Below are 115343 nucleotides of genomic sequence, written 5' to 3'. Positions count from 1 at the left end.
TATTTGCGATAATGCGGTAACTGCCAACGCGATACTTCCAGAATTCATTCAGTTGTGAGCCCTTCAGGGCTTCACCTATACTGCGCGGGTCGTCAAGCACCGTCACACGTTCGTACAAAAAAACCAGAATACGCCGTGCCACTGGCGGGTCGAGCTTGCTCAATTCACGCTCAACTGCGGGATCTAGCTCAATCCTCCACGCCATAACGCTTCATCACTTCCTCTATCCGCACCGTCTGAGTTTTACCGGAACGAATATCGGCCAGACGTTGCTCGGCCAGATAAAAATCTTCCAGATCATCCAGATGCTCACGGATCGCTTCAGTGATGTAATAACTCTTGGTCCGCCCCGTCTTGGCCGCCAAGTTTTTTAGCCTGGCTTCCAGATCACTGGGAAGCCGAATCGAAAGAGCCATAAAAATTCCATTGCGAGCAATATAAATTGTGATACAAGTATCACATAAGGGATGAAGAGTTGCAATTTTTGCATTGGACAAATGCCCTACCCAACTCGCTTGGTAGATTACCTAGTCGCTCCTGAAATACGGCCTAATCCTTATAGATATTAGCATTGAGGGGTATACAACGGCTGATGGAATTGCCAGAATTGGGAATATTTTCCCTGGATTTCTGGTGAATTCATGAAGCCGAAGAAGCAAGAGAGGCCTGCGTGTGATGACATGTTTCGCCTGCGTTTGCAACACATACTCGATCAACGGCATGCGTTGTATCGGCTGGCGGAGAAGATTGACTGGAATGCAGCAGAAGCGCGCTTTGGCAGGCTGTATGCCGAGGAAGGGCGTCCTGGTATTGCGATCCGGCTCATGGTGGGATTGCACTACCTCAAACACGCCTTTAACGAATCGGATGAAAGCGTAGTGGCACGCTGGGTAGAAAATCCTTATTGGCAATACTTCTGCGGGGAAGAATACTTCCGTCACACCTTGCCGATTGATCCGAGCCAGATGACGCGGTTTCGGCAGCGGATCGGCAAGCAGGGTTGTGAATTCATGCTTGCTCTTACGGTTAAGGCCGGACTTGAAACCAGGACCGTATCCAGAGCCTCGCTGGCCGTGGTAAATGTGGACACCACAGTGCAAGACAAAGCCATTGCATTTCCGACCGATGCCAGGCTCTACCACAAAGCCAGAGGCGCGTTGGTGAGAATGGCCAAAGGTATGGGCATTGGGCTTCGTCAGAGCTATGAGCGCTTATCCAAAGTAGCGCTAGCCAAACATGGGCGCTATGCTCATGCCCGGCAGATGCAGCGCGCCAAACGTGAACAGAAGCGGCTCAAGACCTATCTTGGACGAGTGATCCGTGACATCGAACGCAAAGTGGCGGCTGGGCAAATACCAGGGGAACAGGAACAGTCCAAGCTCAAGCGATTGCTGGAGGTTAGCCAGCGTATCCAGGCACAACAACGCCACGACAAAGGCAAGGTGTACAGCGTGCATGCACCCGAAGTCGAATGCATTGCCAAAGGCAAAGCCCACAAGCCTTATGAATTCGGCGTCAAGGTAGGAGTGGTCACCACCAGCAAGGAGAGCTTCGTCATCGGCATGCAAGCCTTACCCGGCAATCCCTATGACGGACACACGCTTAAAGCATCTTTGGCGCAGGCACGGCGGCTGACTGGACGGGTGCCCAGGCAAGTGTACGTGGATCGGGGTTATCGCGGTCATGGCATTGCTTCAGATCGGATAAAGGTATGGGTTGCCGGCGCCAAACGAGGTGTCACGGTACCCATCAGGAAGAAGCTAAAGCGCCGTAATGCCGTGGAGCCCGTAATTGGGCATATGAAAGCCGATGGGCGCCTGGCAAGAAACTTCCTCAAAGGTACAGCAGGTGATGCCATGAATGCTCTCTTGTGCGGTGCTGGGCACAATCTGCGTAAGATTCTGCGCCGAGTGGCCGCTTTTGTACGCCTACATTCTGCAATGCCTGGAACATAAACAAAGTGAACACACCCATCAGTTCCTGATGCTTGTCCGCTAAAAACAGGTTTTTCAGGGACGACTACCTATGATGCATTCTAAAATCAGAAACCCTTTCCGCGAACTACCCGCTCAGCAGTCGGCGTTCCAGAACTGACTGCATATCCCGCCGTCCATCGGCAATCAGGTAAATGATGACCTGATTCCCGATGACTCGATAGATCACGCGGTAAGGCTTGAAAAACGTCTGACGATACTCCTTGATACCCAGAGCGGCCAACTCTTTCGGGTAGCTCCCCCGCTCAGGGAACTGCGATAAGCTCTCCACGACCTCCATCAGCTGGTCCAGTACATAATTTGCATTGACCACGCTATCAGACTCGGCGATATAGTTGTGTATCGACTCCAAATCCTGCTCTGCACCCTGGGTAAGCAGCACCTCGAACTTCTTGGGGGAATTTGCCATCAGGGGGTTGAGTGCTTGCGACGTAGACGGGCAGCGACATCAGCCACAGGCTTGGTCTTTCCTCCCGTCACTTCCTCGTTGCCCAGCGCAAGAATCTTCAATAACGCCAGTGTTTCCTGGGTTTCCTCGAATGAAACCACGTCCTGCAGAACCGCCTTCGCCTCCCCGTTCTGAGTGATGACCAAGGGCTCCCGCTGCTCCGCGAGCTGGGCCAAGACCTCAGCCGCATTAGCTTTGAGGTAGCTGATCGGTTTGACTTGAGATGAGTAACGCATGAGTGTTCCTGTGATTTCCTGATAAAACTTAATATAGTCTTTTTAAGGACCACTCACAAGAGAACTTTCTTGACGCCTTTAGGGAAAACCGGATTGGTATGTTGGTGGTATTCGGTATCAGGAAGGCGGGTAGATCAAGCAACTCTATCAGTAGCTGTGATGTTTTTTGATTTTGGCATGCAGGCTGACAGACACCAACCAATCACATAAATTCATATTATTTGTGTGCCGGGCAAATAACGTATAGAAATAAAAAACCCGCCGAAGCGAGTTTGGTGGGTTACGCGAAAACTTACAAAATATGCCTTATTTACCAGGAACCGAATTCGAGGTCGGACAAGTTTAATTTGTCTTGTTGATCATCTTCATGCAAGGCGCTCGGATCAAAACCATCTATCAATTTAATTGCCCGAACTTCTAAAACTTTTGAAGTTCGTAGACGCTCACAGTATTTAAACAGTGAAGATGCATCCTCAGTTATGATAAACGGGATTTTTTCATGAGCCGCCTGGGCCATCAATTTTATATCGTTGAACACTGCTACGCGATTATCATCGTCATCCCGTTTTCCGAGCGCGTTCATTAAAAGGCTGTTTTAACTCCGTGCGGAATATTAAACTGAAGGTCTCTGAAATTTCGAAGTGGCAAATCAGTTATAGACTGTTTGATTGCAAATTCAGCAGCGACTATTGCTGAAAAATACATCGGAACTCTTTGCTCCACCATAAAGCAATAATATTGGGTGGCAATACCATGATTGGGTCTGTTTTCGTTCACAAATGAGATGAGGAAACTCGTATCAAGCAGTACGGAGATGTTCAAGCACTCCCTCCCCGCAACTCCTCCAACCAGTTATCTGGAACATCGCTCCATGCTTTAGTCCCCCTTTCTATCATTCGTCTAAATTCATCATCATAAGATGGGCGGTTCGTTTCAAATGATAATAATCGATAGTTACGCAAATCCCCTGTCACCAGGTTTTCTTCTGCGGTGACGCGTATTATGGAATGACGATATAGTCGATTTTTTTCTTCTTCAGCTAATAAAGTTCGGTTGGCAGAGATTGTTAATATTTTTCCCTGAACGTCTAAATGAACGTTGGCCTCTTTCTTGCCGCCCATGTCAATTACAATGCCATCTAGATATTTCTCCACGTTTACCCAAATTTCATCTGACCTACTATAGTTAGAATTGGAATCTATAGAGAAGCCAAGCTGAGTGGCTTTGTTTGCAACAAAATAACGGCGATTTGGGTTTTGCGCAGAGGCGCTCTGCCAACGTTCTACGACATTCGCACGTTTAGAATCAATATGATCAAGGGAATGAGAAGTACGCAGCTTTTCAATATCAGACAAAAGTGAAGCTGCAACAAGAAAACCGGAAACGACAAAAGCTAGAGAACCATCTTCTATTGAGACCGTTACCTCCTTCGGATCAACGTCATGAGTTGTTCCGGTAAGAAACTCCTTCACTTCTTTCTGAAATTCCCCAAGGAGGTTCAGCGGAACAGAACGCGGTCCGATCTCGGTATCATCGATGCGGTCTGTTACCGTGAATAGCAGTTCGTTCGTTGAGGGCTTCATGGTATGAGGAAATGTAACGTTATTTCATTTTATGTTCCAATAAAACAAAAAGCAAAGTACTAAACAAAATAGGGTCAGGTCTTGTTATTTGCCATGAACTGTGATAGCCTTTCAATATGTCAAGACCCTTACGAATCGAGTTTGCCGGTGCGCTGTATCACGTGACTTCCCGCGGGGACGGACGGGAGGTCATTTTTCTGGGTGATGAGGATAGACATGGATTTCTGGACGTGCTGTCAGAGATCGTGCGGGACTTCAACTGGGCTGTTCATGCCTATTGTTTGATGGACAACCACTATCATCTGCTGATCGAAACGCCGGAAAGTAATCTGTCCAGAGGTATGCGGCAATTAAATGGCGTCTACACCCAGCGTTTTAATCGCCGGCATGGACGGATGGGACATGTATTCCAGGGCCGCTACCAGGCGGTCATCGTGCAGAAGGAATCGTACCTCCTGGAATTGGCGCGCTATGTTGTTCTCAATCCGGTCAGGGCCGGCATGGTGCACACGCCAGACCAATGGCCATGGAGCAGTTATCGCGCCACGGCAGGGCTGTGTGCGGCGCCGTCCTGGCTGACGATCGACTGGCTTCTGGCTACCTTTTCTGAACATCGCAGCGAGGCCGTACGGCGCTACATGGATTTCGTAGCAGACGGGAAAAATCAACCGAGGCCGTGGGAGAAATTGAAGAACCAGATTTTCCTCGGTTCTGATGAATTTGTGGTGAATCTGCAGCGCGGTCTCGATGTAGATGCTTCCTATCAGGAAATCCCCATCGCCCAGCGACGGCCGCCACCGAAACCGTTAGCTGAGATCGCGGAGGCGCATGGGCGCGACGGCGCGATCTTGGAAGCATATGCTAGCGGTGGTTACAGTTTGAAGGAGATCGGAGATTATTTTGGATTGCATTATTCCCGCGTGAGTCGCATTGTGAAACAGCAACGATGGGCAAAAAACAAGACTTGACTCTATTGTTCTCAAACCCATTGATTCCTCGCAAATCATGCGAATGAAAATCGGATAACTGCATTTTTTTGGGATTATTGCCGCTTTCTATTGCCGGGATTCTCCCCCAAAATAAAAGTATCCCAACACCCATCACGAGGATGCGCCGCCATGATCCTGCTGCTGACCCCCCACGATATCGCCCGCATCGTCGCGCACCAAGGTCTGCCGCACTTCATCGGCGGTCTGGCCCGGCAGATCGAGGACGATCTCCATCGCTGGGACGAGTTCGACAAGAGCGCTCGTGTCGCCAGCCACTCCGAGCTCGGCGTGATCGAGCTGATGCCGATCTCGGACGCACGCACGTACAGCTTCAAGTATGTCAACGGCCACCCTTCCAACACCCGCATCGGGCTGCCGACGGTGATGGCGTTTGGCGTGCTCGCCGACGTGGCGACCGGCATACCGCGGCTGCTGAGCGAACTGACGCTGATCACGGCGTTCCGCACCGCGGCGACCTCGGTGGTGGCCGCGCGTATATTGGCTCGTCCGGGCAGCCGTACGATGGCGCTGATCGGCAACGGCGCGCAGGGCGAATTCCAGGCGCTGGCGTTCCACCACCTGATGGGCATTGCCGACATCCGCCTCTACGACATCGACCCAGCTGCTACCTCCAAGCTGCTGGATAACCTGGCCGGGACTGATGGGCTAAGGCTGACTGTCTGCCACAGCACACGCGAAGCAGTGCAAGGCGCCGACATCGTCACAACCATCACCGCCGAGAAGGCGCTGGCAATCATCATCAGTGAAGACATACTCGAGGCGGGCATGCACGTCAACGCGGTCGGCGGCGACTGCCCGGGCAAGACCGAGCTGGCGGCCGGAGTGCTGGCGCGCGCCAAGGTGTTTGTCGAGTACGAGCCGCAGACGCGCCTGGAGGGCGACCTGCAGCAGATGCCAGCCGACTTCGCCGTCACCGAGCTGTGGCAGGTGCTGACCGGCGCCGCCGAGGGCCGTACCAGCGGCGCCGAGATCACTGTGTTCGACTCGGTCGGCTTCGCGCTGCAGGACTTTTCCGCGCTATGCCTGGTCGAGCGCTGCGCGCGCGAGATGGGGCTGGGCGAGAAGGTCGCGCTGATCCCGGACATGGCCGACCCGAAAAACCTGTTCGGTCTGTTGCGCGCTTGATTCTGTAGTGATTACCGGCGAAATGGACAAGATCGTCGCCAGTCGGCGCTGTCCGAACGATCTGAGCAAGATTGTTGCGCTGCTGGAACCACACAGGGCCGAACTGGCCGGGGTAGTAATCGAATCCACCTGCAACTGGTACCGGCTGACCGATGGATTGGTGGCGTCGGGCTATGAGGTCAAGCTAACCAACACGGTTCTTTGCGGTTGCGATCATTGAGGATCGCAAATGCAAGTGAATCGGCGGGCCGAACGACCCTTGAAACTTGGCCAGCGCTTCGGCGGTTTTTGACAACTCATCCAATATGTAGCCTGTGCCGGGCGGTCGAGTCCGCTGTTCGACAGTGTGATGGTCAATTGTCTAATTTTACATTAGCTCTTTTGCCTCGCTTTGATTTCGGCTCGAATCCGTTCAATCTCACGTTGCTTGGCCTCAGGGGTGCCCCATTTCGGCGCCTCCTGCTCGGCCCTCCACCGTTCGAGTACCGCATGCTGTTCGGCCTCCCGTTGCTTTTGTTCATATTCGGCCGCCTGCTTGCGCTCGGCAGCAATCGACACTGTGCGATCGGGCAGCCCCGACAGCGCCAGATATTCGTCGATGCGGTTCCAGACAAAATCCTTGGCGAATTCGCTGATGAAGGGTAGATTGAGCGCCTGGTAGATAGGCACCCAGGTTTCTTCCTCTCCCTGCCGGCGGCGCCCGGAGAGCGCCGGGTTGAACTGGTACCAGCCCTGCTCCATCCGTTTGAAGAGATCGCGGTTGTAGGGTACTCCCGCGTCACTTCGTTTCTTGCAAGCACACCGGAGAGATGTTGCCGTTTGTTGCGTTCCGGCCGAACCACGTTGGCTGGCAGATGCTGCCAGGCGTCCAGGATCGCCTGCGTTTCGAATGCGCCGTAGGGTCGCCGCTGGCGGTGCGTGAAGCGTGATTTGAACAGCGCCCACAAGGTCTGAAAAAGGAAGTATTCGGACAGATGCCGGCCGATGCGCACCAGTCGCTCGCCGGTATTCACATCGACGCTTGACGGGGCCAGGAGTTCATAGAGGGCGGCAAACGGACCCTTTGCGAATTTCGGGTCACGGAACGCCTCCAGCATCGCCCAATGGAGCGCGTTGCGGCCATAGTGATCGGTCGTTTCCCGGTTTGCGCCACGTTGTATCAGGGCTTCGGCCAACGGCACGTTGCCGGCTGACGCGGCCGCCATGAGCGGTGTCTGATTCATCGGCAGACGGTGTTCGATACCATGCCGGTCGCACTGCCGCAAAATTTCCTTGAAATTGCCCGAGAAATAACTGACGTAGCTTTTACGTCCGAGGCTCGCACGCTGCATTGAAAAGCTCTTCACACCAGTGAAGCCAGCCTCCTGCTCCAGCCAGGCAGCGAGTACCGGTTCGTCGTAGCAGGTGGCAACTTCGTAGAGCTGTTGCCTGGGCTTGCCGCCCGGCGCCCGTTCGCGGAATACCTTGATGAGCAATTCCCGCACCTTTGTTTCATCGAACACCGGCCACGGTGGCGGAGTCTGCTTCAGGATGCTGTGCCGGATGGCATCGGCCTGTTCCTGCTTGCCCTGCAATTCGAGCTTTCGAGCCTCCTTCTGCCAATCCTCCACCGTTGCCTGCTTGGCCTCGATCTTGATCGATCCTTCTTCTGCAACGTCGAGCAGATTGAAGAGGGGATGCCCCATGTCGAATTCAATGAGATACAAATTCTTCACCGCCCGCGTAAGCGCCACATACAACGCATTGACGAAGAATTTGTAGACTTCAAGCGACTTGTCGCTCTTGTCCCTGGCGCGGCGGTACGCCAGCGCATCAGTGGCCAGATCGCATTTATCCACGCCCTCCACAATATCGGTAAACTCGGCTCGATGATCGGAGACGAAGCGATAGAGTACGATGTTATCGTATTCCAGCCCTTTGGCTTCGTGGACGGAAAAAAGCAGTGGCGTGGAAAAATGCTTCTTTGCTTCGATCTTGTCCTCGTCACGCATCACCAGCACGGCGAATTGTGTCGACTGGCGAATCTTCTGGTCCAGATCACGCTTGACATTGTCCTTGTCCGGCAGCAGCGCCACCTGCCCGCCTTCGCCGCCCACCGCGTCGACCAGGAAGTTGCTCTCCCGATCGATGGAGCCGAAACGCCTGTGCTTGATCTTGAGCAGGGTATTGGCGATGCGTGTCGCCTCGCGGCCATTACGGAAATTGGCGGTGAGTACGCGCAATTCCTGCCGCTCGGCAAGTTGCGGGTCACGCCAGAACAGGCTCTTCACCCGGCTCCAGGCGAAGAAGTTGGGATGGACGATCTGATTCGAATCGCCACATAGCAGAAAATGGCCTGACTTCTTCAATGTCCTGAGCACAAACGTCAGTTGCACCGCGGTAAGGTCCTGAACCTCATCGAGGATGATGAAGTCGTAACGCGGCGCTGCCAGCACCTGCCAGTCCTGCGCGACGAGGTTGACGTCGTAGAGCTTAGCCTCCGCCAGCCATACCCGGTACTTCTCAAAAAGATCGTAGACCCGGTCGCGCTCGCTTTCCGGGAAGATACATTGGCGCACACCCAGGGTTCGGTAGCCCTCCCGGGTGAGCAGGCCATCCGCCCCTGCGGAAATCACACCACGAATCTCCTCGAAAGACTGGTGACCGTCGATGTCGCGAAAAGCCTGGCGCAGGCGGCCGAACCATTGGGCGAAATCGCGCCAGCCGGCCTCCCGCCCTGCCGGCACGCGGATCGACTCAATGAACTCGCGGTAGGACAGAAATACCGCGTCCTGACCGGCATGCTCAAAACCGTTGGCGTAATAGAGATCGCGGGCGTTGCTGGCGAGATAAGCGGAATGGGTGACGTATAGTATCTCGCCTTCGGCGTGCTTGAGCTTTTCCAGAGTCAGGGCAGTCTTGCCACTGCCGGCGGAACCGACAACGATGAGCGGCGGCAGATGATAGATGGCTTGCTGCGCGTCATCGAAAGAAATCGGTTTGTCCAGCAAATGAATGTCGCGACGGGAAGGATGCAGGTAGCGCATGGGCAGCGCTTCACGGATCGCTTCACTGGCGTCGATGTCGGCAATCCTGGTTTCATCGATTGCCGCGCCCCGCAGGAAGCGGCTCTTGTCGTAATCATGATTCTCGATGACCTCGAGCATGAGAGCGCACACCTCGTCGGCATGGCGCACGAGGGAAAATAGCAGCCGGTTGGCGTCGTCAAGCTTTGCCCGGTAGAACTTGCCGTGGGTGAGGCTGGAGAGTTTCTTTACTTGAGCGGCACGGAAGTCACCACGGGCGATGGCCTCTGTCACCTTAAGGTAGGCCGCCTTGACACGAGAGGTGTCGAGACCAACATATTCGAGAATTTTCATGGAACATTCATCTGTTGGCGCTATCCGAAAATTGGGCTAATCGAAAATTGATGAGCGACTGGAATCGCGGGGGATACCTCGCACCTATGTTTAAGGCGATTGCTCAGGCAAGATCACGGTCGCTGTCTCGCGTTGCGTATCAGCTTATCCAACTTCGCGAAACGGCGTCGCACACCTAGAGCCGTCGAAAAACTCGTCATAGGTCTCAGACTTGGCGTTGGTAGCATCAGACAAGTGGGCACACTTCAAGCGGACAAACAGGAGCCGACAACAATTGTAACGCCTTCCGTTGAAGGCTTCTACAAACCTGGCTTACGGGGCGAAAAGTTCGCAAATCGGGGGAAAGTGGAGAGGATAATACAGACCCCGCCGGGGCGGTTCCGGTATGTAAATACGGAGTTTAAAAGCCATAGCCAGCCTGGTTTGGAACACCCACTCGGGACACTCGGCCGGTACGGAAGGGTTTGCGGGAAAAATTTCCCTGTGCGCCAATGGCGGTGGCCGCCTGGCTTTGTACTTTGGAACGAGGTCTATCGAACAAATGCGCAAAACCCGCGTCAATAGCCAAAGTATAAAAACATCAAGGGCAATATGCCCCCAATTGTGCCCCCATCCGTGATTCCCTTCCCACGAAAACGAATTATTCGAGTTGCTAACACTTGCGCGAGAATACGGAAGCGGAACCCATGTTTAAAAAAGGTTTGCTAGATTTTTAACACAGCTCGCAATACCGGCACAGGGGAAAGGCGCGGAAGTACCTTTGCATTTCCTATTCCTCGATCCAAGCAACAGGTCCCGCTACAGCCTGTCGGGAGTTATTTGGCCGGAAATTATTTGCCCCCCACAGGTAGGCCCACCTCGGCTAAAGTCACCTAACCCGTTTTTTTTCGCCGGGCCATAAATCCGATCAGGCCCAAACCCGCAAGAAAGAGCGCATATATCTCAGGCTCCGGGATGAGTCCGATGGCAACAACCTGCCCTGAGTTATTAATGTCCCTGGCTTCCGTTAGAAGCACCCCTTCGGGTAGATTAACCAGGGAATTAAGATCCATCATACCCACCCCATTGGGACCGGTGACAAAAGCATGGGTAAATGGGTAAGACCCTCCCGCGGTGAGAGAAAGACCCACCACCTGTCCGGCATCGTTGATGCCGAAAGCAGAGGTACTCCCGCCTAAAGTGCCCAAGTCCCTCATTCCCACCCCATCAGGACCGGTGATAAAGGCATGGTCAACGAGGCTTTCAGCCGTGACAGAGGTACCCACCACCTGCCCGGCCTCGTTGATGGCGGAAGGACTGCTGATAGAACCTCCCAAAGTGCCGAGATCCCTCATACCCATCCCGTCGGGGCCGGTGATGAAAGCATGGGGAGCGTCATTCACTTGATACGAGACCACCACCTGCCCAGCATTGTTGATCCCAAAAGCAATACCGTTACGGTCCGGGTCGTTGAGAGCCCTCATACCCATCCCGTTGGGGCCGGTGATGAAAGCAGGCGATTGCCCTGGAGGCGTCCCAGCACGGCCCACCACCTGCCCGGCATCGTTGATGCCGAAACCTTGGCTGAAACCGCCGTCCAAGGTGCCAAGGTCTCTCATACCCATCCCATCGGGGCCGGTGACGAAAGCACGGGGAACGCCTTCATCCGTTTCAGAGGTACCCGCCACCTGCCCGGCGTCGTTGATGCCATAAGCGAGGCTGAGACCACCGAAAGTGCCAAGGTCTCTCATGCCCATCCCATCGGGGCCGGTGATAAAAGCATGGGTAAATGGGTAAGACCCTCCCGCCGTGTCAGAATAACCCACCACCTGCCCGGCGTCGTTGATGGCGGTAGCAGTGGTGAAAGTACCACCCAAGGTGCCAATATCAGTTACGGTCTTGCTGTTGAGATCAATGAGGTATGAATGTACCGCTTGTTGTGCGGAGGCGCTGGTGGCGAAACCCACACCAGCAGAAAATGCCGCAGCCAGAACAAAGCGACGGATTTTGAAGCCAAGGGTGATTTTCATGATAATCCTTCCCGGTTCTCTCAACAAAAGGTGGGACTGCCAGGCTATCAAAAAGCAATACTCCTGCTTTGAGTGTAGATCAAGGATTTGAATTATCAAGGGGCACGAAATGCAGGATGCTTGTCAGGTCGTCCACCTCGGAGCCTGCAGGCCCTTCCGGGGCTGTAGGGCAAGGGCTTACTGCTCTTCCTGCACCGTGGCCGCCCTGAGGCAATCGGGCAGCCAGCACAAGCCTGAGAGTTCTTCATCCGCCTTGCGGACGAGTTCCGGTTTCTTCAACCCACGCATGAGATCCGCAGATCCGCATTGCCAGCCGATACCCCGTTTCTGTCACCACAGAAGAATCTGATCCCTGGAGACGTGCGACGCGTCATGTACTTGAGAAAAGTGTTTTGCACGATATTTTTCATTTTAAATTCATGCGGTCGACTAGACTGCTGTTTCCTTTTTTTGTAACGGTTTATGAAAGGAAAACGAGCCGACCGGTTTACCCTAAGAGATCGGAGACTTTTTACCGCCCCCCTGGAAAAACCATTTTCTTCAACTGCCCGTGCAAATAAATTACTGCACGACCGGTTTCTGTTCTTGCTCTACAAGGATCAAACGCACCCCACCCCCCTATCAATTTCGCGGATATGCAGGCGAAGGTGCCCGCCCGGTTTACCCGTAGAGGCGCTAGGCTTTTTACTCTCCCCCTTCCTAAGACAAGAATGGGAAGAAGGAATGGGATAGATTGGTAATTCTAGAAAGGTGTACGCTAGGCGGGTCAATCGGTTTTGAAAAAGTACCTCGATTGCTACGCATGGGGGGTCAATCCTTAAACTCATGGAAAAGATTGGTACGCTTGGCGGGTCAATCATCCAATTATTAACCCGCCCGGTGGGGCAGGCCTTATGGCATGCGCATGAGCTGCCTGCAACACGGCACTGTTGTTCGAAAGACGCACATTTTCAGTTATGTCCGCTTAATCGAGCCTCTTTGCCTTGCCCATATTTGTTTACTATTTACTAGTATGAGGTAAAGGGCATTTCCTGACAGACAACTCTTAATTAAGCGCTTGCGCCATGAAAATTATCTTTAGCTTTAAAGGCTCCGGCCTTGTCTTGGCAGCACTCCTAAGCCTTGGAACAGGTTCGTTGTCTCCCGTGTTCGGGCAACAGACAGTTTCGTATCTAATTGACCTCAACAGCAAGGCGATGATCCAGCTAGGACGCCTGGGTGGAAACACTTTCGCTAGTGCCATCAACGATGCCGGACAGGTAGCGGGTAGTTCCTTTCTAGGCAAACCAGCGCCGAATTTTGAGCCCAGTTTGAAGGCTTTTATTACCGGCCCAAATGGCATGGGCATTAGAAACCTTGGCGTGCCGGGGTTCTTTGTCACTGCCTCAGACATCAACGACGCCGGACAGGTAGTAGGAACTTCCCAAGTCGCGCCCGATGCGCCTGATAGTGGTTACATCACCGGCCCGAATGGCATGGGCGTTATGGACCTCAGCACTTTGGGAGATTTTGGCTCGAACACGTCTGCAAACGGTATCAACAGTTCGGGGCAGGTAGTGGGGCAGTCTAGCGTACTTGCTTTCATCACTGGCCCTAACGGCGTCGGTAAGACCAGCCTCGGTACTTTGGGCGGAGGATACAGTCGCGCCATCGCCATCAATGATGCTGGACAGGTAGTGGGTGGGTCAGGTACGGGTTCAGGTGGGGATCATGCTTTTATTACGGGTGCCAATGGGGTGGGAATGACCGACCTCGGTACTCTAGGCGGAACATTCAGTGATGCAAGCGCTATAAATAATGTTGGGCAGGTGGTGGGGCGGTCAGCTACGACTGCCGGCCAGCATCATGCTTTTATCACGGGCCCTAACGGAGCAGGAATGACCGACCTCGGTACTCTGGGCGGTCCTACCAGTGCAGCCGCCGACATCAATGACGAGGGACGGGTAGTAGGCTTCGCCGACACAGCCGAAGGCGTCAGGCATGCATTTATCACGGGCCCTAATGGGGTAGGAATGACCGATCTTAATACGTTTCTGGGTTTCCAATCGGGGGTTATTTCAGGAGTCACCGGCATTAATAACCTGGGGCAGATTGTCGCCATTGCCACGATTCCCGAGCCCTCGTCCTATGCCCTGCTGCTCGCCGGTCTTGGAGTGGTGAGCTTCATGGCAAGGCGCAGGTAGTAAAAGAACCAGGACCGTTCACAGATTAATTAACCGCCCTGTCGGGCTGCCACTTTTAATTTTGGCAAAGGTGGCAACGGCTCGTTTTTCTTCCAAGTACCTCTTGGGCTGCCGGTAGACCGCACGTCCAGCTTTCCCTTGCAATCGTCTATTGCGTAGAACGTCAGCGCGTAGAGCGTTGCCTTGTGTCTGCCGCCTTGCCGTGTCACTTCCAACCAGTCTGCTGCCAACAGTTCTTTCAATGCCTTGTTACAACATCAAGTTCCGGTGGGGGTATTTTTCGCCAAATTATGCCCTCTCTAGGTGCTGGATTCAATAGAGCTTGATGGGACGTGACGGGAGGAAAAACCAATGAAAAAGCCCCCAGTTAGCGGACTTCTAGGACTTCTTAAGACTTGGTGGAACAGTGAAATGGTGGAGACGAGGAGGATCGAACAGGCATCCTCCAGCACGCCCTTGTTCAGATGAGGCTTCTGCCTTTCATCCCATATAAAAAATTGACGGTGTTAATTTTTTATACCATACTGTATGGAAGAAAAAATTAACAAAAGGATGAATTGATATGGAAAATGTTGTAGAGACTCACGTATACCGAGAGCCTTTTGAAATTGAGCGGCGCCTTAAAGAATTGCACTTGACGCTTAAGGGGCTTTTAAAGGTAAGGGGAGTAGCCATTGGGGCAAGCGCTGAAGCAACAGAATTTCATCCACGTAATGCCCCCGGACTTTTGGCTTATCTACATGGCACGTGGGCGCTACGCGACGAGTTTGTCCATAAGGGATGGAAACAGGACTCGACGGATGGAGTTGAGTCAATTCGCTATGACTCCGCCAGGATCAAAGTTATTTTCGCAAACGTCGACATGGCTTGCGATGATGTTTTTCCACCAAAGCCACGTTCGGAAAAGGGAGCAGGTGCTGAACGGGCCTGCTCGGGTAATTTATTTGGAATTTTGCCCATTTACGCACCTCGTCATGGCGACGATTGGGCTACATATTATTTGATGCTTGATGCTGAAGGAGGGGTTGAGCTCTCCCGCCCAGTTATTAAGGACAAAACATTTAGTGCATACGTGGAACGCATTTATCTTGCACCGCCCGGATCCGATGAAGGTCCAGTAACAAGACTTAAGGAGGATGATGCGGCCGTCGATCTTGATCCGGCGGTAGCTCGTAAATAGCAGAGATTACTATGTTCAGTTATAAAAGACTTTGTCTTGCTCGACAACGACGGCGATTTACGGCTAAAGCTCTTGCGGAAGCGACCGGGATTACTGCGGTTACGGTATCTCGGTTAGAAAATGGTGAAAATTTGCCAGAGAGCGTAACTGTTAGCAAGCTTGCGAAAACCCTGAATTACCCCATTGAATTCTTCTATCAGGATGATCCAGAGCCGATAGATACCCGTGCTGTCAGTTTTCGCAGTCTTTCGAAAATGAGCGCAAAAGAACGCGACGCCGCCATTTCTGCGGGAGTTATTGGACTAGAAATTGCCCACTGGATTGAAGAAAGATTTAGCCTGCCAAACCCCGATCTTCTGGACTTAAGTTATGAGACTGATCCGGAAGTCGCCGCAAGATCATTACGGCAATATTGGGGAATAGGAGAAAAGCCCATCGGAAACATGATCCACCTTTTAGAGGCCAAGGGCGTAAGAGTTTTCTCCTTATCTGAAAATACCGTATCTGTAGATGCTTTTTCGTTCTGGAAAGACGATAAACCATTCGTATTTCTAAATAACTTTAAGACAGCGGAACACAGCATTACAGACGCCGCGCATGAGCTTGGCCATCTGGTTCTCCATCGCCACGGAGGAACGTACCCAAGTCGCCCTGCTGAGCGTGAGGCCAATCAATTCGCATCCGCCTTCTTAATGCCACTTAATGACGTAAGAGCAAACGTGCCAAGATTCACGTCAGTATCAACGATTTTAAAGGTGAAAAAGCGCTGGCGTGTATCTGCAATGGCCATGGCTTATCGTCTTCATACGATAGGTCATATTACAGACTGGCAATATAAATCTATCTGCATAGAGTTGGGCCGGCGCGGATTTAGACATGGAGAGCCGGATGGAATTGAGCGAGAAACTTCCGCAGTTTGGAGAAAAGTGCTTACGCAATTATGGTCTGAGCGCACAACCAAAGAAGAGATAGCCGCGAACCTCCGAATTCCCCTAGACGAGCTTGAAAGCGTATTATGGGGTCTTATGGATCCTAATCGTTACCCTGCTCTGGATAAGGCACACGAATCGCTCCATGTCGTGAAATAAAAAGCATTTAAATATTGGAGTAGAGGCGCTCAAAATACTCCATAGTACTTAATGCTGGTTACCGGGTTCGCCAGTCAATTCGGGCCATCAGTTTGAGGCCGTTCTTGCCTCTCGCCTACCCAGGCATAAGCAGTGCCTCCGACACTATGCAGTATGGAATAATCATCCGTTTCAACCTGGATGACCCGGGCGATCTGTCGCATTGGAGAGAGATCGCGTAATGCTTTCGAGATTATGCCATCAATCTGTTTGGGTACCAGATACCCACCGTTCGGATCGTTATCGGTTGACATCGCCTTGGCTTCGAGATTGCGATCCCTGCCCGAACGCAGATAACTTAAGAATGCCTGCTTGTGCTCCCGTGCCTCCGAATCATTGCCGTCGGTAGCATGAGATGCGCCGGAGCGGGCTGCTTTCTTGGCAAACCCGTTTAGAAAGATATGAAAAAGCCCGCATTTAGCGGGCTTATAGCACTTATTAGGACTTCTTAGGATGGTGAGTTGGTGGAGACGAGGAGGATCGAACTCCCGACCTTCGCATTGCGAACGCGACGCTCTCCCAGCTGAGCTACGTCCCCATTAATTGCATATTTTATAACAAACCGTTGCGCCGTAGTATGACGTCGTGGAGCAACAGGAGTTTCAGCATTGAGCTATAACACTTACACCCAGTCCTTCCCGATCAGAAAATCCGTATAGAGCTTATCTTCCGCGCTGCCCGGCGCCGGCTTCCAGTCGTAACGCCATTTCACGATCGGGGGCAGGGACATGAGGATGGATTCGGTACGTCCGCCTGATTGGAGGCCGAACAGGGTTCCCCGGTCCCACACGAGATTGAATTCCACGTAACGGCCACGGCGGTAAGCCTGAAAGTCGCGTTCGCGCTCGCCGTAAGGCATGCTCTTCCGCCGCTCCAGGATCGGGACGTACGCATCCAGGAAGTGATTGCCCACACTCTTCGTCAGGTTGAAGCAGCCATCAAAACCGGGTTTACTCAGGTCATCATAGAAAATGCCGCCAATACCGCGCGGCTCCCTGCGATGCTTGAGGTAGAAATATTCGTCGCACCATTTCTTGAAGCGTGAATGGTAATCGTCGCCGAATGGTTGCAGCGCGTCCTTGCAGGTCTGGTGAAAATGCACTGCGTCTTCTTCAAAGCCGTAATAGGGCGTGAGATCCATGCCGCCGCCGAACCACCATACCGGCTCGGCGCCTTCCTTGCGCGCTTCCAGATAGCGCACATTGAGATGCACGGTAGGAGCATAGGGGTTACGCGGATGCAGCACGAGAGACATTCCCATTGCCTCGAAACCCCTTCCCGCCAGTTCCGGTCTCGCAGCAGTAGCGGAGGCGGGCAGGCCTCCCCCGAACACGTGCGAGTAGTTCACTCCGCCGCGCTCCAGCACATTACCCTCTTCCAGCACGCAGCTCAGGCCCCCGCCCCCTTCCGGTCGCTCCCATTCATCACGGCGGAAGTGCTTGCCATCGACTTTTTCCAGTCCCTCCACGATGCGTTGCTGAAGTCCCGTGAAGAACTCCCGGGCTTGTTGCGCGGTGCTCATGCGATCTCCCATAGACTTGTCTGCTGCTGATTCTTTTTTTCTTTCACCCGTCCACTGCTATTTTCGGTGATTAATGGCCCGATACCCGATATCAGGGCGCATCTGGCAACCCTCGAAATGGATCTGCCCGGCAATCTGGTAGGCACGGCGCTGTGCCATCCTGACGCTATCGCCCAAGGCAGCTACACAGAGAACGCGCCCACCGGCCGTCACGATCTCTTCCCCGTTTTCACCACCCCCTGTGGTACCGGTACCCGCATGGAAAACATGATAGTCCTTTTCCGCTGGTAACATTGCAGGCAAGGTGGTCAGCCCCTGGATGACATCGCCCTTGCGGGGAGAATCGGGATATCCGCTCGCCGCCATAACCACCGCCAGCGCGGTGCGCCGGTCCCACTCGGCCTCTATCTTGTCCAGGTTCCCCGCCAGGGCATGCTCGATGAGGGTGATAAAATTGCTCTTGAGACGCAACAGGATGACCTCGGCTTCCGGATCGCCCATGCGGCAGTTGAACTCCAGCACCTTGATGCCGCCACCAGGCGTAATCATGAGCCCGGCATAAAGAAAACCGGTGTAGCGCTCACCTTCCTTTTCCATTCCGTTTATCGCGGGCTGGATGACTTCCCGCATTATTTTCCCGTGGAGCGTCGGCGTAATCGACGGCGCTGGCGAATAGGCGCCCATGCCGCCGGTGTTGGGCCCCTGGTCGCCTTCCTCCAGGCGCTTGTGATCCTGGCTCGTGGCCAACGGCAAGGTATGACGGCCATCGGTCATGACGATGAAACTGATTTCCTCGCCTTCCACAAATTCTTCGATCACAATCTTCGGTCCTGCCTTGCGTGGCTGCTTTTCGCCCAGCATCTTGTCCACGGCGGCATGCGCTTCTTCCAGCGTCGCCGCCACGACCACGCCTTTGCCTGCCGCCAGCCCGTCCGCTTTTATCACGATGGGAACGCCCTTCTTGTCGACATACCGGTGCGCCTTGGCAGCAGAACTGAAGGTGGCATAGTCTGCGGTAGGAATGCCATGGCGCCCCATGAAAGCCTTGGCGAAATCCTTGGAAGTTTCCAGCTGCGCCGCCTTTTGGGTGGGGCCGAAGATCTTCAGGCCAGCGGAACGGAAGGCATCGACGATACCTTCCGCCAGCGGCGCTTCCGGCCCGACGACGGTAAACGCGACCGATTCCTTTCTGGCGAATTCGATCAAATCCGGGATCGCGGTGATGGGCAGGTTCTTCAGGTCTTTTTCGAGCTCGGTGCCCGCATTGCCGGGAGCGACAAATACGGTCGCGGGAAACCTCTTATGCGAGGACTCGAGCAGCTTCCACGCCAGAGCGTGTTCTCGGGCTCCACTGCCGATTACAAGTAGTTTCATATCTCTTAATTCAGAACTGAAGGTAGCCTTGCAAGTTGACCTGTGCTAACCGCGCCTATCGGTATTGGTTGCGTTGATCGAGGTATTCATGAGGAAAGCAAAAATCAATAACCTGGAAACAAAGAAATCCATATCACCAGGCATTCAACGCACTATAAACGCACTTGGCGGCACTTGCATCGAACAACCTTGCTCCATGCTTCAATGCCTGAAATGACGCACACCGGTAAATACCATCGCCACCCCTTGTTCATCTGCCGCAGCGATAACCTCTTCGTCGCGTACGCTGCCGCCCGGCTGGATCACCGCCACGGCGCCTGCCTGGACGACGACATCCAGTCCGTCGCGGAAAGGGAAGAAGGCATCGGAAGCCACCACTGAGCCTGCCAGGGTGAGTCCAGCGTTCCCGGCTTTGATCGAGGCAATGCGCGCGCTGTCCACCCGGCTCATCTGCCCGGCGCCCACGCCGAGCGTCTGTCCATTGGCACAAAAGACGATTGCGTTCGATTTGACGAATTTCGCCACCCGCCAGGCAAACAGCAGGTCCTGCAATTGCTGCGCCGTCGGCTGGACTTTGGTCACCACCTTCAATTGGTCTCCGGTAACGTTGAGGCTGTCTGGAGTCTGCACCAGCAATCCTCCCCCCACACGTTTGAAGTCGCAGGCGTTGTTCCCCGTTTCAGAGGGTACGTCAAGCGACACGGTCAGCACGCGCACATTGGTTTTAAGCGCGAGCATCTGTCTTGCCTCGTCGGTCACTTGCGGCGCGATGATCACTTCGACAAACTGGCTCATCACCGCTTCGGCAACGGGGGCATCCAGCGTGCGATTGAAAGCGATAATGCCGCCGAATGCGGAAGTGGGATCGGTGGCAAATGCAAGCTTGTAAGCCGCGAGCGGCGAATCGGCGACTGCCACGCCACAAGGATTGGCATGCTTGATGATGACACAGGCTGGAGAATCAAACGTCTTTACGCATTCCCAGGCGGCATCCGCATCCGCGATGTTGTTGTAAGAGAGCTCCTTGCCCTGCAGCTGGCTATAGCTTGCAAGGCTGCCGGGAACGCGTTGCGGGTCACGGTAAAAGGCAGCCTCCTGATGCGGATTTTCCCCGTAGCGCAGAGGCTGCACCAGGCTGAAATTGAGATTCAGGTGTTCCAGAAAGGTACAGCGTTGTGCATTTTCCCCCTCGATGGAGGTGAGATAGTTCCTGATCGCTTCATCATAGGCGGCTGTATGCGAAAACGCCTTGCACGCCAGCCGGAACCGGAACTCAGGCGTGACGGCGCCTCCGGCGGCCTTCATCTCGTCAAGTAACAGGGGATAATCCGCCGGGTCGGTGACTATGGCCACGCTCTGGTAGTTCTTGGCAGCAGCGCGCACCATGGTCGGACCGCCGATGTCGATATTTTCAATGGCCTCTTCCAGGCTGCAATCCGGCCGCGCCACTGTCTGGCTGAAAGGATATAGATTCACCACCACCAGATCGATCAGGGGAATTTCCGCCTTTTCCAGCGCAGACACATGCTCGGGCAAATCCCGTCTTGCCAGAATGCCCCCATGTATTCTGGGGTGCAGGGTTTTGACTCGTCCATCCAGCATCTCCGGGAATCCGGTGTAGTCTCCGACCTCGGTCACGGCAACACCGGCGTCCCTCAGCAGCCTGGCGGTGCCGCCGGTAGACAGGATGGCTACTCCGAGTTTGCGCAGCTCTTGCGCAAACTCGACAACACCGCTTTTATCTGAAACACTGATCAGGGCTTGTTTAATCGACATTCGTATTTTTACTGAATCAGGATCGGGTCTGTGGCGTAGTGCATTACAACATTAACTGGCCCGCTTGCGACTGACCATTCAGGCGGTAACGGCAGCTTTGCCCGATCGTCTATTTGATCTGATACTGCTTCATTTTATTGCGCAGCGTATTGCGGTTGATGCCGAGCAATTCGGCCGCACGGGTTTGATTACCCTCGGCTCGTTCCATGACCAGTTCAATCAAAGGCTTTTCCACGCTGCGTATCACCATTTCGTGAATGGCATGCGGCTTTTCGCCGTCGAGATCGTTAAAGTAATCTTCGACTGTTTTGCGTACGCACCGCGCGATATCGTTTTCGTTGATTATGCTCATGCCACCAACTCCTCAGCCTCGACGTAGGTCAGTCGCCGCCCGTAGCCGGCAAGCTCACTGAAAAAGTCGTTAACCGCAGACAGCTGCTGGTCAGTAGACTGCAGCTGGTTCATGGCATGACGGAAACCGGCAGATCCGATCAGTCCTTTGGTGTACCAGGAAATATGCTTGCGGGCGATACGCACCCCCGAATACTCGCCATAGAAGCTATACAGATCGTGCAAATGTGCGACGAGTACACGGTGAATCTCAGCCACTTCGGGCAGAGGAAGGTGTGAACCGGTAGCGAGATAGTGACTGATCTCGCGAAAGATCCAGGGACGGCCTTGTGCTGCGCGGCCGATCATGACGGCATCCGCTCCCGTATAGTCAAGAACATGTTTTGCTTTTTCCGGTGTCGTAATGTCCCCATTGGCGACAACGGGAATCCGCACCTCAGCCTTTACTGCCGCAATGGTATCGTATTCGGCATGACCGGTATAAGCACAGGCGCGAGTACGTCCATGGATGGCAAGTACCTGGATGCCCGCATTCTCCGCAATACGGGCAATGGAGAGCGCATTCTTGTGCTGGGTGTCCCACCCGGTGCGAATCTTGAGGGTGACAGGTACACTCACCGCGCCTACGACGGCATCCAGGATACGTCCCACCAGCGACGGGTCCTGCAGCAATGCGGAGCCTGCCATGACATTACAAATCTTCTTGGCGGGACAACCCATGTTGATGTCGATGATCTGGGCTCCTTGTGCGACATTGTAGCGCGCAGCTTCCGCCATCATCGCGGGGTCGGCCCCGGCAATCTGCACCGAGATCGGATCCACCTCGCCTTCATGATTGGCGCGGCGCCGTGTCTTCTCCGAGCCCCAGAGGAGCGAATTGCTCGACACCATTTCGGACACAGCCATTCCGGCGCCCATGCTTTTGCACAATTGCCTGAACGGGCGATCAGTCACCCCCGCCATAGGCGCCACGATAAGGTTGTTTTTGAGAATATGAGAACCGATTTTCATGATTCTGAACTGACCCGCCAAAGTGCGATGACGGGCAAGGGATGAGAATGGACGTAATTCTAACAGCTATTGCCGATATTAGAGTAGGGGCTCTGCCCCTTTCGATAAGGCCTCGGGAGCAGAGCCGCCGCGGAAACGAGAGAGTACCAGACGATTTATGGCGAAGCAAATCCATTGCTGGAAAGCGGATTTCGCCATGCATGCGAAGCCTTTTCCGGCGCGTTATCTTGTCAAACCGCTCTGACCCTTATCCGTTTTTGCGATTCACGAATGGGCAGGGGAGACGGTGGAGCAGGCTTGCGCGACCTCAACTTCATCCTCAGGATCAACCTCGCGCGCCAAACATCATGCGCCGCGCAACGAACTTTTTGAGTTGCGGCAGGCAGTCGAGCGCGCTTAACCCCATGCCGCGCATGGCGCCTAAGAAGGGATTGTCGTTGGAAAAGAGTTTCACCAGTGAGTCCGTGAAGGTACGTCCCATGCTGCTGTCCAAGCGGCGCTTGCTGCTGTAGCGGGCAAGCATGGCAGGCGTACCGGTTTCAGCGGGAAAGGCGATGATTTCCTCAGCCAGCTCCCACGCATCGCGCAGCCCCAGGTTGAAGCCCTGCCCGGCAACCGGATGCAGTGTCTGGGCGGCATTGCCAATCAACACGGTACGAGAGGCGGTGACAGGGGTCGCATACTTGAGTGCAAGGGGGAAACCGGACCGCTTGCCGGCTTCAATGAATCTGCCGAGGCGATCGCCGAAATGGCCGTGCAACCGCTCAAGAAAGGCGGCGTCATCCAGCCCAAGAATTTCCTGCGCCGTGTCGGGAGAAACGGTCCATACCAGCGCAAAGCCATCACCCGCAGGCAGTAGTGCAACGGGGCCCTCCGGGGTGAAGCGTTCATAAGCCACACCCGGTTGACTTCCGGGAGCGATCTCCGCAGCCCTTGCCTGCGAAGACTGCATTCCCGGTCTCGTTCGAATTCGGGTAAATGTTTGTTTCGTACCTGATAATTCCGTTCCGGAAACCTGCTCCGCCAAATGCTCCTCAAAATGCTCGGTCTTTACACGCGCAACAATCGCCCATTGCTCGTAGTCATGCACCTGCTGCGTGACGCCTTCGATCTGCGCAGTGAGGCGGCCCCCGTCTGCCACCACCAGCAGCCTGGCTGTTGCCTTTTTTGTTATCCCCCCATGCTCAAATTCCACCCATCCAAACACATCGCCTGTTTCCATATGGGTTACCTGCGCTCCTGTCAGGCAATCCATTTCACACTTTTGGAGAGCCCCGTGCATCGCACGGAACACGTCATCGTAATTCACTACATATCCCAGAGCGGGCACGCCTATTTCGCGGGCCATCATGACGGTCCGTCCGAGCCCGCCCTGGTTGGAGACATGGATGGTGAAGATAGGAGTAACGTCGGGTAGCGCCTTCCAGACACCCAGACGCTGCAGGACAAGCCGGCTGCCCTGGGATAAGGCCAGAGGACGCGGATCTTCCGCTTTTTCCGGCAGCCCGCGCGCCTCCAGCAACAGCATCGACAACCCGCTGTTCCGCAGCGCGAGAGCCAATGCCATGCCCACCGGACCGCCGCCGATGATGATCAGATCGTAGTCATATTGATATTGAGCGTCGACCATGAAAAAGCTGACTTGTGAAGCGGGTTTCTGTTATTGCCCTTAGTTACTACTGGCTGCTACTGCTGCTGCCAGGTACTACTGTCCCTGGCGGCCTTTTGTCTTGTCGACTCGTTCTTCGACAATTTCCGCATCTTCGATGACAACATAATTTCCTTCCGCAGCCTGCCCGGATTTCTGCAACTTGCGTCGCAACCACCATATCCGCAACGCGAGACCACCAGCGGCGACTGCAAATAATGCAAGAAAAGCGGTAAAAAAGAAAATGCCGAGAACCGCCATGACGATAACCGCGGGGACCAGAAACAGATAGGTGAGCAAACGACCGCCACCTCCACCCGCTTTGAAGACGGACTCTTCCGGCGCTCCGGTGCGTCCGTCGCGGGTTATGCGCCTGATAACTATTCGGGGGTTTTCATCCATTATTTAGATTTCCTCCGTCGCATCAGTTCTTCAATCTCATCCACCATCTTTGGAGCAGCTGATGTCAATACTTCACATCCCTCCTCCGTTACGGTGACATCGTCTTCGATACGGATGCCGATATTATGAAAATGGGCGGGTACATCATCCGCAGCACGGATGTAGCACCCTGGCTCCACTGTCAGGGTCATTCCCGGAAGTAAAGCGCGCCATCTTCCATTCTGCTTGTATTCACCGGCGTCATGCACGTCCAACCCCAGCCAATGACCAGTGCGGTGCATATAGAAACGCTTGTAGCCTTCCTTTTCCACGACCTCCTCCAGGCTGCCGCGGCACAGGCCGTATTCAATGAAACCCTGCGAGAGTATGGCAATGGCTGCATTGTGCGGGGCATCCCAGGAATTACCCGGCCTTACCTCGGCTATCGCCGCCGCCTGCGCATATAACACCAGTTCGTACAAATCCTTTTGTGCCGCGCTGAATTTTCCGTTGACTGGAAAGGTACGCGTGATATCGGACGCATAGCCGTCCAGTTCGCAGCCTGCATCGATCAGCAATAATTCGCCCTCATTCAGCCTGTCCTTGTTTTCGACATAATGAAGCACGCATGCGTTCGCTCCGCCGGCAACAATCGGCGTGTAAGCCGGCGCCTGAGCTCCATGGCGACGGAATTCGCGCAACAGCTCCGCCTCCACCTCATATTCCCTCATGCCCGCTCGAGTTTTCCGCATGGCTTGCCGATGCGCATCCGCCGAAATCCGTGCCGCCTGCTCCATGACTTGCAGCTCTTCAGGGCTTTTGAACAAGCGCATCTCATCCAGCAGCCGGCGAATATCGCGAATGTCCTCAGGAGGGGTAAGGCCGCTGCGCACCTGTTGCCGCACTTCATTGATCCATCCCACTACACGCTTGTCCCAGGCTGCGTCGTGACCCAGCGAGTAATAGATTGCCGGTTGTCCCGCAATCAGCTTGGGCAGCCGTTCATCCAGCGTAGAGATGGGATAAGCCTCGTCGAACCCGAACGCTTCCCGGGCCGCTTCGGGGCCATAACGGTACCCATCCCATATCTCTCGCTCGGCGTTTTTCTCGCGGCAAAACAGGATGTGTTTCGATACGCCGTCCACGGGCCCCGCTACGATCACCAGCACCGCCTCCGGCTCGCCAAAACCCGTCAGATAATAGAAATAACTGTCGAAGCGGTAAGGATAATGCGCATCCCGGTTTCGCACGCGCTCAGCGGCAGTGGGGATGATGGCAACGCCTTCCTGCATTTGCCATGCCAGGGAATGGCGACGATCGGCGAAGGATTTAACAGAGGTCATTAGCAATGATTTTTACAGTATCTGAATGTATAAAGCAAAGCAAATCGGCTCATTCTCCCCCCCTCGATCCCGATCCGCCTGATTCCGGAGTGCCGGAGGGTAGCAGGAGGCGGCAGGAGACAGTTCAGGACACCGGCCGCATCAGATCGATGTCGAGCAGGCGAAGACGTTCCGGGGTGCCCACATCCACCCATGATCCGCAGTAGCGTTGTCCGCTCACTTTTTCCCTGGCCATGACCTCCTTCAGCAGTGGAGCGAGTTTGGCCACGGTTCCAGGCACGATATCCTGAAAAAGCTCGGACTGGTATATGCCAATCCCACTGAACGTAAGCCTCTTTTTTCCGGTAACTGTAACCCTGCCGGATTCGAGAGAAAAATCGCCAGCCGGGTGATGCGCAGGATTGTCAACCAGCACCAGGTGCGCAAGCGCGCTATCCGGATGATCCCGCATGCGGCGCAAGATCGGCAGCAAAGTTGAGAAGTCCATGCTGCAATAGATATCGGCATTCACGGCAAGAAAGGGTTGACGCTGCCCTTTGCCAGCACCCGCTCTTAGAACAGGCAGGGCTTGCGCAATTCCACCCGCGGTTTCCAGCGCGGCGGGTTCAGGCGAGTAGTGAATGCGGACCCCGAAGCGCTCGCCATTGCCCAGCGCGGCTTCGATCATCTGTCCAAGATGAGCGTGGTTGATGACAATATCGCGAAACCCGGCTTGTGCGAGATTTTGCAGGTGATATTCGATCAGCGCCTTGCCTCCCACACGCAGCAGGGGTTTGGGCAAAGTATCGGTCAGGGGACGCATGCGTTCTCCGCGCCCAGCCGCAAGGATCATGGCCGTGAACCCGGTTCCGGCCTTCTCAGAAAGTATAGCCAACTTTCAGTTCCGGCTTGTTGATCTCCCACTGATCAAGCAGCGTCAGCAAGGGATTGAGCTCGCGGTAGCGTTCGCACGCCTTGCGCAGGTAATCCGCCACCAGCGGTATGTCCTTGAGATAACCGCTCTTGCCATCGCGATAATTCAGGCGGGAAAATATTCCCAGGACCTTGAGGTGGCGCTGCACGCCCATCCACTCGAAATCGCGGTAAAAATCCGCAAAGCTTGCTCCAACCGGCAACTGGAGCTTGCGCGCCTGCTCCCAATAGCGGATCAGCCAGTCCAGTATGCGTTCTTCGTCCCAGCGGATGTATGCATCCTTGAACAGGGATACAAGATCGTAAGTAATGGGGCCATACACTGCATCCTGAAAATCGAGAATTCCCGGACTGGGTGACGTTACCATCAGGTTGCGCGAGTGGTAGTCACGGTGAACAAAAACTCTGGGTTGCGCCAGGTTATTTTCCAGGATGAGCCGGAAAATGGCATCGAGCTGCGCCTTCTGGCTGGTGACAGGCGTCACCTGCAAATGATACGCGAGATACCAGTCCGGAAAAAGATTCAGTTCCCTCAGCAGCAACGCTTCGTCGTAATCCGGCAACAAGCCCGGCCGGCTCGCAAGCTGGATCTTGAGGAGCGCATTCGTGGCATCACTGTATAAACGGCTTGCGTCAGCATCCCTGGCCACGCTGTCGATGCCGTTTGAATTGCCATTCAACGCCTGCAGAAAGGTCGTGTTCCCGAGATCGGACAGCAACAAAAAGCCCCGTGGTAAATTCTGCGCCAGAATCTCCGGTACATGGACACCTGCCGCCGAAAACAGGCTGGCCACCTGCAAAAAGGAACTGCAATCTTCCTGCTGCGGTGGCGCGTCCATCACAATCAAGGTTCTGCCGTCGTCGAACTTGATGCGGAAATAGCGTCGAAAACTTGCATCCGCCGAAGCAGGCGACAAGGTAAACTGCCTGTCGGGAAACTGTGCGACGAGCCAGTTTTCCAGAAGACGGTAGCGTTCCATATAATCTGCTGATTGCCTATTTGATCGAAGTATGAGATTTTAACATCAAGTATCGCTTCTCACCGGTCCGGTGGGGAAGCAGAAACAGGAGGAATTATGGTTAATCAGAAGGTACTGGACGAAATTGTAACCAAAGTCAATGAATTGGTGGCGCAAAGCCCGGTGAAGGATGTCGAGAAGAACCTTCGCGTCATGCTCGGGGCAGTGTTCACCCGCCTGGACCTGGTAACGCGCGAGGAATTCGAAGTACAGCAGGAGGTGCTCAAGCGCACGCGTGAAAAGCTGATCGCGCTGGAAACACGGGTGACAGCATTGGAAAGCGCTGCGAAGAGCGGCCCTCTGCCCAACACTCTGGATGTTCCCCCGGAGACGCTGGACGATCTGTCGGAGACGGAATAAGACGGCATCCAGATTTTGGCTCATCAGTTTTTAAACATGCAAGAAATGCTCAATTCTGCCGTTTATTATCTGTATCAGACGATTCATTCCGGTTGAGAATTTTTTTGCATGCCGCTTGCTGTTCTCTATAGCCGCGCTATCGCTGGCATGGAGGCGCCACTGGTAACAGTGGAAGTTCACATTGCCAACGGACTGCCGGGCTTTACCATCGTGGGTCTGCCGGAAGCGGAAGTAAAGGAAAGCAAGGACCGCGTGCGGGCCGCGCTGCAGAATACACGCTTCGAGTTTCCGCCCCGGCGCATCACAGTCAATCTTGCCCCGGCTGACCTGCCCAAGGAAAGCGGCCGCTTCGATCTGCCGATTGCATTGGGCATATTGGCCGCAACCGGCCAGATTCCATCGGACAAGCTCGGCCATTATGAATGGGCGGGAGAACTGGCGCTGACCGGAGAACTGCGCGCCATCCGCAGCGCGCTCGCCATGACCTATGGCGCCGCCCGCTCGGGCCGCAGCTTCGTGCTGCCTGAACAAAATGCGGCGGAGGCGGCGCTGGTCAAAGAAGCCGCGGTTTACCCCGCGACTTCCCTGCTCCAGATTTGCGCCCACCTTGCCGAGCGTGAACCTCTGCAGCTTTATTCGCTTTATTCCGAAAAGGGGGCACGCGCGGGCGAGAGTGCGGAAAGTGCGCTTCGCTATCCCGGCATGGAAGAGGTCAAGGGACAGGCACAGGCCAAGCGTGCGCTTGAAATTGCGGCGGCAGGCAGTCATAGTCTCCTGATGATCGGTCCTCCCGGCACAGGCAAGTCGATGCTGGCCGCACGCCTCCCCGGCATCCTGCCCGCCATGACCGAAGAGGAAGCACTCGAATCGGCTGCAATGCAATCCCTCGGAAGTGGCGGTTTCAGCGTTGCCAACTGGAAGCGACGTCCCTATCGTTCCCCGCATCACACGGCTTCAGGCGTTGCTCTTGTCGGAGGCGGCAGCAATCCCCGTCCCGGTGAGATTTCGCTGGCAGTGAACGGGGTATTGTTTCTGGATGAATTGCCAGAGTTCGATCGCAAGGTATTGGAAGTATTGCGCGAACCGCTGGAATCGGGACGCATCACGATCTCGCGCGCGGCACGGCAGGCCGAGTTTCCTGCACGCTTCCAGCTGGTCGCAGCCATGAACCCCTGTCTTTGCGGCTACCTCGGACATTTCAGCGGAAAATGCCGCTGCACGCCTGACCAGGTGGCGCGCTACCGTGGAAAGATCTCCGGCCCCCTGCTGGACCGGATCGATATACAGATCGAAGTACCCGCTCCACCCGAAGAGGACCTGATGCGGCAGGCGCAGGGGGAACCCAGCGAAATTATCCGGCAGCGCGTCGAAACCGCTTATCAACGGCAACTGGAGCGCCAGGGGAAGGCGAATGCCCATCTGGCAGTAAAGGATATCGACAAGTACTGTATTCCGGACAAGGCGGGGGAAAATCTGCTCAGGCAGGCTATCAGCCGCCTGAATCTTTCCGCCCGGGCTTATCACCGCATCCTGAAAGTCGCACGCACGATTGCCGACCTGGCCGCAAACCCGGGGATCAGGGGCGCCCACATTGCGGAAGCGGTGCAGTACCGGAAGATGGATCGAAGCTAGGATCGATGGTGCACTTTTCCTGGTTCGGGTGAAAGTTGTGCTACAAACGGTATGGAATCGTTATATCCGGTTCCTTGTCCGAGAAATCCCTGGTATTGCGCGTAGCCAACACGTATTTGTATACGCGTGCCGTGGCATATACCAGTGCATCCGGCAGACGTATCCCGTATTTCTTGCGCAAAGTTACGGCTTCCTCGTAAATGCGGTCATCGAAGGGGAAAAGCCTGAAGGACCCGAGAAAGGCGCGCGTGGCTCCCTTTCTCCTTTGGTGTTCCGACCATGACCTCCATCCAGGTGATCGGGCAAATGGCAGCACCCCGGTTTTGTTTCAACGTGTCGCTTGCCTGCGGCACCCCATTCAAGTAATCGATCAGGATGTTCGTATCAAAAAGCACCTTGGCCCCGTTTATCATTTTCATTGAATTTTCATTGATCACGGTCCCATTCGGCGCGCAACTTGCGCTGATACTCCACGCCATCCACCGCGTGGTCCTTCCACAACCCAAATGCGGCATCCAGCGGATGCGCTTGAATGCGCAGCTTAAGAGCCACCTCCTCCAGCAGTTGCTTGTGCAACTCCATTGCTTTATCCATCGAGTCGGCTTGATAGTGTTCCTGAAGCACTGCCTCTATCGCTTGCAACTCCGTGGAAAGTATCTTCCGCATCAACTCCGCGCGCGGAATATCCAGTTTCCTTGCCAGTTCCGTAAGTTGCGTCAGCATGTTCGCGGGTATATCCACCAGCGTACGGCTCATGATTTCCTCCAAAAGCGATATACATCATTGTATATCACTCTGTCGTACTTGTGTTGTTCTTGAAAGTTTGCTGAGAAGCTTGTTTGGAGGCTGGAGGTTAAGCGAAGGCGTGGGCGATGGTGTAGATCACGAGACCAACCAGTCCGCCTATCAGTGTGCCATTGATGCGAATGTACTGAAGGTCTTCGCCCACCTGCCGCTCGATGCGGCGAGTGACTGTCTGCGTATCCCACTCGCGCACGGTGTCAGCAATCAGCCTGCCCACATCGCGCTGATGAGACTGCACCGCCTCCACCAGCACATCCCGCATCCAGTTATTGAGCCGCTCTCGCAGGCCAGGGTCCTGAAGTACCGTATTGGCGCCGGACCCCATGACGCTCCGCATCCAGGCCCTGATTGCCGATTCCTCGCTGTCGATGTCCTCGCGCATCCCGTTGCGGATGTCGCGCCAGACTCCAGCTGCGTAGTCCCGCAAGGCCGGATGCTCCAGCAGTTTGCGGGCGTGGGCGGCAATCTGCTCGCGATATTCGGGCGAAGTAGCCAGGTCAGAGGCAAGCTTGCCGATGGCAGCATCCAGTCGCAAACGCAGGGGGTGTTCAGGGTCGCGCGCAATCTCTGCCACAACCTCACGCAGCGCCGCCACCACGCTTTCCCCCACCTTTTCATCCATCGAAAGCCGCTGCCAGAACCAGGCTGTGTTTTCGCGCACGCGCTGGCGAATACGTGATTCGTTCGCGGTTACATATTCATCAGCCTCACGCAACAGCTTGTCCAGCAGCCGCTGGTGCCGCTTTTCCGCGGTGAGCATCACCACCGCCTCGCCGAGCAAAGGGCCAAGATCGACACGGGCCGCTTTTTCCAGCATGCCGGCCGAAACGAAACGCTGCACGTGGCGCTCATCCACCGAATCCAGCAATTCCGGAATCAGGCGCGTCACGTAGTCGGCGAACAGGTCGGTACGCCCCTGCTCGGATAGCCACGTAGCCAGTTTTCCGGACAAATCCACACTCGCGAGTTTGGCTGCAACCACTTCGGGAGAAGCAAAGTTGCTCTCCACGAAGCGTCCCAGCGATTCCCCGATTCGATCCTTGTTACGCGGAATGATTGCAGTGTGGGGGATCGGCAGGCCGAGAGGCTGGCGGAATAACGCTGTTATGGCAAACCAGTCCGCCAGCGCGCCCACTACCGCAGCTTCGGCAAAAGCGCGAACGTACCCAACCGACGGATGAACTGAAAGAAATACATTGGCCAGAACAAGAACCGCAAGCATCACGATCAGCAGCGCGGTCGCCAGGCGCTGCATCCGGTTGCTGGCCACGGCTGGCTCTACAGGCCGCATTTCCTGATTCCCGGCTCGCGATTCCAAGGATGCACCCGATCGATGGCTGGAGATTATAAAAGTCGTATTTTCAAAGCGCTTTCTGAATCAACCTGAGTCCAAAGTACACTTTACCGATTGCAACGGTCAAGGCGTTGATTGTTCAATACGAGCAGAGAACGGTTCGTTCCACGGGTATCCCTGATGGAAGCGGAAAGGAGAGGTGGCAACGGTAACAGAATTACCTTTGGTTTGCTCTTGCCCATTCATCCGCCTCGCGTCGCGCATCACCGATTTGCATCGGTGTCATCAGCTTTTCCATCAGTTCGCGATTCTCTTTGGCATCCTCGTAGCCGCCGGCGCTGGCGATGCTGAACCATTTGTCGGCTTCCACATAGTCCTGTTTCACGCCATTGCCATTGTAATACAGCACGCCGAGATTGGTCTGGGCGCCCGCATGCCCTTGCTCCGCTGCCTTCAGGTACCATGCTAACGCCTGCGCGTAATCGTGCGGTACTCCCTGCCCGCTGTCATACTTCACACCCAGGCTGTATTGCGCCCGCGCATATCCTTGATCGGCCGCCTTGCGATACCAGGCTACTGCCTGTTGTGTATCCTTTTCGATGCCTCGCGCCGTGTCATACCTTACCCCCAGGTTATATTGCGCATCCGGATCTCCTTGCTCGGCCGCCTTGCGATACCATGACACCGCCTGGCGATCATCCTGAAGGACGCCTTTACCCGTCGCATACATCACGCCGAGATTGAACTGTGCAGGAGCATAGCCCTGCTCAGCCGCTTTACGATACCATGCCGCTGCTTCGTAAGCGTCCTCACGAACACCCCGTCCTTTGGCATTTGCCACCCCCAGCTTGAACTGGGCACGCGCATATCCTTGATTGGCCGCCTGGCGATACAAGGATGCCGCCTGCCGATAATCCTGCGCGACTCCTTCTCCCGCAGCGAACATCATGCCGAGATTGAACTGTGCATCCGCGTTCCCCTGCTCAGCAGCCTTGCGGTACCAGGAGGCGGATTCCTGATGGCTCTGCGCTACTCCGCGGCCCTTGGCATAGAGCACGCCAAGAGCATATTGCGCCTCTGCGTACCCTTGCTCGGCTGCCTTGCGATACCAGGATACGGCCTGATGGTCGTCCTGCTCGACTCCCTGCCCCTTGAGATACATGAATCCCATGATTGCCTGCGCAGGTGCATGTCCCTGCTCCGCGGCTTTCAGATACCAGGAGAGGGCGTGCCGATAATCCTTTTCCACGCCCTGGCCTTTCGCATACATCACTCCGAGATTGTATTGCGCCACGGCATATCCGCTGTCGGCCGCCCGGAAATACCAGAACATTGCCTGTTGATAATCCTGCGGGACGCCCTGGCCTTTCAGATACATGTACCCCAGCATGGATTGCGCCGGTGCGTCCCCCTGCTCCGCCGCCTTGCGGTACCACTTGGCGGCTTGTTCATGATCCTGCGGCACGCCGTGACCCCGTGAATACAGCACGCCCAGATTGAACTGCGCGTCGGGGTTGCCTTCGTTGGCCGCTTTGCGGAAAGATTTCACTGCTCTGGCGTAATCCTTGCTGAGAACGAACTTCATTCCATCCTCGAAGTCTCCTGCGATAGCCAGAGAGGCGAACAACATCAACACCGGGCCGACTGTTGCGAACCTGGATGTTGCCACTGATTTGGATAGGCGCATCATTTTCACCTTCAATTCCCGATTCCATATTGCCCGCGCATTCTACCCGGCGCGCCCCTGAAGTTACAGGTATCGCGGCATCTGCAATTTTTTATTCGCAAAGTTGTTTTTTTTATGCGTGTTTCGAGGGAAAATCAGGAAAGCTGGCTTTATGTTTTTTTACGTTTTATGCGGCCATTCCCCAGCTTTTTCAGCAGGAGTTATTCGGGAGCCGCGCAGTCTTCCAGCGTGTCCCACGCAATCCGGCTTTCATATTTCCTTCCACTGACGGTGGCAAATGCCGTAGCATTATCCGTTCGTTTCAAGGTAAGAACGAAAGAATAATCGCGATCCACTTCCTCGTCAGCATTGCTGCCGGGTCTGCCGGGATGAATGATGGGGGTAGGCAGGCCGTATCTGATCACTGCATCGGGATTGGAAGGGGAGTTGCGCGCATAGGTGCCTGCGAGTGCACCTTCAGGATAGGCATAGATTTCCATTGCCGCAATATCCGGGTAGCTGAAAACCTGATATTGCAGGGTGCGGATCATCCATCGACTATCGGATTGAAGCTGGTCGACGGTGCAGCGGGCAAGTGCAGTGAGCTTTCCGCTGACCTTTCCTCCGTGAGTAAACGACGACTCCTCCCAGCCGATGCCTGCGCATGCCGCCAGCAGGGTCCCGCACAAAGAGAAGACCAGAACCGTGATCAATTTGATGCCTGCCTGCAAAACTCTGCCTCCCCTTCGACACGAACCCGAACCGGATTACATCATGCCGGTATGCGCTCAATCTAAACCTAGGTCAAAAAGAACGGCTTGTAAAGCTTGTCCGCGCCAATGGCAACGGCAGGAGCAACGGGATAAGGAAAGACTCCTTTCATGAACCGATTTCTGAAACGCCGCGAACGGCAGGCAAACGTCAGCCGAAATCCGCCCCTCGCAGACGCTGGCCTCGTTCACCTGAGTGAAGAGTACGGTATCCGCTCGCTTCACCTGGGGAGCAGCATGGTACAGAGCGCAATGCGCATCGCTGCCCCGAATGAGTTGCAGCTGGCCTATACCCAGTGCATGATGTGCTTCCTGCTGTTTCGCCCACGACCCAAATATTCTCATGATCGGCCTGGGAGGAGGCTCGCTGACTAAATTTGTTTACTGGCAACTGCCAACGGTCAATACGACCGTGATCGAAATCAATCCCCAGGTGGTTTCGGTCGCGCGCAGCCAATTCCATGTGCCGGCTGACGACGAGCGCCTGGAGGTGCTGATCGCGGAAGGCAGTGAGTATATTGCTGCCCATCCAGCCAGCACAGACATCCTGATGGTCGATGGTTTCGACGATGGCAGGCAAGTGGCTTCTCTATGCACGCAGGCTTTTTATGATCAGGCAAGTGAAGCATTGACGAGAAATGGCATACTGGTCGTCAACCTGCTCAGCCGGGACGGAAGAGTTCGCGAATATCTCGCGCGTCTTGAAAACAGCTTCGCGGGACGTATTGCCACCATACTGGCGGAGCCTTATGGCAATCTGATCGTGTTTGCCTTCAAGTATGCGCCGGCAAAAACCGTCTGGGAAGAACTGCGAGCAACGGCAAAGGTGCTGGAGAAAGAATTTGCCCTGCCATTCTCAAAGTTCGCCCAAAAACTGCCCCATCGCAGACCTTTTTAAACCTGGGTGGCATTTCCTCATTCAGATAGAGGCGTGGTGAAAAGACGGTTAAAGGATGGTCCCATCACTCTGGATTGAGCAAACCCCTCATCAGGAGATTTTCCGTGCTACCAGAGTGCGTACCACTGTACCAAAATTACCCGAACGCAGTGATTAGCAAAACCTGCATCAAGAATAGAAGGAGGTTCATAATCTCCCCTCTGACTCTGACAGCCTCTCGGCAAGGGTGCTGCGATGGACGCTTCCTTACACCCTATCGCTGTGAAAGAGATTAAACGAAAAGTGGTCTTGCCTGGAGTAGCGGAGCACACGGGAAATCTCAACAAAAAAGGCCGCAGGGCAACTTAATTGATGATCTGCGCGGAAAAATACAATGGTGCACCCCGCTTCTTATTTTTTGCAACAGAGCCCGAACTACAAGCCATTCACTCATCAGACAGTCGAAACAGGATTCGTCATCTTGACGCAAGACTCCGAAGGGGGAATGGTGGATATTCATGACCGCAGGCCAGTGGTTCTGCAATCAGAGGACGCCTGGCGCTGGATGGATTCTGAGACGCCAGTGGAGGAAGCACCCCACATTGCCCAAAGCAGATCGCTCCCAACTCAAGAATTCACGTGGTGGCTCGTAAGCCGGGAGGTGAACCGGGCAGATCCATATAATGACAGGAAAGAACTGTTGGAGCCGATAAGCGAGCCTGAAAGCGCATAACCTTTCCTCGTTTGCTGCGTGTTGCAAGCCGCGCCAGCCGGACGCACAAACGATAGACACAGATCGAGTTTTCCCCGATTGGCGTGGATAGGTCTGTTGATAAGACTCAGAAGTAGTGGGAAGTTCTGATACCGCTTGGATAATTTTCGGAATTCTGCTGGACAACTTAAATTCCATCACCTAGATATTAGTAATAGGTTCTTCATTACTTTAAAACAGTTATCTTGCCGGGGAGATACTATGACACTTAACCGTTGCTTCAAAATTCACGGCTTCATCCTGGTCACAACTCTGAGCGTGGTTACAGGTTTCGTGTCCCCCGCCTTCGGGGAGGAGACGCATTCATATCTCATCGACCTCAACAACCGGGAAGTAACCCTACTGGGCACGCTGGGGGAGGCTACAGTATCGGCAATGGCATCAATAACGCCGGCCAGGTGGTGAGAAACTCTTACACCGCCGCAGGTCAGATGCATGCCTTTATCACTGGCCCCAATGGCGTGGGCATGACCGATCTCAATTCGCTGGTTGACCTGCCCGGAGTAATTCTAACCAGCGCCGCGGGTATCAATAACGCGGGGGAAGCCATCGCCGGTTCTGTCCCAAACATCCGGAGCCGGAGATCTATGCACTTTTTCTTGCAGGGCTTGGACTGATTCGATTTGTGGCGCAGCGAAAGAAGGCGAAGAATCTCATTAAACGTTATTGAACTTTTACCGCTGTTCTACTCCCTTCAGGACAACGGATAGCGTTGCAAAATAGGTCCCTTTTGGTACACCCCGATTAGGGGATGATGGAGCTGCACCCCTTGCCTCACCCGCCGGCTACCAACATAACTGTCATCATCCAGGTCGAGCACACTCAATCCCTACTGGGCAGTTCGCAAGACATCTGTATTGTCAAACTTTATGTCAGGATTGAGTACACCCCATTCTGACAAATCTGTTTGACACTTTTCCTGTCTTTTTGTGTCTATTTAGAGTTATATATTGTATTAATTGACAGTCACGCTCGACGGTCATAGACTCTACCCTGACATTTTTGCAGGGAAGAACCATGACCAACCAGAGAATCGGATACATTCGCGTCAGCTCATTGGACCAAAACCCAGAGCGGCAGCTCGACGGAATTCACCTCGACAAGGTATTTACTGACAAGGCATCCGCCAAGGATACAAACAGGCCTCAGCTGCACGCCGCGCTCAACCACGTGCGTGCGGGGGATACGCTCGTAGTCCATTCCATGGACAGGTTGGCCCGTAACGTGGAAGACATGCTCAGGCTTGTGAGGGAAATGAATGACCGGGGAGTATCGGTTCAATTCATTAAAGAGAATATGAACTTCACTGCCGGTAATGATGATCCACGCTCTACTTTGATGTTTACCATGCTCAGCGCCTTCGCCCAGTTTGAGCGTTCGCTCATCAAGGAGCGGCAGCGGGAAGGGATAGCCCTGGCAAAGGCCAAGGGGGTCTACAAGGGCAGGAAGCCAGCGCTAAATGTAGAGAGGATTGCCCAGTTGCGAGAGCAGGCCGCAGCGGGAGCAAACCGGACAAAGCTGGCGAAGGAGTTTGGGATAAGCCGGGAGACTCTTTATCAATACATCCGGTAGGAAGAAAGATCGCGCTAGTTGTGGGGGAGTTTTCAAAATCAGAACCAAAAACCAAAGATCGAGAGAAGCTGCTTTGACAGCATGAACTCCATTATCTACATTGAAGTAATGGATTGCCAAACCCCGCCTTGCCGGAGAATGCCATGACACTACTCAGCCATTCCTTCAAAGTTCGCCATCTTATCCTGGCTGCAGCCTTAACTACGGGTCTTGGTTTTGTCAATCCTGCAAACGCCCAAAACGCAGCCTCCCTTGTTGACGCAGACTTCCTTGTTGATCTTGACAGCAGGACGGCAGTTGACCTGGGTGCTTTGGGCGGGGGCTTGAGCTATGCCGGCTCAACGATGCCGGACAGGTAGTGGGAGCCTCTCTCACGGCTGAAGGTAATCGCCATGCCTTCATCACCGGTACTGATGGGTGGGTATGAGAGACCTGGGCACTTGGGGCGGGAACTTGAGCGAGGCCTTCGGTATCAACGATGTACGCATGGCTCAAACGCTACAGTCGGCCGGGGAGTGAAGACAACGCCCTCCGAGGTCAGGCAGAAGAAATTCGTCGTCTGAAAGCGGAGCTAAAACATGTCAGCGAGGAGCGCGATATTTTCTTTCAGCTACGCTATGTTGTATTGTTGCTCTTACTCTGCCGGAGAGAGAAAAAATGAAAACTAGAAACGTTCATTCAGTCATTCTGTTCTTGACTGTTGCCCTAAGCTCGGGACATCTTTCAGCACAACAGATCTGTCATTCCTTGCTGCAGGGTGGAACGTTTGATGTCTCTGTTACGACAAACGACTCCTTTGCCTCAGACTACTTTCGTTCAAGGTATTGCAATAGCGGGACTAGTTCGTCTAGTGGCGGGCTCACGCTTGGCCTTCCGATTGGTGAGATTCCCGTCGAGTTTGGTGCTAGTAGCAATGACAGCAGCAGTCACAACATTTGCGATGACCGAACCTCGTCTTACGAAGACTGGCGGAAGTTTCTAGCTTGGTCACGCAAAGCATCACCAGTTCTTGCCAAAGCGTTTGTTGACTGCGTCAAAGCAGAAGGCATACAACTATGGACGGAACGGAGCCAAGTAACTAATGCATTAGCATTGAATATGCGTGTTAACTACCATACTCGAAATTTTTCGCCGGTGAAGATTCAATTTAGTTTTTCTCCATCTAGTGTCGTCGGAAAATGCGGCCCCAAGACAAAGACGGAGCTTGAGCAAGGAGTCAGTGTGGGAAACTTAGAAACATTCAAAGTGGTCTGCGCAATGACGAGCCATACCGAAGGTGTTGAAATTGGCCTCATTGCATCAAGTATGATTCCTTACGGTAATATGGCAGTTCGCTCATATCGCCCTCGCCCTGTTATATTATTGAGTACAGATACGAGTTCTAGGAGCGGTGTGAAGACGCCTGCGCCAGGTGATGCAACTTACGGTTGGGGCGTCGATACGCTCCTCGATCATTATGATGGCCCCAATATTATTACTCCGCAAAATGGAAGGCGGTGGGCTGCATGGAATGTCGATGGTCTTACTCCCGGGCTCTACCGCGTCTATGTCACTTATGCCGCAGCTAAATCCCGCCCTCTGCGTCTCCTTGTCAATGGAACCGTTCGTCTAACCGATGTCGCTGCCTCAACTACTGGCGGATGGGAGCCTACGAAGCGACAGCAGATAAGCCCCGGTGAAATCCGAATTGACAAGTCGACCGCTGAACTTCGTTTGGAGACCAAGGACATAAATTCCTCTTGGCCTCATTTCAAGGAGTTGCGCCTAGTTTTTGTGAGTGACTAAACGTTCGACCTTTCCATTGAGCGACCCCCCCTCTCCTTTGGACCAACGCCCGCGCCCTCTGTTGGCGTTCATGTCGAATGTTAACGATGAATGGTCCTTGTTTCTGTTCTCGCCCCTCTAGTTGGACCAACTCCTCTTTTCCATTCTCTGTTTTAAGATTTCTCGGCGCTGCCTCTCAAGGCACGTTCCGCTATTACCAGGCCGGGCAGGCGCTGATAACAACGCTGCTCTGTTTCGTCCTGTTGACGTCATCCCCGAAAACCGGACGGTTTAAAACTACAGGCGGACCGCTTCGTTGGTTTGATCTGACCTCTTTTTGACGAACTCGCTCGGGGTCAGGTGGCCGAGTGAGCCATGGGGACGGTGGTGATTGTAATCGTCCTGCCAAGCCTTCAGTTTCTCACGGGCATCGTGCAATGTAACGAATTCGTGGACATTGAGGAACTCATCGCGCAATCGGCCGTTGAAGGATTCGATCAGCCCATTATCCGTGGGTTTGCCCGGCCGCGTGTAATCGAGTTTGATCCCCCGGCGATATGCCCACTCGTCCAGGGCCTTGGACGTGAACTCCGTGCCGTTGTCCACGGTGATTGCTTTGGGCCATCCACGCTGTGCTGCAAGCCGGTCCAGGGCTTGACCCACGCATCGCCCGGACAGCCTGAAGTTGGCCTCCAGGCACACACTCTCGCGACTCCACTGATCAATGACGGTGAGGATGCGAAATGCCCGGCCATCGAGCATCTGGTCGTGGACGAAATCCATGCTCCAATGCTGATTCGGGCCGGTGGGTGCCTGAGGCCTGCCGCGCAGCAGCGCAATGCGCTTGCGGCGCTTGACCTTCATGCGCAGTTGCAGGCCTTGCTGGCGATAGAGCCGATATACACGCTTCTTCCCCACTTGCCAGCCTTCGCGCTTGAGCATCACCAGCACCCGCAGGTAGCCGAACCTGGGACGGCTCATGGCGATATCGCGAATGCGCTGGCATAGCGCACTTTGATCACGCGCCCTGCTCCTGGCATACCAAACCGAACGCGCTAGCTGCGCCAGGCGGCATGATCTCTGCACACTGATTTTGAAGCGCTCCTGCATCCAGGCTGCCAGCTCGCGCCGCTTGGCAGCCTTCAGAGCTTTTTTCGCACCACCTCCTGCAGAATCTGCTTGTCCAGCGTCAGGTCCGCCACGATACGTCGCAGCCGAACATTCTCATCCTCGATCTGCTTGAGCCTGCGCAGCTCGCTCACACCCAAATCCGCGTACTTCTTCTTCCACGTGTAGAACGTGGCCTCAGACACACCGATCTGCCGGCACACATCGACCACCGCTGTGCCGCTATCGGCCAGTCGCAGCGCATAAATGATTTGCTCCTCTGTGAATCTCGACTTCTTCATCGCTTCTCCTTTGCCTCTCATGAGGCCTTGGAAGCAATCCTACCTCCAGTTTTAACCTGTACCGATTTTCAGGGGAAACGTCACTCAAATTAATAGGTCCTGAGCCTAGCTAAGGAGTTTGGTATAAGCTGGGAGTTCTTTACCAGCATATTGTATAGCGGGTGGTAGGGGCAGGAGCTGCAGGAAGTTTTGAACCGGAGATAAAGGTAAAAGCTAGTAAAAAGAGAGTCAGGATAAAGATCAAGAGTGGGAAGTCTTTACTTGATGATCACCAATTATTGTATGGCAGGGCCGAGCGCTTTACCTCAACTCCATTGAGACCAGTTGCTTTCAGGAGCGTCCTAACGGAAGCCTCACAACGCAACTGATTCGGATTTGGCCCAACGATTACCTCACGTAGCGCGGTGTTAGCTGGGCTGGTAAGAATTTCTAACTCCACATATGGTGCCAAACATGAAGAACTGGTACGGAACTTGACCTGTTCCTTTGGTTCTTTTGCTATGATCCGCCATTCCGCTTCCTCGTGAAATCCCTCATTCTTAAAAGTCGGCACAAGCTGAGCAATTTCTGTGCACAGCCACGCTACAGCGGCATCCGCCTTGGGCTTGTCATGGCCTTGCGAGGCGCGGAGTCGGTTGTCTATTATAAAATCGACTTTCTCTTTTGAAGAGAGCGCGTTGTACTCCTCGCGACTCAATGGGGGCTTTGGAAACTTATTCAAGCAGCTCTCAACAAGCTCATGAATCTGTTTAATCTGATCCTGATGTTCGTAAATACATTTCTCCAGCTTGTAACCTTGACGCTCACAGAAAGTTTCCAGATCGTTGAAGTCGAAGCCTAGGCAAAAACCAGCACCTGCAGGGCAATAGCCCCGCCACTGGCTGAGCAAATCAGGCTTCTCGCTGAAAGCCGTCACATAGAGGTCACCAGCAGAGATCGCTTCTAACGCATGACGAACAGCCCATCCGAAGGCACTTAGATAGTCATCGTCCTGAAAGATGCCGCCGGCTACATACTTGGCGAAGGATAATCCATGGAAGAACTCACTCGAATCGTTTAATAATGTAGCGTGGGTAGCCCAGATGCTACCGCTCTGGATAATCCCGATAATGCCGTTCTGGCTGGTGTAGTGATACAGCATGCTCATTTTTATGCTATGGAAGGATTAGCAGGCTGTTTGCAAATTGGCCGACATTCAGCGGCATTAACATGTACGGATACGATTTTTTGCTAGCGAAGGACTCAACTCTTTAAAGCCCGTCTCGTTTTCTGAAGCAGTTACTTCTGGCTCGCCCAAGAGGCTCATTCAGCCTTTATCGCTTGAACAGATTCTCTCTAACCGGAGGGGACGGCAAAGTGCCCCTCCTACATGTGGTTCTTTGGAAATGAGGTTAGGCAAAGATGTTCTTACCGAAAACATCGTGAAATTCAGCCGTGATGCTCTGTAGCTTTCGTGCTATTTCAAAGGCAAGATCACGAAAGTAATTTGAGGAAAACGAAAACTCTATGCCATGTTGCTCTGCTATCACTGTCTTATACTTGGCTATGTCACTTGGAGCTGGGAAATTGGACCAATTTGGAAGGATGTTTGAAAAACGTGAAATCTGATGGAAAGCCATTCCCATTCCAAATACAGCATACCTCTCTTGAAGTCTCCTAACTTCTTCCTGCTTGTGAGCGGGAAGTTCCCGAATCAACCTTTCGCGCCTACTGTTCATCGGCTCAACGTATTGCAGCAAAATATCAGCAGCAAAACCGACCATAGGCATGAAGAACTTCTCCCACCATCGATCCAAGTATCTCTGTTGTAGCTCGAGATAGGTGAGGCCAACGATGTTAGTGTTCTGAAGGTACTGCCGCGCGCCCGACTGAAATCCCTCTCTCGAAACAATAAATCCGATATTTCCGCCTGTTTCATGCATCACGGTCGTGAAACTATGAACGACGGATTGGGGTATATGAGATGTCCAATTCTTACATTCAACTATGTATCGAATTCTATCGACACTATTTTCATCAACTGCATATACATCAATAGCGACCTCGCCCCGTGGAGTTTGAAGCCTCTTCTCCGTTTCGGCGCTAAGCCCGACCTCCCGAAGAAGCGCACATACCCCGGTCTGCAGTTGCCTCCAATCCACTGGAAATGGTGTTTCAATCATTGAGAGATCCTAATCGAAGGTATCTATTTGTAGTGGTCAAGTAATTTCAGACACTGAGATAGGTGGTGTTTCTGCCATTTTTCGTTCATAGACGACAGGTGACAGGTAGCCCAATTTCGAGTGTAGCCGGCTACTGTTGTAGAAGCATACGATGTAATCGGTAATATCTCGTTGAGCTTCTGCCTGATTGGCGTAATCTCGTTGCCATACGCGCTCCATTTTCAGGTTCAGAAAGAAACGCTCCATAACCGCATTATCCCAACAATCTCCCTTGCGGCTCATGCTGCAGCGAATGCGGTGCTGATTCAATAAGGCCTGGTATTCCAGACTGGCGTATTGACTCCCACGATCGGAATGCAACAGCAGTCCGGCAGGAGGTCTGCGCTGTGCAATGGCCATGCGCAATGCCGAGATAACCAAGCTGGTTGTCATGTTTAGCGCCATCGCCCAGCCAATGATCTTGCGGGAAAACAGGTCCATGACTGCCGCAAGATAGAGCCAGCCGGCACGCGTGCGCACATAGGTAATATCTGATACCCAGGCAAGATTCGGTAACGCCACTTCGAATTCTCGCTTAAGCAGATTCTCCGCTACTAGCAAGTCGTGCCGACTATCGGTAGTGCGAACAAACTTGCGTTTCCATACCGGACGCAATGTCGCTGCTTTCATTAAGCACCGCACGCGGTAGCGACCAATGGAAAATCCTTTAGCCTGCAAGACCCTGACCAGACGGCGGCTGCCGTAACTGCTGCCGCTGGCACTAAACGCAGCCTTGAGATGAACCGTGGCAGCGCTATCCACAGCGCGCGCAGTACGCTGCTGGTGCTGATAATAACCAGCACGGCTGACCTGCAATACCCGGCATAGCTGCTGCACAGGAATGGCCTTCTGTTGCAATTGGCGAACCAGCCGGTAGCTCATTTCAGTTCGCGGGCAAAGAAGGCCGAGGCTTTTTTTAATATGTCATTATCCATCCGCAATTGCCGGTTCTCGGCTTCCAATTGTCGGATGCGCTGCTGCTCGGCTGTGAGCGGCTTACCCATACCCACCTGGCCGTTCAGCTCCGCTGTATATTGCTTCACCCAGCGCCGAACTACTGTCTCTCCCAGATCCATGCTGCGGCAAACATCGGCTATACTCGTTCCCTGATCCTTCACCATCCGCGCAACCTCTAACTTGAAGCTGGCGTCAAATTCCCTCCGTGCCCTGCGTTCCATCTTCAAAACCTCCTCTTTAAGTAAATAATCCACTTATCGAGGTGTCTGTGCAAATTAAACCACTACAATTCTATGTTTTATAGCTGAGCGAACAATTGGACGTAGGTACACCTACCACTTCCTACCACTTGTATCAATGCTCAATTTTCCTATCTGGTAATTTCAAAGCGAGCTAAAAGGCGGGCAAGGGGTTTTGAAGAAAATTCCCTAAATAGTTAGGGCAAAAATGAAGGCGGTGTCGAAAAGCTTTCTTTTGTTTGTGAAGGGCAGGATGCATGTGGGCATTCCATTTTTCATGCAGAAAGGAAACGGCCACAAAAGAATTTATGAATTAATGGCCTGCCAGGAAGCTGGCTTACGCTATAGTCCCACTAAATGGATCCGCTTAATAAATTGTCTTCCCTCTGCCTCTCCCGCTACCACATGACCGTCGATGTTCTGGCACAGCCAAATGATCATTTGCTCTCACAGGGATTTAAGATGCTGGGATAGAGAGCCGCTCATAAATCAAAACGGTGTCTAGTGATAGGCTTTTAGGGGGATTAAAACATCTATCACTAGAGCTAGCTCTCGGGGTTTTACCCCATTTCTCCGGACGGTTTGGTTAAGCCTAAATCCTGCTTCTGACGCATTTCCAGTTGTCGCCGTTTTCGCGGGTTATGGAATCGCTCGATATAGTCGAAGATATCTGTGCGTGCCTCAGCCCGGGTTCGATACTGGCGACGATAGATTCGCTCCCGCTTGAGCAAGCCAAAGAAGCTCTCTGCTGCCGCGTTGTCGGCACAACTGCCGACAGCGCTCATGCTGCAAATCAGATTGTGTCCTTGCAGGAAACGTTGATACTCGTCACTGGTAAACTGACAGCCGCGATCTGAGTGCAGGATGACCGCAGTTTTTGCCTCGCGTTGCCAAAGCGCCATGAGTACGGCCTGCAGCACCAGTTGCCGATCCTGGCAGTGGCTCATCGACCAGCCGACCACGATGCCCGAGTACAGGTCCACGACCACGCACAGATAAAGCCAGCTTTCCTGAGTGCGCACATAGGTTATGTCCGTCACCCACCGGCTGTTGGGCTCACTTGCTGTAAAGTCCCGCTGCAGGTGATTGTGCACATTCTCTGGTCGAAGGCCACAGACCTTCTTGTGCCAGCGTTTACGCTGCGGGATGCCATGCAATTCCTGCTCTCGCATCAGCCGTGCCACACGGTTCAACCCGCATGCCTCACCTTCATAACGCAATTCCTTCCAGACTCGTGGACTGCCCATCACCCCATCGCTGCCATCATGAATCTTCCTGATGCTCTCCAGCAAACGCCGGTCATCCTGCGCTCTCTGACTCAAGGGCCGATCTCGCCAATCATAGTAGCCGCTGGTTGATACATGCAGACAACGACACATCAGACGAATGGGGAAGGTATCGCGGCAGCGTTCGATCATGCGATATCTCATTTCGACGCTTTCGCGAAGAACGCCGCCGCTTCTCTTAAAAAATCCCGTTCCTTCCTGACCTGGATCAGCTCACGTTTGAGCGCAGCCATTTCCTCATCACGGGGCCTGCCCTGCCCCGGAAAGGCTTTATTGCCAACCGAACTCATTTCCCGGCACCAGCGGCTCAGCATATTGGGATCAATCCCCAGATCACGCGCGATCTGGCTTGCCGGAACATTTGAAGATCGAACCAACTGTACCGCTTCCTGCTTGAACTCCGCTGCGTATTTCCTTCGCCTTGCCATGACACACCTCCTGACTCATTATCAGCCTTTTTAGATGTGTCCGTGAAATCGGGGGAAAACCCAGCCCACTCGTGAGAGATTAGATTGAGCTATATACAACTGTAGGAGTTCCATAGACTTAAATCGTCAACCTTCAAATCGCTTGAAGCATTCTAAGTACCATGTATGGTGGGAGCACTCTGACTGGAAAGTTAGTGAAAGTGGACTATTTTTATAAGAGGACTGATGAAGCAGTTCTTACACCCCTTGGAGGCATCACACTCTTCTCACCTCAAGTTCTGAAGACTGTACGGACGTTTTGGAATAATCCAAGGATTGCATTCCTGTCAAAGGATGCAAGGGCGATTGCGTCTCCTGCCTAACTCTTGAAGGTGTGTACCTTCAGGGGTGACATGGTCTGCCAAGATGCTCTTGGCGACGTCATGCGACTAATTCTATTTTTTTGCTTTTTATAGAGGGCATCCATCATGGCCAACAAGGTTGCTGGAAGGGTCATCATACAAAATACCAATAAGGGAATTGAAGATTTATTGGTCGTTCTATACGACATTGACGCCTCCACAATCCCTCAAAACGACGAGTTTGGTAGAGATCGAGGCGGGGACGATCCAATTGGATCTCTTTTCCCTCAATCTTCTCCAAGTCGGTTTTGGCTCGATTTCCCAGGCGATAGAATCGGCTCGGTTTTGACAGGTCGGCGTGGTTGGTTCGAATTGGAATACGATGATAAAGCCTTTCGTATTAGCAATACAGAGAAACGACCGGACCTAGTCCTGCTCGTTCTCGGTCCCGATCATCCTCCTTTTTCAACAATAAGTGCTCGTTTGCTGCACGCGGCCATTATTGTTCGAGCCAATGCAGGTGTTATTGAACATTATATTATTTCAATCAGTGCCCAAGCTCTGCGGGAAAAAGGGGTTTACTTAGAGGAAGCGCGAAATACAGCTGACGATATACGCAGAGAGTTGCGCGATGCCGAAAATGAAAAGAAACAGAGCTCGTCCGTTATCCGTGATTATTTGGCTAAACCAGAATTAGTAGCGACGCGTGAGCGTTTCCGAGATTTTGCAGCATCAGTGCCAAGTAAGCTACTCACGCTCGCACCCTCAACAACTAAACAATACTATTTGGAGCGCGGGAAATCTTTTTCTGAAGTGCACCATGTAGCAATCACTGCTGGTATAAGCAAACTGGCTTCGAGCCACCAGGACTACTCCATTTCGGCAAGTATGAATCCGGAAATGCTTCTACAGCTAGGGCTTGACTCATCCTTGATTGATGCACAGCCAGTTTCGGTCTGCGAGTTGTTATCTAGGAAAGGAATGGGTTTGGAGCTTGTTAGAATACGACGCCTTCTCGATGAGGTTAAGGCAAAAAAACGAGCCGCCGATATCACTCCTCAAGCTCCTACCGACTCTCTACCTTCTACACCCTCATCTCCGGTCGACTCATCAGATCCCAGATCCTTTCTTATAGAGCGAGTGCTCGGACAGGTTGCCGAACTTGCACCATTGCCAAGGACCAACGAAGCTAGCTCAACAATCAACGAACTCCAAAAAATCAAAAATACTATTAGTAATTTAGAGCTTTCAGGGGGACCGGCCAATGTAACTGCTTTTCATGATATCCAAACTTTGCAGATTGCTTTTGAAGACGTATGGACGGCTGCGTTCGATAATTCTCTTCAAGACAAAGTCCTGGAGCTTTACAAAGAGGTAACCAGTATTCACGATGACTACGGGCTGGAAGTGCCACCCTTAGAAGACGTCGCAGATGCCAACGAATTGCGGGAATATCTAGACCAGCTTAAAGGTGCAACAGGAGCGCTAGCGATTTACACGACGATACCATATGAGGTGAAAAAATGTTTTCCGCAGCTAGATTTGAGCACTTGGAACAGACTAGAAGAATCTGGACGCAATGCTCTTAAGGATGCTGCAAATAATTACTTAAGACCGTGGAGCTCAGGAAATGATCTAAATCCTGACATTACTTGGTTTACAAGCCAAGAATATCTGGATCAGGTATTTGAAAACGCAGTTAAATTTCAACAAAATTCGCCGCTTGCACGCACAGAAAGGTTTATCCTCGATATTGCAGAACGTCTAAACGAGCCGTATACCTTCAAGTATTACGCCCCAGGGACCGTCAATTACGGAATCATGGTCACATATCGTCAAGAATGGATTCCCGAGACTTACCAAGTTGGACGACTTATCTCGACCGTTCCATTGGCTCCAGGAGAAACACGTAAGCTGAAGATAACGCGTACTCTTAAGAAAACTCGCACAGAGAAGGCTATCGAGAAAGCACTTGTCGAATCAAAGGCGGAGCGGCAATACACGAGCCGAGCCGAGCTGGAAGTTATGTCCAAGGTGATGAGTAGCAATAACTTTCGCATGTCAGCTACAGGCAGCCTCAACATGGGTATAGGCGAGCTAAGTAGTACTAGTGAATTTGCTGCAAATCAATCTGCTGAAACTACTCAACAAAAGAAGCAGATGCTGGAAAGCCTTGAGAAGGCTGCGGAAAGCGTGCGGCAGGAAAGTGAAATAGGAATTGAAACTGTAGACAGCTCGGATGTCGGCTATGAATCGGCGACAGAATTTTCAAATCCTAATAATGAACTCACAGTGACCTACCTTCTTTACGAGCTGGAAAGACGTTATCGCGTCACAAGCCGTCCTCACAAGGTAACTCCTGTCATCTTGGTGGCTATTGATATTCCGGCACCTCATGAAATTACCGAAGGTTGGATCCTCGAGCATTCTTGGATTATTAGGCGAGTTTTGCTTGATGATGGTTTTGCCGATGCTCTATCTTACATAGAGGACGGCTTAAGTGCTGAGGCTATCGATATTGAGGTTAAAAAAACTCAGTGGGATAAACAACTGGAGCTCGTCAAAACTCTCCAATCTGATCTGGAAAAACTGCTAGGTCTAAGAGATCAGCGTCAGTCATCGATCGTAAATCTAATGGAGGCCGGGGACATAGCGAAGGCACAGCAGCTTGATGACGGCGCACGCGTTGCCGCTGCCATATTTTCTGGTGGAATTTCAGAATTATTTGGCGGCGGTACAAGCGATCGAGACGAGGTAATAAAGGCACGAAGAGAGGCGGCGGAAAAGGCTCTCGAATTTCTTAACTCTCGCATCGAGTCTTTAAACGATAGGCTTTCTACTTCTCAAAAAGCACTCAGTGATGCTGCAAACAGCTATACGGCTGCAGTGAAGGAAAGAGCCCAGAAAGACACAAAGGTCCGGCAACTTAAACTCCATTTGAGGCAAAACATTCTTCATTATGTTCATAGCATTCTCGATTATAAGCATCCCGATCAACTATTCTATGAACTAAACGATATGGAAGTTCCTTTCTTCGAGGCCGCGACGACTAGCTGCACAATTCGGAAAGCAACTGCAGATGAGATTGAGGAAGGCATCCCCGGTATCATGCGAGATGGTGAACAATATGTAGTTCACTGCAGTCCGCCCGTTCCTCCGACTCTTACGGATACATTACCGAAAAAGCGCTTAGGTCAGATTGCTGATCTCAACCGGCCCCTTGGTTATAAGGGAAATTATATTATTTTCGCACTTAAGACCTGCTCCTATTTAACCGATTATATGAGTCGCGAGTTCATTGATGAGTATTTTGGACTGCGCGATCCTAGCACGGGCCTCGGTTATACTGGGGAGGAGATGCTAGCGTATGCACAAGAAGTTCTTAACAATCCAGCATCAGGGTTAACGGAAGAAGAAAAAGCATCGCTCTTGCGAGCAGTAGCAAGAGAGCTCACTAATCCCATTGGTGGAAAAGAAACTATTATTTTGCCTACCGGGCAGCTTTATATGGAAGCGCTGAAAGGGCACCAGACTTTGCTTGAAAACTTCAAGCTGGCGCACCGGGGAATGGACATGCTTAAGGTTCAGGAAGAAGTGCGCGAGAAACGCCTGGAAAATTTAAGGGTTGCATCCAGACTTGTAGCAGGTGAGAGAGGTGATCCAGACGTAGAAAAAATGATCGTCGTTCAAAGTAATGACAGCGATGTCATCATCTCGCCTGATGCGTGAAAATTCCGCCAGGATAATTATCCATGACAATTTTATCCCTCTTTGCGTCCGGTTACCCGACACCGTATGCATCGGACGAAGATGAAATAAGGGCGGTCGAATATCCGCGCAGACACCCAACCGCTGATCCTGAGAATCCATCCCAGCATTGGTGGCCTCACACTGTGGATTTTGAAGCAGCCGCACGAAGGCATAGCTCCGGTGGGCCTATTGTTGGAGTCGGTAGCGTACAACAATTACTGAACGCAATAAGAGGGGCGAGTTCAAGTCTGAGCGAAGTCAGATGGTATGGTCATGGGGCGAGGCAAGAACTGCAGTTTGGTCGCGGAGAGGTCCTATCTAACGCACAGCTTGCACATTTGCCCGATATTTCATCTCGTTTTGTTGAAGGGGGGAAAATCACTTTTTACGCATGCAACGCTGGTTACACAGAAACATTTTTTGGGGAGATTGCTAACAGATTAAAAGTTGAGGTTTGCGGATTTTCAAGGGGGGTTGAATGGGTTTTAGAGTGGAGACCTGAAACACCTCCCCCGAGCAGGACAATTACGTACCGTGGCTTTCGAAATGGGAGCCTACCAAATCCGACGATTTGCAAAAGGGTGTCGATTGTACCAACTGGACTGTTAGTCCGAGGCAAGATGCAAAATGCAGGGCGGCCCGATGAAAATGCACGTGGAATTTCAAACAGAAACATTCACGATCGTGGTCTGTAAGAGAGCCATTTCTTCTTTGTGACCCAGTTCTATAACGACTGCTACCTAGTTCATGGGCAAGAACAAAAGGAATAGGAAAGGAACTGCGTAGGCTAACGATGCGCACTTGCTGTGAGACTTGACTCCGCAACAGAAGCTTCTGATAACTTCAATCTCCTCTTAGGAGTAAAACATGAACGCGCTCAGATCAGACAGTTGTTCGATATCGTGCCAATCCTCCTTTCCAATGATTGACCTTCGATTACTACAGATTAATTGATTCCAAATTATGATATCGAACTTGGGATATTAATGTCGCAGCATGATGCTCTTCGGTCGAGAGCGAGAGGCACCAGCGATCGCGGAAGCAGTGGTCGAGCCGTGGCTTCACGCGGGACCAGCAGAACACCAGCTGATCGCGCCACCGATCGTTCCAGTACCCTGCCTCGTCATTCGCGGAGTGGCGGAACAGATTCGCTTATACAACCTGCCGCTAGCCATAGGCAAGTTGAGGAGATGGTGCGGCACCGGCAGCGGGTGCTTGATCGATTGTCGGCCGTGCTTCGGGCTGAGGCGTCGGCCGCGCTGGATTCAAGTGAAAATCTAATTCGGGCCAAAGCGGAAATGGCACGGCTCGAGAGAGATTTTCGTGAAGTTATGCAACGCAGTCAGGTATCACCATTTGGTACATCACATCCACGTGTCTTAACCGCGTCTGATCGTCCACAAGCGCTTCGATATTTTGATGACGCTTTTGACCTTGGACATGCTAGATGGGACGAAGCACGCCAACGAATGTGGCAGCGTGTCTATCGAAACCCCGAAACTCTGCAAATTTTAACAGCTGAAAGAGCTGCGGGAAGGATAAGTATCAGTGATAGTGATATGGCGCGTGGTAGAGCCTTACAATTTCAAGACTTTGACGATAGGGGAAGGCCTCTTGGATTTATCACTATCGATATTGATCACATGTTGCCAAGGGAACGGGTACCTTTCTATGCTTTTAGCCCGGACAACTTTCACCTACAGACGGGCCGTTTTAATCAGCGTTGGTTGAACCCTTTTAGCAGGGAGTCTCCGTTTCCTATGGGGCGGTATGGTGTTTCTGACGAAATCGAAGATTTCGTTCAAGCAAATCAGCTTAGCCGTCGACAACGACCTGTCAGCGAAAGACGACCGCGCCGACGCCGCGGCGGAGGGGCTGCTCGCATAGCGGGATTGCTGATGATTTTATTTGCTGCTGACCGCTTACGCAATTACGCAGAAGCGGCAGATCGATTGCGTCAGACGCGCCGAAGGCGTAGTCGGCTGAGCCGAGCACTTGGTGCGATTGATCGAGATGTAGTTAATATCGGAAATTTGCAAAATTGGATAGAAAGAGTCTTTAGTATTGAACCTCTTGAGGTGAGCTCAGATCGAGCAACGCAACTGCGTGCAGCTGTACAACAAATGATGCGGCGAGACTATGAGCGGCGCGGTATAGGGTTTCAACATTTTGAGCATGAATTCGAGCAAGCTGTCATGAGACGCGATGTTGAGTATCTAGCGAATGATCTAATGTATCAGATCGGTATAGGAGGGCCTTATCTGGACGTAGGTGGACCAGTGAGGACTCTCGGTAATCTAGAGCAAATAACAGCAACGCGTGAGTTAATACAAACCCGACTCGCGTCACGGGAGGAGTTTCTTCGCCGAGCGGAAGCAGCAGAAGAGTTTAACGAAATACAGACCGAGCACTTGGAGGAGGAAGCAGCGGGCTTAGCAATATCAATTGCCGATATGTTGACTTTGCACGAGGCGTCACAAGAAATCGCCAACTCTTATCGGCTTTACATCAATTACCTAAGTGAATTCGATCTTAGCCTGCTGAGTGCACGTACTGTCGACATGGATCGGAAGCAGCGACTCTTGCGAGCCATCGACGAACTTCAGGCATAGTAGGCAAAGCCTGACAATGAAACGGTTGAGTGCGCTTCAGCGCAAGTCGTTGCGGTCTACACTTATGCCCCGAGGACGTAAACACCGGCGCGCCAGGAGTGAAGTTGGCGTTGACGGTCACCCGTCCATTCGATGGTTACAATAATATGCTGACCACAATACGTAACTCGCCGCTTCGCCAACGGCACAGGTGGCTTTCGGAGCGATTTCATCCGCAGACACGTCGATGATTTGCGCAGCTTTGTTTAGCGCTGATCTACTCTCTCAGCATCTTTTGTAGCCATGCATGCCCCACTTTATGTGCTCTCCATAAAACGCATTGGAATCTAGTAAAGTTCGTTTTTCGAGAGGAGAACGGACGTGAAGAAGCGATTTACGGATGAGCAAATTATTGGATTTCTGAAGCAGGCAGATGGAGGCATTCCGGTCAGGGAATTGTGCCTCCAGCATGGTTTTTTCCGATGCCTCGTTTTACACCTGGCGTGCCAAGTTTGGTGGGATGACAGTATCGGACGCCAAGCGGTTGCGCGATCTTGAAGCAGAGAATGCTCAGCTCAAGAAGCTTTTAGCCGAGTCGCTTCTGGACGCTCAAGCCTTGAAGGTTGCTTTGGGCCGAAAGCATTAACTCCACAGGCCAAGCGTGAGGCAGTGATGGCGATGCTTGAGCAGACGAACGTTTCCGAACGCCATGCCTGCCTGCTTGTGGATATACCACATACGGCGATGCAGAATGACTGCCAACCTGAGGATCCTTTGCTGAGAAATCTGCTCACCAAATTCACTATTTTTACCCATGATAACGTATTTTATCATGGGTAAAATCCAGCCAAGGATGCCGCCCAAAATTATGATAGACCGGGCGCAAGCTCCGGCAGGAGGAGCTGCAGCCCTCAAGGCGGATATCGACCAGGCCTTGAATGAGATTGCGGCCAGACGGCTGACTGAATCGTGAGCGGATCGTCGAGCGTGCCAGGAAACTGCTGGCTGTGCGCATCGAGTTGACAGCTGGAACCAGCTTGGCGTGGATATGGGCCTATATGACATGGTGTGCATATAAAGGATATAGGGAAAAATCGGGAGGCCCAGCTTGCAGTTCCTCCCAGAGTGCGCCTGTGTTGCGGTCAATGGAAACTGTGATGAGAGCTGGATTGAGAGCGGTAATTTTCGCTCTCTGTCCCCAAGGCGTTAATTGTTCGCGTGTTGAAAAAAAGATTGTCCCCATGATCAGCATAGATACTGGCTTACTTGCCCCCAGGATGGATTTGCATGAGTGAAGGACTAATGGTGTCCCCGACAGCCCCGACTGCGCCTACCTCCGGCAGTGCTTTGACCTGGCGCATTCGCGCGCTCACTGATGTCCCGCCCGAGATCGAGTGGTTCGCCAATATCGACAACCGGCAGACCGGTGAGCGTATCAGGAGTTACATATTCCGGCATAGAGTCTAATAGGCGAAACGGTACGCCAATCGAAAGAAGCGATACGCAGTGAACAAGGCTGTTTATGCAGCCTTTCTTTTTTATTGCGGCTTTGCGCCATTTCTATTTCTTATTTACTGAATTACGGCTCTCCGTATTACCGGACGTTCAAGATAGCGTCAAAAGGTAAACGCAGCCGTAATATTACCCCTACCATTTATCATCGCGTTTTATCCGTCTCACCTAGATCTTCCCTGATGCCCATGATGCGAAATAGCGGGATTTGTGGTAAAGTTTTCAGGCGGTTGTAACTGGAGAATGGAAGGAAAAAGTAAGGAAGATCATGGCGAAATTTTACGAATCCGATCACACCCGGTTCATGCGTGAACTGTTCGAGAAAAATCCGAAATTGCCTGAGGACCAGAGGGAAGCGCGCGCAATCTGGTGGGACAAAAAGCTGGACCCGGAAGAGCGCCGGCGCTTCAAGGAATCCGCGGTGCAGCAAAAGGCTTACGTCTATTTCGGAAAATAGGCATACCGCCTGGGAGCCTGGAAGCTTTTCCGGGCACTACCGCTCCCTCCGGGAATTCTCCAGTGCGGCGGAGTGGCCGAAAGCGGTGAAACACCTTACATTGCTTCAAACACTCCTGCTGCACCCATCCCGGTGCCCACGCACATGGTCACCATGCCATACTTCTGGTGATGTCGGCGCAAGCCATGCAATAGTGTGGCAACGCGAATAGCACCGGTGGCCCCCAACGGATGGCCGAGCGCAATGGCCCCCCCGAGTGGGTTAACCTTCTCCCGGTCCAACCCGAGATCATTGATGACTGCAAGGCTTTGCGCGGCAAAAGCCTCGTTCAACTCGATCCAGTCGAGGTCGTCCTGTTTCAGTCCCACCTGCTTTAACACCCTCGGTATTGCCTTCACCGGACCGATGCCCATGATTTCCGGCGGCACGCCCACTACAGAATAGCCGAGAAAGCGTCCCATCGGCGTCAGGTTGAACCGCTTCAATGCGTCTTCGCTTGCCAGCACCACCGCACCTGCGCCATCAGACATCTGCGAACTGTTGCCCGCTGTCACCGTACCATGGGCTGCAAACACCGGCTTGAGTCTGGAAAGAACTTCCGGGTTCGTGCCCGGACGCGGGCCTTCATCGGTATCTCGAACTACTGCCACATCGCGTATTTCGTGGGAAGCAAGATCGGGCCGTTTTTCCACTACTGTATAGGGTGCGATTTCCTGCTCGAATTCCCCCGTCTCGATTGCTTTCAGCGCCCTTGCGTGGCTCGTCGTCGCAAACTCATCCTGCGCCTCACGGCTGATCTGCCACCGCTGCGCGACTTTTTCCCCGGTAATGCCCATGCCATAGGCGATCGCCACGTTTTCATCGCGCAGGAATATGGCCGGGTCCAAGGCCGGCTTGTTGCCTGACATCGGCACCATGCTCATGCTCTCGGTGCCGGCTGCTATGATCACATCGGCATCCCCCAGCCGGATACGGTCGGCGGCAAGCGCCACGGTCTGCAATCCCGATGCGCAGAAACGGTTCACTGTCATTCCGGGCACGCTGTTCGGCAACCCTGCCAGCAGAAGCGAGATCCGCGCGACGTTCAATCCCTGCTCCGCCTCCGGCATGGCGCAACCTGCTATCACATCATCGATGGCAGCAGGATCAAGACCTTCACACTGATTGACGGCAGCCTTCAATACATGGGCGAGCATGTCGTCGGGGCGCACGGTCTTAAACATTCCGCGCGGCGCCTTCCCTACCGGTGTACGGACGGCAGATACGATGTAAGCTTCCCCGGTTTGCTTCGTTGTCATGATGAATTTCCTTTACGCTGATTCACAATAAAAACGGTGATGGCTTTGACCGTCTTCGGCTTCCCTGTCGCACTCATTGAAAACTGCTTTCGTTGCCTTTTTCGTTCTTATCTGCGTTTGTTCTTCCTGATCAGCGGTAAGTCGCTAAATTGCCCAGCTTTTCTCAGTTCCTGAGGGGTTTTCCCGTTTTCAGGGTATGCTCGATGCGTGCCTGGGTCTTTTCGGTTGCCAGCAGTTCGATAAACGCATCCCGTTCAAGTTCCAGGAACCATTCTTCATCAACCAGGCTTCCGGGCGTGAGTTCTCCGCCGCACATCACAGAGGCAATCCTGGTGCCGATCAGAAAGTCATGATCTGAGATAAAGTTGCCTTCGTGCATGTTAACCAGCATGCCTTTGATGTTCGCGATGCCGGTGGTGCCGGCAACGGGGATACGGCGCGCTCTCAGCGGAGGGCGATAGCCCGCGTCCGCCATTGCCACCGCTAGCGCCTTGGCAATATAAAGCAGTTCAAACCGGTTCATCACGATTTCGTCGGCACGTCGCAGATACCCGAGCTCTTTGGCTTCCTCCGCACTTTTCGACACTTGCGCCGTTGCCACGCTTTGAAAGTAATTTTTCAGTACGGGAAAAGGATCACCGTCTGTCGCCTTCTGCGCTGCGCGCAGCGCCAGCTCCTTGCAGCCTCCTCCCGCTGGCAGCAATCCCACGCCCGCTTCCACCAGTCCGATATAACTCTCCAAGGTAGCGACCGCACGATCACAATGCATGATGAATTCGCAACCGCCTCCCAGCGCAAGTCCATCCACTGCCGCTACCGTGGGAATCGTCGAATAGCGCAACGCCTGTGAAGTCTGCTGGAACTGCGCAATCATGGCTTCCACTTCCGCCAGCTTTCCCGCCATCAGGGCATCCGCAAGATTGAGCTTGCGTGCGGCTTTGAGTACGGCGGATTGTGCCGTTTTCTTGAATTTCTTCGCCAGTACGTTGAGGGCTGAAGGAGGTTCTTCGTTCTTAAAGCGCTCGGTTGCCTTCTTCAGGTTGGCGCCGACAGAAAAGGGAGGCTCGGTCTGCCAGATTATCAGGGCGCGCCAGTTACGCTCAGCTTCGTCTATCGCCTGCTGAATTCCATCCAGCACGTCACTGCCGATAGTGTGCATCTTGCTCTTGAAGCTGAGTATGGCAATGCCGTCATCGCCCTTTTCCGTGCGGCCACCTGCTTCAGTCTTTTCCGGCATGCACCACATCCGCACCGCCTGGGTTTCAAATACGGTCTGGCCATACTGCGGCTCTTCGCTCAGCAGCCGGTCGGGGAACAGTTGCCGCCGGTATACCGGTAGCGAGGAGCGCGGCCGAAAGCTCTTGCTGGAAGGCGCATAAGAGCCTGACTTCCTGTGTACACCCTGTATGTCCGGGTTGACTGCCTGCGCCGGACTTTGCCCCAACTCATGCACCCACTCCGGCAACGAAGCATTGCTCATACTTTTTCCAGCGGCGATATCTTCGCTGATCCATCTGCTGATCTCGCCCCATCCGGCGGCCTGCCAGGTTTCAAACGGACCCTGAGTCCAGCCGAAGCCCCAGCGCATGGCAAAATCGAGGTCGCGGGCATTGTCCGCTATTTCCTCGAGATGCACCGCGCAGTAATGAAACAGATCGCGGAACACCGTCCACAGGAACTGGGCTTGCGGATGAGGACTGGAGCGCAGCGCACCCAGTTTGCCGGCAGGACTTTTGTCTTTGAGCAGTTCTGCTATGTCATCGTCCACCTTGCCCGCCGAGAGCACATATTCGTTTCGCGCAATATCCAGTACGTGAATGTCCTTGCCTGTTTTCTGATATACCCCGCGCTTTACCTTCTGACCTAGCGCGCCTTTGTCTATCAGGGCTTGCAACCAGGATGGCACTGCATAGTATTCGTGCCAGGGGTCGTCTGGCAGCATTTCGCGCATGGTATTGATCACATGGGCAAGAATATCCAGTCCTACCAGGTCGGCCGTACGGAAAGTCGCGCTTTTCGGGCGGCCAATGAGGGAACCGGTCAGAGCATCCACCACGTCGAATCCAAGTCCGAACTCGCTTGCATGGTGCATGGTGGCAAGCATGGAAAATACACCGATCCGGTTGGCGATAAAATTGGGTGTATCTTTCGCGCGGATGACACCCTTGCCCAGGTAAGTAACCAGGAAGGCTTCCAGGTCGTCGAGCATGGCGCTATCGCTGGCTGTACAGGGAATCAATTCCACCAGGTGCATGTAGCGCGGCGGATTGAAAAAATGGATACCGCAGAAACGGTGGCGCAGAGTTTCCGGGAACACCTGCGCCAATTGGTTGATGGATAGCCCCGATGTGTTGCTGGCAAAAATTGTGCGTTTCCCCAGATACGGCGCTATTTTTGCGTACAGCCCCGTTTTCAGATCCATGCGCTCCGCAATCGCTTCAATTACAAGATCGCACTCCCCGAGCAGTTCAAGGTTCTGGTCGTAGTTTGCAGGCTGTATGAATGTTGCCCTGGCTGGGCTCGACAGTGGGTGGGGGTCCTGCTTTTTAAGATTTTCGATTGCCTTGACGACATTCGCATTGGGATCCTCTCCGGCGGAAAGCTCGAACAGGAGAGTTTCAACATTCGCATTGATCAGATGCGCCGCAATCTGCGCTCCCATGACTCCTGCGCCGAGAACCGCGGCCTTGCGCACGGTGAATTCAGAATTATTCACTTTTGCCTCCAATACGATATGTCCACATCACTCGGGAGGAACCACGCGCGGCTTGCGATGCTCATCGACCGCAACATAGGTTAACACCGCTTCCGTCACCCGACAGCATATTTCCTTGTCGCCCTGCCGTAATCCGCGCTGTGCATACACGACCACATCCACCGTAATCGAGGTTCGCCCAATCCGGACGATATTGGCATAGAAGCTTACGACATCGCCGACGAATACCGGTTGCTTGAACACGAAGGAATTCACGGCCACGGTCACGACGCGACCACGAGCCCGGCGGATGGCGGGAAGGCTGCCGGCGATATCCACTTGCGCCATGATCCAGCCGCCGAATACGTCTCCCGCATAATTCGTATCCGTAGGCATCGGCACCAGCCGCAGTACCGGGTCGGAACTCTCAGGCAGCGATACCTGAGATTCAGCGTCACTGTCTGTCATTTTTCATGATTTCACAGGATAAGTTGCGTAGGATGGGGGAGGCTTAAGCCGTAACCCATCAATTGCCGGTGCTGTCATTTTTCATGATTTTGCAGGCTAGGCCGCCTGCTCACTGCTTCGTGTAGAGCCTGTCCACCTCGCTTTTGTAGTGGTTCAGCACATAAGTGCGCCGCAGTTTCAACGTCGGTGTCAACATCTGGTTCTCGATTGTCCACGGCTCGGTCACCACGGCAATGCGATATATCCTGGCATACCCCGGAAATCCTTTGATCTGATACGCGATCCGTTCCAGCAGGATTTCTTCGAACTTCGGATCGCCCGACAGGCGGCGCCAGTCCCGATCGAGATTGTGTTCATCTGCCATGCGTTCCCAATTTCCGGAATTGAGAACTGCCAGCACCGCTAAGTGAGGACGTCCCTCGCCAATCACCATGACCTGTTCAAATAACGGATCCCGCAGAATCGCTGCTTCCATGTTGGCAGGCGGGATTTTTTCTCCGGTGGACATGACAATGATTTCCTTCACCCGACCGGTAATGGTGATATGCCCGGACTCGTCGATTGCCGCGATGTCACCCGAATTGAGCCAGCCGTCCGGAGTCATTACTGCTCGCGTGGCCTCCTCATCGTTCCAGTAACCGAGCATGACGTTGGGTCCGCGAATAAGCAGGGCATTCTGCTCGCCGAGCTTCACCTCCACCCCTGGAATAGGCCGTCCGACACTTGCCGGAGCATTGTCCTCGATCGTATTGCAGCAAACGACCGGGCTGCTTTCCGTCATACCGTAGCCCTGGAGGATGGGCAGGCCCAGACCGATAAATATGCGGGAAACATCGCTTGACAATGCAGCACCGCCACTCATCGCTGCGCGCAGCCGCCCGCCCAGTTTGCTCATCACCTTCTTTGCCACCAGTATTTCCAGCAATGGCCACAACGCATGGGAAAAATGCTTCTCGGCGCGCCCCTGCTGATACTCGAACCGGTTGTACCCGATCTCGACTGCAAGGTCGAACAGCTTGCGGCTCAGCAGGGAGCCCTCCGCCAGCCTGGCGCGAATGCCAGCATATACGCGCTCATAGATTCGGGGCACCGAAACGAGGATGGTCGGCCGGATGATCAGCAGGTCCTCCTGCAACTGGGGAATCGAGCGCGCATACGCCACTGTCGAACCCCGCATCATCGGCACATAATAACCGGCAGTTCGCTCAAACGTGTGGGACAACGGCAAAAAGGAGAGCAGCACATCGCTTTCTTTGATCGGCACGACCTGCAGGCAGCTATGCGCATTGGTCAGTATATTATGATGACTGAGCATCACACCCTTCGGGGGCCCGGATGTGCCCGATGTATAAATGATGGTAGCCAGCTGATGCGGGTCACGAGCGAGGACACGGCTTAGCGCGGCTTCTTCCGAAGCTTGATGGTCCGGCTCCGCAGGAAGCTGATAGACGGGTTCCACGCTTGGGAATGCTTGCGGCGACTCGGTCGGCCTCTCGCCGGGGAACCACTCTGGCAGCCAGTCATGCAGCGCAAGTACGAGTTCGTTCCCTGCTCTATGACCTTGCCTGACACTGCCCTGGATAATGATGACGCGCACAAGCCCTGCGATCTGATCCCCCCCTTCGGAGAAAGCGAGCCACTGCCCCAGTTCTTCCAGCAGAAGTATCTTGACGCCTGCATCCTGAAGGATATAGCCCGCATTATCCGGGCGATCAGTGGGATAGAGCGGCACTACCACCAGCCCGAGCCTCAGCGCAGCCTGTTCGAACATTACCCATTCCGGGCAGTTTCTTAACATTATCCCGACACGGTCACCCGGTCTGAGCTTTTCCTTCGATAGCGCAATCACCCAGTGTGCAATGCGCTCATCCATTCGCGACCAGGTAAGGTCACGCCATTTGCCGCTCGAGCGGTCATAATCCCGATAGGCTATCGCTTCGGGCGTGCGGCGTACCCGCTCGCGGAACAATCCATCGAGAGTTCCCGCAATTTCCACCGAAATGATGCCCGCCATGTCCTGCCTTCCAGATGTTGTAGGGATTTCCGCTTCGCTTGGCGTTGCTGCCGGAGATAACGCCGCTCGAACCTGCTGCCGGCTGGCGGAGGCATTGTTCATATATTGCTCATGCGTTGGTTGGCGAAGTAGCCTCAGTTGTCTTGTCCGACCTGGAGCCAAAGTCAGAAGGAAAATCATCCACCATGATCACGCGGCGGCGCAAGTCTCCCATTTTTTTCAATATCTCCAGTTCCGTAGACGTAATGATTCTTTGCTTGAGGGCAACCTCGATACTCTCTTCTTCCTGCGCGGGAATCTGCCCGCTCTTTATCGCCGTACGCAACTTGGCTTCTGTTGCTTCACAGGACACTGCACGCTGCAGTGCCTGTTCCAGAATATTCAGCGGCTCGTCTTTGGCTGTGGGTATGTAAATACCGGCAGTGAGGCGATCACGTGCGTCGCCAGGTGCCAGCATCAATTCTGCAATTTTGTGCTCCAGTTCGTCCGGGGGCGGAGAGAACGGCTTGCCCAGCGGAAACACCATGAATCGCAGTACGCGTCGTGTAAATCCGGTAGCGGGAAAATTATCCAGTACCCCATCGAATGCCTGTTGCACGCGATACAACGCATCCTGCATGCACCAATGCAGCAGCGGCAGGTCAGAAGGGGGTTGGTGATCGTCCTTGAAGCGTTTCAGCACAGCGGAGCATAAATAGAGAAGGCTTAGAATATCGCCCAGGCGCGCAGACAAACGCTCCCTGCGTTTGAGCGCCCCGCCCAGAACCAGAAGGGAGATATCGGCGAGAAAGGCGAAGGAGGCCGAGCAACGCGTCAGCTGGCTGTAGTAGCTGTGTACTTCCGGATCTGTGTTGAGCGGCACCTTCGCAAACCTGCCGCTGGTAAGCCCGTGCATGAGCGACCGTAAGCCATTGCCGACCGTAAAGACAAAATGCCTGGCCAGAGCCTTGTCGAATTCCACCAACCCCCGCTTCGTGTCGGAATCCCCCGCGGCGCGGATTTCCTTCAGCAGATACGGATGGCAACGTATCGCGCCCTGACCGAAAATGATCAGGTTTCGCGTGAGGATGTTGGCGCCTTCCACAGTGATGCTGACGGGAATCTGCTGATAGCTGCGTCCTAGGTGATTGCCGGGTCCCAGGCAGATGCCTTTGCCTCCATGCACATCCATTGCATCGTTGATCACCTCGCGTCCCCGCTCAGTGAGATGGTATTTGACAATGGCAGAGATCACGGAAGGCTTTTCCCCGAGATCCACTGCCCCGGCAGTCATCATTCGCGCCGCATCCATCATGTAGGTATGGCCCCCGATGCGTGCAAGCGCTTCTTCAACACCCTCAAAAAATCCGATAGGCTGCTTGAACTGCACACGCACTCTGCTGTAAGCGCCCGTTGCGCGTGCGGCCAGCTTGGCTCCTCCGGTGCTCGTGGCAGGCAGGGAGATGGAGCGGCCCACGGCAAGGCAGTTCATCAGCATGCGCCAGCCCCGGCCTACTCCTTCGATTCCTCCTATCACATACTCCATGGGTATGAAAACGTCTTTTCCCGAATTGGGCCCGTTCTGAAAGGCGGCATCGAGTGGAAAATGGCGGCGACCGATCTCAACACCTGGCGTGTCAGTGGGAATCAGCGCCAGGGTGATGCCAAGATCTTTCTGGCCACCCAGAAGTCCATCCGGATCATGGAGCTTGAATGCAAGTCCGAGGAGGGTTGCCACCGGGCCGAGCGTGATATAGCGCTTCTCCCAGGTCACGCGCATGCCCAGCACCTTCTCATTACCCTTGAATGTGCCATAACATATGATGGCCGAATCGGGAATGGCGCTTGCATCCGAACCTGCTTCAGGCCCGGTGAGCGCGAAACATGGCACCTCCAATCCTTTCGCGAGCCGTGGAAGATAGTAATTCTTCTGCTCTTCCGTGCCATATTGCAGCAGCAGTTCAGCGGGGCCCAGCGAATTTGGCACCATTACGGTCACTGCCGCGGTGCCGCTGCGTGAACTGATTTTCATGACCACCTCGGAGTGCGCCAGCGCGGAAAAGCCGAGCCCCCCGTACTCCCTGGGAATAATCATGCCAAAAAAACCCTGGTCCTTGATGAACTGCCATACATGGGGCGGCAGATCATGCAGTTCCCACGTGATCTGCCATTCGTCCAGCATCGCGCACAGTTCTTCCACAGGGCCATCCAGAAAGGCTTTTTCTTCCGCCTCCAGCTTGGGCTTGGGGAATGCCAGCAGCTTGTTCCAGTCCGGCCTGCCGCCGAACAGCTCTGCCTCCCACCATACCGTGCCGGCATCCAGCGCTTCCTGCTCGGTTTGCGAGATAGGGGGCAGAATCTTACGGAAGATTTTCAGCAGGCGGCTGGAAATGAGGATGCGGCGCACCTGCGGTACGAAAATGATAACGCTGACAACTAAAATCAGCGTCAGAAGCAGAGATGAGATCAAGGTAATTTTCCTTGGTAGGTTTGTGACACCTGTAAAAAGCCGACTCTATATACTGATGCGGCTTCTCAGCCGTCAGCCGGAGGGGGAGCGCCGCGGACATTCATCTTGTTATCCACTTTCTTCACTCCTTCAACCATCCACGCGAGCATGTTGACACGATCGAGTTGAGCCTGATTATCCGCAAAACCGCTCAGCATTACCGTTCCGTTGTGCGCTTCCACCCGGACGTCGAGATGCCGGACTTCCGGATCCGCCTTCAAGGCGCCCTGTATCGAACTGTTGAGCGTGCTATCGTCCACAACCGCCTGGGGGTCCGGCGTCTTCCATGATTCATGCACCTTCTCTTCTTTTCCGCAACTCGCCAGGGAGAGGGCGCCTGCGAGGGCAACGGCTAAAACTACGGGTTTATATCTATCGATCATTTTATTTTTCCTGGTCAGAATAAAAAATACCAATCTCGCGCTGATCAAATAATTACCGATTATGAAACCTCTGTAAACTTCAATCCAGTGTTGAGGAGGTACGTTTTCACCTGTTCAGGCAGATTTTCTTCCAGGCAGTCGAATTCTCTGGTTTCTTTCATGGAACGAAGCCAGGTGAGTTGGCGTTTCGCCAATTGCCGGGTTGCGGCCACCGCCATTTCCCGCATTCGCAATGCGTCGGTTGCCTTTTCCAGATGCATCCATACCTGCCGGTAACCCACGCACCGCATCGAAGGGTTTTCATCGCTCAGATAGAATTTATCACGGATCGCGCGCACCTCATCAATTAATCCATGCTTCAGCATCTGCTCGAAGCGGCGTGCGATGCGCTGATGCAGCACCTGACGGTTGCCGGGAACGAGCGCTATCTTGACCACCTCGTAGGGTAGTGAAACATTTTTCGGCTTGCCCAGTATTTCCGACATGGGTTTGCCGGTGAGATAAAACACTTCCAGGGCGCGCTGTATGCGCTGGCTGTCGGTTGGTTTGATGCGTTCCGCGCTGACGGAGTCAAGCCGGAACAACTCCTGGTGCATCGCAGGCCAACTGCTTTTCCGGGCTTTAGCTTCAATCGCAGCGCGCATGTCGCTGTCCGCGGAAGGAAGTTCCGAAAGTCCCTCAAGGAGCGCCTTGAAATAGAGCATCGTGCCGCCCGCCAGAAGCGGAATATTGCCGCGGTCCGCGATCTGCCGCATCGTGCGCAGTGCATCAGTGCGGAACCGGGCAGCAGAATAATGCTCATGCGGATCGATCAGATCGATGAGATGATGAGGCGTGGCCGCCAGCGCTTCTGCGCCTGGTTTCGCGGTGCCGATATTCATGTGGCGATAGACCTGGGCCGAATCCACGCTGATGATCTCCACCGGAAGATAACGTGCGATATGCAGCGCGAGTCCGCTTTTCCCGCTTGCCGTCGGTCCCATCAGAAAAATCGCAGGCGGATAGGGGGAATAGGCTGCTTTCTTTTCATTCCGGATTCTTCTGCCCTGTTCTGTCACGGTAGCCGGGAAGAGTCTATGCCTATGGCAGTTGCCTGCGTCGCGGATCAACTTCTGTATTTTCGCCAAAGCGCTTCGGCGGTTCCCAGTTTGCGTCGCGAATGGCTCGGGATTGAAATCTGTTTTATTCAAGGGATTAAACGCGATATTCGATTGAATGACAAGCATTGGTTTTTTCGGTTAGAATCCGTTCCTTGGCCGGGGCGTCCAGGCCCGCGCGTTTGCCCAAACCAATTCTATTTTATGATTCTTGTACTTAGTCCGGATACCGGACCTGAAAGTCCCAACTACAAACAGTTATTGGCGTATCTTGCCAATATGCCGGGAATATCCACTCGAGTACGCACCGAGGTCGGCAGCGAGCAGACGCTCACCGAAGTGTATCTGATCGGGAACACGAAGGCGCTGCTGGTCGAGGATATGCAAAACCTGCCCTGTGTGGAGCAGGTTGTCCGGATCTCGGAGGAGTATCGTGTTCTTGGCCGGCATAAGGATGATCACAGGCCTACCTATTTCGATTATAACGGAGTGCGCTTCGGTCAGGATACGCTGAACGTTTTTGCCGGACTGTGCGCAGTGGATACGCTCGAACACGTCGAACTGATGATGCAGGCGCTGCGGGACAACGGACAAGTGTGCACCCGCATGGGAGCTTACAAGCCCCGTACCAGCCCCTATTCGTTTCAGGGCCACGGCAAGGCCTGTCTGCCCTACGTATTCGAACTGGCCGGAAAATACGGCATCAGGGTGATAGCCATGGAAATCACCCATGAATCCCATCTCGAAGAAATCTGTGATGCGCTTTATCGAACGGGCAATGCCACCGGTGTCATGCTGCAGATCGGCACGCGCAACACACAGAATTTCGAGCTGCTGAAAATAGTGGGACGCCAGCAGGATTTTCCGGTGCTGCTCAAGCGTGGTTTTGGTATTACCCTGGATGAGTCCCTCAATGCTGCGGAATATCTGGCATCCGAGGGTAACCGCAAAGTCGTTTTCGGTCTGCGCGGCATGAAAACCAACATGGGAGATCCGCATCGCAATTTCGTCGATTTTGCCCATGTGCCAGTGGTCAAACGACTGACACGCATGCCGGTCTGCATTGATCCATCGCATTCTGTCGGAATGAGAGCCGCGTCCCCGGATGGCGTACTCGATATCATGCATGCAACTGCGCAAGGCGTCATTGCCGGCGCCAATATGATACTGGTGGATTTTCACCCCGCGCCGGGCAAAGCGCTGGTGGATGGACCTCAGGCACTGTTGATGAGGGAATTGCCGCTTTTCCTGGAAGACGTGGCCATTGCGCGAAAAGCCTACGAGCAGCGTGTTGCCCTTGCCCAGCGTTATCAGGAGGATGCCGAGCCGGCACTGCCCTCCTCGGTACAAAGCGCCTGAATTGCCTGTCTGAATTTCTTTTCGGCTAGACACCCCAGGCACGCCGCCCTGCCGGATGCCTTCAGCTTTCCCTTTCTCATTCTTTCCAGTCCTTCTCCATAGATATGCCGGGAGGAGAGCAGCGTGACCTTGATACGCCAGGTCCTGATGCTGCTGTTCGCGTTGTTTACATCGGCTCTCATGGATTCCGACTATGCTGGCGAAATTCGATCGGCATCCTCCCCGGGTTTTGCTGCTCCGGCAACCGGAACTTCTTTGCCGGGTTTTCCGGAGACAATGACGGACGATGACGGTCGCAGTGTTCGTATGACTCACGCTGCAATGCGCATCATTTCACTTTCACCCAACATCACCGAACTTGTGTTTGCAGCGGGGGCCGGGGAAAAGCTGGTGGGCGTCAGCAGGCACAGCAATTATCCGGATGCTGCAAAATCCATTCCCGACATAGGGGACTCGTTCAGTCTGGATCTTGAAAGAATTGTCGCGCTACAGCCCGATCTGCTGCTGGCCTGGGGCAGTGGCAAGGCCAGAGCCGATATCGAGAAGCTGGAAAGACTTGGCCTGACCGTTTTTACGACAGAGGCGGTCACGCTGGCTGATGTGCCGCGCCTGCTGCGAACAATCGGCAGACTGGCCGGAACCGCAGGATCGGCGGAACGGACGGCGAAGACCTATGAAGAGGCGTTGCAACAGATCGAGAACAGCTACAGCAACCGGCCGAAGGTCAGCGTATTCCAGTTGATCTGGCATCAGCCGCTGATGACGGTAAACAACCAGCACCTCATCAGCGATGTCATCCGCGTATGCGGCGGCACGAACGTGTTTGCGCTGTCATCTTCCCTGACGCCAGTGGTATCCGGGGAAAACCTGCTTGAGGCGGATCCGGATGCCATCATCAGCAGCGTCTTATTGGAGCAGGACGAAAGCGCGCCGGCTGAAGTCAAAGTTTTCCTCCGGCAGTTTTCCCAGCTCAGCGCGGTGAGGAATAACAATGTATTTTTCGTGCACCCCGATCTGATCCAGCGACAGACGACGCGCGTGTTACAGGGGACTCGCCTGGTTTGCGAACAGCTGGAACGCGTTCGTTCCCGCCGGAAAATCGACCGCTTGCCTGATCCTGATTTTCGTACTCCTCCGCCATGAACATGCACCGGGCAGGCGCTCGGAAACGGATTTGTCAATCAGGAGGATAAGAATTTCTCTTGAGAAAACATATGAATGGTAAAATAGGTGTTTGTGCTTTTGCCTTCCCCGGACTGCATTGAAAGCGCCAAGATTTGTAGAATGGATGCGCACTCGCAGGCATACAGAGGTTATCCAGGGGATTAATTTGAAGGTATATGTCGAATGCTAACCGTACCGCCAGCGGTATTTGTGCTTGAATGAGGTGTGCTTAATGGAAAACGGCGAAATGATCAAGGTATTGCTTGCAAACCCTCGCGGTTTCTGTGCAGGCGTGGACCGTGCAATCGAAATTGTCGAGCGTGCGTTGAGTACACACGGTGCCCCTATCTACGTGCGCCATGAAGTGGTGCACAACCGTTTCGTGGTGGAGGATCTGGAAAAAAAGGGGGCAGTATTTGTCGAAAACCTCGATGAAGTTCCCCCTGGCAGCATTCTGATCTTCAGTGCTCATGGGGTTTCCCATGCTGTGCGACGCGAAGCCGAGGCGGGGCAATTCAAGGTATTCGATGCCACGTGTCCGCTCGTGACCAAAGTTCATATTGAAGTGGCAAGGATGCGGGACCAGGGAAGAGAAATCATCATGATCGGCCATGCGGGTCACCCGGAGGTGGAAGGTACCATGGGCCAGGCCGAGGGAGAGGGCCCTTCCATGTATCTGGTGGAAACAGAAGAGGATGTCGAGAAACTGCAGGTGCAGGATCCGGCTCACCTGGCTTACGTGACCCAGACCACCTTATCCGTGGATGATGCCAATCGTGTGATTCAGGCCCTGAAAGGGCGTTTTCCCAAAATCCTCGGTCCAAAAAAGGATGATATCTGCTACGCCACCCAGAACCGGCAGGATGCGGTAAAAACGATGGTCAAGCAATGCGATCTCGTGATCGTGGTAGGCTCGCCCAATAGCTCCAACTCAAACCGCTTGTGTGAAGTCGCGAGAAATGCCGGCGTGGACGCGTACATGCTGGACCGGGCGGAACAATTGCAGGAAGCCTGGCTGAGAGGCAAAATGCAGATCGGTATTACCGCGGGGGCATCGGCGCCGGAAGTGCTTGTACAGGAAGTCATCTCGCGACTCAGACAAATCGTGTCAGAGCAAGCGGAACGGGAAGTGGTGGTGGAAGAGTTGAGCGGAGTGGTTGAGTCAGTGGTGTTTCCATTGCCAAGAAACTGATCCCGCCTTTTCATCCGGCAGTTTTACTCCCTTAGATCGGAAACTCCTTGCTTCCGTCCATCAGTGCCCGTTCGGGCTGACGCGGCAACCTCACAGCGATACAGCGGGTAGCTGCGGCATTCACTCATGTCCTACGTTCTCACCGAGCTTCGGCATTCATATGCAATGCAGGTTGTTCCAGAGTTTTTACAAATTCATTCGATCTGACTGTTTCAGCCAATAGCAAAATGCAACACATATACGAAAAGGCAAGAAAGATCAAGATGGTTATCTTCGATGTGGATGGAGTGCTCACGGACGGGAGCCTCTATCTCACGGATGGTGGTGAGGAGATCAAGGCGTTCAACAGCCAGGATGGCCATGGCCTGAAAATGCTCAAGGCCACCGGAATCAAGGTGGCGCTTATCACTGGCCGTCAGTCCCGTTGCGTGGATTTGAAAGCAAAGGACTGGGGCGTTACCCTCGTTTATCAAGGCGCAAAAAACAAGCTTCCCGCGTTCGAGGCCTTGCTCGAGGACCAGCACCTGGATGCATCATCGTGTGCATACGTGGGAGATGATCTGATCGATCTGCCGATCCTGCTGCGTTGCGGTCTTGCCATCTCTGTGCCTGCCGCGCCTGCCCTGGTGAAAAAGCACGCGCACTATATAACCCGTCTGGAAGGAGGGCGGGGTGCGGCGCGCGAGATCTGCGAAATGATCATGCAGGCACAGGACACGCTGGATGCGCATCTTGCGACTTATCTCACATGATGGGTCACCTTCGCCTCGGGTTCCTTTTCGTTATAATAGCCCTGTTTGCATCATTGCTATTCCTGCTGAATCAGGACGGGCATGCGCCTTTGCTTGCGCCGGAGAGTGCATCGGTACGGGCTCCCGATTATGTTTTGGAAGATTTTTCTGCCATTCGCACGGATGAGAATGACGTGGGATACAAAATGCTTCGCGGAAAAAAAATGGTGCATTATCCCGACGATGATTCGGCTGAGCTGGAACAACCACGTTTAATTACTATCGAACCCGGTAAACCTCCGGTACAACTGAAGGCGGATCATGCCAGGATGTCTGCCGAGGGCGAAGACATTTATTTGAGCGGCAATGTGGTGATTGTCCGAAATGCGGGTAAAGGCCGCGATGAGACAATCTTGACGACCAGCCTGTTGCATCTTATTCCCGGTCAGGATATTGCGCGAACGGACAAGCCCGTGGAGATAATTGAAACGAATGCCACTATCAGAGCGATTGGAATGGAAATGAACAATCGTACCGGCACCACGCAGTTGCTGTCGCAAGTAAAGGTCGTGCATGACAAGAAACGCTAGGTTCTCTTTCACGATTTCCATGAAACCCCTGTCTGCTGCTTTTCTCGCCGTGATGCTCTTCAGCTCACCGGCTCTGGCAGAGCGGGCCGACAGCGACAAGCCCGTGCACCTGGAGGCAGATCGCGCTACCGTGCAGGATGCCAACAAGCTGGCTACCTTTATCGGCAATGTCGTACTGACACAGGGAACACTGATTATTCGCGCAGACAAGATGACAGTGAAAGAAGACGTCAACGGTTTTCAATACGCCACTGCATTCGGCAATCTCGCCAGTTTTCGCCAGAAGCGCGATGGCAAGGATGAATACGTGGAGGGCTGGAGCGAGCGTATGGAATACGATGGCAAGGCCGACAAAGTTCAGCTTTTCAAGAAAGCAAGGTTGAGACGCGGGAAGGATGAAGTTCATGGAGACTATATTTCCTACGATGCGATCAACGAATTCTTCCAGGTAAATGGCGAGGGTGGAACAAGCACCCAAACCCATTCCGAGGGCAGGGTGAGAGCCGTGATACAGCCCAAGAAGAAGGAACCCAAACCCGAGGCAGACAATTCATAAACGAACATCGTTATGGAACTTCATCTCTCTCCAACCCGCGATCACGCCGACCATGCTTCCCAGGCTCCTGAAGCTCCCCTGGTTTCCTCAGGGAAGAGGAGTGAATTCAGGGCGGAGAATCTGAAAAAAAGCTACAAGTCGCGCACAGTGGTGCATGATGTTTCCCTTTCGGTTAAAAGCGGAGAAGTTGTCGGCTTGCTGGGCCCCAATGGCGCAGGCAAGACCACCTGTTTTTACATGATGGTGGGCCTTGTGCCGCTGGATGGAGGCAACATCGTCCTTGATGAGCTTGACCTAAGCGAGATGCCCATGCACGAGCGCGCGCGCCTCGGCTTGAGCTATCTGCCGCAGGAGGCTTCGATTTTCAGGCGACTCTCGGTAGCCGACAATATTCGCGCTGTACTGGAATTGAAAAACTATGGGGCTGACGAGATGCAGCAGCATCTCGACAATTTGCTGCACGATCTGCATATCAGTCATATACGCAACAGTCCTGCCATCAGTTTGTCCGGCGGGGAACGGCGGCGCGTTGAAATTGCCCGTGCGCTGGCGACAAGTCCGCATTTCATCTTGCTGGACGAGCCGTTTGCCGGCGTTGATCCCATTGCCGTGCTGGACATCCAGAAAATTATCCGCTTTCTGAGGGAGCGGGGCATCGGTGTGCTGATCACAGACCATAATGTCCGGGAAACACTAGGAATCTGTAATCATGCCTACATCATAAGCGATGGCAGGGTGCTTGCGAGCGGCAGTCCAGACGAAATCATTTATAATGAAAACGTAAGAAAAGTCTATCTGGGAGAACATTTCCGCCTTTGAAAATAAAGCTTCGCTTTACCTGAGATCGGCTTTATCGCTGTTTTTCCAATATGAAACCAACCCTTCAAGTCAAGCTGTCTCCGCATCTGGCGCTTACGCCGCAATTGCAGCAATCCATCCGGTTATTGCAACTCTCCACGATAGAGTTGAACCAGGAGATAGAGCGCATCGTGCAGGAGAATCCCCTGCTGGAACTTGATGACAGCATCGGCAACGGCAGCATGGATTATCATAATGTCATGCCGGAGGAGTTGGCCGCACCCTTGCCGAATGAGCTGGAGATTGCCGAGGAAAGCACGCCCGTTCTCTCCCTTGAAGCAGAGAGTGACGTAAAACATCCGCTTGATGAGCGGGAGTGGCTTCCGGATGACAATGTTTTTCGCCACAACCGGGACGATGATGACGAACGCGATATTCCACAACAAGCGGCAGAACCGCCAAGTCTGCGCGACCACCTCAACTCGCAGCTCAGCCTGAGCCAGATCTCCCAGCGCGATAGAAAGATCACCGGATTACTGATCGACAGCCTGGATGATGATGGCTATCTCGTCCAGGACCTGGAAGAATTGGTCGATCTGTTGCCCGCCGAACTGGCAATAGATATCGACGACCTGCACATTGCCCTCGAACATTTGCAGCACCTGGATCCACCCGGCGTCGGTGCGCGCAATTTAAGGGAATGCCTCGTCATGCAACTGCATGCGCTGCCATCCGATACGCCCTACCTGGAGCAGGCGTTGGCGCTAGTAAACAATCACCTTGAAAGTCTCGCATCCCGGGATTTCAGCGCCATCAAGCGGGTTCTGCACTGCAATGACGACTGCCTTCGTTCCATCCAGCAGATGATAGCGCGATTGAATCCGAGACCGGCCACGGCCTTCAGCTCGGCAGTTGCCTGCTACATCGTACCCGACGTCATCGTGACCAGAATCGGCGGTTCCTGGGTAGCCAGCCTTAACCCGGAAGCAATGCCGCGTCTCAGGGTCAACCGGCTCTATGCCGAGATCCTCAAAGGATGCCATGATGACTCTACCCGTCGGCTGAGCAGTCAATTGCACGAAGCAAAATGGCTGGTAAAGAACGTACAACAGCGTTTCAACACCATCCTCAAGGCATCGGCAGCCATTGTGGAACGCCAGCAGCAGTTTTTCGAGCATGGAGCAGTTGCGATGCGTCCGATGATACTGCGTGAAATCGCCGACGTGCTGAATCTGCACGAATCCACCATTTCGCGGGTTACCACGCAGAAATTCATGCGTACGCCGCGCGGTATTTTCGAATTGAAGTATTTTTTTGGCAGCCATGTATCAACAGATACCGGCGGCGCCTGTTCCGCCACCGCCATTCGCGCGCTGATCAAGCAAATGATCAATACAGAGGATTCGAGGAAGCCGCTCAGCGACAGCCAGATCTCGGAGGTCCTGGGGCAGCAGGGTATCATGGTTGCTCGCCGCACCGTGGCAAAATATCGGGAGTCCTTGCAAATTCCTTCCGTCAATCTTCGGAAATCGTTTTAACCCCAGTTCATTTCATAGGAGCCGCAAATGAATATCCATGTCACAGGCCGGCAGGTCGAAATCACACCTGCACTGCGCGATTATGTCGTTTCCAAATTGAGCCGGATTACTCAACGTTTCGACCAGATTGTGGATATCACTGTGACTCTTTCCGTGGAAAAGTTGGCGCACAAGGCGGAGGCGCTGGCGCGGGTGCCTGGCAATGATATTTTTGTCGAGGCAGACAGCGCCGACATGTATGCTTCCATAGATAACCTCGTTGATAAACTCGATCGTCAGTTGGTCCGCCGCAAGGAGAAAAATGAAAGCCAGCGCACGGATATCGTTCAAGGAATTCCGGATCAGGGCAATCTGAATCAATGATCAGGTGTAACAGCGGTAAAGAGCCCGTCTGTATCAATAAGGGTCAACACCGATTTTCGCTCCGAAACCGTGAACTTGTTTCGGAACTCCCGGGAAGAAGCTCGTGATTTTTCCCAATCCTGATAATCAGGAGGTATTCAATCAGATGGCCGAAATCGATGCCAGACAGCTTTTCGAGGAAAAACGCGAGAAACTGGATCTCACCTGGGAAGCGGGGCGGGACGGGGGCGACAGGCGTCTCGATAATGAAGCGATCGCGCATTCGACGCAGGGAATGATCGGACACCTCAATTTCATCCATCCCAACTGGATTCAGGTACTGAGCGAAACCGAGGCTGAATATCTCAATGCGCTCGATCCTGCTTCCCTCGAACAGCATATGCAGAGGCTTGCTGAAAGCGACATGCTATGCATCATTGTTACGGCGGGCGCATGTGTTCCCGATTCCATCAGGTCCCTGGCGGATTCGACGCGTATCCCTCTCTTCTGTACCCCCTACTCCAGTCTCGAGATCCTCTGGGTATTACGTCCCTATCTCGGACGGGTCCTTGCTCCTTCCTGCAGCAGGCATGGCGTATTGCTCGACGTTCTTGGTCTCGGCGTAATGATTACCGGCGAGAGCAGTGTCGGCAAGAGCGAATTGGCGCTGGAGCTGGTGAGCCGCGGCCATGGATTGGTGGCGGATGATGTGGTGGAGCTCTATCGCATTGCGCCGGAAACGCTCGAAGGGCGCTGCCCGCCCATGCTGCGCGATTTTCTCGAAGTTCGGGGCCTTGGAATGCTGAACATTCGAACGATTTTTGGCGAAACGGCGGTACGACGCAAAAAAAACATGAAACTCATCGTTCACTTGCAGAAACCCAGCAGCACTGATCTCAATGCAATGGAACGGTTGCCGATCAATGATGTCACTGAGAATATCCTGGATGTCAACGTCCGGAAAGTCATTATTCCAGTTGCCGCCGGCCGAAACCTCGCTGTGCTGGTAGAGGCGGCGGTGCGGAACTACGTTTTGCAGTTGCGCGGCATAGACAGCGGTCAGGAGTTTTTCGCGCGCCATCAACAGGAACTCGAGAACGGGCAAACATAAACACGTGGGCGAAAACAGAGTTAAAACCTTCTCGTCCCTCCCTGCCTTTTTGCTCACGGATATTCTCATCCGGTACGCGATTTGAACCTATGCAGTTGATCGTCATCAGCGGCCTGTCAGGCTCCGGCAAGAGCATTGCGCTTACCGTTCTGGAAGATAACGGCTATTATTGCGTTGACAACCTTCCGGCCAACCTGCTGCCGGAGGTGACGGTTTATCTGAAGCAATCCGGTCACGAGCGCGTCGCCGTCAGCATTGACGCCAGAAGCTTCGAAACCTTGCATCTCCTGCCACAGCGGTTGGCTGACTTGAGGCAGCAGAAAATGGATATTCATCTGTTGTTTCTCGACACCAAGACAGATACGCTGTTGAAGCGTTTTTCCGAAACTCGCCGCCGTCATCCACTCAGTGACAATCAATCGACCCTGCCGGAATGCATAGAGATGGAACGCGAGATGTTGCGTGAAATTCATGATCTGGCAAACCGCATTGATACCAGTGACCTGAGCGCGAGTTCGCTGCGAGCCTGGATAAGAGATTTCATCGGGCTGGAACCCGGGCGCCTGACGCTGCTGTTCCAATCTTTTGGCTTCAAGCACGGCATCCCGCTGGATTCCGACATGGTGTTCGATGTCCGCTGCCTTCCCAATCCCCACTACGAAGCCCTTCTGCGACCTTTAACGGGAAAGGACGGCGCCGTGATCGAATACATGGATGCAAACAGCAGCGTGAATCGCATGTTCGAGGATATCCGGCGATTCGTCGATGACTGGCTGCCCTGCTTCATCCGCGATAACCGCAATTACCTGACGGTAGCGATCGGCTGCACCGGAGGGCGGCACCGTTCCGTCTATTTCGTGGAGCGGTTGGCGCGTTACTTTACGGAAAACAACCAGGTTCTGGTACGGCACCGGGAATTGAATGCATAAAACGGCTATTCGCCACCAGCAACATTGCAACCATGTTCGGGAACACGGCATTCTCCGGTCACCAGCTGTTACCTATTTCTAGACATTGAATTCTCGCGCCACTACATCGAAAACTGTCACCCTTGCTTTTACCGGCGCATCCGGGATGCCCTATGGCATGCGCTTGCTGGAGCTGTTGCTCGCGGCCGGCGCCCGCGTGTACCTGATGTATTCGCAGGCAGCGCAGATCGTGGCGCATCAGGAAATGCAGCTGGTATTGCCATCACGTGCCAGGGAAGCCGAGGAGCTGTTCAGCCGGCGTTTCAAGGTAGAACAGGGCCAGTTACGCGTGTTCGGACGGGAGGATTGGCTGGCTCCGGTTGCCTCCGGCTCCAACCCTGCCGATGCGATGGTGGTTTGTCCCTGCACCATGGGTACGCTTGCTGCAATTGCCGCGGGAATGAGCCAAAAGCTGATCGAGCGTTCAGCGGACGTAATGCTGAAGGAAAACCGCAAGCTCATCCTCGTACCCCGGGAGACGCCGTTTTCCGCCATTCATCTCGAAAATATGCTGAAGCTTGCGCGCAGCGGCGCAATAATCCTTCCGCCCAATCCCGGCTTCTATCACCATCCCCGGGAGATCCACGACATGGTGGATTTTGTCGTGGCGCGTATCCTGGATCATGTGGGAGTCGCCCATACGCTCATGCCGCGCTGGGGTGAAGAAAGTACAGCGGATTGAATTCGGCTCGGTGAGTTCCCGTACCGATGAACTATCCGACTATCCAACTATCCGTAAGTCTCCCGAATTTTCCCTGCCCTGGTGGTGAAAATATCGGCGCACTGGCCAGCAGAAACGGGTTTCAATCCCGTGCGTGTTGCATGATAAATTCCCGCCTCGGTGACAACGAAATCCATTGGAATATCGTGTGCGTGCGGATGCAAATTTTCCAGGCGGAGAATTTCGAACGCAACACCTATAGCGAGTGGACGCGGGTTCATGGCGGCTAGCGTACGATCGAAATAACCGCTGCCGTACCCCAGGCGAAAACCAAGTTTGTCGAAGCCGATCATGGGGATGATCAAGGCATCCACTGCTACCGGATCGGTATTGTCAGGTATCGGAATATCATAAGTGCCGATTTTCATGGGTGCTCCCCGCCACCACTTGCGGAAACGGAGCGGCTCATGTTTATTCACTACCTCGGGGAGCGCCAGCGTGGCGCCATGAGCCTGTAAAAAATCCATCAGCGGGCGTGGATCGTATTCGCCTCGGTGAGGCCAGCAAAACCCGACAGTACCTGTCCGTAGCGCGGGAAAGCCTTGTTCCAGCAGTCCGGTAATGGCGTCGCTCCAGCGACGATGGTCGGCGTCCCCTATGCATTCCCTGGCCACCATCAGTTCCGCGCGCTGGTGTCTTCTCCAGTCCCTCCAGTTATTCATCATTCTTTCGAATATATACTCGCTATCAGTTATCTGCCATAGCCAGAATTTCAAGCGGCTCGGTCTGAGATGTATATTGTAGAAGCACTTTCCTCACCGGGGAGGGAATAGCAGCTTTCAGCGCGTCCCCAGGCATCATCCATGCACAGTGATTCCCGGGTTGCGATAAGGCCCCCGGTGCCGAATGGTCCGGCGAGCGGGAAATGACCTGCAGGATGAGCGGATAAATCCGCAATCTGAAGTGGGTAAAGGTGTGAGTGAATGCTTCCATCTGTGACATTGGCCGCACATTTATCCCAAACTGCATGCAGTATTCAATCACATTCTCATTCATCCGCATCTCCGGCAAGCTCCACAGCGCACCCCAGATCCCCACGCTCGGCCGTTTTTCCAACAGGATTTTGTCCTGGGCCACCACCAGCAGCAGTGCCGTTTCCCTTTCCGGCAACACCTTTCTCGGTCGGGGCGTGGGCAGTCTGCCGACACTGTTATCCCTGAACGCAATACAGTCCAGGCGAAGCGGGCATGAGCCGCACCTGGGGTGAGCGCGGGTGCAGACGGTTGCACCCAGGTCCATCAGCGCCTGGGTGTAGTCCTCGATATCGCGTTCGATCGAGCTCTCATCTCTCTTTGGCAGCAATGCTTCCGCCTTTTGCCACAACTGTGTTTCCACGTGCTTTTCGCCCGGATAACCCTCGATTCCGAAGCAACGCGAAAAAATGCGTTTCACGTTGCCGTCAAGAATTGACGCCCGCTTTCCGAACGCGAATACCGCAATTGCCGCAGCGGTGGAGCGTCCGACTCCTGGAAGCTGACGAATGACGTCAACCTCCCCGGGAAAAATCCCGCCATGCTCTCCCACAATCCGCTGCGCCGCTTTATGCAGATTCCTCGCACGCGAGTAGTAGCCCAACCCGCTCCACTGTATCATTACCTCATCCAGCGATGCCGAGGCAAGGCTTTGCATGTCGGGGAAACATTGCAAAAATCGCCGGTAATAGGGAATAACCGTTCCTACCTGCGTTTGCTGCAGCATGATTTCCGAGAGCCAGATACGATAGGGGTCACGCGTGTTCTGCCAGGGCAGATGATGACGGCCATGCTCCCGCTGCCAGTGGATAAGCCTGGTGGCGAAAGAATTCGAAATAGAATCCGAAATATCTCCTTCCGCGTTCATCAAGGCCGTATGTCCACTCTGACCCTCGATGCCGTGAAGTCGCCCGCCTTCAATACGCCTACCCGAATCAACCCTTCCATGTTCAAGCCCTCCAGATTACCCAGCACGTTTAATTCGACTGGGCGCTCCGGGCGACTGGCTTTTTGCTGCTGCCCATCTTGTTGCCGTGATGAAAAGCGGTCCAGGTTCAGTTCATCGATATCCACTTCAAAGGCGAGGTGCGGCGGAATGAAGCCGCTTGCCGAAAATATCGTCGCGATATTGCTGTCTGCCATGGTTCCGTTCAGCTTTGCCCACGCATGGTGAGTCAAGCCGTCGATGGAGGCGCTGCCGGAAAGGTTTCCCTGAATGCCATGCGCGGGGAGACTTGCACCCTTCGCCTCGATTTCTCCTTTCAATTCCGGCAGGTTCAGCCAAAGCGCCTGGATATTGCCGCCAAGTGGCGAGGAAAAATGGGCCTTTATAGCTTGATCTTGGTTTTTCGATTCCAGGTCAGCCTTGAACACTTCACTCCGAAAATCCGCCAGGGTGCCCCGTATCGACGAAAGAGAAAACTTTCCGCTGGTCAGGCTATGGGACCCGTTAATTTGCGCCACTCCCAAAACTTTATCCCCGGTCACTTTCTGTCCCTTCAAGCCCAGATGAGAGGCATTCACGCCAATATCAAAACTGCTGTCAACGCTCCTTATCCCGGCATCGAAGGTGAATTCATCGGCGCTAAATTCCCCTCCTTCCTCCAAAAGGCTGGCAGAAAAATTTCCGCCGGATTGGATGAGCAATCGGCCCGTGTCCGGAAGCTGCGCCTCGGCAGCGAGCTTCATCCCACTGAGCGCGAGATACTGCCTTTCTGCGTTCCAAGTCAGATGAAAACGCACGCGAGTTGCCATATCCACTTCGGGACGCTCAGGATGAGCTATGTTAGACGCCAATTCCACCTTGCTGCGAATTACATCACCCGCATCTGCCCGTTCGCCCGCCCGGCTGGCTTCCAGTTCAATGTTCCTGAATACGAAATGCGTGTCGCTGCCTTCATCGCGAAGGGCGAGCATGGTTTTTTCCATATGTACCCGGCTGATATCGACTCGGAAGCGTTCCCGTTGCTCTTCGCTCCTGATCAGATCATCGATGTTCGTGCTGCCATCGGAAAAACGGATCAGATTGGCTTTCAGCCCTGTTATGTTGATTTCATCCAGCACCAGTTCCTTTCGAAGCAATGGCAGGATTTCGAGAGAAACGTGAACCTTCTCTATGGTCGCGAATTCGTCGTCACGGTTATGTTCACTGAGGGAAAGCCTGGCGAGTTCCACGCCAGGACTGGGAAAGAACGCAAGCGTGATGGGACCATCCAGCCTGAGCAGCCGCTCCTTTTTCTCTTGCACCAGCCGGATGATCTCCGGCTTATATGCATTGGGATCAAAAATGACAACAATATAAATGATGCTGCCCAGCAGCAGAATCGTTAAGCCGGCAAACAGGAAAAGGAAAAAAGCCCATTTGGTACAGCGGGGGTAGCGGTTCATAGGCGGGGAAAGATGGAGCGGGTGAAGGGGACATAACACCGCACCAACCCACTGAAGAAAAACAGATTATTTCCGTTCACCCAATGGGATAAGGCCGTATTATGTACTGCCTCGTCCTCCTTCGGCAAATATTATGAAAGGTCTGCTGAGATCTTTTGACATCCATCCACTGGCACCAAGGTTGTGCTGAGTCAACAAGAACTTTGTCCTTGACTCTCGACTGCTCTCAATGGCGTCGCGCTGCTACACGAGTTATGGAGACGCAGGGCATTGTAAACAGCGCTATTGTCGATTGGGAGCGGAGTCTGAGTTGCAGATGCTCGGAGCTTGAGGACTTGCGTAAGTGGTCCCATCGCTCCAAGCCGAACAGTAAAGCGCTGAAGCTAAGCCAAATGCACTGCAAAGTGTAGTACATTACGACGATTTTACATCCCTTCTTCCATCTCTGATCATGACCATCTCACGACGTCCAAAGATGAAGATCGCCACGCTCATGGTCCGGCTTGATTTCAAGATCAAGGCTGCGGCGGGGCATGAGGCCCGCCGTCTCATTAGCTTCCTTGAAGTGTTGATCGTTAGCCACTGCTGGGCGCTGGGTCTAAACCCCGAACACTTTGCCAAGGAACCACGCCAATGACCAAAACGCCGCAGGCGGTGCACAAACGTGCCGCCAAACAGACGACCGCTGTCCGGGAGATTCGCTTCTACCGGGCCAATGAGAATCCGTATGGCGCCTTCAGCAATCTGTTTCAGCGCCCCATCGAATTCGAAGGAACAATCTATCCTACATCAGAACACGCCTATCAGGCGGGCAAGGCCCGCAAACCTGCCGTTCGCGAGTGGATCCTGAATGCGCCGACACCTGCCCTGGCTGCAATGGCGGCCCATGGTCTCTACGTTTGGGACGTGGTTCCCGACTGGGCGCAGATCAAATTCGATCGCATGCGCGCCGTGCTTCGCGCGAAGTTCGATCAGCATGCTGACTTGCGGGAACTGCTACTGTCGACCGACAGCGCCAGGCTTGTGGAGGCTGGGACCGTAAACAACGCCGTCAATCGGTTATGGGGCGAGGTAGATGGCAAGGGCGAGAACATGCTGGGCGTGATGCTGATGGAACTGCGGGCCTTCTATGCTCAGCGGCCGGCGTGGACTGCCGAGCCTAAAACTTCAGCGGCAGGCAAGGCATCCGAAGGCGACAAGGAGGCTGCGTCCAAGCGGATGCCTGCGACGGCATAACCAGGTAACGCATGCAGACGGCTGTTAGTCACTACGAGGAGGAACTCGCGCAGTTGGGGCGTAGCTATGCGGCTGCGTGCGCCGCCGACATTGAGGCGTTGAAGCTCGCGATCGCCAGCACCGCCGAGTCCAGCATGATCGGCGTGGGATCGGGCGGCTCCTTCACGGTGGCATCTCTGCTGTGCAGCCTTCATGAAGCCTATACGGGACGGGTCTCCCGCCCTTCAACCCCGTTGGAGATCATTTGCAGTCCGACGCTGGCTTCCTCGAGCCCAGTGTTTCTCGTGTCCGCAGAAGGTAAGAACCCCGACATCGTGGAGGCGCTCGAGCGGGCCCGGCACTTCAGTTCACATACGGTCCATGTATTGACCAACCGGCAGCACAGTCCGCTGATGGAACATGTAGGGGCGCTGCCGGGCGTGAAGCCGTACGTATTTGAGTTGGTCAAGAAGGACGGCTATTTGGCCACCAACAGCCTGCTGCTTGATGCGGTGTTGGTCGCAAGGGCGTACGGCGAGCTCAACGGCCGTCGCGAGTCGATGTTCTCCGATATGGCGGCGCTGCGGGTGGGGGATCAGACCGTGGATGACTGGCTGACGGCGGCGCAGTCATTTATCTTCGAGGCAGTGCGGCGTGGTGCGCTGACCGTTGTCTACTCGCCTTTGCTGAAACCCATAGCGACGGATTTGGAGTCGAAGCTCTCCGAAGGCGCTTTGTTACACACTCAGTTGGCCGACCTACGCTCTTATGCGCATGGCAGGCACCTCTGGTTGTCTCAGCGTCCCCAGGACTGTGCCATTCTTGCGTTGACCGAGCCCTCGCTGAACCAACTCTGGGAGGCTATGCGCAAGAAGTTTCCTCCCGAGATTCCCACATTGGCCATGCCACTGTCGAGTGCCGACCCAATGCACCTGGTCGCAGGGTTGGTGGCACAGATGCACTTCGTGGCGGCAATTGGCCGACAACTGGGCAAGGATCCAGGGCGGCCGGATGTGCCGACCTATAGCCGGGAGATCCACTATGCAAACTTGCATGAAATGATTCCACTGCCGCAGGAGGCAGCCCCTGCCGAGGAGCAGTCAAAGTACGAGGTGCTCGGAGCCCATTGGCCTTCACAGCGAGATCACGGCACTATGCGCCGCGCGGCACAGGCGTTCCGCACCTTGATCCAGGCGCAGCGTTTCCGATCTGTCGTCTTCGACTACGACGGAACTTTGTGCAGCTCACAGAGCAAGGATGCAGCGCCTCCACCCGAGATCGTCGAGCATCTGGTGCGGCTCGTGCGCGCAGGGGTACAAGTGGGTATTGCCTCTGGACGGGGCGATTCACTCCAGGCGTGCCTGCAAGACGCACTGCCACTGGACGTGCTCCAGAAGATTCGACTGTGCCTCTACCACGGTGGCTGGATCTCTACAGCCGATGTTCCGCCTGAGCTGCCCGGCCAGACGAGTGAGTTTTTGAGCCATGTCACTCGCATCGTGGTGCGCTTGAAATCCCTTGGTGTGCCCATCCTGGCTCACAAGACTACACCGCCCTTTCAGGTGAGTGTACGCTTTCGCGAAGGGCTTGCAACCGATACCATGTGGTTCGTGATCGCAGACGCATTGCGCCAAGCTGGTCTCGACCTGTCGACCATAGTACGCAGCAAACACTCTGTGGACATCCTAACCAGTGGCGTGAGCAAGTCGCGCTTGATTGCGCACATCATCCAGAACGACAAGATCGATCCCTATGAAATCCTGACACTGGGCGACCAGGGCGCTTGGCCCGGCAATGACGCGGCCCTGCTGGAACACCGCTTCTCGCTCAGCGTCGACATGCCCTCGCGACGGCTGGACCGAGGATGGAAGCTGGCTCCAGTCGAGAAGCGCAATGTCGATGCCACGCTGTGGTACCTCGAACGCATGAAGGTGGGGGATGATCGGGAGTTTGGCATGGACTTTCCCATCGCTAGTACCCACGGGAAAGGAACCTATGCGTGACCAGAACGCCGCCAATCTCCTGGCCAAGGTGATGGGGTGGGAGGACCTCGATGAGGTACCGCAGGTTCTGCCGACCCTTCAACTACTGGCCGACTTCAAATACGACCACTACCAGCAGTTCGGTCCAGGTCGCCGCTTCATCGAAAGCTTGGCGCTGTGGCTCCACCAGTTCGAGCCGCAGGATCGGCAGACGGCGCTGGGACTGGTGCTCGATCACTTGGTGTTTATCTCCGACGCTGAGCTGTCGCACCTCGTGCGAACTGCATACCAGGACTGGATCGTCCAGGAAAACATGCGCCTCGTGTCAGAGGAGCATGAAATCCCGACCTTCAGGGTCCAGGAGATTGCTTGCCACCGACGCTTCAAGCAATTGCGTCTGACGTCCCTTTACTTAGGGCTGAGCGACGGAGCACGCACAAACGAGTTGAGGCGCGCCAGCGACGGGGACATCAGCAACGAGCAGATTTGGCAGGCCTATGAGCTGGGCGACGAGAAAGCCGATGAGATGCTCGAGGACCTCAGGGCGTCGTTGAAAAGTGCGGGCTTCGCGTCTGATGACCCCCACTTTAACTTGATCTGGTTGCTGGACGACTTTTCGGGTAGTGGCAACACTTACATTCGATACGACGGTGAGTCACGCAGGTTCAAGGGCAAGCTACCGAAAATCTACCAGCGGCTTCACCAGAGAGGCATGGTGGACCCATCGCACTACGAGGTTTTCCTGATGTTGTACACTGCTACCCGTCAAGCGATCGACCATATCGAGTACTGGTCCGAACGCTTCACGACAGACCACGGTTTCAAGCCCTTGCAGGTGCGCGTCCTTTGTCCGATAGAGCCTGAGGTCGCCTTGTCTCGGAACAACAGCGCGGAGCTTCGTGCCCTGCTGAGAAATCCTGCTTACTGTGACAACCGCGTGGTCGACAAGCATTTTCGAGTCGGTGGAACCGACGATGCTAGTCTAGGTTTCGCCGACTGCGCGTTGCCGGTGGTGCTGGCTCACAACACGCCGAACAACTCAGTGTTCCTATTGTGGGGGCCGGAGCAGTTCAAGCCGCATGGATTGTTTCCCCGCGTCAGCCGCCATCGAGAGTTTTAATGGCCTACAACGCCAACCCCTTCCTGGAACGCATGTCCGAACGCACAACCTCGGACATGGAGTTCGTGCGGCTGTTCTCGCCCAAGATCCTGGAAAAGCTAGCCGAGGACGCTTTCGATGGTGCTGTGCATGTGTTCCGTAGTGCACCCGGCGCCGGCAAGACGACGCTGCTGCGCGCTTTCACGCCGCAAGCACTGCGAGCGTTTTGGAATTCCCGCAATCGCCTTGAGTTGTCCGAGTCGTTCCAGAAGCTGGTCAACCGCGGATTGTTAACGGAAGGTGACAGCCCTCAACTACTCGGCGTCTACCTCAGCTGCGCCTCTGGCTATGCGGATCTTCCCTCCAGCGGGGGCCTGCAACAGGAGGCACTATTTCGGGCCCTGTTGAATTGCCGGATCGTGCTGCGCACGCTGCGGAGCCTGAGCGCTCTGCTGGAGTTCAATGCGCCGGAGCAACTGGCTGAGGTCTCACTGGACCATGCTGCGGTGCCCGGCCTTCAAGGCATACCGGTGATCAAGAGCGCGTTGGAACTTGCCACTTGGGCCGAGGAACACGAGCATCGTATCTACGCCCAACTGGATACCTTCATGGGACCTATCAGTGCGAGCCTGCCAACCCATGTCCGCTTCGAGGGGGTACTGTGGTTGCAGTCGATCCAGTTCGCCCATAAGGGGCGGGTCGTAGGCGGCCAACGTCTGCTGATGGTCGACGACATGCACAAGCTGCGACGCAGGCAACGTGCCCTGTTAATCGACGAATTGACTGTGATGCGTCCCTCCATTCCTGTATGGCTGGCAGAGCGTACGGTGGCGCTGGGAACGGAGCTGCTATCACAGGGCGCGCGCGAAGGTCGCGATCTGCGTGAGTACAACCTTGATAAGATGTGGAGTGATGCTAAGGGGATGACCCAATTTATCTCCTATGCACAGAACATTCTAGATCGCCGCATGAAGAACCAGGATGTGGTGCCCGTAAGCTCGTTCACGCAATGCTTGCGTGACAAGTTGGTCAGCAGCGAGGTGCGCGCTCAAGTCGACCATGGCATCCGACGATTCCGCAATGAAGTGGAGCGCCACCAATCCAGCCAGCGCTACACACAGTGGCTGGCACGCGCAGACCAGTATACCGTCGACCAGAACGTGGAGTCGCTGCTGGAGCTCTACGTTACGCGCATCCTTCTGGTCCGCGACGAGTCCAAGCGCCAATTGTCCTTGGACCTGACCTTGACGGAGGAAGAACTCGAAGACCGTGACAGTTCCCAAGTGCGCGGCGCAGCCGAGTTGTTCATGCACGAGGAGCTTGGTATTCCATACTACTTTGGCTTCGACCGCTTGTGCGTGATGGCCACGAACAATGTCGAGGAACTGCTGGCACTGGCTGCGGCACTCTACGTCGGCCTACAGGCCAAGCAGGTGCTGCGCAAACCCGAACCGATTCTGTCCCCTGTCGAGCAGGACAAGCTCTTACGCGAGGCAGCTGGTCGCAAGCGCGATTTTATTCCCAAGTCGCATACCGAAGGCACCCGCGCTCAAAGACTGTTGGATTCCATTGGTGCGTTCTGCTACGACCAGACCTTCGCGCCTAACGCTCCATACGCGCCCGGCGTCACCGGTGTGCGGCTGTCCCGTAGGGAACTGGCGAAGCTCACTGCACCATCTAATCCGCTCGGTTCCACCGGGGTGATGCTGCAAAGGGTGTTGGCGGAATGCGTTGCGGAGAACCTGCTGGTGCAGCGCGAGAGCCAGGCCACGGGTCCGCGCGACAGTGGGACTATCTTCTATCTGAACCGCTCGTTGTGCGCTCACTATGGCCTACCTCTGCAAATGGGGGGATGGCGGGACGTGTCGGTCGGGGAGTTGATGAAGTGGATGGAGCGCCGCCTGACTCCCAGCCGCAAGAACCTGGAGACGACTTAGCGTGCTCTGGGATCGCTACGTATTTCGCCGCGGTGACGCAGTTCACGAGTTGTGGGACAGCTTGCTGAAGGACCGACCGGTCGAACTACTGTACATCGCAGGTCGTGGATTCGACGTTCGTGCGCAGGCCGTGATGCGCGAGTTCGTGGCAAGCCAAAAGGAGATCGAGCGCCGTACGGTAAGTGCGAAGCTGCTGTTGCTGGGATTCCAGAGCTATGAACTGGACGATAGTATCGAACGGCTCACTGAGGAGAACGCGGCGGTGCTAGAGTCGATGTTCTCACCGCTTGGCGGGACGGCAACGGTCACGGTCGCGATGCCCGAGGGAGAAGAAGAGGCGAGTGCCAGCGATGCGCTACGTCAACGCGTCAAGGCCGTATTGGAGGAGATTGATGGCAAGACCGACATCATCCTCGATGTTAGTTCCTTGCCGCGCGCGACGTATCTGGCGCTGCTCACCAACATCCTGCAAAAACTCGTTCCCAACAAGGTGACCGTTGAGGGTGTCACACACCCTTTGTATGCCAACGGCGTGAACTTCCAAGTGTTAGTCGCTGAGGACGCCAAGCTGGATGGACACATCCGGGCAGAGGAGCCGAGCAACGACCTTGTGAACATCCCGGGTTTCTTCGCTGCGTGGCAGGCGGAGAGTGTTCAGGACTGGCCTCTCGTTTGGTTCCCGATCCTGGGCGAAGGGCGCGTGAACCAGTTGCAGAAGATCGCAGGTTCGATTCCGACGGAAGCCGAGGTTTGCCCAGTCGTACCCCATCCTTCCAAGGACCCCCGGCGCGCAGATCGCCTGCTCGTGGAGTACCGAGAGCCGCTGTTCGACAGCCGGAAAACACCGACATCGAACATTCTCTATGCCCATGAGTCCCAGCCGTTCGAAGCCTACCGCCAACTCTTGGGCGCGATGCGGCGCTACCAAAACAGCATGGCGATCCTCGGCGGTTGCCGGCTGGTGATGACGCCGCTAGGCAGCAAACTCATCACCTTGGGCACTGGCTTAGCATGCTTTGAGATGCGCCCCTCTGGATTGGAGGCCAGATACGGTGTGGCGATCCCGCATGCCGAGCCAAGGCGCTATCTTGCATCCGTTGAGGCGCTGCGGCAGTCGAAGCCTGAAATCTCGGTGCTGTTGTTAACGGGTGAAGCCTATGGAGCACCAAGGTGAGTAGTGTGGCCGACTGAGTGCTTTTCCATGACGGTAGAGCACTTTTGAAGACAACAAAAGTCTGCATCAAGTCGGAACGACGCCATGCGTTCACGCAAGCTCCTCTATGGATTGCGATACCTGCTAAAGGAAGAGTTCAAACTGAACTAGCTCCAAGCCTCGGACGGATGGCTGATTCAGGATGTGCTGTGGCTGGCTAGTAGCGTCTCGGACAAGCTACCGTCCATCTATTGACTCACAACACTTCTTGGATTTCTTCGGAAGTCCGTGAATTGTTGGAGATGGAGCGGGTGAAGGGAATCGAACCCTCGTCGTAAGCTTGGGAAGCTTCTGCTCTGCCATTGAGCTACACCCGCCGCATAGCTGCGGATTATACGGAAACTAAGCCATAAATGGCAGTGGAGGTTCCCTTATTCGAAACCAGGTTCTTCATCTGAGATGCACCCGAGCTCTTGCTTTCCGTTCGGCCTGAGCGTGTCGAAGGCGCGAACGGTGCTCAGGGCAGGCTTGTCGAAGGGGTGCGTTCAATTTTCAGAAGCTACCTTCTGAATTCCTACCCGCAATCCTGATGGAACATCGGGTTTCACCGGAGTCGACTAGGGGATGGCTGCGCCGTATAATTCAAAAGTTAAGCCAGCATTTTTGCTAAGCCATCCTTTGAAAAATGATACAACTTATAGTCAATGGCCAACCCCAACTTGTTCCTTCCCCGGATTCGGGGACTGATTCAGGGGCAACGAATGACCCAAAACTGAATATCAGGCAATTACTGGAGCACATGGGGTTGCAGGGCAAGCGGATCGCGGTTGAGCGCAACGGTGAAATCGTACCGCGCAGCCAATTCGACCAGCCGATGCTCACAAACGGCGACAAGCTTGAAATTGTCGTTGCCGTAGGTGGAGGATAAGCGTATGGACAAGCTTGTCATCGCCGGTAAAGCCTATTCTTCACGCCTCCTGGTGGGTACCGGAAAGTATAGGGACTTTGACGAGACCCGCGCCGCCGTGGACGCCAGTGGCGCAGAAATCATTACCGTGGCTATCCGCAGAACCAATCTCGGCCAGAACCCGGAAGAGCCCAGCCTGCTGGAGGTGCTGCCGCCATCGCAATATACGCTGTTACCCAATACAGCCGGATGCTACACGGTGGAGGATGCAGTAAGAACCTTGCGCCTTGCGCGCGAATTGCTGGACGGTCATACCCTGGTGAAGCTGGAGGTTCTGGGTGATCCGAGAACACTCTATCCCAACATCGTTGAAACCCTCAAGGCAGCCGAGATTCTGATCAGGGAGGGTTTCCAGGTCATGGTCTATACCTCGGATGACCCTATTGCCGCCAGGCAACTGGAAGAGATCGGCTGCATCGCGGTCATGCCCCTGGCATCCCTGATCGGTTCCGGCATGGGTATCCTCAATCCATGGAACCTGCAGATCATCATCGAAAACGCTAAAGTCCCGGTCATTGTGGATGCCGGTGTAGGTACGGCGTCGGACGCGGCGATTGCAATGGAACTGGGCTGCGACGGCGTGCTCATGAATACAGCCATTGCTGCCGCGCAAAATCCGGTGCTGATGGCGTCAGCGATGAAAAAAGCGGTTGAGGCGGGGCACGAAGCGTATCTCGCCGGCCGGATGCCGAAAAAGCTGTACAGTGCAAGTCCCAGTTCTCCAGTGGAGGGGGTTATCGGAAACATGTCAGGGAAATAAGGACCGGAAAGGATTTTTCATTCCCCACCCGTCCTTTCCAGACATATCAAATGGTTGAACATTCCCCCCATCGTCCCATCCGCAGCTTCGTTCTTCGCCAGGGACGCCTTTCAAACGCGCAGCGACGCGCCCATGAAACATTGATGCCGAAATACGGCATTCCTTATTCCGGGAAACTGCTTGACCTGGACTCTGTCTTTGGCAGAAGTGTGCCTAAATTCCTGGAGATCGGCTTCGGCATGGGCGAAACCACAGCGCTGATCGCGCAGGCGCATCCGCAGAACGATTACCTCGCGGTAGAAGTCCACACGCCCGGCGTGGGCAGTCTGCTCAAGCAGGTGGAAGAACTGGGGTTGACGAACATACGCGTCATCCAGCACGACGTGGTTGAGGTCCTGCAACACGCTTTGCCCCCTGAGTGCCTGGATGGGGTGCACATTTTCTTTCCCGATCCGTGGCCCAAGGCGCGCCATCACAAGCGCCGGCTGATACAAGCGGAATTCGTTGCCCTGCTTTGCAGCCACCTGAAGCCCGGCGGCTATATCCATGTGGCGACCGACTGGGAGGATTATGCAGAGCAGATACTGAAGGTATTGAGCGGCGACCCGTACTTGACCAATACTGCGGTGGGTTATGCGCCGCGTCCGGAATATCGCCCAATGACCAAATTCGAGCAGCGGGGCTTACGGCTCGGGCACGAGGTCCGGGATGTGATATTCCGGAAAAAGCAGGCCGCTTGAAGAAGCTTATACCCGGCTTTGCTTGGGGAGGAAAATCTGCAGCAAATCGTTCAAAAATCGCCTGCCGGCCAGAGTAGGTGCGATGCGTTGAAAATCCCGCGTTATCAACTGGTGCCGTTCCGCCTCGTCGAGCTGACGCTGGATGTGAGTGAGAGCCAGCCCTGTACGTTCAATGAACATTTGCGGGGCAAACCCATCGATCAGGCGTAGTGCGTTCATCATGAATTCAAACGCGCGATCGTTCCGCCCTACTTCGTGCTGTTCCATGATAGGGGGGTCAGATATTATTTCGGGTGCGGATTTGGCCAGATACTCCTTCGGCTGCCTGTACCGCATCTGGCGCACTATCCTGTCCCGGAAGCTTATTTTGCTGTGCGCGCCGGCACCGATCCCCAGATAATCTCCGAACAGCCAGTAGTTCATATTATGACGGGATTCGCGTCCAGGCCGGGCAAAGGCCGACGTTTCATAATGTGCATAACCTTCCCGCGCGAGCGTTTGTTCGATCATTGCCTGCATGTCCGCCGTCAGCTCATCATCGGGCAGGGAGGGCGGATAACGATGAAACAAAGTATTGGGTTCCAGCGTCAGATGATAGGCGGAAATATGGTGTACGCCATAAGCGACGGCTGCCTCGATATCGTCCCGCGCTTCTTCCAGCGTCTGGTTTGGCAGTCCATACATCAGGTCGAGATTCACGTTGTCGAAGTTCTTTTGCGCGATTTCGACAGCGCGGCGGCCATCCTTGTCGTTGTGTATGCGGCCAAGTGATGTAAGGTGCCTGGCGTTGAAACTCTGAATGCCGATGGAGAGGCGATTGATCCCTGCGGCCCGGAAATCCGCAAATTTTTGCGCCTCGAACGTTCCGGGATTGGCCTCCAGCGTTACTTCAGCCAGGTGCTCCAGCGGCAGCAAAGCCCTGACGGCTGCGAGAATCGCATCTATGGAACGGGGACTGAACAGGCTCGGCGTTCCACCACCAAAAAAAATACTGATGACCTTGCGCCCCCATATCTGTGGCAGCGAAGCTTCCAGGTCGCGAATGAGGGCGGCTACATACTCGGCCTCCGGCATGCCGCCACTCCGGTCGCGGACTTCATAGGAATTGAAGTCGCAATAGGGGCATTTTTTCATGCACCACGGAAGGTGGATGTAAAGGCTCAGCGGGGGCAGAGACTTCAGCTGAAGGGCCTGGGAACCGAGAATCGCTGCGGGAGAAATAATTGCTGTCATGATGAATCGAAGAGACAAGCAAAAGGAGCCATTGTTTCAGCAGTGGTTGAAATTGTCTTTCTCTTCTGTTGTAACGGTTGAATCCAAGCGGCAAGCGGGCAAGCGAATCAGAGCTGTTCCTGCCTGATCCTCTCGACGAGTTGCGCAAGCGCTTTTCCCCGGTGGCTGATCCGGTTTTTTTGCTCCATCGGCAGTTCCGCCGCCGTTTTGCCGAGGTCTGCCAGAAAAAAATAGGGATCGTAGCCAAAGCCACCGTTACCGCGGGGATTCAGCAGGATTTCTCCATGCCAGCTTTCGTCGGCAATAATGGGTTGCGGATCTTCGGGATGCCGCAGCAGCACCATAACGCAGTAATAGTAGGCCCGGCGGTCACTCTGGTTTCGCAGCGCCTCGACCAGCTTCTGATTGTTGCGTTCATCCGATTTCGGTTCCCCTGCGTAACGCGCAGATAAGATACCGGGCTTGCCGTCAAGGATATTGACACAAATGCCGGAATCATCGGCCAGTGCTGGCAACCCGGTATTTTTGCTCGCGTGGCGTGCCTTGGCTAGCGCGTTTTCAACGAAAGTGCAATAAGGTTCCTCAGCTTCGGGAAAATCGAATGCCGACTGGGGTAGCACCTCGATTCCCAGAGGTTCCAGCAAGTGGCGAATTTCTCGGAGTTTGCCGGAATTATTGCTGGCAATAACCAGTCTTTGCATATCTATTTATCTGTTTATCTGTTCAATGCGTTTTTCTGAACCACGATCAATTCCCGTATTCCCTGCTGCGCCAGATTCAGCATCGCATTCAGGTCATGTCTGCTGAAAGGCATGCCTTCGGCCGTCCCCTGCATTTCCACCAGGCCAAAGTCATCCGTCATGACGATGTTCATATCCGTATCGCAGCGCGAATCTTCCAGATAATCGAGGTCCAGCACCGGCACGCCCTCGTAGACGCCCACTGAAACCGCTGCAACATGACCGGTGATGGGCGTAGCTTCTATCGCCTGTTTGCGCAGCAGCGTTTCTACCGCATCATGCACTGCTACAAATGCGCCTGTGATGCTCGCCGTGCGAGTGCCGCCATCAGCCTGGATCACGTCGCAATCCACCTGGATGGTGCGCTCGCCCAGTTTTGTCAAATCCATTACCGAACGCAAGGCGCGCCCGATCAGCCGCTGAATTTCCATCGTCCTGCCGGACTGCTTGCCTTTGGCGGCTTCCCGCTGCATGCGCTCATTGGTGGAACGCGGCAACATCCCGTATTCTGCTGTGAGCCAACCCTGTCCCTTGCCCCGTAGAAAAAGAGGCACTTTCTCATCCACGCTTGCAGTACAGATTATCCGGGTATCGCCACATTCGATCAGCACTGAACCTTCCGCGTGCCGAGTGTAATGCCGGGTAATCTCAACGGGGCGAAGTTGATCCGGGCGGCGTTTACTGGGACGCATAAGTTGTACTATATCCTTCACTATTAACTGAGAACTGAGCGGTGACACATCACCGGATAAGTCGAACGCACATGCCGCCTTTCGATTGCATGGAAACGCCGACTCGTTTCCTTTGGATGCAGCAACGATATGCGATAATGCCGTAAGCCCGCAATTTTAACGCATCAAGGACCTTCGAGTGGATGATCGAGTGGACGAATTAGCCAAGATCTGCAGCATGACTGGCTATGCCGTAGTCGCAAAGGAACTTCCACAAGGATCCCTGAATCTGGAGATTCGCTCGGTCAACAGCCGTTATCTCGATATCCAGTTTCGCCTTCCCGACGAATTCCGGCAGTTGGAAGCCGCAATGCGCGAATTTCTGACTGCCCGCCTCAAGCGCGGAAAAATCGAGTGCCGCGTCAGTTTTTCCCGGGTTACACCTGCGGAAGATTTGCAGCATATTAATACGGATTTGTTGCAAAAATTGCTGGAACTGGACCGTGCCGTCAGAGCGGTATTGCCCGAGGCTCGAGGTCTGGCAGTGGCTGATGTCCTTCGTTGGCCCGGAATATTGGGGACGGAACCCTCCTCCGCCGAGAACCTTTTCGGGCCATGCATGGAGTTGCTGCGTGCGGCACTGGCCGAACTGGCCGCTGCTCGTAGTCGTGAAGGTGCAAAACTTAAAGCCATATTGCTGGAACGCCTCGGCAATATGCGTCGGCTCGCATCCGAAGTCAGTCCACGCATTCCTGCTTTACTGGCGACATTTCAGGAAAAGCTCAAAGCCCGGCTGTGTGAGGCCATGATAAATTGCGATGACGAACGTATCCGCCAGGAACTGACATTGTTCGCCAGCAAGATCGATGTGGATGAGGAACTGTCGCGCCTTCAGGCACACTTCGATGAGGTAGAGCGTGTTCTGGAGAAAGGTGGAGCGATCGGCAAGCGGCTGGATTTCCTGATGCAGGAACTCAACCGGGAAGCCAATACCATTGGCGCGAAGTCCGTGGATGCGGAAGTATCGAAGATCTCGGTGGAACTCAAGGTATTGATCGAGCAAATGCGGGAGCAGGTGCAGAATATCGAGTGATCAACCTTGTGCATCAAGGGAATCACTGTTAGCAGCTAACCCATCATGCCCTGAACACGTAGTTCGACTCGAGCACGCGCATGCCATAGTCTGATCCGGTTCGGAAATGAAAATATTGAAGTGTCTACGGTGTCTATGAAAACGAGACAACTCCAATTCGGATCATTGTAGCGCTCTTGGGTTTTGCTGCATGTAATCTATAATTAAAAGACTTTATTGCTGAATAATGGTTAGGTCGAACCCATGAACTGCACCATCAAGGAAGCCACAGCCAAGCGCTATCATACAGTTCCCACAATGAACTCAAGACTCATCTGCAAAGCTTTCAGATCTGTCAAGGTATGGCGTTGAGGTCTGAGTTTGTATTGCATAGGAAGCGCGCATGAAGCTAAAAACATTTGTAAAGCGTTTGATACCTTTGCTACCGGCGCGTGCGCAAGTTTGTTTGCGTGACCAAAACAAAAAGAGCCAGAGGCGCGCCAGGTCTAAGAGAGAGCGGACACCGGTCCATGTTGTAGATGTTCTGCACCGTATTTCGGAATGTGAACTGACAGGAGACTTCATGATCCACGGTTCAATAACCAACATTGGAAAGCTTGACAAGCCAGTTAGCGAACTAATGAAGGGGTGGATCGAACAAATCAACTTGACCCGTCAAACGATTCTCTGTCCAGCTTTACCGTACAATACAACTATGCTGGAATACCTGAAAGTTTGTAAGGATTTTGACGTCCACAGCGCAAAAAATGCAATGGGTGCAATTTCCAACTCCTTAATGGCGATGCCGGGCGCTGTAAGGAGCCTTCATCCCACACACTCAGTAGTTGCGCTTGGCGCATCAGCAAGTGAATATGTAGCTCAGCACGAGCTGGACAGTTCGCCGTTTGGTCCTAAGAGCCCCTACCAGAAGTTGACCTTGCGGGGAGGAAAAATTGTAATGTTCGGGGTAGGTTTAAATTCGGTAACTTGCTTTCATGTTTATGAGGACATGATGGGGTCTGCTATGCCGCTACCGATATACCTCGATCAACGCTTCACTGTTCCATGCAAGGGACCCACCGGGAATATCACCATGGTTACGACAAGTTGCCACAATCCAAGTCTTTCGGCAATCAGAGAGTGTGAGCGCGCGCGCAGTTGGCTTGTTGAGGCTGGCGCGATCAAGACTTACACCCTTGGGGATTCTGAACTCTCCGTTCTTGATGCAAGACTATTTACGGTAACGTTGTTAAAGATGTTGGCAGAAGGGAAGTCGATTTATGGTGATATAAAGCTTACTCCAACCCAGCAACAATGGGCAGCGGAATGTAGAAAGGTGCTAGATTGAACATTGTTTTATCATTGGACTACGAGATTTTTTTTGGTCGGCAAGCAGGCACAGTGGAACGAACGCTGTTAGCGCCTACTGAAGCTTTGCGGCAAATTGCCAAATATCATAGGCTTCCACTGGTTTTCTTTGTAGACGCAGGGTTTTTATTGCGTCTTAAGGAGGAGGGGCAGCGCTTCCCCGGGCTGATGCGAGACTATGATCAAATAATGCGGCAATTGGAAGGTCTTGTAGTCGACGGGCACGAAATCCAGTTGCATGTGCACCCTCACTGGGAAGACTCCTTTTGGAACGGCGAAAGCTGGAACATTAATCTTCAGCGATATCGACTCCAAGATTTTGAGAATTCTGCTATTTCTGAGATTGTGACGCGATACGCAAATGTGCTGAGAACCATAACGGGTGATAGAGGCGTATTTGCGTATAGAGCCGGAGGCTGGGTTATACAGCCGTTTTCGTCGATTCAAAAGGCTTTAAAAGATGAACGCATTCTGATAGATAGTACTATCTTTCGGGGGGGAATTGCAAAAGGGGCGACGCATCGTTTCGATTTTTCGAACGCCCCTGCTGCCAGCCACTGGTTTTTTGACGATGACCCCCTGGAATGCAAGCCTTACGGCAAATTCCTGGAAGTGCCAATTGCCAGTTATCGCTTGTCACCCCTTTTTTACTGGCGTTTTGCCATCCGTAAAAAGCTCGGCAGCTCCCTATATCGCCAACTTGGAGATGGGCATACTATACCTCTCAGTAGAGCGGATTTGGTGAGGAAGCTTAGCTGTTGGACTGCCAGCGCGGTATCGATAGATGGTTCTAAAGCGAGCATTTTAGAGGATGCGTATAAACAGTATGAACGGGCGGGTATGAGCGACTTCGTGGTGATCGGTCACCCGAAAGCGCTTTCACGCTTCTCTCTTGAGTGTTTGAAGAATTTTATCTCCAAACGCAAGGTAGAGGAGTTCGTCGGGTATAAAAATTATCTCACCTTATTTAACGGTGTTTAGCCCCACTGTATGATGGTGTGGGTTAATAATAAACCTGCCTGGGTCTTCAGCTCATATTTTGCAGGCGTACTCAAAGGGTGTGAGGCCCTTTAGGGTCTTTAGCCGCCTGGCGAAGTTGTAGGCCATCAGGAAAGTTTGCATATGCGCCTTGATCTCGTCATGGGAGCTGTAGTGGTAGCGCTTGACGGGTCGACGCATCGCCTCTTCGTTGTGTGCGCAGCCATGTAATACTTATCCCATAATTCTTCTCTCTGGAGTTGGCTATACTCTATACCATCATACAGCGGGACTAAACAGGGGAATGGGAGAAGGATCGATAGCGCTGCACCTGACTTCTGCATGAGTCGGAACCTTTTGCCGCTGCGGTCTCTCCCTCTAATCTCCAATAGCAATGACTAATGGTGGAAGCCGAAACGAGCACAATAAACTATCATTTGTAATCCATGAGCGATTCTTTACATCTCGTCTGTCCTCATTGTCACTCGATTAACCGTGTTCCCACTGCGCGCCTCGGCGAGCAGCCCAATTGCGGACAATGCCACCAGCCGATATTTGCCGGCCAGCCGTTGGAATTAACCAGTTCAACCTTCGCACGCTACATTAATAAAAACGATGTTCCGGTTCTGGTCGATTTCTGGGCGCCCTGGTGTGGACCCTGCAAGATGATGGCGCCAGCCTTCAAAGAAGCGGCGACTCTGCTTGAGCCTCATGTTCGCCTCGCGAAGGTAAATACCGACGTTGAGCAAACACTCGGCACGCAGCACCACATTCGCAGCATCCCGACCCTGATACTGTTCAAGGATGGGCGAGAGCTGGCACGGCAGGCGGGCGCAATGATGACTCAGGATATCGTGCGCTGGACGCGATCCCAGGCTTTGGGGTAGTTGAAGGGGTAGAAAGAGTAGAGACTGGTGAAATCCTGAAACTCGTTGAGTTGTGGAAGCTGTTACACTCCAGCTTCGACGCTTTGACCAGCCGGAAGCCTTCGGAAAGAGCGCGAGTTCAATCGTAAAAACAAAAAAACCGTAACCATACACGTATTGCTGAAGAAGGATTTCAGCAGGTCGACCAATGACTACAACGCCGGGTACTCTATATATCATCAGCGCGCCGTCGGGAGCTGGCAAGACCAGCCTGGTCAAGGCCCTGCTGCAAACAGATATCGACCTCAGCCTGTCCATTTCATATACCTCACGGCAGCCCCGTCCCGAAGAAGTCGAAGGACGCGATTATCATTTCGTCACGCGTCAAGTATTCGAGCAGAAACTGCAAGAGGACGAGTTCCTGGAAAGTGCGGAACTCTATGGGAATTTCTACGGCACTTCGAAGAAATGGATTAATGAAACCATGATGTCGGGACGCGACATTCTGCTGGAAATAGACAGCCAGGGTGCGCGTCAGGTGCGTGCGGTTTTCCCCGTAGCGGTGGGCATTTTTGTTCTGCCGCCATCACTCGAAGTGCTGGAAATGCGCTTGCACCATCGAGCCCAGGACAGCCTCGAAGCGATCAGCCGCCGCTTGGCGGCGGCGCGCGAGGAGTTGAGTCATGCGGGAGAGTATAATTACATCATCATCAACGACAAGCTGGAGAGGGCGTTGCAGGATCTGAAATGTATCGTACAGGTGGAGCGTCTGAAAACGGCGAAGCAGCTTGTCCGTCACCATGGCCTGCTGGCACAACTCACCCGCACGTCCGTTTTATAAACCGGACAAGCACGCGGACATCTCTGCCTCCTCATCCTCCCCCAGAGTTTTATAAAACCATCAGCGGTAGCAACGGCATGCACCTTTGCCGCAAAAGTGGTGTGCAAAATGAAGTGCTTGAAATGTCCTGCGGGTTGCCTTTCCACAACCAGACACTCTATACTGTAATTTCCTTATATCCTGGTAAAGGAAATTATGGCGCGCATCACTGTTGACGATTGTCTGAAAAGAATTCCCAATCGCTTCGATATGACCCTCGTTGCAACCATTCGGGCGCGGCAACTTTCAGTTGGCGGAAGCCCGATGGTGGAGCCGTCGCGGGATAAACCGACCGTGATTGCACTGCGGGAAATTTCACAAGGCCTGGTTGGAACGGATATCCTCACGACTGGCACCCTTTAGAGCGCTCGAGCGCTACCGGTGATACCGGTGATGTAAAAAAACCGTTTTATTGAGTGACAAGCAAACTGACGATCAATCATCAAGTGAGGATACTGCTGCTATTCCGAAACGTATGTTGATGGAATGAAAAAGGAAATGACGATGCAGGCGCGAGGTCTGTCCAGTTCTTCCGCTACTTTGCCCGAGGCGAGTTTCCTTTTTCACGAACTCTCCAGCTATCTCACGCGTGAGGATGTATCCGAGCTTCAGAACGCCTATCTCTTCAGTCAGAGCGCCCACTCGGGCCAATTCCGCCAATCCGGCGAACCTTATATCTCTCATCCCCTCGCAGTAGCCAGCATTCTGGGCAAACTGCGCCTCGACAGCCAGACGCTGGCGGCAGCGCTGCTGCACGACGTGATGGAAGATACGCACGTTTCCAAAGCCGAGATCGGAGATCGCTTTGGCAAGTCGGTCGCGGAACTGGTGGACGGTGTTTCCAAGCTGGACAAGATCGAATTCCAGAGCCACGCGGATGCGCAGGCGGAGAATTTCCGCAAAATGCTGCTGGCAATGGCGCGGGATGTACGCGTCATACTCATCAAGCTGGCGGATCGGCTGCACAATATGCGCACGCTGGAGGCCATGCGGCCTGAGAAAAAACGGCGCATCGCGCGTGAAACCATGGAAATCTACGCGCCTATTGCCAACCGGCTGGGGCTCAACAATATCTACCACGAATTACAGGAATTAAGCTTCCGTTACCTGTATCCCAGGCGCTATCGGGTCCTGACCAACGCCACCAGGGCAGCGCGCGGAAACCGCCGCGAGATGGTGTCGAAAATCCTGGAGACCATGAAGCAGCGCCTGAAGACCTCAGGGCTGGATGCGGAAGTAACCGGCCGCGAGAAACAGCTCTACAGCATCTACAAGAAGATGGTGGAGAAGCATCTCTCGTTTTCGGAAATTCTGGACATCTATGGCTTTCGCGTCATTGTAAAGGATGTGCCTTCGTGCTACATCGCGCTGGGCGCACTGCACAGCCTCTACAACCCCATCCCCGGAAAATTCAAGGACTACATCGCCATCCCCAAGGCCAACGGCTATCAGTCGCTGCACAGCACTCTGTGGGGACCTTACGGCACGCCGATCGAAATCCAGATCCGGACACCGGAAATGCACCGGATTGCGGAGGCAGGCGTTGCCTCGCACTGGCTCTACAAGAGTTCCGACGCGGATCTGAACGATTTGAACATGAAAACCCATCAGTGGTTGCAGAGCCTGCTCGAAACCATGAGCGATTCCACCGATTCGCTGGAATTTCTGGAACACATCAAGGTGGATCTGTTTCCGGGCGAGGTCTATGTCTTTACGCCCCAGGGCGAGATACTGGCACTGCCCAAGGGGTCGACCGCAGTGGATTTCGCCTACGCGGTGCATACGGATATCGGCGACTGTTGCGTGGCCGCCAGAATTAACGGCGAGAATGCGCCGTTGCGCACCGTGCTCCGAAGCGGGGACCGGGTGGAAATCGTGACCGCATCCCATGCCAAGCCTAATCCGGCCTGGCTGAATTACGTAGTTACCGGCAAGGCGCGCTCGCATATCCGGCGTTTTCTCAAGACCATGCAATACGATGAATCGGCGAAACTCGGAGAGCGCCTGTTGAATCAGGCATTCGCCACGCTCAAGGTCGATCCGCAGACGATCAGCGAGGCGCAATGGGAAAAACTGACGCGTGAAAGCGGCGCCAAATCCAGAACCGATTTGCTGGCAGACATGGGCTTGGGCAAGCATTTGCCGGCAGTGATTGCACGGCGGCTTGCGGCTTCACCCGGCGAATCCGCTCTCGGCGCGAGCGGAACTACGGATGTCATCACGATACTCGGCACCGAGGGCATGGCCGTACAATTTGCCAGGTGCTGCCGGCCCATTCCCGGCGATCCGGTTATAGCGTTTATCAAGAAAGATCAGGGGCTCGTGATCCATACCGATGACTGTCCGGCAGTGACTAAAAACAAGGGCAGTTCGGACAACTGGCTGGATGTGGCCTGGGGTAAGGATATCGACCGGCAGTTCGAAGTGGGTATCAAGCTGATGGTGGCCAATCAGCGGGGTGCGCTAGCCAGGGTGGCGGCCGCCATCGCCGATGCGGATTCCAATATCGATAATGTCGCCATGGAGGGCGATGGCGTATATACCACCATGAATTTCGTCTTACAGGTACGCAACCGCCATCATCTCGCACAGGTGATTCGCAGCCTGAGGCGTATTCCCCAAGTGGCAAAGATCAGCCGCGTGAAGGAGTGACAGGAACGACAGAGCAAGTTCGTTTTCTCTCGCCGGACGCACATGGCTGCTCGCATCTCCTGCATGTCGCAGGCCTGTGAGCAATCTTTCCGATCAAGTATCTTTCATTCAGCTATCTTTCATACGCCAGAACGGGCGCCAGCCACGTCTCCGTTTCTTCCAGTGTCCAGCCCTTGCGCCTGGCGTAATCCTCCACCTGATCCTTGCCGATCTTGCCAACCGCGAAATACCTGGCTTCCGGGTGGGAAAAGTAAAAGCCTGATACTGCGGCCGTGGGTACCATGGCAAAGGATTCAGTCACGATGATGCCTGCATTTTCAGGCGCGTTCAGCATTTCAAACAAGGGTCCCTTCTCGGTGTGATCCGGACAGGCCGGGTAGCCCGGCGCGGGGCGAATCCCCTGGTATTCTTCCGCGACCAGTTGCTCATTGCTCAGGTTTTCATCTTGGACAAAGCCCCAGAATTCACGCCGTATTCGCCAGTGCATGTGCTCGGCAAAAGCTTCCGCCAGACGATCCGCCAGCGCTTTCAGGATAATTGCGCTGTAATCGTCATGCACCTCCTCGAACACTTTTAACCTTGCCTCGATGCCCATTCCCGCGGTCACCGCGAATGCGCCGATGGTGTCGGCAATGCCGCTTTCCCTGGGAGCAATGAAATCGGCCAGGCACAGGTTGGGCTTTCCGTCCGGTTTCATTGTCTGCTGGCGCAGGTTGTGGAAGGTCATCGCTACGTGCTTGCGGGCTTTGTCCGCATAGATTTCGATATCATCGCTGTTGACCGTATTGGCTGGAAACAGGCCGAATACGGCATTTGCTGCAAGCCATTTCTGCTCCACGATCTTTTTCAGCATCACCTGCGCATCGCGGTAGAGATTGCTGGCGGCCTCACCGACCACCTCATCCTCCAGGATGGCGGGGAAACGCCCCGACAGCTCCCATGCCTGGAAGAACGGCGTCCAGTCTATGAAGGGCACCAGTTTTTCCAGGGGATAATTTCGCAAGGATCTGACACCGGTAAACCCTGGTGAAGGTGGGGTGTATGTTTCCCAATCGGTCTTGAACGCATTCTTCCGCGCGTCCGCGATCGACAGCAACGGCGCCGGTCCTTTCTTGTTCTTATGCTGCGCCCGCACTTTCTCGTACTCGGCCTGGATTTTTTGAATATAGTCTGTCCGTAAATCCTCCGACAGCAGATTACTGCACACACCGACCGCGCGGCTTGCATCCGGCACCCATACTGTAACCCCGCTGTATTTCGGCGCCACCTTCACCGCCGTGTGCACGCGCGAGGTAGTGGCTCCGCCGATCAATAGCGGGATGGTAAAGCCTTCCCGCTCCATCTCCTTTGCCACATGCGCCATCTCTTCCAGGGAGGGCGTAATCAAGCCGGACAAGCCGATCATATCCGCATTTTCGCGTCTGGCAGTCTCCAGAATCTTGGCACTGGGGACCATCACCCCCATGTTCACTACTTCATAATTGTTGCACTGAAGCACCACGGTGACGATATTTTTGCCAATGTCATGCACATCGCCCTTGACGGTGGCAATGACGATCTTGCCCTTGGGTTTGGAATCGCCCAGCAGCTTCTTCTCCGCCTCGATGAACGGCAGCAGGTGCGCCACCGCCTGTTTCATCACGCGCGCCGATTTCACCACCTGGGGCAGGAACATCTTGCCTGATCCGAACAGATCGCCGACGACACTCATGCCGTTCATCAGGGGACCCTCGATCACCTGGATTGGGCGTCCGCCCTGTGCGGCTATTTCCAGCCGGGCTGCCTCGGTGTCTTCCACGATATAGGTCGTAATCCCCCTGACCAGGGCATGCGTCAGCCGCTCCTGTAGCGAACCGTTCCGCCAGGCAAGGTCTTCGGTGTTTTCCTTGCTTTGCCCCTTGAAGCTTTCGGCGAATTCCACCAGGCGCTCGGTGGCGGTAGCCTCTCCGTCTTCCGGGAGGGTGCGGTTGAGCAGCACATCCTCGACCCGTTCCAGCAGGTCCTTGGGAATATCGGAATAAACGCCGAGCTGCCCTGCATTCACGATGCCCATCGTCATCCCGGCACGAACGGCATGGTAGAGGAAGGCGGTATGAATGGCCTCGCGCACCGGCTCATTGCCGCGGAAGGAGAAGGAGACATTCGAAACACCGCCGCTCACTTTTGCATACGGCAGCTTTTCCTTGATGGCGCGGGTCGCTTCGATGAAATCCACGCCGTAATTATTGTGTTCTTCTATCCCGGTGGCGATTGCGAAGATATTCGGATCAAAGATGATGTCCTCAGGGGGGAAACCAACCTGATCGACGAGAATGCGGTAGCAGCGTGCGCAAATCTCCACCTTACGCGCCATAGTGTCTGCCTGGCCCGTCTCGTCGAATGCCATCACGATGACCGCAGCGCCATAACGGCGCGCAAGTTTTGCATGTTCGATGAATTCGGCTTCACCTTCCTTGAGGCTGATGGAGTTGATGATAGGCTTGCCCTGTACGCACTTCAGCCCGGCTTCAATGACCGACCACTTGCTGGAATCGATCATGATCGGCACACGGCTGATATCCGGCTCCGCGGCCACGAGGTTCAGGAAGGTAACCATCGCCTTCTGCGAATCGAGCATCGCCTCATCCATGTTGATGTCGATGATCTGCGCCCCATTCTCGACCTGGCTGCGTCCGACGCTCAGGGCTTCCGCATAGTTGTTGCCAAGTATCAACCGGGCAAAGGCTTTCGAACCGGTGACATTGGTCCGTTCCCCGACGTTTACAAACAGGGAGTCGTCGCCAATGTTGAGCGGTTCAAGACCGGAAAGACGAAGCTTCTTTGGAACATCCGGCACGGCCCGAGGCGGGATACTCGCTATGGCGTCTGCGATCGCCTTGATATGCGCAGGCGTGGTGCCGCAGCACCCGCCGACGATATTCACGAAACCGGATTGCGCATACCCTTTGATCAACCCTGCAGTATATTCCGGGGATTCGTCGTAGCCTGTCTCCGCCAGCGGGTTGGGTAAGCCCGCGTTGGGGTGAGCACTCACATACACGCCTGCAACCCTGGAAAGCTCCTCGACGTAGGGGCGCATCAGTTCCGCTCCCAGGGCGCAGTTGAGCCCTACCGACAACGGACGGGCATGAGATACAGAGTTCCAGAACGCTTCCGGCGTCTGGCCGGAAAGCGTGCGCCCCGAAGCATCCGTTATCGTGGCCGAAATCATGATGGGAACACGCATCTGATGCGTTTCGAAATACTGGTCTATGGCAAACAGCGCCGCTTTCGCATTGAGGGTATCGAATATGGTTTCGACCAGCAGAATATCAGCTCCGCCGTCGAGCAGGCCGCGAATGGATTCGGAATAATCCTTCACCAGCTGGTCGAATGTGATGCCGCGGAAGCCGGGATCATTCACGTCGGGAGAAATCGAAGCGGTTTTGGTGGTCGGCCCCAGCACGCCCGCGACAAAGCGCGGCTTCTCGGGCGTCTTTGCTTCCATCGCTTGTGCTGCTTCCTTTGCCAGCCTGGCGCCGGCAAAGTTAAGCTCATACACCAGGTCCTGCATGTGGTAGTCTCCCATCGAGGCCGCGGTGGAATTGAAAGTGTTGGTTTCGACGACGTCTGCGCCTGCCTCCAGATAGGCTTCATGAATGGAACGGATCACCTGCGGCTGGGTGAGGGTCAGGAGATCGTTGTTGCCCCGGAGGTCATGCGGAAAATTGGCAAAGCGCTCCCCGCGATAGTCCTTTTCGCCAAGCTTGTGGCTCTGAATCATGGTGCCCATCGCACCATCGAGCAGCAGGATGCGGCGAGCCAGCAGGTTTTCCAGTAATCTGATGCGGGGGTGTTCGTTCATGGCAATACCAGGGTTCAGTTGGAGGCTGGATTCTATCATGCCCTTATCCACCGATTCCCTCCGGTTGGCTCATGACAAGCGACCGGCTGAGAAGCGTGTCTTGATGGCGTCAATGATAGCTTCTGTCTGGATGAGGCGGGGCAAGATTGACCCATTGCTGTCATATTTAACTCATCTCTGCATTGTGTATGGATGATCGTAAGCCGGCAAAACTACTTCATACTGGTTAATGACACACAAAGAGCATCCTCAAGGTACCGACAATGTGCTGATTAATCTCGGCTTTGACGATGCGCAAGAGCTGCCGGCGAAGGCAGTTCTCGCACTCAAGCTGAACGACCTGATCGACAAGCGGGGCGTAAGTCAGACTGAGGCGGCGCGCCTCACCGTCATGCCGCAGCCGACAGTGTCCCAGATTCGGCGCTACAAACTACGGAGCATCTCGCTCGAACACCTGATGGAGGCGTTGGTGTCGCTCGACCCGCATGTTGAGATCGTTGTTCGCCCTGCACGCCGTGCGCATGAGGCTGGAATCAGGGTGACCGCGTAATGCGACGGGACAGAATAGCTGAGCTGAGCCGGTTAATAGCTGGCTTGGCTGTCTATATCTTATGCACCTGCTTCGCTCAAGCTGAAATATTAAGCGGTCGGGTCGTCAAGATCGCCGATGGCGATACCCTGACAGTCCTCGATAAGTCAAACCGCCAGCACAAGATCAGGCTTATGGGAATTGATGCACCTGAACGCAAGCAGCCGTTTGGCAACGTATCCCGGCAAAACCTGGCTGATCTGGTGTTTGGCAAAACAGTTGCGGTGGAGTGGCACAAGCAAGACCGCTATCAGCGTGTTTTGGGAAAAGTGCTGCTGGATGGCCAGGACGTCAACCTGAAGCAGATCAAGGCGGGACTGGCATGGCATTACAAACAGTATGACAAAGATCTGCGGCTGGCTGATAAGCGGCTTTATGCCGAGGCTCAAAAGGCAGCCGATCTCAAGGGCATTGGACTGTGGAGTGATCCGGCGCCTGTCGCACCGTGGGATTTCCGGCACAATAAGCCTGCACCGTCAGTTGCAGACGAAGCGTGCGAGATCAGGTTTGCTGGATTCCGGTACAAGATCGACCCCGTCATTTGCGGGATTTGTCGGAATGCCCTCAAGTCTGCCTCCACTCTGCCCGGATTCATGGAGTTGGTGCGTCTTGCAACTCGTCCTGGTTCCGGTGAAGCCAATTGAATCGATGTCCGCGCTCATGCAACGCGATGGATCGGTCCAGCCTGGCAAGAGTCTCCGCCTGTTCTTCAGGAGTGCTACTGATCACTTTCACTTCACTTGAGCCATCCTTGTAATACAAACGAATAGCTGCGCATTTCAGCCTGCCGTTGCGCGCATCCTTCAGGAGATTGTTGAGTGCGTCCGTTACCCTTCCCTGGTTGCGTTTTTCATCCAGATCGGCAATTCTGTAGTCGATGTATCGCCGTTCATAAAAACATTTCCTTTGGCTGGGAACCTACTTCTTTGAGTTCCTTGAGCTTCCTGATCACGGCCTGTCCCAGGTTTTTGGTGCTTTTGGGATTCTGGGCCGTAATCAAGAGGCCATCCTCCACCACATGGGAGCCAAACGGCATCATTGCCTTGCTGTATCGCCCCCCTCGCTTTTGTAGTTCTTCCTCCAGGTTGAACGGAACCGCTTCATCGCGGTTTGCCAATTTCTCTTCCTTCCACGAGAAGCCCGTTACGTCCTTACCATCAACAAGATATGTACCATTACTCAGTTTCACTTCCAGCAGACCGCAAGGTCCATGGCACGCGGCCGAAACAATCTTGCCGGATTCATAGAATCTGGCAGTCAATTCCGCCAATGATGCGCTTTTTGGGAAGTCGAACATGACGCCGTGGCCGCCCGTCATATAGATGGCATCGTACGCAGCCGGATCCACGTCGGACACTTTCAACGTGTTGTCCAGCAGACTCATGAAGGCCTTGTCTTCGTAGCGCCTGGAAAGACTCCCTTTGAGGCCGATGGCATCACCCATTTCGGTGAGGAGCAGGCTTTCGGGATCGAGGGGAGTTTTGCCGCCCGATGGACTGGCAATATCCATCTTATAGCCTGCTTCTTCAGCAATATCCCAAAATTCGACGAGTTCGCTAAGCCACAGTCCCGTTCTGTATCCTACCTTTTCAAACACGTCCGAATTGGTAACGATGATAAGAATCTGGTTGGTCGCAGTCATTTTTTGCTCCTATGTGTAATGGCTACCAGTCAACTGGCGGATGGCCAAGTCTATTCAATACCATGAGTCTTTCAGGCTGATCTGCTCGGTTATCAACATAGTTCAGTAGAATGTTTGCAAATTGATGTCGAAGCCGCTAATGACTTGCATCCCCGGTCCAGTTAATCCAATGAGGTTTTCCCCTGTTGCCGGGGATAGACCGGGGATAGGGTTGTGGGTAAGTTTCTTAAGCCTCTGTTTCAGCTAGATCTACTGGGATTGCTCAGATTTGTTGCAGCAGTGCGCTGGAGGCGGCTGCCTCTGGAGAAACCCGTTGAACGGCTTGATCCGACTTTTCATAGGGGAAATCGATGGACAGCATCTGGGCAAATTTGTCGACGGAATGCGGAGCTTCATGGTCCTGGCCACTGATAGTGGTGGACGAACTCCTACCTTGTTGTTTGTTGCAATAGTCAAAAGGGATATGCGTGCGTCACTCTCAAATGGATAGAATGTTCCGTACACGGTCGATTATGCCAGGCGTAATCATTGCATCGATGCTGGCGCTGGCAGGTTGCGACAACGAGCAGGCGGGCGGCGGGCAGGCGCTGCCTCCCCCGGAAGTCAGCGTCGCCCAGGTAGTCTCCAAGCCGGTGCAACAATGGGATGAATACACTGGCCGTGTCAGCGCGATCCATACTATTGAACTGCGAGCCCGCGTGAGCGGCTATGTGCAGCGCGTCGCGTACAAGGAAGGCCAGGAGGTGAAGAAGGGCGACCTGATGTTCCTCATCGATCAGCGCCCCTATCGGATAGCACTGGCTAATGCGCGGGCACAGCTCGATCGTGCACGCGTGGCGGAACAGCTCGCAAGCATGCGGGACAAGAATGCCCGGCTGCTGATAGAATCCGAGGCAATCTCCCGCGAAGAGTCGGACACGCGCCGCACCACGCACACGCAGACCGCCGCGGATATCGATGCTGCCGAGGCGTTGGTAGCCGATGCGAAGCTCCAGTTGGAATTTACCGAGGTGCGCGCGCCCGTCGCCGGGAAAACGAGCCGCGCCCTGGTAACCGCCGGCAATATGGCCGTTGCCGACCAAACCATACTGACCACGATAGTGTCGCAGGACCCGATGTACGTATACTTCGACGTCGACGAGAACAGCTATCTGCGCTACGGCGAACAGGAGCGCGATGGCGAAGGCGCGCCCGCCGGCACTTCGGTACGCGTCGGCCTGACCAACGAGGAAGGCTATCCCCACGCAGGCACGATCGACTTCTTCGACAACCAGGTCAATTCCGAGGTTGGAACCATACGCGTGCGCGCCGTGCTTCCCAATGCCGATCGCATTTTTACCCCCGGCTTGTTCGTGCGCGTGCAATTCGTCAGCGGCAGGAAGGAAAATGCTCTGCTGATCGATGACAAGGCCGTGATGACAGATCAGGACCGCAAGTACGTCTACGTGGTGGACAAGGATAATAAAGTCCAGCGCAAGGACATCGTGCCCGGCCGCATGGCGGAAGGATTGCGCGTGATACAGTCCGGCCTTGCGCCTGGCGACAGGATCGTCGTCGCCGGCCAGCAGAAAATCCACTTTCCCGGTATGTTGGTTAAACCCAATGAAATCCCGATGGCTGCGCTGTAAGGCGCGGTGATGTAAACTTTCGTGGATTTCTCCAGATTCTTTATCGACCGGCCGATCTTCGCGGCTGTGCTGTCGATCGTGATTTTTGCCGCCGGCCTGATTGCGATCCCCCTGCTGCCGAACAGCGAATATCCTGAGGTCATCCCGCCCACCGTTCTCGTGCGTACCAACTACCCGGGCGCCAACCCGAAAGAGATTGCCGAATCGGTAGCCGTGCCGCTGGAGGAAGCCATCAACGGTGTTGAAGGCATCATGTACCTGAAGTCTGTCGCCAGTTCCGACGGCACCCTGCAGGTAGTGATCACCTTCACGCCCGGCGTGGATCCGGATATCGCCGCGGTGCGCGTGCTGAACCGGGTGAGCCAGGCGCTGCCGCGCCTGCCGGAGGCGGTGCGGCAATATGGCGTGACGACGCAAAAGCAATCCCCGACGCCGTTGATGTACATGAACCTGTTCTCGACGGACGGGCGCTACGACTCGCTCTATTTGCGCAACTACCTGGTGCTGCATGTCAAGGATGAGCTATCCCGCCTGCACGGCATCGGCGATGTGCAGCTGTTCGGCTCGGGCGACTACGCGATGCGCATCTGGCTCGATCCGGATAAAGTCGCCTCGCGCGGCCTGACCAGCGGTGACGTGCTCAATGCGCTGCGCGAACAGAATGTGCAGGTATCGGCGGGCCAGCTCGGTGCCGAGCCTTCGCCGAACAAACCGGATTTCCTCATTTCAATCAATGTGCGCGGCCGTCTCAGCACGGAAACCGAATTCGGGGACATCATTCTGAAGAGCGGCCCGAATGGGGAGGTGGTGCGCCTGTCAAACGTGGCGCGCGTGGAGCTCGGCTCCGGCAACTATACCGTGCGCGCGTATAACAACAGGAACACCAACGCCACAGTAGGCGTCTTCCTATCGCCGGGCGCCAATGCCTTGGCGGTAGCAAACTCGGTGTATACAAAGATGGATGAGCTATCCAAGCGCTTCCCGCCGGGCATCGTCTACGATCCGACATGGGACCCCACCGTTTTTGTGCGCGATTCGATCCGCGCCGTGCAGAACACGCTGCTGGAAGCCATTTCGCTCGTCGTGGTTGTCGTGATACTTTTCCTGCAGACCTGGCGTGCGTCGATCATCCCCCTGATCGCGGTGCCCGTGTCGATAGTGGGCACCTTTGCCGTGCTGTACCTGCTCGGTTTTTCGATTAACACATTGACCTTGTTTGGTCTCGTGCTGGCAATCGGGATTGTCGTCGACGATGCCATTGTCGTCGTCGAGAATGTCGAACGCAACATCGAGGAAGGGCTGGCGCCGCTTGCCGCCGCTCATCAGGCGATGAAGGAGGTATCGGGCCCTATCATTGCCATTGCGCTGGTACTGTGCGCGGTATTCGTGCCGATGGCCTTCCTGACGGGTGTAACCGGTCAATTCTACAAGCAGTTCGCAGTGACCATTGCGGTTTCCACGGTAATCTCGGCCATCAATTCATTGACCCTGTCGCCCGCATTGGCGGCCATGCTGCTCAAAAGCCACGACACGCCCAAGGATGTGCTATCGCGCGTGATGGAGCGTTTGCTCGGCTGGGTATTCCGTCCCTTCAACCGCTTCTTCCGGCGCAGCTCCGGGAACTATCATCGTACCGTCGGGCACGCGCTGACAAAACGCGGGCTCGTGTTCAGCGTCTACCTCATGCTGCTCGCCTGCACCGCGCTTCTGTTTAATAAGGTGCCGGATGGTTTTATCCCGACACAGGATAAACTTTATCTCTTCACCGGCGCCAAGCTGCCGGAGGGCGCCTCGCTTGCGCGCACGGACGAGGTCGTGCGCAAGATGGTCGATATCGCCCTTGGCACCGAGGGCGTGGAGAAAGTGGCAGCCTATGCGGGCCTCAATGCCTTGCAGGTTACCAACACGCCTAATTTCAGCGCCGCCTATGTCATCCTCAAGCCGTTCGATCAGCGCAGCCGCAGCGCCAGCGCCATCGTCGCGGAGCTCAATGAAAAATTCTCTTCCATTGAGGAGGGTATTACCTTCGCATTGATGCCGCCGCCGATCGAGGGATTGGGCAATGGTTCCGGTTACTCGCTTTACGTGGAGGATCGCGCCAGCCTGGGTTATGGCGCACTGCAGGATGCGACCAAAGCCTTCCAGGGCAAAATTGCGCAGACCCCGGGGTTCACTTATCCGGTCAGTGCTTATCAGGCAAATATTCCCCAGCTCGAAATCAAGGTTGATCGCACCAAAGCCAAAGCGCAGGGCGTGTCGCTAAGCGAACTGTTCAATACGCTGCAAATCTACCTGGGCTCAGCCTATGTGAATGACTTCAACCTTTTCGGGCGCGTCTATCGCGTTTTTGTCCAGGCCGACGCTGGGAAACGGCAACGCGTTGAAGACATTGAGAAACTGCGCGTCCGCAATGAGAGCGGCGATATGATACCCATGAGTGCGATGACGACGATCACACCGACCTATGGTCCCGATCCGGTGCTGCGCTACAACGGTTATCCCGCTGCCGACCTGATTGGCGATTCCGATCCGCACCAGTTATCCTCGGGCCAGGCCATCATCCGGCTAAAGGAAATGGCCGGGGAAATATTGCCGGACGGCATGATGCTCGAATGGACGGACCTGAGCTATCAACAGGTGACGCAAAGCAACGCCAAGCTGATCGTATTTCCGCTTGCCGTCATGCTCGCCTTCCTCGTGCTCGCCGCACTGTACGAAAGCTGGACGCTGCCGCTTGCAGTCATCCTGATCGTGCCGGTATGCATGTGCGCCGCCTTGCTCGGCGTGTGGCTGACCGGCGGCGACAACAATATATTCGTGCAGGTGGGGCTGGTCGTGCTGATGGGCCTGGCCTGCAAGAATGCGATCCTGATCGTCGAATTCGCCCGTGAACTGGAATTCCAGGGCAAGGAGATCGTTGAAGCGGCACTGGAGGCCTGCCGCCTGCGGCTGCGGCCGATTGTCATGACATCCATTGCCTTTGTCGCTGGCTCTGTACCGCTGGTACTCTCAACAGGGGCTGGTGCGGAAGTGCGCTCAGCCACGGGGATTACCGTGTTCGCGGGCATGATCGGCGTAACTCTGTTTGGACTGTTCCTCACCCCTGTGTTTTATGTCGCTCTTCGCAAATTATCGGGAGGGGCGCTTATCAGGCACAATCCGAAAGCGGGTGGTGTTCCGGAGCATACTCAAGACTAATCGGTATTCAGGGGGTGTAAGCCCAAACCGTCGAAAATTCCGTCACTGCGAGATACCTGACAGCGCGGAAGCGGATCGGGTTAAGTGAGCCACGGTGCAGACGCACCGGCTTTTCCTCATTCATTTATTCATCAGAGGAGACAATCAATGGATACCATCGAAACCGTCCAGACTGTTGAAACCGATATTGCCCGCATTCCGGTTAGCAAACTTGTCATCTCGCCCCTCAATGCCAGAAAGAAGCAGGGAACCGGCATCGAGAAACTTGCTGCTCTCATTGCCTCCCAAGGACTGATTCACACCCTGGTTGTCACTGAGCAGGTAAAGAAGGGCAGGAAAACCGGCAAGTATGAAGTGGTTGCCGGAGGACGAAGGTTTGCCGCATTGAAACTGCTGATAACCGATGGACGCTTGCCGAAAGACCATGAGGCCGAGTGTCGCGTGGTCGGGCAGGTGCGAACAGTCAGGCGGGAGCTTACGGCAGAGGAACAGGCGAGAATGGAGGCGCTTGAAGCTGAAATGGAAGTCCTTGAAGCGCAATTTGAAGCGGGCAATGAGGACGCCGATCAAGCAGACGAATCTATGCCGCATTCGAGGAAAAAGCGGAACGGATTCAGTGGGAACTGGATGCATTGAATGAATCGCTGGCCGAACCCTATCCGGACGATCTTGAGATCACAGGGACGATCGTCACCGTCGACCACGAAGGCAAATTGCACATTGAGCGGAGCCTGATTCGCAGGGAGGACATGAAGAAGCTGTCATCCAATCAGGGTGGGGCAACAGGGATTGCAGGAACAAGCAAAGGTGATGAGCCAAAGCCTCTGCATTCGGAAAAACTCACGCGCATGCTGACTGCTCACCCACCGCGGCCATTCAGGCAGAACTTTTGAAGCAGCCCTGAATCTCAACATGGCCGACTGGTGGGAGGCAACGGGGGAGAACTACCTGTCGCATATCCCGAGAGACTGGATTCTTGCGATTGTGGCTGAAGCGGTATCTCCGCAACAGGCGCAAAGCATGAACGGGTTCAAGAAAGCCGATCTGGCACGGCAAGCGGAGCTGGCTTTATCCGGTTTGCGGTGGCTGCCGGATAACTTCAAGGTGGCTAAACCACAGGAAGAGCAGCAATCCTGATCCTACGCAGCTTGAATGTTTGATGCCTGCTTGCCCTTTGGCCCTTGGGTAACCTCAAACGTTACTTTTTGACCTTCTTTCAGCGTTTTGAATCCGGACATTCCGATTGCCGAGAAGTGCGCGAACAAATCCTCGCTGCCGTCATCAGGGGTAATGAAGCCAAAGCCTTTTGAATCGTTGAACCACTTTACTGTGCCAATTGCCATTTTTATTTCCTATACATATCAATCAAAAAAATACCCTCGTTTTCAAGGCTGAGCGCATTTTGTCAATCTCCAAGCGAAAAATATGTTCGCTACCGTACCTACGAAATCGATGCGCTCAAGATCATCCCTTAAAATCCTTTTTGCATATAACTGCCTCTACCCGTTCCGTCAGACTTGCTCATTCCTGCTTAAACAGGAACAAAACTGACTTCCTGCTTCCCCGAAGCTGGTTTCACTCGGGTCTTACGACCTGAGCCAGAGCCGTCCTCTCCACAGGCTGAGACGGTGGAACTCACCGCCATATTCTTTAAATTGACAGCGGCGTTTACGTCGCGGTCATGGATTGCGCCGCACTCCTGGCATGTCCATTGCCGCATTGCCAGCGGTAACGACTCCAGTTTATGGTTGCAGTCTGAGCAGGTCTTGCTGCTGGCAAAGAAACGATCAGCTACTACCACTTGCCCACTACGCATCGCGGCCTTGTACTCCAGTTGCCGCCGGAACTCAAAAAATCCCATATCAGCAATCGAGCGTGCCAGGTGGCGGTTTTTCACCATGCCGCGCACGTTTAAGTCCTCAATACCGATGGTATGGAAGCGCCGTGTGAGGTCTGTCGTGAGTTTGTGCAAAGCGTCCGAGCGGATATGGGCAATGCGAGCGTGCAGCCTTGCCAGTTGGACCTTGGCTTTCTTGCGGTTGGCCGAGCCTTTTTGCTTGCGGCTCAAGCTACGCGAGAGCCTTTGCAGGCGATGCAGCAGCGCTTTGTGCGGCTTAGGGCCAGCAATGCTTTCCCCCGTTGAGAGCGTTGCCAGTGCCAAGACACCCAAATCCACACCTACCGCGCCTTGGTTTTTGGCTGGGGCAGGTGCGAATCATCCTGGGTATCTACGGCAATGCTGACAAACCAGCGATCAGCCACACGGGAGACGGTGGCCGACATCACTTTGCCAGCAAAACGCAACGCCTCACGCATACGCACCCAGCCCAAATTGGGGATGCGTATGCGACAGGCGTCGATACCGAATTGGTCGCTGGTGAGCGTGAAGCGGTCATGCGCTCCTTTTTTGCGAAACTGCGGGTACTTGGCTCGCCCTGCAAAGAAATTCTTGAATGCATCGCCCAGCTGCATGATGGCCATTTGCGGGGCGTTTTTGGTGACTTCCAGCATCCACGGGAATTGCTCGCGCTTAATGGCGTTAAGCTGCCTGCGTAGTGCCGCTTGTGAAGGCCTGGGCTGATTGTTGTCGAGCTTCCAGGCTTCGTATTGACGTTTCCACTCAGTCAGCGCCCAGTTATAGGCAAAGCGTGCCGTGCCAGCCGCACGAGCCATGTAGGTGGCCTGAACGTTATTGAGGTCAAGCGCAATCTTGTGAGCGATTAGCACTGCGCTTCCTCCACGGCTTTCTTCACACCATCAAGCAGCTTTTGGTTTTTGCGCGAGCGGCTGCCGTACAGCCGTGCTGAGAACACAGTGATGATTTCCAGCACATCCTTGGCCAAGTCCTCTTCAAACGAGGTGTCCGCACCCTGGTTGAGGATGACCACCTCTACGCCTTTGGCTTCGCAAATGGCGAACACCAGCTCTGCGCCAAAGCGCAAGAGCCGGTCTTTATGGGTGATAACCAGTCGCCCAATCTGTCCGTCCACAATAGCATCAAGCAGGCGCTTCAAGCCTTTCTTGTGGTAGTTCATGCCTGAGTCCAGATCGGCAATCACCTCAAATGTCCAGCCCTGGCGGGCGCAGTAGAGTTCTAGCACCTGCTTTTGGCGCTCCAGGTCGTCTTTCTGGTCTTGGCTGGAGACTCGGGCGTAGGCGACGGTGCGCAGCGCTGCTGTGGACGTATGAAATTGCTGCGGGCGCAGCCTGGCCAAGTCGTAGCGCCTGCGCCCGCCCGGTGTGCGCTCATCAGGAATCAGCCTGCCTTCACGCTCCCAGCGTCGCAGCGTTTGGGCTGCTACGCCCAGGAACTCAGCGGCTTCCTGAATGCTGACCATTTTGCGAGACATGTTCAAAACATATATGAATGAACAAAAACACGCAACTATTTATTGAACTGTTTTAACCCTATGTTTGGCAGATTCTTGGAAAGTTAAAAGAAGCCGTGATACAGGATCACGGAAATAACGAATATGACAGCTGCAGTACTCAATATGACAACCGCATTACCAAATATAGCAGCGACAGTAAGGATAATTTTTCGCTTCATTACATTACTTTTCCTACGAAAGGGAGGCTCGCGATGCCCTTTGAACAGAAGGCCCTTGGGCTACCCCCATTACAGAATGGTTATTACGGTTGTACTAGGATGGTATGGCGCGGAAAAGGCTGAAAACGGACGATAGGCGGAAAGGCTCGAAATTTCCTTGATCTCTTGCAGGGTTTGCGCGATGTGTCCTTCGCATTAGGGCACGCATTATTCCCTAATCCTTGGAATTTGTCGATATAACTTTTATCGGGAAGGCTCAAGCTCCCGAAAAATTAGTTCAGGTTTTGGAAGAAGAATTACCCTTACATATGTAGGAAAAATACTGATTACACTTACATCGTAAGAAAACTCGACATCTAGATTACTTGTTCTAAATCAACACTTCAAATCCCCTGAGATGGGGTACTAGGGGCTCTGTTGCAAAAAATAAGAAACAGCTATATTTTAATTTTTAACTAAATATTTTTTAATAACTTTTAAATTCACTTTTTATCAAAAATCATTTTTTGCAACAGAGCCGAAAACATGGTCCAGTTCATCAACACCAAAGAAAGCATTGTTACCGAAGCCGTCGATGGTCTGGTCGCGGCGTCTGGTGGTAAGCTGGCGCGGCTCGACGGCTATCCGCATATACGGGTGGTCGTACGCAATGACTGGGACAAGTCCAAGGTCGCGTTGATCTCGGGAGGCGGATCGGGCCACGAACCGGCACATGCGGGTTTCGTCGGGGAAGGGATGCTGACGGCTGCGGTGTGCGGCGACATCTTCGCCTCGCCGACAGTCGACGCGGTACTGGCAGGCATCCTTGCCGTGACGGGATCGTCCGGCTGCCTGCTCATCGTCAAGAATTATACCGGTGACCGATTGAATTTCGGGCTGGCGGCCGAACGCGCTCGCCAGTTTGGCTTGAATGTCGAGATAGTCATCGTTGACGATGATGTGGCGTTACCCGACTTGCCCCAAGCCCGCGGCGTCGCCGGCACACTTTTCGTGCACAAGATAGCCGGCGCGTTGGCCGAGAATGGGGCCGACTTGGCGCACGTCGCCGCGGCCGCGCGCAAGGTCGTGTCAAAGACAAAAAGCATCGGCATGTCGCTAAACACCTGCACCATCCCAGGTTCGCCAAAGGAGGATCGCATCCCACCCGGCATGGCCGAGCTTGGGCTTGGCATCCACGGTGAAGCCGGGGTTGAGCAGGTCGAGTTCAAGGACGCGAGCGAAGCTGTCGCTGCCATGGTCGAGCGCCTGTCAGCTGCAATGGAAGAAAAGCCGCATGTCGCTATGGTCAACAATCTCGGCGGCACGTCGGTCATCGAGATGTCGATCATCCTCAACGAAATCCGGCGGTCAGCGATTGGCGAGCGGATAACCCACGTCATCGGGCCGGCGGCCATGATGACATCGCTCGACATGCATGGCTTCTCGATTTCGGCC

106 protein-coding genes, 2 tRNA genes and 2 pseudogenes (2 of these 110 cut by a window edge) are annotated in these 115343 nt (G+C 54.2%); 59 read left to right on the top strand and 51 right to left on the bottom strand.

Going from position 1 to position 115343, the window contains the following annotated elements; translation table 11 throughout:
- Together ACZ5BW_RS00825 and relB are read right to left on the bottom strand one after the other, a co-directional pair.
- Nucleotides 1–205: the 5' portion of a type II toxin-antitoxin system RelE family toxin gene (locus ACZ5BW_RS00825; protein WP_464541578.1), read on the bottom strand. The gene continues 65 nt to the left of window position 1, outside the view; the window shows 205 of its 270 coding nt (coding positions 1–205); its start codon is at nucleotides 203–205; the stop codon falls past the left edge of the window.
- Entirely contained in the window at nucleotides 189–416 is a 228-nt protein-coding gene (gene relB, locus ACZ5BW_RS00820; RefSeq protein ID WP_464541576.1) for a type II toxin-antitoxin system RelB family antitoxin, read from the bottom strand. The genes ACZ5BW_RS00825 and relB overlap by 17 nt, the downstream gene beginning before the upstream one ends.
- A 225-nt stretch (nucleotides 417–641) precedes the next feature.
- On the opposite strand from relB, the gene ACZ5BW_RS00815 reads away from it, so the two are divergent.
- Nucleotides 642–1955 carry an IS5 family transposase gene (locus ACZ5BW_RS00815; RefSeq protein WP_464540822.1) on the top strand — a complete coding sequence of 438 codons (1314 nt, stop codon included), beginning with the start codon at nucleotides 642–644 and terminating at the stop codon, nucleotides 1953–1955.
- 106 nt (nucleotides 1956–2061) lie between these two features.
- On the opposite strand, the gene ACZ5BW_RS00810 is transcribed toward ACZ5BW_RS00815, so the two are convergent.
- The 4 genes from ACZ5BW_RS00810 to ACZ5BW_RS00795 all read right to left on the bottom strand — a co-directional run bounded on the left by ACZ5BW_RS00810 (nucleotide 2062) and on the right by ACZ5BW_RS00795 (nucleotide 4261).
- On the bottom strand, nucleotides 2062–2403 hold the full coding sequence (locus ACZ5BW_RS00810; protein WP_464541574.1) for a type II toxin-antitoxin system RelE/ParE family toxin: 342 nt from the start codon (nucleotides 2401–2403) through the stop codon (nucleotides 2062–2064).
- Nucleotides 2403–2678, bottom strand: a complete 276-nt coding sequence (locus ACZ5BW_RS00805) for a type II toxin-antitoxin system Phd/YefM family antitoxin (protein WP_464541572.1) — start codon at nucleotides 2676–2678, stop codon at nucleotides 2403–2405. Before ACZ5BW_RS00805 ends, ACZ5BW_RS00810 begins: the two co-directional genes overlap by 1 nt.
- Before the next feature lie 310 nt (nucleotides 2679–2988).
- Nucleotides 2989–3261: a hypothetical protein gene (locus tag ACZ5BW_RS00800; protein WP_464541570.1), complete on the bottom strand. Its 273-nt coding sequence runs from the start codon at nucleotides 3259–3261 to the stop codon at nucleotides 2989–2991.
- 235 nt (nucleotides 3262–3496) lie between these two features.
- Complete coding sequence (locus ACZ5BW_RS00795; protein WP_464541568.1) at nucleotides 3497–4261, bottom strand: hypothetical protein; 765 nt, start codon at nucleotides 4259–4261, stop codon at nucleotides 3497–3499.
- Between the two features lie 116 nt (nucleotides 4262–4377).
- Here ACZ5BW_RS00795 and ACZ5BW_RS00790 point away from each other — a divergent pair, with 116 nt between their 5' ends.
- The 3 genes from ACZ5BW_RS00790 (at nucleotide 4378) to ACZ5BW_RS00780 (ending at nucleotide 6616) form a co-directional block, all read left to right on the top strand.
- Nucleotides 4378–5229 carry an REP-associated tyrosine transposase gene (locus ACZ5BW_RS00790; protein WP_464541566.1) on the top strand — a complete coding sequence of 284 codons (852 nt, stop codon included), beginning with the start codon at nucleotides 4378–4380 and terminating at the stop codon, nucleotides 5227–5229.
- A gap of 150 nt (nucleotides 5230–5379) precedes the next feature.
- The gene (locus tag ACZ5BW_RS00785; RefSeq protein WP_464541564.1) at nucleotides 5380–6396 is read left to right on the top strand and encodes an ornithine cyclodeaminase; all 1017 of its coding nucleotides are present in this window, start codon (nucleotides 5380–5382) and stop codon (nucleotides 6394–6396) included.
- Between the two features lie 7 nt (nucleotides 6397–6403).
- On the top strand, nucleotides 6404–6616 hold the full coding sequence (locus tag ACZ5BW_RS00780; protein WP_464541562.1) for a hypothetical protein: 213 nt from the start codon (nucleotides 6404–6406) through the stop codon (nucleotides 6614–6616).
- A gap of 133 nt (nucleotides 6617–6749) precedes the next feature.
- Here ACZ5BW_RS00780 and ACZ5BW_RS00775 read toward each other — a convergent pair whose 3' ends face one another.
- Together ACZ5BW_RS00775 and ACZ5BW_RS00770 are read right to left on the bottom strand one after the other, a co-directional pair.
- Nucleotides 6750–9755 (bottom strand): ankyrin repeat domain-containing protein, encoded by a 3006-nt coding sequence (locus ACZ5BW_RS00775; RefSeq protein ID WP_464541559.1) that lies wholly within the window; start codon nucleotides 9753–9755, stop codon nucleotides 6750–6752.
- Nucleotides 9756–10627: 872 nt separating this feature from the next.
- Nucleotides 10628–11764: a PEP-CTERM sorting domain-containing protein gene (locus tag ACZ5BW_RS00770; protein WP_464541555.1), complete on the bottom strand. Its 1137-nt coding sequence runs from the start codon at nucleotides 11762–11764 to the stop codon at nucleotides 10628–10630.
- 1064 nt (nucleotides 11765–12828) lie between these two features.
- Here ACZ5BW_RS00770 and ACZ5BW_RS00765 point away from each other — a divergent pair.
- The 3 genes from ACZ5BW_RS00765 (at nucleotide 12829) to ACZ5BW_RS00755 (ending at nucleotide 16215) form a co-directional block, all read left to right on the top strand.
- Nucleotides 12829–13947 carry a PEP-CTERM sorting domain-containing protein gene (locus ACZ5BW_RS00765; RefSeq protein ID WP_464541552.1) on the top strand — a complete coding sequence of 373 codons (1119 nt, stop codon included), beginning with the start codon at nucleotides 12829–12831 and terminating at the stop codon, nucleotides 13945–13947.
- Between the two features lie 562 nt (nucleotides 13948–14509).
- Complete coding sequence (locus tag ACZ5BW_RS00760) at nucleotides 14510–15127, top strand: hypothetical protein (protein ID WP_464541550.1); 618 nt, start codon at nucleotides 14510–14512, stop codon at nucleotides 15125–15127.
- Between the two features lie 11 nt (nucleotides 15128–15138).
- Nucleotides 15139–16215 (top strand): helix-turn-helix domain-containing protein, encoded by a 1077-nt coding sequence (locus tag ACZ5BW_RS00755; protein WP_464541548.1) that lies wholly within the window; start codon nucleotides 15139–15141, stop codon nucleotides 16213–16215.
- A 74-nt stretch (nucleotides 16216–16289) separates the two neighbouring features.
- On the opposite strand, the gene ACZ5BW_RS00750 is transcribed toward ACZ5BW_RS00755, so the two are convergent.
- The 12 genes from ACZ5BW_RS00750 to ACZ5BW_RS00695 form a co-directional block, all read right to left on the bottom strand.
- Nucleotides 16290–16655 (bottom strand): phage major capsid protein, encoded by a 366-nt coding sequence (locus ACZ5BW_RS00750; protein ID WP_464543743.1) that lies wholly within the window; start codon nucleotides 16653–16655, stop codon nucleotides 16290–16292.
- A gap of 61 nt (nucleotides 16656–16716) precedes the next feature.
- Nucleotides 16717–16792, bottom strand: a tRNA-Ala gene (locus ACZ5BW_RS00745).
- 84 nt (nucleotides 16793–16876) lie between these two features.
- Entirely contained in the window at nucleotides 16877–17776 is a 900-nt protein-coding gene (hemF, locus tag ACZ5BW_RS00740; RefSeq protein ID WP_464541545.1) for an oxygen-dependent coproporphyrinogen oxidase, read from the bottom strand.
- 57 nt (nucleotides 17777–17833) lie between these two features.
- A complete protein-coding gene (gene purD, locus ACZ5BW_RS00735; RefSeq protein WP_464541543.1) occupies nucleotides 17834–19150 on the bottom strand; it encodes a phosphoribosylamine--glycine ligase in 1317 nt (438 codons plus the stop codon).
- A 201-nt stretch (nucleotides 19151–19351) separates the two neighbouring features.
- Nucleotides 19352–20926: a bifunctional phosphoribosylaminoimidazolecarboxamide formyltransferase/IMP cyclohydrolase gene (gene purH / locus ACZ5BW_RS00730; RefSeq protein WP_464541541.1), complete on the bottom strand. Its 1575-nt coding sequence runs from the start codon at nucleotides 20924–20926 to the stop codon at nucleotides 19352–19354.
- A 109-nt stretch (nucleotides 20927–21035) separates the two neighbouring features.
- Nucleotides 21036–21278 carry a helix-turn-helix domain-containing protein gene (locus ACZ5BW_RS00725; protein WP_074975286.1) on the bottom strand — a complete coding sequence of 81 codons (243 nt, stop codon included), beginning with the start codon at nucleotides 21276–21278 and terminating at the stop codon, nucleotides 21036–21038.
- Nucleotides 21275–22288 carry a tRNA dihydrouridine synthase DusB gene (dusB, locus tag ACZ5BW_RS00720; RefSeq protein ID WP_464541538.1) on the bottom strand — a complete coding sequence of 338 codons (1014 nt, stop codon included), beginning with the start codon at nucleotides 22286–22288 and terminating at the stop codon, nucleotides 21275–21277. The genes ACZ5BW_RS00725 and dusB overlap by 4 nt, the downstream gene beginning before the upstream one ends.
- Before the next feature lie 325 nt (nucleotides 22289–22613).
- A complete protein-coding gene (locus ACZ5BW_RS00715; protein WP_464541536.1) occupies nucleotides 22614–23918 on the bottom strand; it encodes an FAD-dependent monooxygenase in 1305 nt (434 codons plus the stop codon).
- Nucleotides 23919–23993: 75 nt separating this feature from the next.
- Nucleotides 23994–24338 carry a hypothetical protein gene (locus tag ACZ5BW_RS00710; protein ID WP_464541534.1) on the bottom strand — a complete coding sequence of 115 codons (345 nt, stop codon included), beginning with the start codon at nucleotides 24336–24338 and terminating at the stop codon, nucleotides 23994–23996.
- Nucleotides 24338–25660: a Xaa-Pro aminopeptidase gene (gene pepP, locus ACZ5BW_RS00705; protein ID WP_464541532.1), complete on the bottom strand. Its 1323-nt coding sequence runs from the start codon at nucleotides 25658–25660 to the stop codon at nucleotides 24338–24340. The genes ACZ5BW_RS00710 and pepP overlap by 1 nt, the downstream gene beginning before the upstream one ends.
- A gap of 124 nt (nucleotides 25661–25784) precedes the next feature.
- Nucleotides 25785–26492, bottom strand: a complete 708-nt coding sequence (gene murU / locus ACZ5BW_RS00700) for an N-acetylmuramate alpha-1-phosphate uridylyltransferase MurU (RefSeq protein WP_464543742.1) — start codon at nucleotides 26490–26492, stop codon at nucleotides 25785–25787.
- A 25-nt stretch (nucleotides 26493–26517) separates the two neighbouring features.
- Nucleotides 26518–27552, bottom strand: coding sequence for an aminoglycoside phosphotransferase family protein (locus ACZ5BW_RS00695; RefSeq protein WP_464541530.1), 1035 nt, complete (start codon nucleotides 27550–27552; stop codon nucleotides 26518–26520).
- Between the two features lie 96 nt (nucleotides 27553–27648).
- On the opposite strand from ACZ5BW_RS00695, the gene ACZ5BW_RS00690 reads away from it, so the two are divergent.
- Both ACZ5BW_RS00690 and ACZ5BW_RS00685 read left to right on the top strand, forming a co-directional pair.
- Nucleotides 27649–27951 (top strand): accessory factor UbiK family protein, encoded by a 303-nt coding sequence (locus ACZ5BW_RS00690; protein ID WP_464541528.1) that lies wholly within the window; start codon nucleotides 27649–27651, stop codon nucleotides 27949–27951.
- Between the two features lie 108 nt (nucleotides 27952–28059).
- On the top strand, nucleotides 28060–29583 hold the full coding sequence (locus ACZ5BW_RS00685; RefSeq protein WP_464541526.1) for a YifB family Mg chelatase-like AAA ATPase: 1524 nt from the start codon (nucleotides 28060–28062) through the stop codon (nucleotides 29581–29583).
- Nucleotides 29584–29623: 40 nt separating this feature from the next.
- On the opposite strand, the gene ACZ5BW_RS00680 is transcribed toward ACZ5BW_RS00685, so the two are convergent.
- From ACZ5BW_RS00680 to ACZ5BW_RS00660, 5 genes are all read right to left on the bottom strand, one after another.
- Complete coding sequence (locus tag ACZ5BW_RS00680) at nucleotides 29624–29899, bottom strand: PIN domain-containing protein (protein ID WP_464541523.1); 276 nt, start codon at nucleotides 29897–29899, stop codon at nucleotides 29624–29626.
- Between the two features lie 110 nt (nucleotides 29900–30009).
- Nucleotides 30010–30339 carry a hypothetical protein gene (locus ACZ5BW_RS00675; protein WP_464541521.1) on the bottom strand — a complete coding sequence of 110 codons (330 nt, stop codon included), beginning with the start codon at nucleotides 30337–30339 and terminating at the stop codon, nucleotides 30010–30012.
- Between the two features lie 97 nt (nucleotides 30340–30436).
- Entirely contained in the window at nucleotides 30437–31678 is a 1242-nt protein-coding gene (locus tag ACZ5BW_RS00670) for a DUF445 domain-containing protein (RefSeq protein ID WP_464541519.1), read from the bottom strand.
- 220 nt (nucleotides 31679–31898) lie between these two features.
- The gene (locus ACZ5BW_RS00665) at nucleotides 31899–33371 is read right to left on the bottom strand and encodes an SEL1-like repeat protein (RefSeq protein ID WP_464543740.1); all 1473 of its coding nucleotides are present in this window, start codon (nucleotides 33369–33371) and stop codon (nucleotides 31899–31901) included.
- 197 nt (nucleotides 33372–33568) lie between these two features.
- Nucleotides 33569–34078 carry a hypothetical protein gene (locus ACZ5BW_RS00660; RefSeq protein WP_464541516.1) on the bottom strand — a complete coding sequence of 170 codons (510 nt, stop codon included), beginning with the start codon at nucleotides 34076–34078 and terminating at the stop codon, nucleotides 33569–33571.
- A gap of 150 nt (nucleotides 34079–34228) precedes the next feature.
- Between ACZ5BW_RS00660 and ACZ5BW_RS00655 the strand changes: the two genes are divergently transcribed.
- From ACZ5BW_RS00655 to ACZ5BW_RS00615, 9 genes are all read left to right on the top strand, one after another.
- Nucleotides 34229–34492 (top strand): hypothetical protein, encoded by a 264-nt coding sequence (locus ACZ5BW_RS00655; protein ID WP_464541514.1) that lies wholly within the window; start codon nucleotides 34229–34231, stop codon nucleotides 34490–34492.
- Nucleotides 34461–35015 carry a fused MFS/spermidine synthase gene (locus ACZ5BW_RS00650; protein WP_464541512.1) on the top strand — a complete coding sequence of 185 codons (555 nt, stop codon included), beginning with the start codon at nucleotides 34461–34463 and terminating at the stop codon, nucleotides 35013–35015. Before ACZ5BW_RS00655 ends, ACZ5BW_RS00650 begins: the two co-directional genes overlap by 32 nt.
- A 460-nt stretch (nucleotides 35016–35475) precedes the next feature.
- Nucleotides 35476–35727: an SOS response-associated peptidase family protein gene (locus ACZ5BW_RS00645; protein ID WP_464541510.1), complete on the top strand. Its 252-nt coding sequence runs from the start codon at nucleotides 35476–35478 to the stop codon at nucleotides 35725–35727.
- Nucleotides 35728–35967: 240 nt separating this feature from the next.
- Nucleotides 35968–36171: a hypothetical protein gene (locus ACZ5BW_RS00640; protein WP_464541508.1), complete on the top strand. Its 204-nt coding sequence runs from the start codon at nucleotides 35968–35970 to the stop codon at nucleotides 36169–36171.
- The gene (locus tag ACZ5BW_RS00635; RefSeq protein WP_464541506.1) at nucleotides 36165–36383 is read left to right on the top strand and encodes a hypothetical protein; all 219 of its coding nucleotides are present in this window, start codon (nucleotides 36165–36167) and stop codon (nucleotides 36381–36383) included. Before ACZ5BW_RS00640 ends, ACZ5BW_RS00635 begins: the two co-directional genes overlap by 7 nt.
- Before the next feature lie 400 nt (nucleotides 36384–36783).
- On the top strand, nucleotides 36784–37338 hold the full coding sequence (locus ACZ5BW_RS00630; protein ID WP_464541504.1) for a recombinase family protein: 555 nt from the start codon (nucleotides 36784–36786) through the stop codon (nucleotides 37336–37338).
- 143 nt (nucleotides 37339–37481) lie between these two features.
- Nucleotides 37482–37697 (top strand): hypothetical protein, encoded by a 216-nt coding sequence (locus ACZ5BW_RS00625; protein ID WP_464541502.1) that lies wholly within the window; start codon nucleotides 37482–37484, stop codon nucleotides 37695–37697.
- On the top strand, nucleotides 37697–37765 hold the full coding sequence (locus ACZ5BW_RS00620; RefSeq protein ID WP_464543739.1) for a hypothetical protein: 69 nt from the start codon (nucleotides 37697–37699) through the stop codon (nucleotides 37763–37765). Before ACZ5BW_RS00625 ends, ACZ5BW_RS00620 begins: the two co-directional genes overlap by 1 nt.
- A gap of 230 nt (nucleotides 37766–37995) precedes the next feature.
- A complete protein-coding gene (locus ACZ5BW_RS00615; protein ID WP_464541500.1) occupies nucleotides 37996–39123 on the top strand; it encodes a carbohydrate-binding protein in 1128 nt (375 codons plus the stop codon).
- A 276-nt stretch (nucleotides 39124–39399) separates the two neighbouring features.
- Here the strand turns inward: ACZ5BW_RS00615 and ACZ5BW_RS00610 are convergent.
- The 5 genes from ACZ5BW_RS00610 to ACZ5BW_RS00590 all read right to left on the bottom strand — a co-directional run bounded on the left by ACZ5BW_RS00610 (nucleotide 39400) and on the right by ACZ5BW_RS00590 (nucleotide 45622).
- Nucleotides 39400–40511 (bottom strand): IS3 family transposase gene (locus ACZ5BW_RS00610; RefSeq protein ID WP_464538878.1). Its coding sequence is split into 2 segments (ribosomal slippage): nucleotides 39400–40256 and nucleotides 40256–40511, totalling 1113 coding nucleotides; the frame shifts between segments, so codons are not numbered across the junction.
- Between the two features lie 268 nt (nucleotides 40512–40779).
- The gene (locus tag ACZ5BW_RS00605) at nucleotides 40780–41658 is read right to left on the bottom strand and encodes a DUF2971 domain-containing protein (RefSeq protein ID WP_464541498.1); all 879 of its coding nucleotides are present in this window, start codon (nucleotides 41656–41658) and stop codon (nucleotides 40780–40782) included.
- A gap of 244 nt (nucleotides 41659–41902) precedes the next feature.
- Nucleotides 41903–42673 (bottom strand): restriction endonuclease, encoded by a 771-nt coding sequence (locus ACZ5BW_RS00600; RefSeq protein ID WP_464541496.1) that lies wholly within the window; start codon nucleotides 42671–42673, stop codon nucleotides 41903–41905.
- 36 nt (nucleotides 42674–42709) lie between these two features.
- Nucleotides 42710–43890 (bottom strand): IS3 family transposase gene (locus ACZ5BW_RS00595; RefSeq protein ID WP_464541494.1). Its coding sequence is split into 2 segments (ribosomal slippage): nucleotides 42710–43620 and nucleotides 43620–43890, totalling 1182 coding nucleotides; the frame shifts between segments, so codons are not numbered across the junction.
- Nucleotides 43891–44468: 578 nt separating this feature from the next.
- Nucleotides 44469–45622 (bottom strand): IS3 family transposase gene (locus ACZ5BW_RS00590; RefSeq protein WP_464540779.1). Its coding sequence is split into 2 segments (ribosomal slippage): nucleotides 44469–45382 and nucleotides 45382–45622, totalling 1155 coding nucleotides; the frame shifts between segments, so codons are not numbered across the junction.
- 467 nt (nucleotides 45623–46089) lie between these two features.
- Between ACZ5BW_RS00590 and ACZ5BW_RS00585 the strand changes: the two genes are divergently transcribed.
- The 5 genes and pseudogenes from ACZ5BW_RS00585 (at nucleotide 46090) to ACZ5BW_RS00565 (ending at nucleotide 54273) form a co-directional block, all read left to right on the top strand.
- Entirely contained in the window at nucleotides 46090–49692 is a 3603-nt protein-coding gene (locus tag ACZ5BW_RS00585) for a hypothetical protein (RefSeq protein ID WP_464541492.1), read from the top strand.
- A gap of 1319 nt (nucleotides 49693–51011) precedes the next feature.
- On the top strand, nucleotides 51012–52325 hold the full coding sequence (locus tag ACZ5BW_RS00580; protein WP_464541490.1) for a hypothetical protein: 1314 nt from the start codon (nucleotides 51012–51014) through the stop codon (nucleotides 52323–52325).
- A 360-nt stretch (nucleotides 52326–52685) separates the two neighbouring features.
- Nucleotides 52686–53051 (top strand): annotated as a pseudogene (locus tag ACZ5BW_RS00575) (transposase); the annotation flags it as partial.
- 540 nt (nucleotides 53052–53591) lie between these two features.
- Complete coding sequence (locus tag ACZ5BW_RS00570; RefSeq protein ID WP_464541488.1) at nucleotides 53592–53771, top strand: hypothetical protein; 180 nt, start codon at nucleotides 53592–53594, stop codon at nucleotides 53769–53771.
- A gap of 313 nt (nucleotides 53772–54084) precedes the next feature.
- The gene (locus tag ACZ5BW_RS00565; protein ID WP_074975297.1) at nucleotides 54085–54273 is read left to right on the top strand and encodes a DUF3460 family protein; all 189 of its coding nucleotides are present in this window, start codon (nucleotides 54085–54087) and stop codon (nucleotides 54271–54273) included.
- Nucleotides 54274–54368: 95 nt separating this feature from the next.
- Here the strand turns inward: ACZ5BW_RS00565 and ACZ5BW_RS00560 are convergent, their stop codons facing one another.
- The 7 genes from ACZ5BW_RS00560 to miaA form a co-directional block, all read right to left on the bottom strand.
- A complete protein-coding gene (locus tag ACZ5BW_RS00560) occupies nucleotides 54369–55571 on the bottom strand; it encodes an acetyl-CoA C-acyltransferase (protein ID WP_464541484.1) in 1203 nt (400 codons plus the stop codon).
- 163 nt (nucleotides 55572–55734) lie between these two features.
- Nucleotides 55735–58287, bottom strand: a complete 2553-nt coding sequence (locus ACZ5BW_RS00555) for a 3-hydroxyacyl-CoA dehydrogenase/enoyl-CoA hydratase family protein (RefSeq protein WP_464541482.1) — start codon at nucleotides 58285–58287, stop codon at nucleotides 55735–55737.
- A gap of 27 nt (nucleotides 58288–58314) precedes the next feature.
- Nucleotides 58315–58734, bottom strand: coding sequence for an acyl-CoA thioesterase (locus ACZ5BW_RS00550; protein WP_464541480.1), 420 nt, complete (start codon nucleotides 58732–58734; stop codon nucleotides 58315–58317).
- A 109-nt stretch (nucleotides 58735–58843) separates the two neighbouring features.
- The gene (locus ACZ5BW_RS00545) at nucleotides 58844–60850 is read right to left on the bottom strand and encodes an AMP-dependent synthetase/ligase (protein WP_464541478.1); all 2007 of its coding nucleotides are present in this window, start codon (nucleotides 60848–60850) and stop codon (nucleotides 58844–58846) included.
- Between the two features lie 7 nt (nucleotides 60851–60857).
- Nucleotides 60858–63197, bottom strand: coding sequence for an acyl-CoA dehydrogenase (locus tag ACZ5BW_RS00540; protein WP_464541476.1), 2340 nt, complete (start codon nucleotides 63195–63197; stop codon nucleotides 60858–60860).
- 65 nt (nucleotides 63198–63262) lie between these two features.
- Nucleotides 63263–63619, bottom strand: a complete 357-nt coding sequence (locus ACZ5BW_RS00535; protein WP_464541474.1) for a BON domain-containing protein — start codon at nucleotides 63617–63619, stop codon at nucleotides 63263–63265.
- Nucleotides 63620–63678: 59 nt separating this feature from the next.
- Nucleotides 63679–64602, bottom strand: coding sequence for a tRNA (adenosine(37)-N6)-dimethylallyltransferase MiaA (gene miaA / locus ACZ5BW_RS00530; protein ID WP_464543738.1), 924 nt, complete (start codon nucleotides 64600–64602; stop codon nucleotides 63679–63681).
- 318 nt (nucleotides 64603–64920) lie between these two features.
- Here miaA and ACZ5BW_RS00525 point away from each other — a divergent pair, with 318 nt between their 5' ends.
- From ACZ5BW_RS00525 to ACZ5BW_RS00470, 12 genes are all read left to right on the top strand, one after another.
- On the top strand, nucleotides 64921–66075 hold the full coding sequence (locus ACZ5BW_RS00525; protein ID WP_464541472.1) for a 3-deoxy-7-phosphoheptulonate synthase: 1155 nt from the start codon (nucleotides 64921–64923) through the stop codon (nucleotides 66073–66075).
- 123 nt (nucleotides 66076–66198) lie between these two features.
- On the top strand, nucleotides 66199–67218 hold the full coding sequence (locus ACZ5BW_RS00520; protein ID WP_464541470.1) for a cobalamin-binding protein: 1020 nt from the start codon (nucleotides 66199–66201) through the stop codon (nucleotides 67216–67218).
- 268 nt (nucleotides 67219–67486) lie between these two features.
- Nucleotides 67487–68431, top strand: coding sequence for a 4-hydroxy-3-methylbut-2-enyl diphosphate reductase (gene ispH, locus ACZ5BW_RS00515; RefSeq protein WP_464543737.1), 945 nt, complete (start codon nucleotides 67487–67489; stop codon nucleotides 68429–68431).
- 227 nt (nucleotides 68432–68658) lie between these two features.
- The gene (locus tag ACZ5BW_RS00510) at nucleotides 68659–69183 is read left to right on the top strand and encodes a KdsC family phosphatase (RefSeq protein ID WP_464541468.1); all 525 of its coding nucleotides are present in this window, start codon (nucleotides 68659–68661) and stop codon (nucleotides 69181–69183) included.
- Complete coding sequence (lptC, locus tag ACZ5BW_RS00505; RefSeq protein WP_464541466.1) at nucleotides 69180–69752, top strand: LPS export ABC transporter periplasmic protein LptC; 573 nt, start codon at nucleotides 69180–69182, stop codon at nucleotides 69750–69752. Before ACZ5BW_RS00510 ends, lptC begins: the two co-directional genes overlap by 4 nt.
- A 19-nt stretch (nucleotides 69753–69771) precedes the next feature.
- On the top strand, nucleotides 69772–70308 hold the full coding sequence (gene lptA / locus ACZ5BW_RS00500; protein WP_464541464.1) for a lipopolysaccharide transport periplasmic protein LptA: 537 nt from the start codon (nucleotides 69772–69774) through the stop codon (nucleotides 70306–70308).
- Between the two features lie 12 nt (nucleotides 70309–70320).
- Nucleotides 70321–71127, top strand: a complete 807-nt coding sequence (lptB, locus tag ACZ5BW_RS00495; protein ID WP_464541462.1) for an LPS export ABC transporter ATP-binding protein — start codon at nucleotides 70321–70323, stop codon at nucleotides 71125–71127.
- A gap of 50 nt (nucleotides 71128–71177) precedes the next feature.
- The gene (locus tag ACZ5BW_RS00490) at nucleotides 71178–72644 is read left to right on the top strand and encodes an RNA polymerase factor sigma-54 (protein ID WP_464541460.1); all 1467 of its coding nucleotides are present in this window, start codon (nucleotides 71178–71180) and stop codon (nucleotides 72642–72644) included.
- 27 nt (nucleotides 72645–72671) lie between these two features.
- Nucleotides 72672–73007, top strand: coding sequence for a ribosome hibernation-promoting factor, HPF/YfiA family (gene hpf, locus ACZ5BW_RS00485; RefSeq protein WP_464541458.1), 336 nt, complete (start codon nucleotides 72672–72674; stop codon nucleotides 73005–73007).
- A 145-nt stretch (nucleotides 73008–73152) separates the two neighbouring features.
- Nucleotides 73153–74097, top strand: a complete 945-nt coding sequence (gene hprK, locus ACZ5BW_RS00480) for an HPr(Ser) kinase/phosphatase (RefSeq protein ID WP_464543736.1) — start codon at nucleotides 73153–73155, stop codon at nucleotides 74095–74097.
- Between the two features lie 89 nt (nucleotides 74098–74186).
- Complete coding sequence (gene rapZ, locus ACZ5BW_RS00475; RefSeq protein ID WP_464541456.1) at nucleotides 74187–75026, top strand: RNase adapter RapZ; 840 nt, start codon at nucleotides 74187–74189, stop codon at nucleotides 75024–75026.
- 145 nt (nucleotides 75027–75171) lie between these two features.
- The gene (locus ACZ5BW_RS00470; protein ID WP_464543735.1) at nucleotides 75172–75747 is read left to right on the top strand and encodes a flavin prenyltransferase UbiX; all 576 of its coding nucleotides are present in this window, start codon (nucleotides 75172–75174) and stop codon (nucleotides 75745–75747) included.
- 47 nt (nucleotides 75748–75794) lie between these two features.
- On the opposite strand, the gene ACZ5BW_RS00465 is transcribed toward ACZ5BW_RS00470, so the two are convergent.
- From ACZ5BW_RS00465 to ACZ5BW_RS00455, 3 genes are read right to left on the bottom strand one after another with little or no spacing between them, the layout of a single operon-like run.
- Nucleotides 75795–76448 carry a 5-formyltetrahydrofolate cyclo-ligase gene (locus ACZ5BW_RS00465; protein ID WP_464543734.1) on the bottom strand — a complete coding sequence of 218 codons (654 nt, stop codon included), beginning with the start codon at nucleotides 76446–76448 and terminating at the stop codon, nucleotides 75795–75797.
- A gap of 25 nt (nucleotides 76449–76473) precedes the next feature.
- On the bottom strand, nucleotides 76474–77625 hold the full coding sequence (gene mutY / locus ACZ5BW_RS00460; protein ID WP_464543733.1) for an A/G-specific adenine glycosylase: 1152 nt from the start codon (nucleotides 77623–77625) through the stop codon (nucleotides 76474–76476).
- Nucleotides 77625–79145, bottom strand: a complete 1521-nt coding sequence (locus ACZ5BW_RS00455) for an AsmA family protein (RefSeq protein ID WP_464541454.1) — start codon at nucleotides 79143–79145, stop codon at nucleotides 77625–77627. The genes mutY and ACZ5BW_RS00455 overlap by 1 nt, the downstream gene beginning before the upstream one ends.
- A 475-nt stretch (nucleotides 79146–79620) precedes the next feature.
- On the opposite strand from ACZ5BW_RS00455, the gene ACZ5BW_RS00450 reads away from it, so the two are divergent.
- The 6 genes from ACZ5BW_RS00450 (at nucleotide 79621) to ACZ5BW_RS00425 (ending at nucleotide 86552) form a co-directional block, all read left to right on the top strand.
- Nucleotides 79621–79782 (top strand): hypothetical protein, encoded by a 162-nt coding sequence (locus tag ACZ5BW_RS00450; protein WP_464541452.1) that lies wholly within the window; start codon nucleotides 79621–79623, stop codon nucleotides 79780–79782.
- Nucleotides 79779–80381, top strand: a complete 603-nt coding sequence (locus tag ACZ5BW_RS00445; RefSeq protein ID WP_464541450.1) for an NADAR family protein — start codon at nucleotides 79779–79781, stop codon at nucleotides 80379–80381. The genes ACZ5BW_RS00450 and ACZ5BW_RS00445 overlap by 4 nt, the downstream gene beginning before the upstream one ends.
- Nucleotides 80382–80875: 494 nt before the next feature.
- On the top strand, nucleotides 80876–82363 hold the full coding sequence (locus ACZ5BW_RS00440; RefSeq protein ID WP_464574175.1) for an HAD-IIB family hydrolase: 1488 nt from the start codon (nucleotides 80876–80878) through the stop codon (nucleotides 82361–82363).
- Entirely contained in the window at nucleotides 82356–83462 is a 1107-nt protein-coding gene (locus ACZ5BW_RS00435; protein WP_464541446.1) for a phosphoribosyltransferase-like protein, read from the top strand. The genes ACZ5BW_RS00440 and ACZ5BW_RS00435 overlap by 8 nt, the downstream gene beginning before the upstream one ends.
- Nucleotides 83462–85378: an ORC-CDC6 family AAA ATPase gene (locus ACZ5BW_RS00430; RefSeq protein WP_464541444.1), complete on the top strand. Its 1917-nt coding sequence runs from the start codon at nucleotides 83462–83464 to the stop codon at nucleotides 85376–85378. The genes ACZ5BW_RS00435 and ACZ5BW_RS00430 overlap by 1 nt, the downstream gene beginning before the upstream one ends.
- A 1-nt stretch (nucleotide 85379) precedes the next feature.
- On the top strand, nucleotides 85380–86552 hold the full coding sequence (locus ACZ5BW_RS00425; RefSeq protein WP_464541442.1) for a hypothetical protein: 1173 nt from the start codon (nucleotides 85380–85382) through the stop codon (nucleotides 86550–86552).
- Nucleotides 86553–86834: 282 nt separating this feature from the next.
- Here the strand turns inward: ACZ5BW_RS00425 and ACZ5BW_RS00420 are convergent.
- Nucleotides 86835–86908: transfer RNA gene (locus tag ACZ5BW_RS00420), tRNA-Gly, on the bottom strand.
- 308 nt (nucleotides 86909–87216) lie between these two features.
- On the opposite strand from ACZ5BW_RS00420, the gene thiS reads away from it, so the two are divergent.
- Genes thiS through trmB form a run of 3 tightly spaced genes read left to right on the top strand, consistent with a single transcriptional unit; the run spans nucleotide 87217 to nucleotide 88998 of the window.
- A complete protein-coding gene (gene thiS, locus ACZ5BW_RS00415) occupies nucleotides 87217–87459 on the top strand; it encodes a sulfur carrier protein ThiS (RefSeq protein WP_464541440.1) in 243 nt (80 codons plus the stop codon).
- Nucleotides 87460–87463: 4 nt separating this feature from the next.
- On the top strand, nucleotides 87464–88258 hold the full coding sequence (locus tag ACZ5BW_RS00410) for a thiazole synthase (RefSeq protein ID WP_464541438.1): 795 nt from the start codon (nucleotides 87464–87466) through the stop codon (nucleotides 88256–88258).
- Nucleotides 88259–88308: 50 nt separating this feature from the next.
- Nucleotides 88309–88998, top strand: coding sequence for a tRNA (guanosine(46)-N7)-methyltransferase TrmB (trmB, locus tag ACZ5BW_RS00405; protein ID WP_464541436.1), 690 nt, complete (start codon nucleotides 88309–88311; stop codon nucleotides 88996–88998).
- Nucleotides 88999–89004: 6 nt separating this feature from the next.
- On the opposite strand, the gene hemW is transcribed toward trmB, so the two are convergent.
- The 3 genes from hemW to rph form a co-directional block, all read right to left on the bottom strand.
- Entirely contained in the window at nucleotides 89005–90231 is a 1227-nt protein-coding gene (gene hemW / locus ACZ5BW_RS00400; protein ID WP_464541434.1) for a radical SAM family heme chaperone HemW, read from the bottom strand.
- A 107-nt stretch (nucleotides 90232–90338) separates the two neighbouring features.
- A complete protein-coding gene (rdgB, locus tag ACZ5BW_RS00395; protein ID WP_464541432.1) occupies nucleotides 90339–90932 on the bottom strand; it encodes an RdgB/HAM1 family non-canonical purine NTP pyrophosphatase in 594 nt (197 codons plus the stop codon).
- A 14-nt stretch (nucleotides 90933–90946) separates the two neighbouring features.
- Nucleotides 90947–91663, bottom strand: a complete 717-nt coding sequence (gene rph / locus ACZ5BW_RS00390; protein WP_464541430.1) for a ribonuclease PH — start codon at nucleotides 91661–91663, stop codon at nucleotides 90947–90949.
- A gap of 217 nt (nucleotides 91664–91880) precedes the next feature.
- On the opposite strand from rph, the gene ACZ5BW_RS00385 reads away from it, so the two are divergent.
- The 3 genes from ACZ5BW_RS00385 (at nucleotide 91881) to ACZ5BW_RS00375 (ending at nucleotide 95063) form a co-directional block, all read left to right on the top strand.
- Nucleotides 91881–92735: a YicC/YloC family endoribonuclease gene (locus ACZ5BW_RS00385; protein ID WP_464543732.1), complete on the top strand. Its 855-nt coding sequence runs from the start codon at nucleotides 91881–91883 to the stop codon at nucleotides 92733–92735.
- 382 nt (nucleotides 92736–93117) lie between these two features.
- Nucleotides 93118–94062: an AAC(3) family N-acetyltransferase gene (locus ACZ5BW_RS00380; protein WP_464541428.1), complete on the top strand. Its 945-nt coding sequence runs from the start codon at nucleotides 93118–93120 to the stop codon at nucleotides 94060–94062.
- Nucleotides 94059–95063 carry a polysaccharide deacetylase family protein gene (locus ACZ5BW_RS00375; RefSeq protein ID WP_464541426.1) on the top strand — a complete coding sequence of 335 codons (1005 nt, stop codon included), beginning with the start codon at nucleotides 94059–94061 and terminating at the stop codon, nucleotides 95061–95063. The genes ACZ5BW_RS00380 and ACZ5BW_RS00375 overlap by 4 nt, the downstream gene beginning before the upstream one ends.
- A gap of 73 nt (nucleotides 95064–95136) precedes the next feature.
- On the opposite strand, the pseudogene ACZ5BW_RS00370 reads toward ACZ5BW_RS00375, so the two are convergent.
- Nucleotides 95137–95249 (bottom strand): annotated as a pseudogene (locus ACZ5BW_RS00370) (IS481 family transposase); the annotation flags it as partial.
- Nucleotides 95250–95506: 257 nt separating this feature from the next.
- On the opposite strand from ACZ5BW_RS00370, the gene trxC reads away from it, so the two are divergent.
- The 4 genes from trxC to ACZ5BW_RS00350 all read left to right on the top strand — a co-directional run bounded on the left by trxC (nucleotide 95507) and on the right by ACZ5BW_RS00350 (nucleotide 99458).
- The gene (trxC, locus tag ACZ5BW_RS00365; protein WP_464541424.1) at nucleotides 95507–95947 is read left to right on the top strand and encodes a thioredoxin TrxC; all 441 of its coding nucleotides are present in this window, start codon (nucleotides 95507–95509) and stop codon (nucleotides 95945–95947) included.
- 187 nt (nucleotides 95948–96134) lie between these two features.
- On the top strand, nucleotides 96135–96767 hold the full coding sequence (gene gmk, locus ACZ5BW_RS00360) for a guanylate kinase (protein ID WP_464541422.1): 633 nt from the start codon (nucleotides 96135–96137) through the stop codon (nucleotides 96765–96767).
- Between the two features lie 195 nt (nucleotides 96768–96962).
- Complete coding sequence (gene rpoZ / locus ACZ5BW_RS00355) at nucleotides 96963–97169, top strand: DNA-directed RNA polymerase subunit omega (RefSeq protein ID WP_074709157.1); 207 nt, start codon at nucleotides 96963–96965, stop codon at nucleotides 97167–97169.
- Between the two features lie 123 nt (nucleotides 97170–97292).
- Nucleotides 97293–99458 carry a RelA/SpoT family protein gene (locus ACZ5BW_RS00350; RefSeq protein WP_464541419.1) on the top strand — a complete coding sequence of 722 codons (2166 nt, stop codon included), beginning with the start codon at nucleotides 97293–97295 and terminating at the stop codon, nucleotides 99456–99458.
- 112 nt (nucleotides 99459–99570) lie between these two features.
- On the opposite strand, the gene metH is transcribed toward ACZ5BW_RS00350, so the two are convergent.
- On the bottom strand, nucleotides 99571–103341 hold the full coding sequence (metH, locus tag ACZ5BW_RS00345; protein WP_464541417.1) for a methionine synthase: 3771 nt from the start codon (nucleotides 103339–103341) through the stop codon (nucleotides 99571–99573).
- A gap of 190 nt (nucleotides 103342–103531) precedes the next feature.
- On the opposite strand from metH, the gene ACZ5BW_RS00340 reads away from it, so the two are divergent.
- Entirely contained in the window at nucleotides 103532–103852 is a 321-nt protein-coding gene (locus tag ACZ5BW_RS00340) for a helix-turn-helix domain-containing protein (RefSeq protein WP_464541415.1), read from the top strand.
- A complete protein-coding gene (locus tag ACZ5BW_RS00335) occupies nucleotides 103852–104535 on the top strand; it encodes a thermonuclease family protein (protein ID WP_464541413.1) in 684 nt (227 codons plus the stop codon). Before ACZ5BW_RS00340 ends, ACZ5BW_RS00335 begins: the two co-directional genes overlap by 1 nt.
- A gap of 245 nt (nucleotides 104536–104780) precedes the next feature.
- Here the strand turns inward: ACZ5BW_RS00335 and ACZ5BW_RS00330 are convergent, their stop codons facing one another.
- The gene (locus tag ACZ5BW_RS00330) at nucleotides 104781–105533 is read right to left on the bottom strand and encodes a type 1 glutamine amidotransferase domain-containing protein (protein ID WP_464541411.1); all 753 of its coding nucleotides are present in this window, start codon (nucleotides 105531–105533) and stop codon (nucleotides 104781–104783) included.
- A 491-nt stretch (nucleotides 105534–106024) separates the two neighbouring features.
- On the opposite strand from ACZ5BW_RS00330, the gene ACZ5BW_RS00325 reads away from it, so the two are divergent.
- From ACZ5BW_RS00325 to ACZ5BW_RS00305, 5 genes are all read left to right on the top strand, one after another.
- On the top strand, nucleotides 106025–107161 hold the full coding sequence (locus ACZ5BW_RS00325; protein WP_464541409.1) for an efflux RND transporter periplasmic adaptor subunit: 1137 nt from the start codon (nucleotides 106025–106027) through the stop codon (nucleotides 107159–107161).
- A gap of 21 nt (nucleotides 107162–107182) precedes the next feature.
- A complete protein-coding gene (locus ACZ5BW_RS00320; RefSeq protein WP_464541407.1) occupies nucleotides 107183–110359 on the top strand; it encodes an efflux RND transporter permease subunit in 3177 nt (1058 codons plus the stop codon).
- A gap of 147 nt (nucleotides 110360–110506) precedes the next feature.
- Nucleotides 110507–110995, top strand: a complete 489-nt coding sequence (locus ACZ5BW_RS00315) for a ParB/Srx family N-terminal domain-containing protein (RefSeq protein WP_464541405.1) — start codon at nucleotides 110507–110509, stop codon at nucleotides 110993–110995.
- Nucleotides 110992–111252 (top strand): hypothetical protein, encoded by a 261-nt coding sequence (locus ACZ5BW_RS00310; RefSeq protein WP_464541403.1) that lies wholly within the window; start codon nucleotides 110992–110994, stop codon nucleotides 111250–111252. The genes ACZ5BW_RS00315 and ACZ5BW_RS00310 overlap by 4 nt, the downstream gene beginning before the upstream one ends.
- A 19-nt stretch (nucleotides 111253–111271) precedes the next feature.
- Nucleotides 111272–111496, top strand: a complete 225-nt coding sequence (locus ACZ5BW_RS00305; RefSeq protein WP_464541401.1) for a hypothetical protein — start codon at nucleotides 111272–111274, stop codon at nucleotides 111494–111496.
- 2 nt (nucleotides 111497–111498) lie between these two features.
- On the opposite strand, the gene ACZ5BW_RS00300 is transcribed toward ACZ5BW_RS00305, so the two are convergent.
- The 4 genes from ACZ5BW_RS00300 to ACZ5BW_RS00285 form a co-directional block, all read right to left on the bottom strand.
- On the bottom strand, nucleotides 111499–111702 hold the full coding sequence (locus ACZ5BW_RS00300) for a cold-shock protein (RefSeq protein ID WP_464541399.1): 204 nt from the start codon (nucleotides 111700–111702) through the stop codon (nucleotides 111499–111501).
- Nucleotides 111703–111890: 188 nt separating this feature from the next.
- Nucleotides 111891–112535: an RNA-guided endonuclease InsQ/TnpB family protein gene (locus tag ACZ5BW_RS00295; RefSeq protein WP_464541397.1), complete on the bottom strand. Its 645-nt coding sequence runs from the start codon at nucleotides 112533–112535 to the stop codon at nucleotides 111891–111893.
- 2 nt (nucleotides 112536–112537) lie between these two features.
- Complete coding sequence (locus ACZ5BW_RS00290; protein ID WP_464541395.1) at nucleotides 112538–113086, bottom strand: RNA-guided endonuclease InsQ/TnpB family protein; 549 nt, start codon at nucleotides 113084–113086, stop codon at nucleotides 112538–112540.
- Nucleotides 113080–113709: an IS607 family transposase gene (locus ACZ5BW_RS00285; protein ID WP_464541393.1), complete on the bottom strand. Its 630-nt coding sequence runs from the start codon at nucleotides 113707–113709 to the stop codon at nucleotides 113080–113082. Before ACZ5BW_RS00285 ends, ACZ5BW_RS00290 begins: the two co-directional genes overlap by 7 nt.
- A 725-nt stretch (nucleotides 113710–114434) precedes the next feature.
- Here ACZ5BW_RS00285 and ACZ5BW_RS00280 point away from each other — a divergent pair.
- On the top strand, nucleotides 114435–115343 hold the 5' portion of the coding sequence (locus tag ACZ5BW_RS00280; RefSeq protein WP_464541391.1) for a dihydroxyacetone kinase subunit DhaK. It continues 708 nt past the right edge of the window; the window shows 909 of its 1617 coding nt (coding positions 1–909); it begins with the start codon at nucleotides 114435–114437; the stop codon falls past the right edge of the window.

The organism is Nitrosospira sp. TNL300 (assembly GCF_055385915.1).
This window is presented reverse-complemented; position numbering and strand designations above follow the sequence as displayed.

Excerpts from the sequence above, each read along its gene's own strand:
- ACZ5BW_RS00350 (WP_464541419.1), top strand. The coding sequence starts at position 97,293 with ATGAAAAAGGAAATGACGATGCAGGCGCGAGGTCTGTCCAGTTCTTCC.
- ACZ5BW_RS00385 (WP_464543732.1), top strand. The coding sequence starts at position 91,881 with ATGACTGGCTATGCCGTAGTCGCAAAGGAACTTCCACAAGGATCCCTG.
- rapZ (WP_464541456.1), top strand. The coding sequence starts at position 74,187 with ATGCAGTTGATCGTCATCAGCGGCCTGTCAGGCTCCGGCAAGAGCATT.
- ACZ5BW_RS00655 (WP_464541514.1), top strand. The coding sequence starts at position 34,229 with ATGAACCGATTTCTGAAACGCCGCGAACGGCAGGCAAACGTCAGCCGA.
- ACZ5BW_RS00600 (WP_464541496.1), bottom strand. The coding sequence starts at position 42,673 with ATGATTGAAACACCATTTCCAGTGGATTGGAGGCAACTGCAGACCGGG.
- ACZ5BW_RS00755 (WP_464541548.1), top strand. The coding sequence starts at position 15,139 with ATGTTCAGTTATAAAAGACTTTGTCTTGCTCGACAACGACGGCGATTT.
- ACZ5BW_RS00815 (WP_464540822.1), top strand. The coding sequence starts at position 642 with ATGAAGCCGAAGAAGCAAGAGAGGCCTGCGTGTGATGACATGTTTCGC.
- ACZ5BW_RS00570 (WP_464541488.1), top strand. The coding sequence starts at position 53,592 with ATGAGTGAAGGACTAATGGTGTCCCCGACAGCCCCGACTGCGCCTACC.
- ACZ5BW_RS00665 (WP_464543740.1), bottom strand. The coding sequence starts at position 33,371 with ATGATGCGCCTATCCAAATCAGTGGCAACATCCAGGTTCGCAACAGTC.
- ACZ5BW_RS00565 (WP_074975297.1), top strand. The coding sequence starts at position 54,085 with ATGGCGAAATTTTACGAATCCGATCACACCCGGTTCATGCGTGAACTG.
- ACZ5BW_RS00445 (WP_464541450.1), top strand. The coding sequence starts at position 79,779 with ATGACCAAAACGCCGCAGGCGGTGCACAAACGTGCCGCCAAACAGACG.
- ACZ5BW_RS00430 (WP_464541444.1), top strand. The coding sequence starts at position 83,462 with ATGGCCTACAACGCCAACCCCTTCCTGGAACGCATGTCCGAACGCACA.
- ACZ5BW_RS00315 (WP_464541405.1), top strand. The coding sequence starts at position 110,507 with ATGGATACCATCGAAACCGTCCAGACTGTTGAAACCGATATTGCCCGC.
- ACZ5BW_RS00585 (WP_464541492.1), top strand. The coding sequence starts at position 46,090 with ATGGCCAACAAGGTTGCTGGAAGGGTCATCATACAAAATACCAATAAG.
- rdgB (WP_464541432.1), bottom strand. The coding sequence starts at position 90,932 with ATGCAAAGACTGGTTATTGCCAGCAATAATTCCGGCAAACTCCGAGAA.
- ACZ5BW_RS00535 (WP_464541474.1), bottom strand. The coding sequence starts at position 63,619 with ATGATCGATAGATATAAACCCGTAGTTTTAGCCGTTGCCCTCGCAGGC.
- ACZ5BW_RS00800 (WP_464541570.1), bottom strand. The coding sequence starts at position 3,261 with ATGAACGCGCTCGGAAAACGGGATGACGATGATAATCGCGTAGCAGTG.
- ACZ5BW_RS00285 (WP_464541393.1), bottom strand. The coding sequence starts at position 113,709 with ATGTCTCGCAAAATGGTCAGCATTCAGGAAGCCGCTGAGTTCCTGGGC.
- ACZ5BW_RS00765 (WP_464541552.1), top strand. The coding sequence starts at position 12,829 with ATGAAAATTATCTTTAGCTTTAAAGGCTCCGGCCTTGTCTTGGCAGCA.
- purH (WP_464541541.1), bottom strand. The coding sequence starts at position 20,926 with ATGTCGATTAAACAAGCCCTGATCAGTGTTTCAGATAAAAGCGGTGTT.
- murU (WP_464543742.1), bottom strand. The coding sequence starts at position 26,492 with ATGATCCTTGCGGCTGGGCGCGGAGAACGCATGCGTCCCCTGACCGAT.
- purD (WP_464541543.1), bottom strand. The coding sequence starts at position 19,150 with ATGAAACTACTTGTAATCGGCAGTGGAGCCCGAGAACACGCTCTGGCG.
- ACZ5BW_RS00785 (WP_464541564.1), top strand. The coding sequence starts at position 5,380 with ATGATCCTGCTGCTGACCCCCCACGATATCGCCCGCATCGTCGCGCAC.
- ACZ5BW_RS00560 (WP_464541484.1), bottom strand. The coding sequence starts at position 55,571 with ATGACAACGAAGCAAACCGGGGAAGCTTACATCGTATCTGCCGTCCGT.
- ACZ5BW_RS00810 (WP_464541574.1), bottom strand. The coding sequence starts at position 2,403 with ATGGCAAATTCCCCCAAGAAGTTCGAGGTGCTGCTTACCCAGGGTGCA.
- lptB (WP_464541462.1), top strand. The coding sequence starts at position 70,321 with ATGGAACTTCATCTCTCTCCAACCCGCGATCACGCCGACCATGCTTCC.
- rph (WP_464541430.1), bottom strand. The coding sequence starts at position 91,663 with ATGCGTCCCAGTAAACGCCGCCCGGATCAACTTCGCCCCGTTGAGATT.
- ACZ5BW_RS00625 (WP_464541502.1), top strand. The coding sequence starts at position 37,482 with ATGACACTACTCAGCCATTCCTTCAAAGTTCGCCATCTTATCCTGGCT.
- lptC (WP_464541466.1), top strand. The coding sequence starts at position 69,180 with ATGATGGGTCACCTTCGCCTCGGGTTCCTTTTCGTTATAATAGCCCTG.
- hprK (WP_464543736.1), top strand. The coding sequence starts at position 73,153 with ATGGCCGAAATCGATGCCAGACAGCTTTTCGAGGAAAAACGCGAGAAA.
- ACZ5BW_RS00630 (WP_464541504.1), top strand. The coding sequence starts at position 36,784 with ATGACCAACCAGAGAATCGGATACATTCGCGTCAGCTCATTGGACCAA.
- ACZ5BW_RS00525 (WP_464541472.1), top strand. The coding sequence starts at position 64,921 with ATGATTCTTGTACTTAGTCCGGATACCGGACCTGAAAGTCCCAACTAC.
- ACZ5BW_RS00455 (WP_464541454.1), bottom strand. The coding sequence starts at position 79,145 with ATGAACCGCTACCCCCGCTGTACCAAATGGGCTTTTTTCCTTTTCCTG.
- ACZ5BW_RS00640 (WP_464541508.1), top strand. The coding sequence starts at position 35,968 with ATGACACTTAACCGTTGCTTCAAAATTCACGGCTTCATCCTGGTCACA.
- ACZ5BW_RS00725 (WP_074975286.1), bottom strand. The coding sequence starts at position 21,278 with ATGAGCATAATCAACGAAAACGATATCGCGCGGTGCGTACGCAAAACA.
- ACZ5BW_RS00795 (WP_464541568.1), bottom strand. The coding sequence starts at position 4,261 with ATGAAGCCCTCAACGAACGAACTGCTATTCACGGTAACAGACCGCATC.
- ispH (WP_464543737.1), top strand. The coding sequence starts at position 67,487 with ATGATCAAGGTATTGCTTGCAAACCCTCGCGGTTTCTGTGCAGGCGTG.
- pepP (WP_464541532.1), bottom strand. The coding sequence starts at position 25,660 with ATGACCTCTGTTAAATCCTTCGCCGATCGTCGCCATTCCCTGGCATGG.
- ACZ5BW_RS00710 (WP_464541534.1), bottom strand. The coding sequence starts at position 24,338 with ATGGATGAAAACCCCCGAATAGTTATCAGGCGCATAACCCGCGACGGA.
- ACZ5BW_RS00330 (WP_464541411.1), bottom strand. The coding sequence starts at position 105,533 with ATGACTGCGACCAACCAGATTCTTATCATCGTTACCAATTCGGACGTG.
- ACZ5BW_RS00450 (WP_464541452.1), top strand. The coding sequence starts at position 79,621 with ATGAAGATCGCCACGCTCATGGTCCGGCTTGATTTCAAGATCAAGGCT.
- ACZ5BW_RS00545 (WP_464541478.1), bottom strand. The coding sequence starts at position 60,850 with ATGAACAATGCCTCCGCCAGCCGGCAGCAGGTTCGAGCGGCGTTATCT.
- ACZ5BW_RS00325 (WP_464541409.1), top strand. The coding sequence starts at position 106,025 with ATGTTCCGTACACGGTCGATTATGCCAGGCGTAATCATTGCATCGATG.
- gmk (WP_464541422.1), top strand. The coding sequence starts at position 96,135 with ATGACTACAACGCCGGGTACTCTATATATCATCAGCGCGCCGTCGGGA.
- ACZ5BW_RS00335 (WP_464541413.1), top strand. The coding sequence starts at position 103,852 with ATGCGACGGGACAGAATAGCTGAGCTGAGCCGGTTAATAGCTGGCTTG.
- ACZ5BW_RS00695 (WP_464541530.1), bottom strand. The coding sequence starts at position 27,552 with ATGGAACGCTACCGTCTTCTGGAAAACTGGCTCGTCGCACAGTTTCCC.
- miaA (WP_464543738.1), bottom strand. The coding sequence starts at position 64,602 with ATGGGACCGACGGCAAGCGGGAAAAGCGGACTCGCGCTGCATATCGCA.
- ACZ5BW_RS00380 (WP_464541428.1), top strand. The coding sequence starts at position 93,118 with ATGAAGCTAAAAACATTTGTAAAGCGTTTGATACCTTTGCTACCGGCG.
- ACZ5BW_RS00770 (WP_464541555.1), bottom strand. The coding sequence starts at position 11,764 with ATGAAAATCACCCTTGGCTTCAAAATCCGTCGCTTTGTTCTGGCTGCG.
- ACZ5BW_RS00760 (WP_464541550.1), top strand. The coding sequence starts at position 14,510 with ATGGAAAATGTTGTAGAGACTCACGTATACCGAGAGCCTTTTGAAATT.
- ACZ5BW_RS00650 (WP_464541512.1), top strand. The coding sequence starts at position 34,461 with ATGATCGGCCTGGGAGGAGGCTCGCTGACTAAATTTGTTTACTGGCAA.
- hemW (WP_464541434.1), bottom strand. The coding sequence starts at position 90,231 with ATGACAGCAATTATTTCTCCCGCAGCGATTCTCGGTTCCCAGGCCCTT.
- rpoZ (WP_074709157.1), top strand. The coding sequence starts at position 96,963 with ATGGCGCGCATCACTGTTGACGATTGTCTGAAAAGAATTCCCAATCGC.
- metH (WP_464541417.1), bottom strand. The coding sequence starts at position 103,341 with ATGATAGAATCCAGCCTCCAACTGAACCCTGGTATTGCCATGAACGAA.
- relB (WP_464541576.1), bottom strand. The coding sequence starts at position 416 with ATGGCTCTTTCGATTCGGCTTCCCAGTGATCTGGAAGCCAGGCTAAAA.
- ACZ5BW_RS00605 (WP_464541498.1), bottom strand. The coding sequence starts at position 41,658 with ATGAGCATGCTGTATCACTACACCAGCCAGAACGGCATTATCGGGATT.
- ACZ5BW_RS00465 (WP_464543734.1), bottom strand. The coding sequence starts at position 76,448 with ATGAATAACTGGAGGGACTGGAGAAGACACCAGCGCGCGGAACTGATG.
- ACZ5BW_RS00790 (WP_464541566.1), top strand. The coding sequence starts at position 4,378 with ATGTCAAGACCCTTACGAATCGAGTTTGCCGGTGCGCTGTATCACGTG.
- ACZ5BW_RS00550 (WP_464541480.1), bottom strand. The coding sequence starts at position 58,734 with ATGACAGACAGTGACGCTGAATCTCAGGTATCGCTGCCTGAGAGTTCC.
- ACZ5BW_RS00470 (WP_464543735.1), top strand. The coding sequence starts at position 75,172 with ATGCCCTATGGCATGCGCTTGCTGGAGCTGTTGCTCGCGGCCGGCGCC.
- ACZ5BW_RS00305 (WP_464541401.1), top strand. The coding sequence starts at position 111,272 with ATGGCCGACTGGTGGGAGGCAACGGGGGAGAACTACCTGTCGCATATC.
- trmB (WP_464541436.1), top strand. The coding sequence starts at position 88,309 with ATGGTTGAACATTCCCCCCATCGTCCCATCCGCAGCTTCGTTCTTCGC.
- ACZ5BW_RS00675 (WP_464541521.1), bottom strand. The coding sequence starts at position 30,339 with ATGAGCCGTACGCTGGTGGATATACCCGCGAACATGCTGACGCAACTT.
- lptA (WP_464541464.1), top strand. The coding sequence starts at position 69,772 with ATGAAACCCCTGTCTGCTGCTTTTCTCGCCGTGATGCTCTTCAGCTCA.
- hemF (WP_464541545.1), bottom strand. The coding sequence starts at position 17,776 with ATGAGCACCGCGCAACAAGCCCGGGAGTTCTTCACGGGACTTCAGCAA.
- ACZ5BW_RS00805 (WP_464541572.1), bottom strand. The coding sequence starts at position 2,678 with ATGCGTTACTCATCTCAAGTCAAACCGATCAGCTACCTCAAAGCTAAT.
- ACZ5BW_RS00435 (WP_464541446.1), top strand. The coding sequence starts at position 82,356 with ATGCGTGACCAGAACGCCGCCAATCTCCTGGCCAAGGTGATGGGGTGG.
- mutY (WP_464543733.1), bottom strand. The coding sequence starts at position 77,625 with ATGAACGCGGAAGGAGATATTTCGGATTCTATTTCGAATTCTTTCGCC.
- dusB (WP_464541538.1), bottom strand. The coding sequence starts at position 22,288 with ATGAAAATCGGTTCTCATATTCTCAAAAACAACCTTATCGTGGCGCCT.
- ACZ5BW_RS00410 (WP_464541438.1), top strand. The coding sequence starts at position 87,464 with ATGGACAAGCTTGTCATCGCCGGTAAAGCCTATTCTTCACGCCTCCTG.
- trxC (WP_464541424.1), top strand. The coding sequence starts at position 95,507 with ATGAGCGATTCTTTACATCTCGTCTGTCCTCATTGTCACTCGATTAAC.
- ACZ5BW_RS00615 (WP_464541500.1), top strand. The coding sequence starts at position 37,996 with ATGAAAACTAGAAACGTTCATTCAGTCATTCTGTTCTTGACTGTTGCC.
- ACZ5BW_RS00685 (WP_464541526.1), top strand. The coding sequence starts at position 28,060 with ATGCCGCTTGCTGTTCTCTATAGCCGCGCTATCGCTGGCATGGAGGCG.
- ACZ5BW_RS00715 (WP_464541536.1), bottom strand. The coding sequence starts at position 23,918 with ATGGTCGACGCTCAATATCAATATGACTACGATCTGATCATCATCGGC.
- ACZ5BW_RS00300 (WP_464541399.1), bottom strand. The coding sequence starts at position 111,702 with ATGGCAATTGGCACAGTAAAGTGGTTCAACGATTCAAAAGGCTTTGGC.
- ACZ5BW_RS00510 (WP_464541468.1), top strand. The coding sequence starts at position 68,659 with ATGCAACACATATACGAAAAGGCAAGAAAGATCAAGATGGTTATCTTC.
- ACZ5BW_RS00490 (WP_464541460.1), top strand. The coding sequence starts at position 71,178 with ATGAAACCAACCCTTCAAGTCAAGCTGTCTCCGCATCTGGCGCTTACG.
- ACZ5BW_RS00670 (WP_464541519.1), bottom strand. The coding sequence starts at position 31,678 with ATGCGGCCTGTAGAGCCAGCCGTGGCCAGCAACCGGATGCAGCGCCTG.
- ACZ5BW_RS00775 (WP_464541559.1), bottom strand. The coding sequence starts at position 9,755 with ATGAAAATTCTCGAATATGTTGGTCTCGACACCTCTCGTGTCAAGGCG.
- ACZ5BW_RS00580 (WP_464541490.1), top strand. The coding sequence starts at position 51,012 with ATGGCACGGCTCGAGAGAGATTTTCGTGAAGTTATGCAACGCAGTCAG.
- thiS (WP_464541440.1), top strand. The coding sequence starts at position 87,217 with ATGATACAACTTATAGTCAATGGCCAACCCCAACTTGTTCCTTCCCCG.
- ACZ5BW_RS00690 (WP_464541528.1), top strand. The coding sequence starts at position 27,649 with ATGGTTAATCAGAAGGTACTGGACGAAATTGTAACCAAAGTCAATGAA.
- ACZ5BW_RS00340 (WP_464541415.1), top strand. The coding sequence starts at position 103,532 with ATGACACACAAAGAGCATCCTCAAGGTACCGACAATGTGCTGATTAAT.
- hpf (WP_464541458.1), top strand. The coding sequence starts at position 72,672 with ATGAATATCCATGTCACAGGCCGGCAGGTCGAAATCACACCTGCACTG.